The organism is Stappia sp. P2PMeth1, from assembly GCF_900185735.1.
Taxonomy (GTDB): Bacteria; Pseudomonadota; Alphaproteobacteria; order Rhizobiales; family Stappiaceae; genus Stappia.
Window position 1 is genome coordinate 1 of sequence record NZ_FYAW01000017.1, and the last position, 114,340, is coordinate 114,340.

98 protein-coding genes, 5 pseudogenes and 2 riboswitches (1 of these 105 cut by a window edge) are annotated in these 114,340 nt (G+C 65.9%); of the genes and pseudogenes, 63 read left to right on the top strand and 40 right to left on the bottom strand.

The window, feature by feature from the left end; all coding sequences use genetic code 11:
- Window positions 1-202, bottom strand: a pseudogene (locus P2PM1_RS25230) (hypothetical protein); the annotation flags it as partial.
- Between the two features lie 29 nt (window positions 203-231).
- Between P2PM1_RS25230 and P2PM1_RS09000 the strand changes: the two are divergent.
- The 4 genes and pseudogenes from P2PM1_RS09000 to istB form a co-directional block, all read left to right on the top strand.
- Window positions 232-447 (top strand): annotated as a pseudogene (locus P2PM1_RS09000) (transposase domain-containing protein); the annotation flags it as partial.
- 29 nt (window positions 448-476) lie between these two features.
- Window positions 477-1,174: pseudogene (locus tag P2PM1_RS09005) on the top strand (IS3 family transposase); the annotation flags it as partial.
- 102 nt (window positions 1,175-1,276) lie between these two features.
- Window positions 1,277-2,527 (top strand): IS21 family transposase, encoded by a 1,251-nt coding sequence (gene istA, locus P2PM1_RS09010; RefSeq protein WP_186398811.1) that lies wholly within the window; start codon window positions 1,277-1,279, stop codon window positions 2,525-2,527.
- Complete coding sequence (istB, locus tag P2PM1_RS09015) at window positions 2,524-3,399, top strand: IS21-like element helper ATPase IstB (RefSeq protein ID WP_186398812.1); 876 nt, start codon at window positions 2,524-2,526, stop codon at window positions 3,397-3,399. The genes istA and istB overlap by 4 nt, the downstream gene beginning before the upstream one ends.
- A gap of 186 nt (window positions 3,400-3,585) precedes the next feature.
- Here istB and glmS read toward each other — a convergent pair whose 3' ends face one another.
- The gene (gene glmS / locus P2PM1_RS09020) at window positions 3,586-5,412 is read right to left on the bottom strand and encodes a glutamine--fructose-6-phosphate transaminase (isomerizing) (RefSeq protein WP_186398813.1); all 1,827 of its coding nucleotides are present in this window, start codon (window positions 5,410-5,412) and stop codon (window positions 3,586-3,588) included.
- 125 nt (window positions 5,413-5,537) lie between these two features.
- Window positions 5,538-5,846: a helix-turn-helix domain-containing protein gene (locus P2PM1_RS09025; protein WP_371636565.1), complete on the bottom strand. Its 309-nt coding sequence runs from the start codon at window positions 5,844-5,846 to the stop codon at window positions 5,538-5,540.
- 115 nt (window positions 5,847-5,961) lie between these two features.
- Here P2PM1_RS09025 and P2PM1_RS09030 point away from each other — a divergent pair, with 115 nt between their 5' ends.
- Window positions 5,962-6,657: a hypothetical protein gene (locus tag P2PM1_RS09030; RefSeq protein ID WP_186398814.1), complete on the top strand. Its 696-nt coding sequence runs from the start codon at window positions 5,962-5,964 to the stop codon at window positions 6,655-6,657.
- Window positions 6,658-7,286: 629 nt separating this feature from the next.
- Window positions 7,287-8,162: a hypothetical protein gene (locus tag P2PM1_RS25420; RefSeq protein WP_244301453.1), complete on the top strand. Its 876-nt coding sequence runs from the start codon at window positions 7,287-7,289 to the stop codon at window positions 8,160-8,162.
- A 42-nt stretch (window positions 8,163-8,204) separates the two neighbouring features.
- On the opposite strand, the pseudogene P2PM1_RS25790 reads toward P2PM1_RS25420, so the two are convergent.
- Window positions 8,205-8,348 (bottom strand): annotated as a pseudogene (locus P2PM1_RS25790) (pentapeptide repeat-containing protein); the annotation flags it as partial.
- Between P2PM1_RS25790 and P2PM1_RS09040 the strand changes: the two are divergent.
- Window positions 8,299-8,898 (top strand): hypothetical protein, encoded by a 600-nt coding sequence (locus P2PM1_RS09040; protein WP_186399072.1) that lies wholly within the window; start codon window positions 8,299-8,301, stop codon window positions 8,896-8,898. The pseudogene P2PM1_RS25790 and the gene P2PM1_RS09040 overlap by 50 nt on opposite strands.
- Before the next feature lie 482 nt (window positions 8,899-9,380).
- Here the strand turns inward: P2PM1_RS09040 and P2PM1_RS25425 are convergent, their stop codons facing one another.
- The 3 genes from P2PM1_RS25425 to P2PM1_RS09055 are packed head-to-tail and all read right to left on the bottom strand — an operon-like array spanning window position 9,381 to window position 10,359.
- Window positions 9,381-9,731: a type II toxin-antitoxin system HicB family antitoxin gene (locus P2PM1_RS25425; protein ID WP_186398816.1), complete on the bottom strand. Its 351-nt coding sequence runs from the start codon at window positions 9,729-9,731 to the stop codon at window positions 9,381-9,383.
- Complete coding sequence (locus tag P2PM1_RS09050) at window positions 9,728-10,012, bottom strand: type II toxin-antitoxin system HicA family toxin (RefSeq protein WP_244301454.1); 285 nt, start codon at window positions 10,010-10,012, stop codon at window positions 9,728-9,730. Before P2PM1_RS09050 ends, P2PM1_RS25425 begins: the two co-directional genes overlap by 4 nt.
- Window positions 10,013-10,068: 56 nt before the next feature.
- Window positions 10,069-10,359: a hypothetical protein gene (locus P2PM1_RS09055; RefSeq protein WP_186398817.1), complete on the bottom strand. Its 291-nt coding sequence runs from the start codon at window positions 10,357-10,359 to the stop codon at window positions 10,069-10,071.
- A 565-nt stretch (window positions 10,360-10,924) separates the two neighbouring features.
- Here P2PM1_RS09055 and P2PM1_RS09060 point away from each other — a divergent pair.
- Window positions 10,925-11,575 (top strand): thermonuclease family protein, encoded by a 651-nt coding sequence (locus tag P2PM1_RS09060; protein WP_186398818.1) that lies wholly within the window; start codon window positions 10,925-10,927, stop codon window positions 11,573-11,575.
- Window positions 11,576-11,679: 104 nt separating this feature from the next.
- On the opposite strand, the gene P2PM1_RS09065 is transcribed toward P2PM1_RS09060, so the two are convergent.
- Entirely contained in the window at window positions 11,680-12,831 is a 1,152-nt protein-coding gene (locus P2PM1_RS09065; protein ID WP_186398819.1) for a Fic family protein, read from the bottom strand.
- Window positions 12,832-13,071: 240 nt separating this feature from the next.
- On the opposite strand from P2PM1_RS09065, the gene P2PM1_RS09070 reads away from it, so the two are divergent.
- The 7 genes from P2PM1_RS09070 (at window position 13,072) to mazF (ending at window position 24,080) form a co-directional block, all read left to right on the top strand.
- On the top strand, window positions 13,072-13,383 hold the full coding sequence (locus P2PM1_RS09070; RefSeq protein ID WP_186398820.1) for a helix-turn-helix domain-containing protein: 312 nt from the start codon (window positions 13,072-13,074) through the stop codon (window positions 13,381-13,383).
- Entirely contained in the window at window positions 13,380-14,609 is a 1,230-nt protein-coding gene (locus P2PM1_RS09075) for a type II toxin-antitoxin system HipA family toxin (RefSeq protein ID WP_186398821.1), read from the top strand. The genes P2PM1_RS09070 and P2PM1_RS09075 overlap by 4 nt, the downstream gene beginning before the upstream one ends.
- A 202-nt stretch (window positions 14,610-14,811) precedes the next feature.
- Window positions 14,812-19,197 carry a peptidoglycan-binding protein gene (locus P2PM1_RS09080; protein WP_186398822.1) on the top strand — a complete coding sequence of 1,462 codons (4,386 nt, stop codon included), beginning with the start codon at window positions 14,812-14,814 and terminating at the stop codon, window positions 19,195-19,197.
- A gap of 534 nt (window positions 19,198-19,731) precedes the next feature.
- Entirely contained in the window at window positions 19,732-20,289 is a 558-nt protein-coding gene (locus P2PM1_RS09085) for a hypothetical protein (RefSeq protein WP_186398823.1), read from the top strand.
- 1,221 nt (window positions 20,290-21,510) lie between these two features.
- On the top strand, window positions 21,511-23,070 hold the full coding sequence (locus tag P2PM1_RS09090; protein WP_186398824.1) for a Fic family protein: 1,560 nt from the start codon (window positions 21,511-21,513) through the stop codon (window positions 23,068-23,070).
- Window positions 23,071-23,505: 435 nt separating this feature from the next.
- The gene (locus tag P2PM1_RS09095) at window positions 23,506-23,748 is read left to right on the top strand and encodes an AbrB/MazE/SpoVT family DNA-binding domain-containing protein (RefSeq protein WP_208985226.1); all 243 of its coding nucleotides are present in this window, start codon (window positions 23,506-23,508) and stop codon (window positions 23,746-23,748) included.
- Window positions 23,748-24,080, top strand: a complete 333-nt coding sequence (mazF, locus tag P2PM1_RS09100; RefSeq protein WP_186398826.1) for an endoribonuclease MazF — start codon at window positions 23,748-23,750, stop codon at window positions 24,078-24,080. The genes P2PM1_RS09095 and mazF overlap by 1 nt, the downstream gene beginning before the upstream one ends.
- A gap of 260 nt (window positions 24,081-24,340) precedes the next feature.
- Here mazF and P2PM1_RS09105 read toward each other — a convergent pair whose 3' ends face one another.
- From P2PM1_RS09105 to P2PM1_RS09120, 4 genes are all read right to left on the bottom strand, one after another.
- Window positions 24,341-26,254 carry a nitric oxide reductase activation protein NorD gene (locus P2PM1_RS09105; RefSeq protein ID WP_186398827.1) on the bottom strand — a complete coding sequence of 638 codons (1,914 nt, stop codon included), beginning with the start codon at window positions 26,252-26,254 and terminating at the stop codon, window positions 24,341-24,343.
- 4 nt (window positions 26,255-26,258) lie between these two features.
- Window positions 26,259-27,077, bottom strand: a complete 819-nt coding sequence (locus P2PM1_RS09110; RefSeq protein WP_186398828.1) for a CbbQ/NirQ/NorQ/GpvN family protein — start codon at window positions 27,075-27,077, stop codon at window positions 26,259-26,261.
- Between the two features lie 97 nt (window positions 27,078-27,174).
- Window positions 27,175-28,533, bottom strand: coding sequence for a cbb3-type cytochrome c oxidase subunit I (locus P2PM1_RS09115; RefSeq protein ID WP_186389777.1), 1,359 nt, complete (start codon window positions 28,531-28,533; stop codon window positions 27,175-27,177).
- A gap of 13 nt (window positions 28,534-28,546) precedes the next feature.
- Window positions 28,547-29,029, bottom strand: coding sequence for a cytochrome c (locus tag P2PM1_RS09120; RefSeq protein ID WP_186398829.1), 483 nt, complete (start codon window positions 29,027-29,029; stop codon window positions 28,547-28,549).
- Window positions 29,030-29,202: 173 nt separating this feature from the next.
- Between P2PM1_RS09120 and P2PM1_RS09125 the strand changes: the two genes are divergently transcribed.
- From P2PM1_RS09125 to mog, 3 genes are all read left to right on the top strand, one after another.
- The gene (locus P2PM1_RS09125; protein ID WP_208985228.1) at window positions 29,203-29,778 is read left to right on the top strand and encodes a cytochrome c oxidase subunit 3 family protein; all 576 of its coding nucleotides are present in this window, start codon (window positions 29,203-29,205) and stop codon (window positions 29,776-29,778) included.
- A 5-nt stretch (window positions 29,779-29,783) separates the two neighbouring features.
- Window positions 29,784-30,038, top strand: a complete 255-nt coding sequence (locus P2PM1_RS09130) for a cytochrome C oxidase subunit IV family protein (RefSeq protein WP_186398830.1) — start codon at window positions 29,784-29,786, stop codon at window positions 30,036-30,038.
- Window positions 30,039-30,110: 72 nt separating this feature from the next.
- On the top strand, window positions 30,111-30,638 hold the full coding sequence (mog, locus tag P2PM1_RS09135; protein ID WP_208985229.1) for a molybdopterin adenylyltransferase: 528 nt from the start codon (window positions 30,111-30,113) through the stop codon (window positions 30,636-30,638).
- On the opposite strand, the gene P2PM1_RS09140 is transcribed toward mog, so the two are convergent.
- From P2PM1_RS09140 to P2PM1_RS09150, 3 genes are read right to left on the bottom strand one after another with little or no spacing between them, the layout of a single operon-like run.
- Complete coding sequence (locus P2PM1_RS09140; protein WP_186398832.1) at window positions 30,610-31,536, bottom strand: U32 family peptidase; 927 nt, start codon at window positions 31,534-31,536, stop codon at window positions 30,610-30,612. The two genes, mog and P2PM1_RS09140, sit on opposite strands and share 29 nt — an antisense overlap.
- Before the next feature lie 4 nt (window positions 31,537-31,540).
- Window positions 31,541-32,518: a peptidase U32 family protein gene (locus tag P2PM1_RS09145; protein WP_186399060.1), complete on the bottom strand. Its 978-nt coding sequence runs from the start codon at window positions 32,516-32,518 to the stop codon at window positions 31,541-31,543.
- A complete protein-coding gene (locus P2PM1_RS09150) occupies window positions 32,518-33,072 on the bottom strand; it encodes an SCP2 domain-containing protein (RefSeq protein ID WP_208985230.1) in 555 nt (184 codons plus the stop codon). Before P2PM1_RS09150 ends, P2PM1_RS09145 begins: the two co-directional genes overlap by 1 nt.
- 128 nt (window positions 33,073-33,200) lie before the next feature.
- On the opposite strand from P2PM1_RS09150, the gene P2PM1_RS09155 reads away from it, so the two are divergent.
- From P2PM1_RS09155 to P2PM1_RS09175, 5 genes are all read left to right on the top strand, one after another.
- Window positions 33,201-34,694, top strand: coding sequence for a UbiD family decarboxylase (locus P2PM1_RS09155; RefSeq protein WP_186398833.1), 1,494 nt, complete (start codon window positions 33,201-33,203; stop codon window positions 34,692-34,694).
- The gene (locus P2PM1_RS09160) at window positions 34,691-35,266 is read left to right on the top strand and encodes a UbiX family flavin prenyltransferase (protein WP_186398834.1); all 576 of its coding nucleotides are present in this window, start codon (window positions 34,691-34,693) and stop codon (window positions 35,264-35,266) included. The genes P2PM1_RS09155 and P2PM1_RS09160 overlap by 4 nt, the downstream gene beginning before the upstream one ends.
- 130 nt (window positions 35,267-35,396) lie before the next feature.
- Window positions 35,397-36,815: a mannose-1-phosphate guanylyltransferase/mannose-6-phosphate isomerase gene (locus P2PM1_RS09165; RefSeq protein ID WP_186398835.1), complete on the top strand. Its 1,419-nt coding sequence runs from the start codon at window positions 35,397-35,399 to the stop codon at window positions 36,813-36,815.
- Window positions 36,816-36,875: 60 nt separating this feature from the next.
- Window positions 36,876-38,372 carry a phosphomannomutase/phosphoglucomutase gene (locus tag P2PM1_RS09170; RefSeq protein WP_186398836.1) on the top strand — a complete coding sequence of 499 codons (1,497 nt, stop codon included), beginning with the start codon at window positions 36,876-36,878 and terminating at the stop codon, window positions 38,370-38,372.
- 103 nt (window positions 38,373-38,475) lie between these two features.
- Window positions 38,476-39,612 carry an AGE family epimerase/isomerase gene (locus tag P2PM1_RS09175; protein ID WP_208985231.1) on the top strand — a complete coding sequence of 379 codons (1,137 nt, stop codon included), beginning with the start codon at window positions 38,476-38,478 and terminating at the stop codon, window positions 39,610-39,612.
- 370 nt (window positions 39,613-39,982) lie between these two features.
- Here the strand turns inward: P2PM1_RS09175 and P2PM1_RS09180 are convergent, their stop codons facing one another.
- Entirely contained in the window at window positions 39,983-40,339 is a 357-nt protein-coding gene (locus P2PM1_RS09180) for a nucleotidyl transferase AbiEii/AbiGii toxin family protein (RefSeq protein WP_186398838.1), read from the bottom strand.
- Complete coding sequence (locus P2PM1_RS09185) at window positions 40,336-40,920, bottom strand: type IV toxin-antitoxin system AbiEi family antitoxin (protein ID WP_186398839.1); 585 nt, start codon at window positions 40,918-40,920, stop codon at window positions 40,336-40,338. Before P2PM1_RS09185 ends, P2PM1_RS09180 begins: the two co-directional genes overlap by 4 nt.
- On the opposite strand from P2PM1_RS09185, the gene P2PM1_RS09190 reads away from it, so the two are divergent.
- The 6 genes and pseudogenes from P2PM1_RS09190 (at window position 40,913) to ileS (ending at window position 49,277) form a co-directional block, all read left to right on the top strand.
- Window positions 40,913-41,290: an autotransporter outer membrane beta-barrel domain-containing protein gene (locus tag P2PM1_RS09190; protein ID WP_186399061.1), complete on the top strand. Its 378-nt coding sequence runs from the start codon at window positions 40,913-40,915 to the stop codon at window positions 41,288-41,290. The genes P2PM1_RS09185 and P2PM1_RS09190 overlap by 8 nt on opposite strands.
- A gap of 27 nt (window positions 41,291-41,317) precedes the next feature.
- Window positions 41,318-41,680, top strand: coding sequence for an invasion associated locus B family protein (locus P2PM1_RS25795; RefSeq protein WP_186399062.1), 363 nt, complete (start codon window positions 41,318-41,320; stop codon window positions 41,678-41,680).
- A gap of 488 nt (window positions 41,681-42,168) precedes the next feature.
- A riboswitch (TPP riboswitch) is annotated at window positions 42,169-42,289 on the top strand.
- An 87-nt stretch (window positions 42,290-42,376) separates the two neighbouring features.
- Complete coding sequence (thiC, locus tag P2PM1_RS09200; protein WP_186398840.1) at window positions 42,377-44,182, top strand: phosphomethylpyrimidine synthase ThiC; 1,806 nt, start codon at window positions 42,377-42,379, stop codon at window positions 44,180-44,182.
- 3 nt (window positions 44,183-44,185) lie between these two features.
- Window positions 44,186-44,584, top strand: a pseudogene (locus P2PM1_RS25240) (hydroxyethylthiazole kinase); the annotation flags it as partial.
- A gap of 86 nt (window positions 44,585-44,670) precedes the next feature.
- Window positions 44,671-45,996: a nucleotide sugar dehydrogenase gene (locus P2PM1_RS09215; RefSeq protein WP_186398841.1), complete on the top strand. Its 1,326-nt coding sequence runs from the start codon at window positions 44,671-44,673 to the stop codon at window positions 45,994-45,996.
- Between the two features lie 143 nt (window positions 45,997-46,139).
- Entirely contained in the window at window positions 46,140-49,277 is a 3,138-nt protein-coding gene (ileS, locus tag P2PM1_RS09220; protein ID WP_186398842.1) for an isoleucine--tRNA ligase, read from the top strand.
- Window positions 49,278-49,363: 86 nt separating this feature from the next.
- Here ileS and iolG read toward each other — a convergent pair whose 3' ends face one another.
- The gene (iolG, locus tag P2PM1_RS09225; RefSeq protein ID WP_186398843.1) at window positions 49,364-50,362 is read right to left on the bottom strand and encodes an inositol 2-dehydrogenase; all 999 of its coding nucleotides are present in this window, start codon (window positions 50,360-50,362) and stop codon (window positions 49,364-49,366) included.
- A gap of 163 nt (window positions 50,363-50,525) precedes the next feature.
- Between iolG and P2PM1_RS09230 the strand changes: the two genes are divergently transcribed.
- A complete protein-coding gene (locus P2PM1_RS09230) occupies window positions 50,526-51,653 on the top strand; it encodes a Gfo/Idh/MocA family protein (protein ID WP_186398844.1) in 1,128 nt (375 codons plus the stop codon).
- On the opposite strand, the gene P2PM1_RS09235 is transcribed toward P2PM1_RS09230, so the two are convergent.
- Entirely contained in the window at window positions 51,654-53,063 is a 1,410-nt protein-coding gene (locus P2PM1_RS09235) for a PLP-dependent aminotransferase family protein (RefSeq protein ID WP_186398845.1), read from the bottom strand.
- Window positions 53,064-53,184: 121 nt separating this feature from the next.
- On the opposite strand from P2PM1_RS09235, the gene P2PM1_RS09240 reads away from it, so the two are divergent.
- A complete protein-coding gene (locus P2PM1_RS09240; protein ID WP_186398846.1) occupies window positions 53,185-54,045 on the top strand; it encodes a DMT family transporter in 861 nt (286 codons plus the stop codon).
- Between the two features lie 7 nt (window positions 54,046-54,052).
- Here the strand turns inward: P2PM1_RS09240 and P2PM1_RS09245 are convergent, their stop codons facing one another.
- On the bottom strand, window positions 54,053-54,934 hold the full coding sequence (locus tag P2PM1_RS09245) for a LysR family transcriptional regulator (RefSeq protein ID WP_186398847.1): 882 nt from the start codon (window positions 54,932-54,934) through the stop codon (window positions 54,053-54,055).
- A 213-nt stretch (window positions 54,935-55,147) separates the two neighbouring features.
- Between P2PM1_RS09245 and P2PM1_RS09250 the strand changes: the two genes are divergently transcribed.
- On the top strand, window positions 55,148-56,647 hold the full coding sequence (locus tag P2PM1_RS09250) for a CoA-acylating methylmalonate-semialdehyde dehydrogenase (protein ID WP_186398848.1): 1,500 nt from the start codon (window positions 55,148-55,150) through the stop codon (window positions 56,645-56,647).
- Between the two features lie 271 nt (window positions 56,648-56,918).
- Here P2PM1_RS09250 and P2PM1_RS09255 read toward each other — a convergent pair whose 3' ends face one another.
- Window positions 56,919-58,625, bottom strand: coding sequence for a hypothetical protein (locus P2PM1_RS09255; RefSeq protein ID WP_186398849.1), 1,707 nt, complete (start codon window positions 58,623-58,625; stop codon window positions 56,919-56,921).
- Between the two features lie 400 nt (window positions 58,626-59,025).
- Here P2PM1_RS09255 and P2PM1_RS09260 point away from each other — a divergent pair, with 400 nt between their 5' ends.
- Together P2PM1_RS09260 and P2PM1_RS09265 are read left to right on the top strand one after the other, a co-directional pair.
- Window positions 59,026-60,219, top strand: a complete 1,194-nt coding sequence (locus P2PM1_RS09260; protein ID WP_186398850.1) for an acetyl-CoA C-acyltransferase family protein — start codon at window positions 59,026-59,028, stop codon at window positions 60,217-60,219.
- A 97-nt stretch (window positions 60,220-60,316) separates the two neighbouring features.
- Entirely contained in the window at window positions 60,317-61,318 is a 1,002-nt protein-coding gene (locus P2PM1_RS09265) for a ChaN family lipoprotein (protein WP_186398851.1), read from the top strand.
- Window positions 61,319-61,339: 21 nt separating this feature from the next.
- Here P2PM1_RS09265 and P2PM1_RS09270 read toward each other — a convergent pair whose 3' ends face one another.
- Both P2PM1_RS09270 and P2PM1_RS09275 read right to left on the bottom strand, forming a co-directional pair.
- On the bottom strand, window positions 61,340-63,541 hold the full coding sequence (locus tag P2PM1_RS09270; protein WP_186398852.1) for a potassium/proton antiporter: 2,202 nt from the start codon (window positions 63,539-63,541) through the stop codon (window positions 61,340-61,342).
- Between the two features lie 181 nt (window positions 63,542-63,722).
- A complete protein-coding gene (locus P2PM1_RS09275; protein ID WP_186398853.1) occupies window positions 63,723-64,853 on the bottom strand; it encodes a saccharopine dehydrogenase NADP-binding domain-containing protein in 1,131 nt (376 codons plus the stop codon).
- A gap of 267 nt (window positions 64,854-65,120) precedes the next feature.
- Here P2PM1_RS09275 and cueR point away from each other — a divergent pair, with 267 nt between their 5' ends.
- Entirely contained in the window at window positions 65,121-65,534 is a 414-nt protein-coding gene (gene cueR, locus P2PM1_RS09280) for a Cu(I)-responsive transcriptional regulator (protein ID WP_186398854.1), read from the top strand.
- Complete coding sequence (locus P2PM1_RS09285) at window positions 65,531-65,950, top strand: cytochrome c (protein ID WP_186398855.1); 420 nt, start codon at window positions 65,531-65,533, stop codon at window positions 65,948-65,950. Before cueR ends, P2PM1_RS09285 begins: the two co-directional genes overlap by 4 nt.
- Window positions 65,951-65,962: 12 nt before the next feature.
- Here the strand turns inward: P2PM1_RS09285 and P2PM1_RS09290 are convergent, their stop codons facing one another.
- From P2PM1_RS09290 to paaN, 6 genes are all read right to left on the bottom strand, one after another.
- Complete coding sequence (locus P2PM1_RS09290) at window positions 65,963-66,685, bottom strand: ABC transporter ATP-binding protein (RefSeq protein WP_186389749.1); 723 nt, start codon at window positions 66,683-66,685, stop codon at window positions 65,963-65,965.
- Window positions 66,672-67,472, bottom strand: a complete 801-nt coding sequence (locus P2PM1_RS09295; RefSeq protein WP_186398856.1) for an ABC transporter ATP-binding protein — start codon at window positions 67,470-67,472, stop codon at window positions 66,672-66,674. Before P2PM1_RS09295 ends, P2PM1_RS09290 begins: the two co-directional genes overlap by 14 nt.
- Entirely contained in the window at window positions 67,469-68,416 is a 948-nt protein-coding gene (locus P2PM1_RS09300; RefSeq protein ID WP_186398857.1) for a branched-chain amino acid ABC transporter permease, read from the bottom strand. The genes P2PM1_RS09295 and P2PM1_RS09300 overlap by 4 nt, the downstream gene beginning before the upstream one ends.
- A gap of 2 nt (window positions 68,417-68,418) precedes the next feature.
- Window positions 68,419-69,291: a branched-chain amino acid ABC transporter permease gene (locus P2PM1_RS09305; RefSeq protein WP_186389746.1), complete on the bottom strand. Its 873-nt coding sequence runs from the start codon at window positions 69,289-69,291 to the stop codon at window positions 68,419-68,421.
- Between the two features lie 128 nt (window positions 69,292-69,419).
- The gene (locus P2PM1_RS09310) at window positions 69,420-70,520 is read right to left on the bottom strand and encodes an ABC transporter substrate-binding protein (protein ID WP_244293204.1); all 1,101 of its coding nucleotides are present in this window, start codon (window positions 70,518-70,520) and stop codon (window positions 69,420-69,422) included.
- A 152-nt stretch (window positions 70,521-70,672) separates the two neighbouring features.
- A complete protein-coding gene (gene paaN, locus P2PM1_RS09315; protein ID WP_186398858.1) occupies window positions 70,673-72,334 on the bottom strand; it encodes a phenylacetic acid degradation protein PaaN in 1,662 nt (553 codons plus the stop codon).
- Window positions 72,335-72,673: 339 nt separating this feature from the next.
- Between paaN and paaG the strand changes: the two genes are divergently transcribed.
- The 4 genes from paaG to P2PM1_RS09335 all read left to right on the top strand — a co-directional run bounded on the left by paaG (window position 72,674) and on the right by P2PM1_RS09335 (window position 76,089).
- On the top strand, window positions 72,674-73,543 hold the full coding sequence (gene paaG / locus P2PM1_RS09320) for a 2-(1,2-epoxy-1,2-dihydrophenyl)acetyl-CoA isomerase PaaG (protein ID WP_186398859.1): 870 nt from the start codon (window positions 72,674-72,676) through the stop codon (window positions 73,541-73,543).
- Between the two features lie 2 nt (window positions 73,544-73,545).
- Window positions 73,546-74,010, top strand: a complete 465-nt coding sequence (gene paaI / locus P2PM1_RS09325) for a hydroxyphenylacetyl-CoA thioesterase PaaI (protein ID WP_186398860.1) — start codon at window positions 73,546-73,548, stop codon at window positions 74,008-74,010.
- A 90-nt stretch (window positions 74,011-74,100) separates the two neighbouring features.
- The gene (paaK, locus tag P2PM1_RS09330; RefSeq protein WP_186399063.1) at window positions 74,101-75,411 is read left to right on the top strand and encodes a phenylacetate--CoA ligase PaaK; all 1,311 of its coding nucleotides are present in this window, start codon (window positions 74,101-74,103) and stop codon (window positions 75,409-75,411) included.
- Window positions 75,412-75,486: 75 nt separating this feature from the next.
- A complete protein-coding gene (locus P2PM1_RS09335; protein ID WP_186389741.1) occupies window positions 75,487-76,089 on the top strand; it encodes a TetR/AcrR family transcriptional regulator in 603 nt (200 codons plus the stop codon).
- A gap of 34 nt (window positions 76,090-76,123) precedes the next feature.
- On the opposite strand, the gene P2PM1_RS09340 is transcribed toward P2PM1_RS09335, so the two are convergent.
- Complete coding sequence (locus tag P2PM1_RS09340; RefSeq protein ID WP_186398861.1) at window positions 76,124-77,800, bottom strand: LysM peptidoglycan-binding domain-containing protein; 1,677 nt, start codon at window positions 77,798-77,800, stop codon at window positions 76,124-76,126.
- 229 nt (window positions 77,801-78,029) lie between these two features.
- Here P2PM1_RS09340 and P2PM1_RS09345 point away from each other — a divergent pair, with 229 nt between their 5' ends.
- A complete protein-coding gene (locus P2PM1_RS09345) occupies window positions 78,030-78,671 on the top strand; it encodes a TIGR00730 family Rossman fold protein (protein WP_186398862.1) in 642 nt (213 codons plus the stop codon).
- A gap of 113 nt (window positions 78,672-78,784) precedes the next feature.
- Here the strand turns inward: P2PM1_RS09345 and P2PM1_RS25435 are convergent, their stop codons facing one another.
- The 3 genes from P2PM1_RS25435 to P2PM1_RS09360 are packed head-to-tail and all read right to left on the bottom strand — an operon-like array spanning window position 78,785 to window position 84,064.
- Window positions 78,785-82,384, bottom strand: a complete 3,600-nt coding sequence (locus P2PM1_RS25435) for an efflux RND transporter permease subunit (RefSeq protein ID WP_186398863.1) — start codon at window positions 82,382-82,384, stop codon at window positions 78,785-78,787.
- Complete coding sequence (locus tag P2PM1_RS09355; protein WP_186398864.1) at window positions 82,381-83,484, bottom strand: efflux RND transporter periplasmic adaptor subunit; 1,104 nt, start codon at window positions 83,482-83,484, stop codon at window positions 82,381-82,383. Before P2PM1_RS09355 ends, P2PM1_RS25435 begins: the two co-directional genes overlap by 4 nt.
- Window positions 83,485-83,509: 25 nt before the next feature.
- Window positions 83,510-84,064 (bottom strand): PadR family transcriptional regulator, encoded by a 555-nt coding sequence (locus tag P2PM1_RS09360; protein WP_186394762.1) that lies wholly within the window; start codon window positions 84,062-84,064, stop codon window positions 83,510-83,512.
- 464 nt (window positions 84,065-84,528) lie between these two features.
- Between P2PM1_RS09360 and P2PM1_RS09365 the strand changes: the two genes are divergently transcribed.
- The 9 genes from P2PM1_RS09365 (at window position 84,529) to P2PM1_RS09405 (ending at window position 91,492) form a co-directional block, all read left to right on the top strand.
- On the top strand, window positions 84,529-84,921 hold the full coding sequence (locus P2PM1_RS09365; RefSeq protein WP_186394763.1) for a hypothetical protein: 393 nt from the start codon (window positions 84,529-84,531) through the stop codon (window positions 84,919-84,921).
- A gap of 94 nt (window positions 84,922-85,015) precedes the next feature.
- Window positions 85,016-85,927 carry an allantoinase PuuE gene (gene puuE, locus P2PM1_RS09370; protein ID WP_186394764.1) on the top strand — a complete coding sequence of 304 codons (912 nt, stop codon included), beginning with the start codon at window positions 85,016-85,018 and terminating at the stop codon, window positions 85,925-85,927.
- On the top strand, window positions 85,905-86,870 hold the full coding sequence (locus P2PM1_RS09375) for a PaaX family transcriptional regulator C-terminal domain-containing protein (protein ID WP_186398865.1): 966 nt from the start codon (window positions 85,905-85,907) through the stop codon (window positions 86,868-86,870). The genes puuE and P2PM1_RS09375 overlap by 23 nt, the downstream gene beginning before the upstream one ends.
- 163 nt (window positions 86,871-87,033) lie before the next feature.
- Window positions 87,034-88,035, top strand: coding sequence for a 1,2-phenylacetyl-CoA epoxidase subunit PaaA (gene paaA, locus P2PM1_RS09380; protein WP_186394766.1), 1,002 nt, complete (start codon window positions 87,034-87,036; stop codon window positions 88,033-88,035).
- Window positions 88,036-88,142: 107 nt separating this feature from the next.
- On the top strand, window positions 88,143-88,430 hold the full coding sequence (gene paaB, locus P2PM1_RS09385; protein WP_067341684.1) for a 1,2-phenylacetyl-CoA epoxidase subunit PaaB: 288 nt from the start codon (window positions 88,143-88,145) through the stop codon (window positions 88,428-88,430).
- Between the two features lie 14 nt (window positions 88,431-88,444).
- Window positions 88,445-89,212 (top strand): 1,2-phenylacetyl-CoA epoxidase subunit PaaC, encoded by a 768-nt coding sequence (paaC, locus tag P2PM1_RS09390; protein ID WP_186398866.1) that lies wholly within the window; start codon window positions 88,445-88,447, stop codon window positions 89,210-89,212.
- Window positions 89,213-89,217: 5 nt separating this feature from the next.
- Window positions 89,218-89,730 (top strand): 1,2-phenylacetyl-CoA epoxidase subunit PaaD, encoded by a 513-nt coding sequence (paaD, locus tag P2PM1_RS09395; RefSeq protein ID WP_186398867.1) that lies wholly within the window; start codon window positions 89,218-89,220, stop codon window positions 89,728-89,730.
- A 73-nt stretch (window positions 89,731-89,803) separates the two neighbouring features.
- Complete coding sequence (gene paaE / locus P2PM1_RS09400) at window positions 89,804-90,883, top strand: 1,2-phenylacetyl-CoA epoxidase subunit PaaE (RefSeq protein ID WP_186398868.1); 1,080 nt, start codon at window positions 89,804-89,806, stop codon at window positions 90,881-90,883.
- 63 nt (window positions 90,884-90,946) lie between these two features.
- Window positions 90,947-91,492, top strand: coding sequence for an AAA family ATPase (locus tag P2PM1_RS09405; RefSeq protein ID WP_186398869.1), 546 nt, complete (start codon window positions 90,947-90,949; stop codon window positions 91,490-91,492).
- 9 nt (window positions 91,493-91,501) lie between these two features.
- Here the strand turns inward: P2PM1_RS09405 and P2PM1_RS09410 are convergent, their stop codons facing one another.
- Window positions 91,502-92,521 (bottom strand): zinc-dependent alcohol dehydrogenase, encoded by a 1,020-nt coding sequence (locus P2PM1_RS09410; RefSeq protein ID WP_186398870.1) that lies wholly within the window; start codon window positions 92,519-92,521, stop codon window positions 91,502-91,504.
- 196 nt (window positions 92,522-92,717) lie between these two features.
- Here P2PM1_RS09410 and P2PM1_RS09415 point away from each other — a divergent pair, with 196 nt between their 5' ends.
- A complete protein-coding gene (locus P2PM1_RS09415; protein ID WP_186398871.1) occupies window positions 92,718-94,208 on the top strand; it encodes a diguanylate cyclase domain-containing protein in 1,491 nt (496 codons plus the stop codon).
- 168 nt (window positions 94,209-94,376) lie between these two features.
- Window positions 94,377-94,589 (top strand): hypothetical protein, encoded by a 213-nt coding sequence (locus tag P2PM1_RS09420; protein ID WP_186398872.1) that lies wholly within the window; start codon window positions 94,377-94,379, stop codon window positions 94,587-94,589.
- A 49-nt stretch (window positions 94,590-94,638) separates the two neighbouring features.
- On the opposite strand, the gene P2PM1_RS25690 is transcribed toward P2PM1_RS09420, so the two are convergent.
- Together P2PM1_RS25690 and P2PM1_RS09425 are read right to left on the bottom strand one after the other, a co-directional pair.
- Window positions 94,639-94,770 carry a hypothetical protein gene (locus tag P2PM1_RS25690; protein WP_256376456.1) on the bottom strand — a complete coding sequence of 44 codons (132 nt, stop codon included), beginning with the start codon at window positions 94,768-94,770 and terminating at the stop codon, window positions 94,639-94,641.
- A gap of 104 nt (window positions 94,771-94,874) precedes the next feature.
- The gene (locus P2PM1_RS09425; protein WP_186389723.1) at window positions 94,875-95,267 is read right to left on the bottom strand and encodes a VOC family protein; all 393 of its coding nucleotides are present in this window, start codon (window positions 95,265-95,267) and stop codon (window positions 94,875-94,877) included.
- Between the two features lie 201 nt (window positions 95,268-95,468).
- Between P2PM1_RS09425 and P2PM1_RS09430 the strand changes: the two genes are divergently transcribed.
- Window positions 95,469-96,596 carry a Fic family protein gene (locus P2PM1_RS09430; RefSeq protein ID WP_186398873.1) on the top strand — a complete coding sequence of 376 codons (1,128 nt, stop codon included), beginning with the start codon at window positions 95,469-95,471 and terminating at the stop codon, window positions 96,594-96,596.
- Between the two features lie 87 nt (window positions 96,597-96,683).
- A complete protein-coding gene (locus tag P2PM1_RS09435; protein WP_186398874.1) occupies window positions 96,684-97,532 on the top strand; it encodes a fumarylacetoacetate hydrolase family protein in 849 nt (282 codons plus the stop codon).
- A gap of 121 nt (window positions 97,533-97,653) precedes the next feature.
- Here P2PM1_RS09435 and P2PM1_RS09440 read toward each other — a convergent pair whose 3' ends face one another.
- Window positions 97,654-99,087, bottom strand: coding sequence for a DEAD/DEAH box helicase (locus P2PM1_RS09440; RefSeq protein ID WP_186389720.1), 1,434 nt, complete (start codon window positions 99,085-99,087; stop codon window positions 97,654-97,656).
- A 730-nt stretch (window positions 99,088-99,817) separates the two neighbouring features.
- Here P2PM1_RS09440 and iolC point away from each other — a divergent pair.
- The 5 genes from iolC (at window position 99,818) to P2PM1_RS09465 (ending at window position 106,090) form a co-directional block, all read left to right on the top strand.
- A complete protein-coding gene (iolC, locus tag P2PM1_RS09445; protein WP_186398875.1) occupies window positions 99,818-101,755 on the top strand; it encodes a 5-dehydro-2-deoxygluconokinase in 1,938 nt (645 codons plus the stop codon).
- Window positions 101,752-103,587: a 3D-(3,5/4)-trihydroxycyclohexane-1,2-dione acylhydrolase (decyclizing) gene (gene iolD / locus P2PM1_RS09450; RefSeq protein WP_186398876.1), complete on the top strand. Its 1,836-nt coding sequence runs from the start codon at window positions 101,752-101,754 to the stop codon at window positions 103,585-103,587. The genes iolC and iolD overlap by 4 nt, the downstream gene beginning before the upstream one ends.
- Before the next feature lie 36 nt (window positions 103,588-103,623).
- Complete coding sequence (gene iolE / locus P2PM1_RS09455; protein WP_186398877.1) at window positions 103,624-104,523, top strand: myo-inosose-2 dehydratase; 900 nt, start codon at window positions 103,624-103,626, stop codon at window positions 104,521-104,523.
- A 46-nt stretch (window positions 104,524-104,569) separates the two neighbouring features.
- Window positions 104,570-105,376: a 5-deoxy-glucuronate isomerase gene (iolB, locus tag P2PM1_RS09460; protein WP_186398878.1), complete on the top strand. Its 807-nt coding sequence runs from the start codon at window positions 104,570-104,572 to the stop codon at window positions 105,374-105,376.
- A gap of 138 nt (window positions 105,377-105,514) precedes the next feature.
- Entirely contained in the window at window positions 105,515-106,090 is a 576-nt protein-coding gene (locus tag P2PM1_RS09465; protein WP_256376457.1) for a DUF805 domain-containing protein, read from the top strand.
- Between the two features lie 256 nt (window positions 106,091-106,346).
- On the opposite strand, the gene P2PM1_RS09470 is transcribed toward P2PM1_RS09465, so the two are convergent.
- From P2PM1_RS09470 to P2PM1_RS09480, 3 genes are all read right to left on the bottom strand, one after another.
- Window positions 106,347-106,958, bottom strand: coding sequence for a HupE/UreJ family protein (locus tag P2PM1_RS09470; protein ID WP_186398880.1), 612 nt, complete (start codon window positions 106,956-106,958; stop codon window positions 106,347-106,349).
- 185 nt (window positions 106,959-107,143) lie between these two features.
- Window positions 107,144-107,827, bottom strand: a complete 684-nt coding sequence (locus P2PM1_RS09475) for an energy-coupling factor ABC transporter permease (RefSeq protein WP_186398881.1) — start codon at window positions 107,825-107,827, stop codon at window positions 107,144-107,146.
- Window positions 107,828-107,890: 63 nt separating this feature from the next.
- A riboswitch (cobalamin riboswitch) is annotated at window positions 107,891-108,103 on the bottom strand.
- Between the two features lie 404 nt (window positions 108,104-108,507).
- Window positions 108,508-110,148, bottom strand: coding sequence for a BCCT family transporter (locus P2PM1_RS09480; RefSeq protein ID WP_186398882.1), 1,641 nt, complete (start codon window positions 110,146-110,148; stop codon window positions 108,508-108,510).
- Window positions 110,149-110,746: 598 nt separating this feature from the next.
- Here P2PM1_RS09480 and P2PM1_RS09485 point away from each other — a divergent pair.
- The 4 genes from P2PM1_RS09485 to P2PM1_RS09500 all read left to right on the top strand — a co-directional run.
- Entirely contained in the window at window positions 110,747-111,490 is a 744-nt protein-coding gene (locus tag P2PM1_RS09485) for an HAD family phosphatase (RefSeq protein ID WP_208985233.1), read from the top strand.
- 6 nt (window positions 111,491-111,496) lie between these two features.
- Window positions 111,497-112,453 (top strand): sugar-binding transcriptional regulator, encoded by a 957-nt coding sequence (locus P2PM1_RS09490; protein WP_186398884.1) that lies wholly within the window; start codon window positions 111,497-111,499, stop codon window positions 112,451-112,453.
- A 254-nt stretch (window positions 112,454-112,707) separates the two neighbouring features.
- Complete coding sequence (locus P2PM1_RS09495) at window positions 112,708-114,021, top strand: sugar ABC transporter substrate-binding protein (protein WP_186398885.1); 1,314 nt, start codon at window positions 112,708-112,710, stop codon at window positions 114,019-114,021.
- An 86-nt stretch (window positions 114,022-114,107) separates the two neighbouring features.
- Window positions 114,108-114,340, top strand: the 5' portion of a protein-coding gene (locus P2PM1_RS09500; RefSeq protein WP_186398886.1) for a carbohydrate ABC transporter permease. Its footprint extends 640 nt past the window's final position; 233 of the gene's 873 nt are visible here — the first part of the coding sequence; the start codon lies at window positions 114,108-114,110; its stop codon lies off the right edge, out of view.

Genomic DNA, 114,340 nt, shown 5'->3' on the forward strand with positions numbered 1-114,340 from the left:
GATCCGACAGTGCCGCGAGTGACACGCGCGGCGTGCCCAATTCCATGCCTGCGCAAGACGTCGCGTCGAGCATCCAGGCCGGCACCACCGTGAAGACGCCTGGCAGGACCTCGACATGGAGGAATTGGCCAGACCTGCGCCTGTCGACGCGCTCGACCCGCAGGCGCCGGCCGAAAAGCGCGTGCCAGCGGTAATGGACCACGACAAACTGCCCGACATGGGCAGAATGAACGGGCGATGGCATTAAACAGGAAAAACGCCTTGTTCGCCGGGCATGACGAGGGCGGCCGCACCTGGGGCCGCATCGCATCCCTCATCGAGACCGCGAAAATCAACAGTGTCGAGCCCTTCGCCTATCTCAAGGCCACTCTCGAAGCCATCGCCACCGGCCATCCAAAAAGCCGGATCGACGAACTCCTCCCATGGAACTTCACCCCGTCAAGCTGAAACCCGGTGGGCCACAGACAGCGCTTACACTGAAGGTCAGGATCAAGGAGATCGCTGCAACCCGTGTGCGCTACGGCTACCGGCGCGTCCATGTTCTGCTGCGCCGAGAGGGTTGGCCCGTGAACGCCAAGCGTATCTATCGCCTTTACAAGGAGATGGGGCTGCAGTTGCGCAACAAGACCCGAAGCGGCGCGTGAAGGCGAAGCTGCGTGAGGACCGGACGGAGGCGGTGCATTCCAATGAAGTGTGGGCAATGGATTTTGTCCATGACCAGTTGGCGACCGGCCGCAAGATCCGTGTGCTGACCGTCGTCGACACCTTCTCGCGCTTCTCGCCGGCGGTCGATCCGAGGTTCAGCTACAAGGGAGAAGACGTCGTCGCTACACTGGAACGGGTTTGCCGATCGGTCGGCTATCCCAAGACGATCCGGGTCGACCAGGGTTCGGAGTTCATCTCTCGCGATCTTGACCTGTGGGCCTACCAGAGGGATGTCGAGCTCGACTTCTCACGCCCGGGCAAGCCGACCGACAACGCCTACATCGAGTCCTTCAACGGCAAGTTCAGGACGGAATGCCTCAACGCGCACTGGTTCCTGACGCTTGACGACGCCCGCTCGAAAATGGAGGAATGGCGTAAGGACTACAACAATGTCCGCCCGCACAGCGCGATCGGCAACAAGCCGCCGATTGTCGATGGCGGAGTAAAATGCCCCACAACGGACATTTGAAAATTCCCCACTTCTTCTGACTGGCCCTTGTCCGGGGCGAGCCCCGGACAAGGGCCAAATCAAAATATCGGGCATTCTGCTCCTGAAGGGGGCGATGCCGCGATGAAGAAGCTTGGAGATTTGATGATGATCCTGGATTTACATCGCCAAGGTCTGAAGGTGGCGGCAATCGCCCGCCAGGTCGGGATCGACCGCAAGACCGTTCGTAAATACATTGCGCGTGGCCTCGATGTCCCGACGTATGGTCCCCGGCAGCCGCGTGATCGCGTGCTCGATCCCTGGCTCGATTATCTGAAGGCGAGGCTTGAGGCGTATCCCGGTCTGAGCGCCCAGCGTCTTATGCGTGAGGTCGGCGAACGGGGTTACACCGGCGGTTACAGCACGGTGCGCGATACGGTGCGGACGTTGCGGCCCGCGGGTGGCGGCAGCCCGTTCGCCGTGCGCTTCGAGACACCGCCGGGCCACCAGGCACAGGTGGATTTCGCTCAGTTCCGGGTGCGATTTACCAGCGCGCCGGACAGCGTTCAGATCGTGTGGCTGTTCTCGATGGTGCTGGGCTTCTCCCGGCTGATCTGGGGGCGCTTCGCGCAGCGCCAGACGATGCAGACCGTACTCGCTTGCCACAGGGCGGCGTTCGAAGCGATCGGCGGTGTGCCGAGCGAGATACTCTGCGATCGCATGAAAACGGCCGTTCTCGGCGAGGATGAGGATGGCCGTGTCATCTACAATCGAACGCTCGGCGAGTTCGCTCGCCACTATGGCTTCTTGCCCAAAGCATGCCGGGCCTATCGTCCCGAGACCAAGGGGAAGGTCGAGCGGCCGTTCCGTTATATCCGTGAGGACTTCTTCCTCGGCGGCACGTTCCGCGACCTCGACGATCTCAATCTCCAGTTCGGAAACTGGCTGAGCAGCGTCGCCAACCCACGTGTTCATGCGACGACGGGCCGTGTCGTCAACGAGGCGTTTGCGGAGGAAAAGCCGGCTCTGCAGCTCTTACCGCTGATCCCGTTCGGCGCGGTTCTCAAGCTCGAGCGTAGGATCAGCCACGAAGGCATGGTGAGCGTCGGCGGCAATTATTACTCGGTGCCCGACGCGACGCGCCGTCGCGTGGTCGAGGTCCACAGCCTGGCCGACGAGATCCACATCTTCGAACACGATCAACTGATCGCGCGGCATCCACTGCTTGATGGGCGCCGGCAGCGTTCACTGCTGGAAGGTCACAGGCGCCAGTATCGGCCGAAAGAGGAAAACCCGATCCCGCACGGCTTCAGCGGCGAACTGGTGACGCTCCGATCGCTCGACTTCTACGCGGCCGTCGCTCAGCAGATGGCCACGCCGGGAGCAGGAGCATGAACTCGCTGCTTCCCGACCCGACGGCATCGCTGCTCGACCGTATCAAGATCAGCATGGTTGGCCTGCGCATGCCGCGCGCCATCGAGATGGTCGACATTTGTGTCTCGCGTCTCGAACGCGGCGAAATCACCGCGCTCGAGTTGGTCGAACATCTCCTCCTTGAAGAGCTGACGTTCCGCGAAGATCGCCGGATCCGCACTGCGCTACGGATGGGCCGGCTCAACACCGTCAAGACGCTCACCGGGTACGACTTCACGTTCCAACCTTCGCTCGACAAGGCGCGCATCATGGCGCTCGCCGAGCTGAACTTCGTCGCGCGCTGCGAGGTCGTTCATCTTCTGGGGCCGCCAGGCACTGGCAAGAGCCACCTCGCCAGCGCGCTCGGACTCGAAGCGGTCAAAGCCGGAAAGAGCGTGTCGTTCATCACGCTCGCGGACCTGATCGGTGCACTGGCCAAGGCCGAACGAGAAGGCTCGCTTCGCGAGCGGATCCGCTTCTACTGCAGACCCTCCCTGCTGATCGTCGATGAGATCGGCTACCTCCCGGTCATACCCGGCGGTGGCAATCTGTTCTTCCAGCTCGTCAACGCGCGCTATGAAAAAGGGGCGATGATCCTCACCTCCAATCGGGGCTTCGCCGAGTGGGGTGAGATCTTCGGCAGCCCCGTCGTCGCCACGGCGCTGCTCGATCGCCTGCTGCATCACGCCATCGTCGTCCAGATCGACGGTTCCAGCTATCGTCTCCGGCGTCACGCAGACCTGCTGCCCGAGCATGTCCGCTCGACCGCTCGGATCGCGCCACCGGAACCCGCAGAGCCCCGCCGCCGCGGCCGTCCTCCCAAAAACGGAGGCGCTACGATGCCCAGCTCCTGAACCTGAAAACCGCAAAGTGGGGAATATTACTTTGCCCGTTCCGAGGAAAATTACAGTGCCGTTGACACCGATATCGCTCATGAAAGGCTCATCGGCGGCTTCCGCCGCATGAGATATCACCCCCGGAGGTTCCGGTTCGGGGCGATCCAAAGACGGGGAGCACGTCAATCAGCTGGAAGTTGCCGCTTACTCCACCGTCACCGACTTCGCGAGATTGCGCGGCTGGTCCACATCCGTGCCCATGAAAACGGCGGTGTGATAGGCAAGCAGCTGCATCGGCAGCGCGAAGACGATTGGTGCGATGAACTCCGGCACGTCCGGCACCACGACGGTGCGCCAGGTCGGGGCGCCGCAAGCGGCAGCCCCCTTCTCGTCGGTGATCAGCACGACCTTGCCGCCGCGCGCCGCAACCTCCTCCATGTTGGAGACGGTCTTCTCGAACACCTGGTCGAACGGCGCGATGACGATGACCGGAACGTCCTCGTCGATCAGCGCGATCGGGCCGTGCTTCAGCTCTCCGGCCGGATAGCCTTCCGCGTGGATGTAGGAGATTTCCTTGAGCTTGAGCGCGCCTTCCATGGCAAGCGGGAAGCTGGTGCCGCGCCCGAGATAGAGCACGTCACGCGCCCGCGACAGCGGCTGGGCCAGCGCTTCTATCTCCGCCTCGAGCGACAACGCGCGGTTGACCCTGCCCGGCACCTCGGCAAGGGCACGCACCAGCGCGGCGGCCTCATCAGTGGAGACATGGCCGCGCTGCACGCCCGCATGCACCGCAAGCGAGGCAAGGACCGCCAGCTGGCAGGTGAAGGCCTTGGTCGATGCGACGCCGATCTCGCGCCCCGCAATCGTCGGGAACACAAGGTCGGCCTCGCGGGCGATGGTCGACTCCGGCACGTTGACCACCGCCGCGACCTTGATGCCCTGCGACTTGCAGTAGCGAAGGCCCGCCAGCGTGTCCGCCGTTTCGCCGGACTGCGAGATGAACAGCGCCATGTCGCCCTTGAGGATCGGCATTTCGCGGTAACGGAACTCGGAGGCAACATCGATGTCGACGGGCAGCCTTGCGTAGCGCTCGAACCAGTACTTCGCGACGAGGCCGGCGTAATACGCCGTTCCGCAGGCCGAGATGATCAGCCGGTCCAGCGGCGCGAAGTCGATGGATGTGCCGTTGGTGAAGGTCGTCTGCATCTTCGACAGGTCGAGATAGCGCGACAGCGTGTGGCCGATGACCTCCGGCTGCTCGTGGATCTCCTTCGCCATGAAGTGGCGGTAGTTGCCCTTGTCGATGGTCAGCGAGACGGCCTGCGAGGCGATCACCGGCCGCTCGACCGGCGCATTGGACGCATCCATGATCTCGCAGCTGTGGCGGGTGAGCACCACCCAGTCGCCTTCCTCCAGATAGGAGATCCGGTCGGTGAAGGGAGACAACGCGATGGCGTCCGAGCCGAGGAACATCTCGCCCTCGCCATAGCCGACGGCGAGCGGCGAACCGCGCCTTGCACCGATCAACAGATCCTCCTGACCTTCGAAGAGGAAGGCCAGTGCGAAGGCACCCCGGAGCTTGGGCAGGGTCACGGCCACCGCATCACGCGGGCTGGCGCCGCGAGCGAGCTCGCGCGAGACCATATGCGCGACGACTTCCGTATCCGTATCGCTGGAGAGCTTCGCGCCGCCGGCCTGCAGCTCGCCGCGCAGCTCCAGATAGTTCTCGATGATGCCGTTATGGACAACGGCAACGCCCGGCGCGGAGTGCGGATGCGCATTGGCTTCCGTCGCCGCGCCATGGGTCGCCCACCGGGTGTGGCCGATGCCGGCAAGACCGGCAATCGGCGAGCGCTCCAGCTTCTCCTGAAGGTTGCGCAGCTTGCCCGGAGCGCGGCAACGCAGCAGCCGGCCAGCGTCGAGCGTTGCAACGCCGGCCGAATCGTAGCCACGATATTCCAGCCGCTTCAGCGCATCGACCAGCAGGCCCGCGACCGGCTGCTTTCCCAAGATCCCGACAATTCCGCACATATGTGAGTGTCTCCAAAGGCCGCAGTCAGGCGCGTGCCGTTTCGACGTTGCACCTGTCGTATCTGGCCACACCCATAGCGAACGCAGCCTCTTTCCGCACAATCAAAACTGCGAATTTCATTTAATTATAAATTATCACTTTCCGTTCTTCTTGATTCTATGTGGGTCTGTATTTTCGGATGCGCAAGTCGCACCCCAGGTTTATTGCCATTTGTAAATTCTATGCCCTCGGACTCCAATACGGTGCGAACTTTGTCCTTTGTCTCAGCAGATACTCCCGCTACGCTACTTCTCTCGCTCTCACAGCGCTTTATGGTCGGAACGGACACGCCCACGCGGCTGGCTAGCTCGGTTTGTGAGATACCAAGCAGCGCACGTGCTGCTCGCAATTGTGCTGCTGTTATCAAAAAAGTTGACCTTTTTGGCTCAGTCAACCATGATCCAAAAGGATCAAATGGCCAAACTTGTCTCGTTGCTACGCGGTCGCGCTGAGTGTTGGTGTCACCCAGCGCGACCTAACCACAACCTAAGCTGTAGGGAGCTCGGATCATGGCTGATTCTGAGATTAGCACGAGTCTGTCTAGCGTCACCCGCCGAAGGTTGCTAGCCGGTACAGCGGCTTTGGCAATCCCTTGGTCCAACGGGAAGACTGTGCTGGATGTCTCCATATTTCCGCGGCTGGATCCTGTAGTGCCGCTCTGGCGTGCCTGGAAAAAGGCGCAGTCTGCGACGATCTCGGCTTGCCGCCATCAGCAAGGCCTTGAGCACGAACTCCTTGCCCGATTGCGGCATCGGGAACCTGGTACCGACACCCAGGACAGAAATGGACTGCTTGAGACCCGAGCAGTGGGGGATAGCCTTCAAAACAAGGAGAGACCGCAACTCGGGCCTGAAGCCGAAACTGCCCTTCTGAGTGGCTCGGCGGGCATCACGTTGACTGAGGAGAGCGAGTGGGGTGGCTCCGTGGGTGCCCAGTATGCGGAGGCCAAACGCAGGGAGCTGCTGGCAGCGGATCATGAACAGATGGCCCTGGAGCGCCTGTTGGCGACTCCGGCCACAACTGTGCTCGGCGTTGTTGGCAAGCTCGATGCGGTGATCTGTGATGGCCAGCCGTCTGAGGACAGCAATGAGTTTCCCTGGCCTCAGTTGCGTTCGACAGTGTCGGACCTGAGACGGATTGCCCTTTTGCTGCAGCCTGAGGAACTGAGCGCCGTTGCCGATCTCCTGACCGAAGAGCGAGATTGATCCGCTTGACCGCACCAGGTCGTCGAGCGTGCGTAGGCGATTGCACTGACGGCTGGTTTGGCGGTCGCGGAGATAGAGGCCGCATTCCAGGGCATGAAGCGAGAAGAACCGGCTCGTCGAGGATAGCGCTGAGAGACTTGGTGCCGCATCGAGTTTCGTTGAGGGTTACGCACGCCAGGGGCATTACTCGAACAGTGGAGGCTTGCCGTTTGGGAGGGCGTGCCCTTTCCAGTTTGGAAGGGGCACCCGTTGCTGTTGATGTAGTGCCCGCTTTGAGTTTGCGTATGGTGCACACGCGTGGGCGTTGTTCAGTCACGGGCGTGGTCCGGTGCTCGATCATGAGGCCCTATCCGGCCTCTTGTTTTAAAGGTTCAGGCTTTCGCCTTTGCAGTTTCGGCTCAACGGTGGGGTTTTCGGGATAGGGCGCATGGCGGGCGGCAGCATAGCCATCAACGCGCGAAGCTGCCGAACCAGCCACAGCCTAGCCCGAGACCCTGCGAGCCGTTGCCAAAGGATGACTGGAGTGTCTGTAGCCGCTGGCCAAACGGTCCACATGATCCGCAATTTACCCGGAGGCGAGGGGCGAGGCGGCCAAGGGCAAGGTTTGAAGTCCAGGGGAGCTAGAGCTGGTGCAGGGACGATATGCCGAAAACGAGGGAGGGGATAGCGATATGGGTTATTGCCGAAGGGGCGGTTTTGAGCGAATGAACGGCCGGATCAGCGGCTTTGAGCGTATGAAATGCGCGTCTCTGTTGGCTGTAGCTTTAGCATTGGCGGGCCTTGCGCCCGTTGGAGCACAGACGGTACCGCATCCATCCTTCGGCTATGCGTTTCGCTGGGTTGCACCGTTTGACCGTGAGTTGATCATTCGCCAGACGGGGCAGGAGCCGGTGCGCTATCGCGTCGCGAATTGTGGTCTCGGCAGTTCGGAAACGGGTGTCTTTCCCGTCTTTGGCGGGATTGATCGTTCTCCGGTTGTCGCAGTTCTATGTCGCAGCGTGACGGATGGGCGCTCCCTGCATGTCTTCGCCCCGCGCGAGGATAGGACTGGACCGGTGTTTTCGCTTCAGGAGAAGCGTTCTCTAACCGCTGCAGTTTCGCATGTTGGTTTGCTTGTGGCTTGGCGGGAGACCAAAGATGGCGCCGAGGCGAATGACATCCATATCTGGGAACCCAACCGCGGCATGGGGAATGCACAGGGGTTTCGTGATGCGCGAGATGCAGCCCTTGGCAAGACAGTGGTGCGGGAGGGTGCTTTGCCAGAGGGGCTCAAAGCGGGCGATTATGTCATGGTGGAAGATCCAGACCTGCCTTTGCGCCTTGGCCCGTCGCTGGCTGCTCCCTGGTTTGAGCGCGCAGGTGATCGCCTATTGATCCATCTTCAAGATGGAATAGCGGATGAGCTGGAGGAGGGGTACTGGACGGTTGATGACTGGCGGCGTGTATGTCCGCTCGAAGGTGGCTGTGGTTATGTTCCAGCTGGTGCGCTGACTGTGTTGCAGTGAGGCCTGAGACGGTGAGATCTGCGACGGTGAAGCATGGGGCAGGGAGGCATGAGACAATGAGGCCTGGGGCAGGGAGGCATGGGGCAGGGAGGCATGGGACAGGGAGGCATGGGACAGGGAGGTGGCTGCGTAGATCGTGAGAAAGACACTTGTCTTTGCTGCTGTGTTTGGTCTGATCTTCGGCATGCCCCTGACCCTGGCACTGATGCGCGCTGGTTGGGTGCAGACGCTTTGGTCTGTGCCCTGCGTGGTCGGCGGGATGGGTGCCTTGTTGTTTCTGCTGCGGCAGGCGGCGCTTGTACAGAGGCGCATGTGGGCGCGCGATCCGTCGGAGTGTGATCGAACGCGCTTCACGGCTGCGGAAGCGGCGGCAAGGTGGCATGTGCAGGCGGTTGCACGCCGTGACCGGCTTGCGCGGGAAAACCTTGTTCAGATGCTTGCGACGCTTCCGTTCCAGATAGGGCCGCTTCTGGTCTCGATCCTGGCCCTATTCGGGGGCCTAGCTGTCTTGGGTCCTTTCGGGCTCCTCTTTTCTGACACGGCGGGCGGAGTGGCGTGGTGGCATGGGCTGGTCGTGCTTGCATCGGGGCTTGTTGGCGTCGCCTGGCTGCGGTTGCTGGAGAGGAGGTTCACGGTCACCATCTATCTGCCCGTGGTGCTCATTCGCACCGTCTGGGTGCTGTATGCGGTGGCTGCATTCGGTGCGGCGGTGACCGCGGGGCTCCTGTTGAAGTGAGGGGCAGACCGTCGATCGGCGTGCAGTACTGACCCCGGCGTCCATTGTTGCCCGCTTGTCATGCATGGGGGGAGCGCCCGACCGGGTGGAGCTGGTCGGGGTTGCGCAGCCCGGTCGGGCGCATTGGTCAAGCTCCTCCACTTTTAGCTTTGCGAGCAGTTCTTGACGCGCGAGGCTTCGTTGCCGGTCTCGATGATCTCGCAATGGTGGTGAACCGGTCGAGCAGCGCCGTGATTAGCGCGGTGGTGACGAAGACCTCCCTGCCATCGCGCTGTTGTGCTGTCGGCGCTCCGTCACCGTGGCATTTAGGGCATTTGACCTGCCTGCGCCGAGAGTGGAACCATCATGTTCGGCCTGCCGCGCCGTCGAGACACGAAGGTAGAGGGCGGCTCGCAGGGGAATTGTGGAAGCAGGAGCGGTCGTGTTCGGTCTCCTCGTCAAGTGGGGGGGCTTGACCGAAGAGCCCGTCCGTATGGATGCGATCAAGCCCCCCGGTTGTTGCTCTCGGCAGCGTCCCGGATCGCCCTGATAATCCACTCATTCAGGCTCATACCCGCTGCCGCCGCTGCAATGACCGCCGCCGCATGGTCGCCGGGATCGAGACGGACGTTGAACTTGCCGGAAAATTTCCGGCGCGGTTCGATGCTTTTCTCCCGGCACATTTCGAGATAGACGGCCAGCGACCTACGGCCTTCCTCGATCAGATCGTGGACGCTTGTCGCATAGAAGTCGGCACCGCCATTCAGGCCAACAAACTCGCCGCGTAGCATCTGAATATCCGGGTCGAAGGTAACAACCGCCTTCTCTCCGTTGATCTCGATCACATTGATCATGGCTTCACTCCATGTTCTTCCAGCCATTTGCGAATGCTGGCAACCGCGCCTTTGTCCGTGTCCGGCGACGGATGCGGACGATGAAAGACGCGCACCTCGCCGAACAGGAAGACACCTACTCGCAACCCTTCCCGATCGCTGATCTCCGCCCCGAGAGCCACCAACAGCGCCTCAATGTCGGCCCAGCGGATCGAACCGTTGACGGGACGGGCGAAGATCAGTTCCAGCGTGGCTCTGTAACGCTTTTTCATGAAGCGCGCAGTATCAAAAATTAGTACCATTCGCAAATCCGATTCGGGCTCCGGCATAGAGAACTTAGGAATCCGGGCCGAACAACTCATCGAACAGGTCCTCGAACCATTGCTCGAACACCTCGATCTTGGCTTCCCGGTGGCAGCCCGAGTTCGGCAAGCAATTCGTCAAATCCCGGTTCCTCGCGGGTCGGCCGGAAGGCCGGATCGAAACCTATGGCGATAAGATAAGGTTCGTGCCGGTTGAAACTGATCCGCAACCAGCCCAATGCGTCGCCGGCATAGCCGGTCATGGCATGGTGCCGCGCGACGTCGAAGGCCAGCGCCTCGCCGCGCTGATAGTAGGCGGTCTCCACGCCGACCATGACCTCCGCCATCGCCGTGACGCCGAGCGGCTGGTGTTCATCGACCGAAAACGCGGTGTGGCAACCGAGCCGATCATGGAGTCTCAGAAGGCGATAGCGAAAACGTAGTGCACTATCGGTCGCGGCCTGAGACAGAACGGCCCTGTACTCCGACCCAGGAGAGCAATCTCGACGGGCTGGACGCCGCCGTCGAAAAGCGAAGATCGAGCGACGGACACAGAAGGCGCCGACGCCATCTTCTTAACCCCGGCGCTCCTCCCAGGAGCCCGAGCAGGCCTCACACGACGGGAGCGAACCGGACCGGGACCGCCAAATCTCAATGCAACACCCGGCGCACCGCGCCGACACCTCTCCATTGGCCCTTCCCAGCCCAGCACAGGCCCCGGCTGGCAGGGTCAAGGTCCTGTCGCGCAAGCGGGGCCGAACGGTCGCCTTGATGCGGTCACCGAGCCTGTCATGCGCCGACAGCGACCACCCGCCTTGCGCCAACCATTCGTGGAAGGTCGCATTTTGACGACGGCAGACCGTGTTCCTAAACTTGGATCCCAGTTTCACGAGTCGCTTTATAGGATCCGATATGAAGACCGTATTGGCTGCAGTGATTGTTTTGACCGTCTCGCATCCGGCACTTGCCGCCGATATCCGCGTGATCGACGGCGATACGATCGAGCTCAACGGCATCACCTACCGCCTTCACGGGATCGACGCGCCGGAGGTCGGCCAATCCTGCAAGACGGCGCGCGGCACCAACTGGGCTTGCGGCAAGGCCGCGGTCGAGGTGATGGAAGATCTTGTCCTTGGTGCGTCGGTCACCTGCGAGCCCCGCGAGGAAGACGGCTATGGCCGGACCCTCGCGGTCTGCCATGCCGATGGTATGGACATCAATGCCGAGATGGTGCGGCGCGGCTATGCTTGGGCCTTCCGTCGTTATGCGATGGACTATGCCGCCCTGGAAGACCAGACCCGAGCCGCACGGCTTGGCGTGTGGGAAGCGGGGAACCAGACACCCTGGGACTACCGGGCCCAGAAGTGGAGCGTGGCCGAACAGCAGGCGCCGGACGGCTGCCCGATCAAGGGCAATATTTCCAGCAATGGCAAGATCTACCACGCTCCCTGGTCACCCTGGTACAGCCGCACCAAGATCACCGTCTCCAAAGGCGAGCGCTGGTTCTGCAACGAGGCGGAAGCTCTCCAAGCCGGATGGCGTGCTCCCTACTGGGGACGCTGAGATCGCTTACGGATTGCCAGACTGAGAAGCGAACCGACCGGATTGATTGCGCTCACCTGGTCCGATTTTGCTGTCTGGTCTAAATAAGAGTCTTCGCAGCAGGGCTACCGCTCTGTTCCCCGCCTTAGGATTGCAAGGTAGGCGTTATAGGCATAGACACGACGTCGTTGCTTGCCCGTTATTTCCTTCACGATGCCGATCGTTTCCAAATGCCTGAGCGCCGAATTCACGGTTGGTTCGCTCAAGGCAAGCTCGCTCGCGGCCTTGCCAGACGTGGTGAGAGCATGATTTTGCAAAAACTGATGGACGACGGCAGCTGAGCTTGAGGCACGTCCGAGCGTTTGGACCCGCTTGGTATCCTCTTCAAATAGCTCCAGGATTTCGTGGGCGGTCTGAACAGCCTGGTTCGCGGTCTCAATGACGCCCTGGAGAAAGAAAGCAAGCCATTGTTCCCATTCACCATGGGAGCGCACGCGCTGCAACAGATCGTAGTAGTGCGGCCGGTGCGTCTTGAAATAGAGGCTCAGATAGAGAGTGGGTTCTCTCAGCACGTTCTCTGCACACAGGAGGAATGTGATCAGCAAACGTCCTAAACGGCCATTGCCATCCAGGAAGGGGTGGATCGTCTCGAACTGAACGTGCGCAAAAGCTGTCTTGACGATCGTCGGCAACCCCTGAGCTTCATGAAGGAAACGTTCAAAATCACCTAGGCACTGCATCAAGTGCTCGGGCGGAGGCGGGACAAACATCGCGCGCGAAGGCCGCACTCCACCGATCCAGTTCTGGCTTCGCCGGAATTCGCCGGGCTGGGTAGACGCTCCCCGCCCTTTTCGAAGCAAAACGTCATGGATTTCGCGAATGAGCCGCAGGGACAGCGGAAACCCGTCCCGCAAGCGCCGCAAGCCATATTCCATCGCAGCGATGTAGTTCGACACCTCCTGGACGTCGTCAAGGGGAACAAGGGGGATTTCATCGGCTTCGAACAACAGCAAGTCGGACAGTGACGACTGCGTGCCTTCAATCTGGGACGACAAAAGCGCTTCTTTGCGCACATACATGAAGATAAACAATGCGGGCGATGGCAAAATCGACGTGACGCCATCGAGGCGCCCCAGGGCAAGGTTCGCCTGTTCGATAAGGCTGGAGAACGCCACGAGATCGACCGGCGGCTCGGGCGGAAGAGGATGAGGCACATAGGCCCGGACGGTCTCCCCGCCCGTTGTCGACTCAATCCACTTCCCGATGCGCGCCTTCACTCTCTGAACCTTTAATTACCACATTTGTAAATAAAGGTTAGCGCCGCATCCTTTCCTTAGGAAGGGTTTTGTTCTTGTTATGTGCGATTTTCACAGCAGAAGCATAGGCGTCGCCCTCTTCGAAGGCGACCAGTCACAGCCAATCGCGGTCCAGCCCTCACCGATTGCGCAAGAGTTGCCTATTCCATCAAATACTCCTACAATGTCAGAAATTCTCTCAAAGAGCTTCATGCTGACATTATGGTATTACTTCTTACTCCATCCCACGCTCAACGCAAGTTGGCAGATCATGTGCGCGCACGACGGTTGGCCCTGGACCTGACGCAGGAGGGCCTCGCCACCCGCTCCGGTGTGCCGTTGGCAACCTTACGCAAGTTCGAACAGAAGGGCACAGTCTCCCTGGAAGCGTTCCTGAAGCTGCTCATGGTGGTTGGTGGCATGGAGGACGTGGTGAACGCGCTGGAGCCACAGGCATCCCCCTTCTCGTCCATTGACGATGTGCTGAAGGCCGAAAAAGCCCAACCGGCACGCAAACGCGGGCGCCGCTCATGACGCGGCATCGTCCTGCGCTCGAAATACGCGTTGGCCTCGAGCTTGACGGAACCACCCTACCGGTCGGGCGGTTGGCGACACGCGCGCGCAAGATCTATTTCGAGTACGATGCAGCCTTCCTCAAGCACGGCCTGGAGATTTCTCCGCTCCGCCTACCGCTCAAATCCGGCCTGTCCAGTTTCGAGGCAGGCCTGTTCGAGGGCCTGCCAGGAGTGTTCAACGACAGTCTTCCGGACGGCTGGGGCCAGCTTCTGTTCGACCGTTTCGCTCGCTCCCAAGGGATTGCACCAGAGGCCCTGACACCGCTGGACCGGCTGGCCCATGTGGGCCGCATCGGCATGGGCGCCCTGGTCTATGAACCCGACTACAGCCTGGACGACACCGAAGGTGCCTTGAACCTCGACGACCTCGCCCAGCAGGCGCAGGAGGTGCTCGCGGGGGAAGCTGATGATGTCCTGAAAGAACTGCTCGCGCTTAACGGCTCGTCGGCCGGTGCGCGCCCGAAAGCACTGATCGGCCTCGATGCCGACCGCCGAACCATCGCTCACGGCGTCAGCGACCTGCCTGAAGGGTTCGAGCCCTGGCTCGTCAAGTTCGGCACGATGCAGGATGGCAATGATGCCGGCGCCGTGGAGTATGTCTACGCCCTTATGGCGCGGGAAGCCGGTGTCGACATGCCGGACGTCCATCTGTTCCCCGCCAAAACCGGCGCGGGGTATTTCGCGACGCGGCGGTTCGACCGTATCGGCCCCAACCGCCTGCACATGCACACCGCCTGTGGCTTGCTGCATGCGGACTTCCGCACTCCTGCGCTCGACTATGAGGATCTGCTGGCACTGACCGGCGTTCTGACCAGGGACGTACGGGAGGTGGAGAAGATGTACCGCCTCGCCGTGTTCAACGTGCTGGCACATAACCGGGACGACCACAGCAAGAATTTCAGCTTCCTGATGGATGCCTCGGGTGACTGGACCCTCTCACCCGCCTATGATCTGACCTTTTCCAGCGGCCCCCGCGGCGAGCAGAGCACCATGGTCATGGGCGAAGGCCGCAATCCTGGCCTCGCGCACCTCACAAAGCTCGGCAAAGCCGCCAAGCTGAGCCCGGACGTAATCTCTGATGCCATTGAGCGAACCCGCCATGCCCTTGCCCGCTGGCAAGGCCTGGCGCACGAGAATGGTGTCGCCAGATCCACAATCGATCGCGTGCAAAAGGCGGTGCCTTGACGATTGTGGCTACTGTTCCGGTGGACTTCCTCGACCCAACTGAATCCCGTATTCCACGGAGTGTCTGGCTACACATTTGATTCGTGGGCGGGCGGCTCGAAGCAGAGTTCCAAGTCCGTTCCCACACGTTCCCCTGTTGAGTTCCACTCGCGTTTCATTCAATCTTCAGTTGTTAGACGAAACGCATTGAGGGAGAGGGCCAGTGCGTCATCTCATCGCTATTTTTTGCTTCCTGCATGTATGGGCCGGCACTGCTTACGCTCAATCGGGATACGACCTGTTTAATGCATTGATCGACGGCGTACTTCAGCCCGACAGAACCGTAAACAGCCGCTCACCCAGAAGAGGGATTCAAAGGCGCGCCAGTGACCTCACGACTGCCGAAATGCGACGTTTACAGTCGGCTTTGAAAGCGCTTGGGTACTACGCAATCGCGATCGACGGCAAAGATGGCCCTGGAACACGGAATGCCGTTGCGCGGTGGGCGCAGGACCGAGGTTGGGATGCACCAAGTACGTTGCGCTTAGCGCACGTTGAGAGCATGGAAAATGAAATCTCGAACCGCGGATTAGCAATTGCGCAACAGTCGCCCTCAACGGGCGATCCTCTGGTTCGGCGCGTTCAGACAGCGCTCCAACGCCTTGGATACTATCAGGGTGCTATCAATGGTCACTTCGGGCCCGCGATCAATCGGGCAGTTGCCGCCTGGGCTCGCGACCGAGGATGGAGCCCGCCAGAAACGCTACGCGTGGCCCATGCGGACCACATGGAGAATGAAGCAGCAAATAAACCTGCGGCGTATACATCATGGGTGATGAAGAAGACAATAAATGAAGGTTCTTACGCTGAAAACTGCGTCGACAAAACCCGCAATATCTGCGTGAGTGTTGTTTGTGATCCAGGAAACGGTCTGGCTTTAAAGCTATCATCATATTCTGGAAGGCTTGAAAGAGCAAGCAGTGCCACACTAAACGCAGGGGCGTTGTTTACGAAGGTTCTTCCAATATATGAGATTGGAAGTGTTACGGCGATGACACCATTGGAGTGGAGCCAATTTACGGCTGCTGCCCATGAAGCGAGGGGCTTTGAACTAAAGCTGGATCACCAGTCCTATTTGTTCGGCTCCGGACAAACAGTTGTCTCTCTCAGGTGGATGGCCGGTGTTTGCTCACCCCTCATAGCAAAATGGACGTCGGGAGCAGACCCATTCTCAGGAAAGTTCTGGAGAATGGAGAATGAGAGCGCTGTGGAGCTTATATCGACAGCCAACGCAAGAGGTGAGCTGGAAGATGCAGCACCGCCAGCGACGCGCGGATTTGGCCCGATCATCGACAAGCATGTCACCTGGTTGGCAACCGACAATCTGACCGCATATCAGCAGCGAATCCGCACTGCCGCTAAGCGTGTGGGAGGGGAATGCACCGCCGAGCAAAATATCCTCGCTGAGGTCTCACGCAAATTGCGTTTTGCAGTCGACCGGTTTGACACTGCACAGGTGGGACACTCATCCACGGTAAACTGGTCAAGTAACGAGCTCGTCGACCGTATTCCGGCGTGGATTGTTGTATCGACAGACAAGCCCGTTCGCTTTGGGGGGCGTGGCCATGTAGCACTTGGACCGGAGGCCGCAAACCCTTTCGGCATTCAGTTCGGATTAGGGCGGCACCGAGCATTGGTGGCATTGGCGTCGCGCGGCGCGGGCGAAACTGGTGCGATTGACATCGAGCCCCTGCTCGAAGGCGTAACCCGAGTTACTTTTTCTGTGGTTGGCTATTTACGGGCGTGTGAAGAAGAGATCCTTCTACGCGAATTTGAGCGCGATTTAGTGGTCAGACCGGGCCAAGCTGCGATTGTCCTCAACACGGTCGACGGCCGGTCTGGCTATACCCATAGTATCGAAGTTCCAAAGTTCCAGCGCACGATTCTGATCAACGACACACGCTTTCTTGTTCTCGACAGCAGGACAGGAGCCGAGATTATTGAGCGACCAGGAAAAGACCTCAAGATTTCGCCTACACACAGATTCATCGATGTTGGGGAGATCGTTGATATTCTTGACGGGAAGGTGGTGGCCCCCGTTGGCGCCACCTATTGGGCTGCGGGCGACAGTTTCGTAATAAGCGGCTCGGCTCCTTGGGGCAAGGTCAGCATCTACTCGACGTTTGGCAACTACTTGCAAGTTTCAGATCAACTCACCGGGCCAGCCTGCTGTGAACCGAAGGTCGGTGAAACCCGTATCGGCATTGATCTTGAAAATGCTATATTCTCCATCTGGGGAACGCTCGGCTATAGAATAGGGCCGCTGCAAAACGACCGAATTCAACTTGCAGAGCTGGCGTCAGGCGGATACGCATCTGATAAGCTCGGTAACTCCTCACTATACCATTCATATATTGCGACGTTGGGGCCAGTCTCTCCCGTCAGTTTTGAAAAAGCGTTTGATGCCGCAGGCGGCTTTTTCGCTTCTGCGCAAGATCCGTTTGATCCTTATAAACCCGAGCTGTCATTTGATGAAAAATTGCGTAAGCGCATGGCTCATGTCGGCTTGCAAGCTGACACATGGCAGCTTCAATCGGCAGTGGGTGCCAACTCGCGGCCAGTAAATCAAATTGCTGAAGAGCAGTTTAGACGATTAGGCATTGAAACAACACCGATGCTTCTTGGCGAGACTCTTCTCGGTAGTTTGGCGTCTCGTCCCGACATACCCGAAATAGAGCGGTTTTCTGGCGGCGTAAATGACAGGATTGATCGTGCATCAAGCGTTATGAATGATTTTGCCTCCGAGGCCCTCGGTAATGGATGGCAAATAGAATGGTCGCTTCCAGACTCTGGATATACCATCGACGATTGCTATCATTTAGGCTTGGCAATTGAAGATCAAGATGGAAAGGAACTAGCAGGTGTACTTCTAGCGCCTCGAGATGTTAATGTTGTCAACCGCGTCGCCACAAAAAAAGGAGCAGTCTGGATCGCTCAAGCGCAATGCCAAGCCGGGGCAACGTTTGGAACGCTCCGAGATGTCTCCGCATTGTACTTGATGGATCTTGGAAATGAGCGTCCCTCAAAGAGCAACTCGTTTTTAATCAAGGAAACATATTACACTCAAAACACTGGCAAGTGGGATTGGTTTGACGGAGATATGAAAATAAAGGCCAATGACGAATTCGTTTTGACTTATGCTCCAAATGCTGGTGCGATCTCACTCTGGAACAGAGAAAAGCGTGAATTCACATTTATTGGAGAGAATGTCCCCGGCGGGGAGTTGCTAAGCGAAGCGTGGTTGCTTGAAGGCAGTCAGCACATTGTCCAGCTAAATTCAGATGGGAATCTGTTTTTTCATCGAGTTCACGGCGACCAGGCGCCAGTGCTGTATGGACGTATTGTCGATGATGAGATCGCGGTCTGGACCGCAGACTTTCGCTATGACGCTACGGCTGAAGCTCAAGCCCTGATTGACCTGAAATTTCCGGGCCACGATAACCAGTATAGCTTGGATCGATTTGGCGCGGCACGACGCATTGAGGACTTGGCGAGGTTCGCATTAGGTGAGCTTGCCCCACTCCCTGCTGCACCCGATATTCGCGTACCTCCCCGCTTGAGCGGTAGTGCAACTGTTACCCGCGATGGCAATGTTGTGGTTACATTGGATTTTGATCCGGCTCGGGTTGTGCAGGTCCTGATCTTTCAGGATGGAGTCCAGACTGGATCGAAGGCAGTTACAGAAATTTCCGTTTCACGCGAGCTTCATTTCCAACGATTGAAGGACTCCAAGGAAGCTTCAATATTCGCCATTGACAAAGATGGACTCGTCAGCGCCCCCGTCATGGTTCGATTTCCTGGAGCTGCCGCTGTGGCGTCTAGAAAGAGGGCGCTTGTTGTTGGGATCAACACGTACACAGATCCAAGGCTGCGATCCTTGGATTATCCGTTGCAGGATGCAGAACGTGTGTTGCGAGCTCTAAACGGTCCTAATGGCGACAGGCTTGACCAGATCGTTCTGCCCCCCAAGGATAGAAACGCGAGTCCTGCCGCCATTCTCGACGCCGTAGACGAGCTTTTACAAGGGCTCGAAGCCGGCGATCACGCGGTTGTTTATTTTGCCGGCCATGGGTTGAGGGGTGAGACAGGCGAGTTCTATCTCGCAACCTCTCAGACTGATACACATGACTTGCTAGACACTGCTTTACCGTTTTCTCACATCAGAGATAGGTTGGCCCAATCTTCAGCTCGTATTACGATTATACTCGACACGTGTCATTCAGGGGCAGCCGGCGAGGGAATTTTTGCGACTAGCGACGATGCGGTGATTGAACTCGCAAAAGTCCCCTCGAATTTGACAATTTTGGCGGCATCAAAAGGCCGCCAATTGTCTCTGGAGAGCTCAAAGTGGGGAGGAGGCCTTTTCTCTGTAGCGATTGCCAATGTCATCGGGCCCGCTCGTGAAAAATACGATATCGATCAAAGCGGCTCACTTGAAGCTTCTGAGTTCTATCGCGGAGTGAAAGAAGCGGTGGTTGAGGCTAGCAGTGGCGAGCAGACGCCGTGGATGGTTCGAAGCAGAATGGTGGGGGACTATGCACTCTTTTAGTCAAGCATTTGTCTGTTTCATCACAGCAACATTGATGTCCACGACTATCACGACAGCGCAGGACTGTCTTGCCTGTGATACTTATGTGGAGTTGGACGATGCCGATGCTCGGTGTTTTTTGGCTCGCTTTTCAGGATACCAGAACGAGCTCGCCAAATCGTCGGAGGAGCGTGTTTCAATAGATCTAACTGTTTGCGTGGAACGGCAAAGCCAAAACACATCTGACGGTTATTCCGAGAAGACTCGTGGTGTTGAAGATCTCAGAGCCGTTGATCCAGATGACGTTCTTCGAACATACCGGAATAAAAGAGAAAGAAGAGATAGGTATACGCTTGATCGCGAGGGCCTCGTATGTGTGAAAAAGGTTCTGGGGACGCGGGGAGGACCGTACGATCCGAGCGTGATCATAGACCTTATGAAGGACTGTTAGGGGAAGATCTATTTGACGATGATCAGGACAGGCGCGCAGACGTCAGTCAATCGTCCAAGTTCTTAGGGATGCGCCTTGAAGCATGGTCTCTGACTGCTAATCTCGTGACAATCATCAGTCTTCTCTTGGCGCTCGCTGCCGGTCTGCTCGCCTGGTTTGAGTACCGCGACCGACGTGAAGAAGCGCTCGCCACACGTACTCTCGAGTTCATTTCAACATGGGATGAGAGAGGCTACAGGAAGCCGTACTCTTTGCTCAGAGACGAAAGAAAGTCGTTTTTTGACTCTCTTTCTCAGGTGGACCGACGCGCCTCCCATACCGACGCCAGGGCTAGATCTAACATTTACTTTCGATTTTACCACAACTTTTTCAAAGAAAAACGGAATGAAGAGGCTTTTAATCAAGTAAAATTTTTCTTTAATATGCTGAGTCTGTGTCTCGAGGCAAATCTTTGCTCTAAAAATATCACAAAAACCTTCTTTGATGACACTATCAGAACTTTTCTTGATTGCTTTGGGGGCTATCTGGAAGAAGAAGCGCTAGTCACTGGAGCTACTTCATCAGTCATCCAACTTCGTCATTTGCTATCGCTTGAGTCGGGGACTTGCTTTTACGATTCGACGCCGCAAAATTCAGGAAGTAATACCTCACCGGGATCATAGGAGCAACGGATCGAACCCTCAGTTATGCGTTGCGCTGCACCGCCGATGGCGAGAGCTCTTCGGAGTTTTCTATTCCCTCTGAGGCGTCACCACAGCCACGTCAGACAGTTTCTGACTCTCGGCGAAGTCCGCGACTGCATCGAGAGGCTCTGCTAGATGCCGTCTGACCGCCATTGATAACAACCCGCCGATATCGCGCAGGAGAGGTTCGTCAGTGACAGCACGATCATCGGGAGGAGCGCATGGCCACGTATACAGACTGTCGAGTGGCGGCACCGAGCGGACGATCTCATCCGATTGCCACGAGGATCGCGGTCATTCTGATAGTGGTGTCCAGGTATCTGGGGAGCGAAAGCGCGTCTGCCGCAACGGATGCCGAGCCCTGAGGCCACCATTGCCTGCGCCTTCGTGCCATCAGACGACAGCGTAGATGACAATGTCGACTGTTCGAGGCTGCAATCGACACTCGTTGGCGATGGTATATTGGGGAGATTAAAAATGATATCCAAAAATATATCTATCTATAATTACTGATGCACAGATGTTTCGTGATTTAATTCCTGTAGTCTTGGTTGATATGCCTCGTCCGTCAGGCGTTCTTCCGGTTTACGCGCTTCCATAGACCGGCGCCTCAAGGCCCGCGCCGGGCATTTCCTCACCGTCTTGCGGTCAAGCCCGGTCTGTCGCGCGATCGTGCTGACGCCGAGGCCCTGCCGCTTCAATTGCGAGATCATCACGATCTCTCTCAGGTCTACCACCTGCACGCCCTTGCCTTGGCATCAGCAGGGGTATTTCTGCGCCGCCGATGGTCCGGGGGGCATGCCCCCCGGACCATCGGCACCAGCGCCAAACTGGGGAAATTTCATCCAGCGCTTTTGAGGAGATTACGTCCAGTACTCCCATGCGGCGGTTTGGGATCCTGAAGACGGGCGCACAGCTTGGCGATTGCGACATCCGAAACGCCAAGGTCCCTGGCCGCCTCCTGCGTCGGCTTCTCCCAAACCAGCGCGAACAGTTCCTCGCGCGAGAGCTCTTTTGACGGCATTTTGGCTTCTTTCCGGTCAGTGGTCGGCGGATATGCATCGTCTCATTATCGACAGTTGCGCCTCTCATGATGGATTTTCGACATTGGTGATTGATTTTTAATTCCTGAACTGTAAATTCATTTCGACGGATGCGCGCGGCATGATCGCCTTTCGGCGGCCATGAGAGAAAGCCGACATGGAACTCGACATCGGGAAACCTGCTCATTTTCAGAATGAACCCGTTCCAGAAGGTACGCGGCTCGCAGGGTGGGCCGCTCTTGTCCATGCGCTCGATGTGAAGGCACCCGTGAGAAGCCCCGCCTGCATTTCCGAACGGCATGTGCGCGGCAATCGCCGGCAGGAGGGCATCTGGGAGGTCTATGACAAGCGGTATCAACCGGACGACACCCTGGATGGGCATCTCGGCTTTGCCCTGCGCCATGAGCCGATCGATCTTCTGGTGCTGAAGCGCATTCTCGATGCGTTGTCGGAACAGGACCTCATAGATTTTATCCAGCGAACGCCGACTGGTTCGGTGACGCGGCGCGTGTGGTTCTTTTACGAAACCTTGAGCGGCAAGCGCCTCGAAATCGACGACGCTCCCACAGTCACCGCTGTCGATGCACTCGATCCCGAAGCTTATTTCACTGGTCCGGCGTCATTGTCTCTACGCCATCGCGTACGCAACAATCTGTTGGGCACAGGCGCATTCTGTCCGATCATCAGGCGCACCGAAAAGCTGGCAGCATTTCTGGCTCTCGCTCTTTCCCGCAAGGCACGGGAGACCATAGGGCGAACGGGTGCTCAGATTGTTTCCCGGGCCGCAAGCTTTCTCCTCCTCGCCGACAGCCGCGCGAGCTTCGAGATCGAGGGGGAACGCGCGCCGGCCAATCGGCTCGAGCGCTGGGGACGCGCTGTTCTCGAGGCGGGCAGGCGTCCACTCGACAGAGAAGAGATCTACCGCCTGCACCGCATCCTGATCGGTGACAACCGGTTCACCGAGATCGGATACCGCAGCGAAGGCGTGTTCCTGGGCGAGCGGGACCACAACAACGATCCGCTGCCCGAGTTCATCGGAGCCAGCCCTCAGGATGTTCCCGACATCATGACCGGCCTCAATGAATGCAACAACAGGCTGCGGACCTCAGACGTCGATCCGATCCTGCAGGCTGCGGCAATCGCATTCGGGTTCGTTTACGTTCACCCGCTGGCCGACGGAAATGGACGTCTGCACCGCTGTCTCATCCACCATGTGCTTGCCGAGCGCAAATACACCCCGCCCGGCATTGTGTTTCCTGTTTCCGCCGTCATGCTGGATCGCATCGACGACTACGCCACGACCCTGAAGCGGCATTCCGGTCCCCTGATGGAGTTCATCGACTGGCGCGCCCAGCCCAATCACAATGTCCAGGTGACCAATGACACGGCGGACCTCTATCGCTATTTCGACTGCACCGAGGAAGCCGAGTTCCTGTTTAGCTGCGTCCAGCGGACAGTCGAGATCGATCTGCCGCGCGAGATCGACTATCTCAAGTGCCGCGATCAGGCCCTGACGGCCATCATGAACCTGGTCGAAATGCCCGACCGCATGGTGCAGGACCTCATCATGCATATCCGCCAGAACGGCGGGTCACTTAGCAAGCGCCGCCGCACCGGCGAGTTTGAGAAGCTGCGTGATGATGAGGTCAGCCGGATTGAGGCGATTGTCGCTGATGCCTTTGACGGCTTTGACGGCAGATATAGCTCAAAGGTGTAAGCCTCGATCTGCCGCGGCCGGTTTCCGCAAGTTCGGAGTATTCCCTGAAGCTGTTCGCAGCAGAGCCCAACGCGCCCTGATTTTGGCGGTTTGCGGCAAAGCCGGAACCCTCCGGCGCTTCAATACCTTTGAAAGTAGAGAGGCCATCCAATGACAATGGCCCATCCGTTGAAGATGCCGGCAGCGAAAACGATGCCGCCGCTCGGCTCGACGCGGTGGTGTTGTCCATTGCCCGCCTGATCGGCAGGCGCATGGCCCAAGAGGAATTTGGGAAGACCATGCGCACCGCCAACGACAATGCGCACCGGAGGAAAAATGACTGTGACGCCTCGCGCCCATTTTCCCGTGGGAGGCAGTAAGAATTAGTATCTACATTGTTGATACAAGTGTGCAGCATACTATTGTATCGAGTTGATAGATACAGGAGGCATGGCCATGCGCGTGAATATCAAAAAATGGGGTAATAGCGCTTCGGTGAGGATTCCCCACTCGGTGATGACCGCCGCCCACTTGCATGTCGATCAGGTGGTGGAGGTGCGGGAGGAAGATGGCCGGGTGGTCATTGAACCCGTCCAGAGTCCTTCTTATGATCTCGCCAAGCTGTTGGCCGAGATGACGCCCGACACCTTCCATGATGAGGTGGATTTCGGCGTGCCTGTCGGCAAGGAAGTCTGGTGATGGCCGCATGGGTGCCTGACAGCGGAGACATCGTGTGGGTGAATTTCGATCTGCAGGCCGGGCACGAACAGGCTGGCCATCGCTCTGCTCTGGTGCTGTCGCCTGCCCGCTATAACGGGTTGCGGGGCATGATGCTGTGCTGCCCGCTGACAACGAAGATCAAGGGCTATCCCTTCGAAGTTGTCATCAGCCAGAACCCGCCAAGCGCCATTCTTGCCGATCAGATCAAGAATCTGGATTGGCGTGCTCGCAAGGCCAAGCGCAAGGGCGAGGTAGCTGCCGCGGTGCTGGCTGATGTTCGCGCCAAGCTCAAGGCATTGCTTCAAATGTAAGGATTCCGCCATGCTCCGCGTTGCCCTTTACACCCGCGTTTCCTCCGAGAACCTGCGCCCTTGAAGGGATCAGCGAGGTCACCGAAGCCTTGCCTGCGACGGAACAAATAAATCATCGACTACATTGAGCCTGCACCACGTGCTGGGCGAGTTCCAGCCCAATAGTGGTGATCCTTCCTCGCCAGTCTCCGTCCTAGGACTTTGACAGGGAGAACGGGGCCGGAAGGCCGGGATTGGAGGCCTTCCGGCACATCAGGTCATTACGAGACGAGGCGCCGATAGATCGCCGGCAGGGCGCCGGGCAGCCGCTCCGGATCGGCGATGATCGCGTAGGAGCCCTTGCCGAAGAGGTAGGGAAAATAGTCGCGCGCCGCCTCGTCGACGGTGACGCCGAAGACGGTGAGGCCCTCCCGCCGCGCCTCGCGGATCGCCTCGCGCGTGTCCTCGATCCCGTAGCGCCCCTCGTAATAGTCGATGTCGTTCGGCTTGCCGTCGGTCAGCAGCAGCAGCAGGCGGTGGCGCTGCGGTCTCAAGGCGAGCTGCCGGGCGACATGGCGGATCGCCGCGCCCATGCGGGTGTACTGGCCGGGCCGCAAGGCCGCGATCCGGCGCTCGACGGCGGACCTGAGCGGCTCGTCGAAGGTCTTCACCGTGTCGACCCGCACGCTCTGGCGCCGGCGCGAGGTGAAGGTATAGACCGCGTGCTCGTCGCCGCAGGCGGTCAGCCCGTGGGTGAGGGCGAGCAGCGCCGCCTTTTCGACATCGAGGACGCGGTGGCCGCCGATCCAGGCGTCGGTTGACAGCGACACATCCATCAGCACGGCGACGGAGAGGTCCCGCTCCACGGCGCGGCCGCAGGTGAAGACGTTCTCGGAGCCGGCGCTGCCGGCCCGCCGGTCGGCCTCCGCCCGCACAAGGGCGGAAAGGTCGAGTTCGTCGCCATCGGGCTGCCCGTGCAGCACGAGGCGCCGCGGCCGCAGGGCCTCGAACTGGCGGCGGACGGCGCGGATGCGCCGCCGCAAGCCGTCGTCGGGGAGCCAGACCTCGCCGGTCTCGGGCGCGCGCGCGGCGATGACGCGGCAGTGATCCGGCCGGTGGGCCCGCCGCTTCCAGTCCCATTCCGGATAGGTCAGCCCGTCGGCCAGGCTTCCGTCCTCGGCCTCGGAAGGGGCGAGATCGAGATCCATCTTGAGGCGGACGCCGGCCTTCTGCCGATTGCTGCCGATGGTCAGTTCGGTGATGTCGTCGGCCGCCTGCCGGGCGCCGTCCTCGTCGTCGTCGTCGACCCGGCGGTTGACGTTGACCATCTCTGCCAGCGAGAAGATCGTCTCGAAGCGGTGGAAGTAGAGCGGATCGCCGCGGTCGCTCATGTCGGTGTCGCGCCGCTCGGCCTGGCGGCGGCGGGCGTCGACGGCAATTGAAGTACCGGACGGGTCGTCGGTATCGTCGGGGCGGGGCGTGCCGGTCTCCTCGCGGATTTCGCCGAACAGCGGCACGGGCAGATAGGTGCGGTAGCCGCGCGGGGCCTTGACGCCGGCAAGATCCGCGTCCGGGTTCTCGATGAGAGCGAGGAGATCTTCTCCGGCATCGCCGCGCTGTCCGGCGAGCAGGGCGCGGATCGCCTGCTCGACGCGCATCTCGGCCGCAGGGAGAGCACGCTGCGGGCGAACCGCAAGGGCCGCCGCGCGCAACCGGTGGAACAGCGGGCGCAGGCCGGGCCACGCCTGCAGGGTGGCGCGGGTGGTGGCGATGGACTGGCGCAGCCGCAGCAGGTCGTCGACCAGCGGATCGCCGCTTCGTGCCGCCCCCGCTCCGGCATGGGCGAACCAGCAGGCCAGCCACTCGTACAGCGCGACATTGTCCGCCCGCTCGGGAAAGCTGTCGATGACGGCCGGCAGCCGCAGCGTCGCGCTGTCGAGGATCGCAACATCCATCCGCTCGGCGCCGAGCCCGACGCGCCGCAGCAACGACAGCCGGTGCGCGGACACCGCAGGCGCGCTCTCGACAAGGCGCAGCGCGCCGTTGCCGCCCATCGCCCGGAACAGCACACCGAGCCGGCCGCGCAGGCCGGCAAGCGTCACCGCCGCATCCGGATGATGGGGCAGGGTGGTGAGGCCGCCGACCAGCCTGTGCCAGTGCGACCCGACGAATTCCTCCGGCTCGAACAGCGACATGATGTTACCCCAGCGCCAGGTCTGCGACGCGGGCAAGGGCGGCCTGCACGTCTGGATCGTCGCTCAGCGGCTGCAGCAGCGCCGCCTCGATCGCCAGCGCCGGCTTCATCCCGGCATGGATCAGGGTCGCCGCATAGACCAGAAGTCGGGTCGAGGCGCCCTCGTCGAGATCCTGCCCCTTGAGGTCGCGCAGCGCGTTGGCGATGCGCACCAGCGGCACGCAGCGTTCCGCCGCAAGCCCGCTTTCGCTGGCGACGATGGCCGCTTCCGTCTGCGGGTCCGGATAGCCGAATTCCATCGCCACAAAGCGCTGGCGAGTGGAGGGCTTCAGCGACTTCAGCACGTTCTGGTAGCCGGGATTGTAGGAGACGACGAGCATGAACTCGGGCGGCGCGACCAGCGTCTCGCCGGTGCGCTCCAGGGTGAGCGTGCGCCGGTCGTCGGTGACCGGGTGCAGCACGACGGTCACGTCCTTGCGGGCTTCCACCACCTCGTCGAGATAGAGGATCGCGCCCTCGCGCATCGCCCTCGTCAGCGGCCCGTCGGCCCACACCGTCTCGCCGCCCTTCAGCAGATGGCGCCCGGTCAGGTCGGCGGCGGTGAGGTCGTCATGGCAGGCGACGGTGTAGAGCGGGCGGCCGAGGCGCGCCGCCATATGGGCGACGAAGCGGGTCTTGCCGCAGCCGGTCGGCCCCTTCAGCAGCACCGGCAGCCGGTTGCGCCAGGCCTGTTCGAACAGCAGGCACTCGTCGCCGGTGGCCGCATAGAAGGGCAGGTCGGGGGCCGGGCCGCGCGCGGCGGCGGACTGGGTCGCGAGGGTCATCGAAGATCACTCCTTGAAACGCCCGGCGCGGGCGCATCTGCAAAAGGGCGGAGAAGGGAAGGGCCGGGCGCCGAGGGTGCGGCGCCCGGCCTTGTTGTCACTCGGCAGCCTGCAGCGCGGCAGCGCGGTCCTGGCGAGCGACCCTGCGCCGTTCGCGGACGGGGCCGAACACCGCCCACAGGAACATCAGCGCGGCGATGACGACGAGAACGCCGGAGCCGAGGCGCACCCAGTAGAAGGGAGCGATCTCGTCCTGCACCTCCATGTAGGACATGCCCATCACGCGCTGCAGATGGATCTGCACGGCCCCGGCAAAGGTCAGGGCGAAGGTCATCACCGTCATGGCGCCGCTCATCAGCCAGAAGGAGACGATGTTCAGCGTCTGGTGATAGGGCGCCTTGCCGCGCAGATAGGGCATGGCATAGGAGATCAGCGCCAGGTTCAGCATCACATAGGCGCCGTAGAAGGCGAGATGCCCGTGGGCGGCGGTGAGCTGCGTGCCGTGCGTGTAGTAGTTCACGAAAGACAGGGTGTGGAGGAAGCCCCACACACCGGCCCCGAAGAAGGCGCCGACCGTGCAGCCGAGCGACCACAGCACCGCGGCCCGGTTCGGATGGTCCTTGCGGCCGCGGAACACCATCGTGAAGGCGAAGACCACCATCGCGAAGAACGGCGCGACCTCGAGGGCGGAGAAGATCGATCCGACCCACTGCCAGTAGCCGGGCGCGCCGATCCAGTAATAGTGGTGGCCGGTGCCGAGCAGGCCCGAGAACAGGGCAAGGCCGACGATCGAGTAGAGCCACTTCTCGATGACTTCCCGGTCGACGCCGGTCAGCTTGATCAGCAGGAAGGCAAGGACCGCGGCCATCACCAGTTCCCACACGCCCTCCACCCACAGATGGACGATGTACCACCAGTAGACCTTGTCGAGCGACAGGTTGTCCGGCGCATAGAAGGCGAAGAGCCAGAACACGGCGATGCCCCACAGGCCGAGCAGAAGCACGCTGGTGACGGCGGTGCGCCGGCCCTTCAGCACGGTCATCGACACGTTGTAGAGGAAGATCAGCGCCACCACGACGATGGCGATCTTGATCCACAGCGGCTGCTCCAGGAACTCGCGCCCGCCATGGATGCCTTGCGTGTAGCCGATGACGGCGGCCAGCGCGCCGACCATCAGCAGCACGAGCTGCAGATAGGCGAGGAACGGGCTCTCGATCTCGCGCTCCGCCTCTTCCGGGATCAGGTAGTAGGCGCAGCCGAAGAAGCCCATCAGCAGCCAGACGATGAGCGCGTTGGTGTGGATCATGCGGATGATGTTGAACGGCATCAGTTCCGCGAGGGTATTCGGCAGGACGTAGACCGTACCGGCAAGGCCGCCGGCAAGGATCTGCACGCCGAACAGGACCATGGCACAGACGAAGTACCAGTAGGCCACTCTTTGGGAAGCGTATTTCATCGGGGTGTGCTCCTCAGCCCGCGTCGTTGGGCGGCCAGCCCTGCGTGTCGATCCGGCTCGTCCACTCGAGGAAGTCGACGAGGTCGTTCAGCTCTTGTTCGGTCAGGTGAAACTGGGGCATCTGGCGGCGGCCCTCGATGCCGGTCGGCTGCGCCTCCATCCAGGCGATCAGGCTCTCCCTTGCGCCTTCCGCATCGTCGCGGCCGCCGTAGCGGACCCAGACATTGCCGACCTCGGGTGCGAAATAGGCGCCTTCCCCGAGGATCGAGTGACAGTTGATGCAGGAGTGCTTCTCCCAGACATGCTTGCCGCGGATCACCGACGCGGTCATCGAGGCTTCGTCCGTGGAGGTGGTGACGATGTACCAATGACTGTGCGCGGTCAGGGCGACGAAGACGACGAAGAAGAAGATCGAACCACCGTAGAAGATGTTCCTGGCGGCCGACTTGGTGAAACGCTCGACTGGCGGTCGATGCGGCTCGCTTGGTCCGGACATGTATGCTCTCCAGTTTGCTGGCGGATGCCGACAGTGGAGAAGAGCTAGGACCAAGCCCGCCGGCGGACGTTGCTCCAGCGCAAACTCTGCAGAAGCCACCGCGGCGCGAGTTTGCGGCGGCTCAAACTTCGCGTCACGGACGGCTGATAGGGTCGTTCCAACAGGAGGCTCGGATGAGCGAAGACGCGACAGCAGACCTGCAGCCGGACGAGGGATGGGGGCCGCTTGACGGGTTGCCCGGCAATCCGATGATGTGGATCCTGATTCTCGGGGAACTCGCCGTCTTCGGCGCCCTGCTGGTCGGGTTCTCGGTGGCGCGGATGCTGAACCCGGTGGAATTCGCCGCGGGACAGGCCGTGCTGGACGTACGGCTCGGCGGCCTCAACACCTTGGTGCTGATCGCCAGCGGCTGGTGCGCGGCACTGGCTGTGCAGCGGCGCAGGAGCAACGGCTCGGGCCGCCCGCAACTCGTCGCGGCAATGGCGCTCGGGGCGGTGTTTCTCGTGGTGAAGGGGATCGAATACGCAGCCAAGCTCAAGGCCGGCCACGGCCCGGACAGCGGCACCTTCTTCGAGCTCTACTATCTCGTCACCGGCTTCCATGCGCTGCATGTGGTCGCCGGTATCGTGCTGCTGGCCGTGGTCGCCTGGCGCAACAGCCTGGAGAACCTGGAGACCGGCACCGCCTTCTGGCACATGGTCGACCTGGTGTGGATCCTGGTCTTCCCCGTCGTCTACCTGATCGGGTGATCCTGATGGCCCGCCTGCATCTTGCCGCCGTTGCCCTGGCGCTGCTCGCCGTCGTCTCGCTCGAGGTTGCGGGCGGACCGGCGCCCCTACTCGTCTGGGCGATCCTCACCCTGACCATCGCCAAGGCGTGGATCGTGCTGAGCGAGTTTCTCGGCCTGCGCGAGGCGCCGGCCGGTTGGCGCTACGGCCTCATCGCTCTCGTTGCCGCGCTGGGCGGCACCATCGGTGCCGTGTTCACGACGGCCCATCTCATCGGCTGAACGCCCTTTCCCGCACCCGTCCTTGACGGCATTCTCCTCAAGCGAGGTCCCATGACAGGCAGGTCACACCAAATGGCACGCATCGGCATTCTCACCGTCTCGGATCGCGCCAGCGCCGGGGTCTATGAAGACCGCAGCGGGCCGGCGGCGCTCGACTGGCTGCGGCAGCACCTTGTCGGCGACTGGGAGTTCGTCACCCGCATCGTTCCCGATGGCGCCGACAGCGTCGCCGGCGCGATGCGTCACCTATGCGATGTGGAGGGCTGCGACCTGCTGCTGGTCACCGGCGGCACCGGACCGGCGCCGCGCGACGAGACGCCCGAGGCTCTGGCGCAGGTCGCGACGCGCTTTCTGCCCGGCTTCGGCGAGGCGATGCGGCGGGCGAACCTTGCCGAGGTGCCGACGGCGATCCTGTCGCGCCAGGAGGCGGCGGTGCGTGGGGCAAGCCTCATCATCACCCTGCCGGGCAAGCCGGCGAGCATCGCTACGTCGCTGAATGCGGTCTTCGCCGCCGTGCCCTATTGCCTCGATCTGATCGGTGCGGCGCGCATCGACACCGATCCGGCCCGCCTCAAGGCGTTCCGGCCGGCTGCGTCCTGACCGCATCCCGCGCGCCCGACCAGGCGACGCCGGTCGGCCCGTCGAGAAAGCCGTCGCAAAAGGCGCCGCCCGGCGCATGCGGCAGCGCCTTGGCGCAGAACTCCTCCGCATCGATCCGGCCCGACGTCAGATCCGCGAACAGATCGATGACCTCGAAGAAGCCGGTGGTCTGCGGCGACAGGCGCAGGCTGGCGACCCCTGCCTGGCGCAGGGACGGCAGGTGGTGGGCCATGTTGGCGCATTGGCCGGACAGGGTCTGCAAGCCGTTGATCGCCAGGAACTGCTGATCGTCGAGCGTGTCGACGGCCAGCCCGTCCGGGTCCTCGGCGCAGACGAACTGGCACTGGTCCTTGGCCCGGTCGTGATAGCGGGCATGGTAGCAGCGCCCGGAGATGGCGAGCGGCAGGCGCCCCCAGCCCCAGACCTCGACGGGCATGTCGGTGGCGGCGCAGATCCGCTGCACCGAGGCGGCCGACAGTTCCGGCGGCAGACAGACACCGACCGCGCCGCGCCGCTGGAGCACCGCCAGCGTGCCCTCATTGTAGACATTCACCAAGGGGCCGACCGAGAAGCGCGCGCCCTCCGGGAGATAGGCCAGCATGGTGAGGTCGTTGACCTCGACCTCCAGCTCCATCGCGGCGAGTTCGGCCGCCATGCGCCGCTCCCGCTTCAGCGGCGTGATGAGGGCGAGGCTGGTCAACGCCACGTCCTTGCCGCCGGCCACGAGCTGGGCGACCGCGTCCGGCAGCCGCGTCTGGTAGAAGGGCAGCCGCTTCGAGCAGACAAGCTCGCCGAGGACGACGCGGGAGATGCCGGGCGTTTCCGCGAGACGCTCGTAGAACGCGCTCCACAGGCCCGCGTCCCAGAAGCCCTGGATCGGGCCGACGGTCAGTTGCATGCCTTCATCTCCAGATCTTGTTGTAGGCCCCGGCCGTCGCCGCCTGTCCCTCGGTCAGCCGCGCCAGCGCCCCGACGGGAACCTCGCGGCCTTCCGCGAGCGCCTCGACCGCCTGGCGGAAGTTGCGCACCACCTGCGCGACATAGGCGCGCGAGCGCTGGCGGCCCTCGATCTTCAAGGCGGTGACGCCGGCGCGGGACAGGGCGGGCAGAAGCTGCGAGGCGTCCAGGCTCGCCGGATCCTCGAACACATAGCCGGTGCGCGCGCCGACCTTGAAGCAGCCCTTGCACAGGGTGGGATAGGGGGCGGGCGCCTGCGCCGGGGTGCGGTGGATGGTGTAGCCGCCAAGGCGCGCGGCCAGATCCCCGTCCTCCTCCACATAGGACACGTGGCTTGCCGGCGAGCAGACGCCGTTCATGTTCGGCGACTTGCCGGAGATGTAGGAGGACAGCGAGCACCGCCCCTCCGCCATGACGCAGAGCCCGCCGAACACGAAGACCTCCGTCTCCACGTCGATGTCGCGGTTGATGGTGGCGATCTCCTCGACGCTGAGCACCCGCGGCAGCACCACGCGCTTCACGTCGAAGGCGCTGGCATAGAAGTTGATGACATCCGGATTGGCGGCAGCCGCCTGTACCGAGAGATGCCGGCGCAGCGAAGGATGGCGCTCGGCCGCATGGGCGATCAGCCCGAGATCGGCGAGGATCGCCGCATCCGCGCCGAGCGTTGCGGCATCGCTCACCGCCCGGTGCCACAGCTCCATCTCGCCGGCGCGCGGGAAGGTGTTGATGGCGATCAGCACCTTGGCGCCGCGCGCATGGGCATAGGCGATGCCCTCGGCCATTTCGCGGCGCGAGAAATTGAGGCCGGGAAAGTTGCGGGCATTGGTGTCGTCGGCGAAGCCGCAATAGATGGCGTGGGCGCCGGCATCGACCGCCGCGCGCAGCGAGGCCGGTGTCCCGGCCGGGCAGACGAGCTCCATCATCGCACCGCTCCCGACCGCGTCAGCGGCACGCCGGTGGTCCGCTCGACTCCCTCGATCAGCCGCCGGGCGAGCCCGGACAGCGGGCCGGCGAACGTCGCCAGTTCCTGGCCGAGATCGAGTTCCGCGTCGTCGATGGCGTTGCGCAGCGCCAGCACGGCCGAGGTGTCGCCCTCCACCGTGAGATCGCGCGAGAAGAACAGGGCGTCTCCGTCCCAGACCCCGTGAACGAGGCCGATCAGCACCGCAAGCGAGCCGGAGATCCGGGCATCGCCGGCCGGCGGGTCGCGGTGCAGGCTGACCGCGGGCAGATCGCGCGTCAGGTCGAGCAGGAAGGAGACGGGCACATCGCTGGCGGTCAGCACGAACCGCGACCGGCGATAGGACCCGAGGCGCTCGAGAACCCCCGGATTGCGGGCGAGGATCTTGCGGGCGAGCCGCGTCAGCAGCATGTCGCCGGGAGGATAGGGGGCCAGCCGGACGCCGAGCGCAAGCAGCGCAGGCATGCGCGGGATCGCGCGATGTTCCGGCAAAGGGGCGAGGGCTTCGGGCATGTGGCGCTCCCGGCAGGCGTGGCGGACTGCCCGCACCATAGAAGCGCGACCTGGCGCCGTTGTTGATCCGTATCAACTTCGCGGTCGATCGGCTTTGCTATGGCTCACCGGTTGCAACAGGAGCCGCCATGCGCCGTCTGCCAGCCTTTCCGGACCTTCGCAGCTTCCTTCGCTGGTGCGACGCGGCTGGCGAGTTGCACACCCTCGGCTATCCGGTGTCGCTCGTCGAGGAGGTCACCGCGATCCATCGCAAGGTGCTGCTGGCGGGTGGCCCGGTCCTGCGATTCGACCGGCCGGTCTCGGCGGATGGCTCCGTGTCCGACATCCCGCTCGTCGCCAATCTCTTCGGCACCCGGCGCCGCGTTGCCGCCGGCCTTGGCATCGAGCCCGCCGACATTCCGGCTCTTGGCGCGTTTCTCGCGGCTCTGCGGGCGCCGGTGCCCCCGCAGGGCATCAGTGACACGCTGTCGCGCTGGCCGCAGATGGCGGCAGCGCTGCGCGCCCGTGTCAGGGTGGTGGGTCAGGGCGTCTCGCAGGAAGAGCGGATGAGCGAGCCCGACCTTTCGCGCCTGCCGGTGCAGACCTGCTGGCCGGGAGATGCAGGTCCGTTGATGACATGGCCGGTGGTGCTGACCCGCGACGCGGGGTCGCAGGCGAGTGACAGCGGGCGCTACAATGCCGGCATCTACCGGACGCAGGTGCTGGCAAAGGACCGCCTGATCCTGCGCTGGCTGCCGCACCGGGGCGGCGCTGCCCATCATCGGAGCTGGCAGCGCCAGGGCGAGCCGATGCCGGTCGCCATCGCCCTTGGCGCCGATCCGGCAACGCTGCTGGCGGCCGCCCTGCCGCTGCCGGAAACCGTGTCGGAGATTGCCTTTTCCGGCGTCCTGCGCGGGGCCCGGACCTCGCTCGCGCCGGCCGTCTCCGTGCCGATGCTGGTTCCCTCAAGCGCCGAGATCGTGGTGGAGGGCTGGGTGCATCCGGGCGAGACGGCGCCGGAGGGCCCCTTCGGCGATCACACCGGCTATTACAACTCGGTCGAGCCCTTCCCGGTGATGCGGGTGAGCGCGATCACCCATCGCCGCGATCCGCTCTACCTCTCCACCTGGACCGGCCGGCCGCCGGACGAGCCCTCGATCATCGGCGAGGTGTTCAACGATCTCGCGCTTCCCGTCATCCGCCAGCAGATCCCGGAAGTGGTGGACCTGTGGCTGCCGCCCGCCGCCTGTTCCTATCGGATCGCGGTGATCGCGATCGACAAGCGCTATCCCGGTCAGGCGCGCCGGGTGATGCTCGCCCTGTGGGGCCTGCTGCCGCAATTCAGCTACACCAAGATGATCGTGGTGGTCGACGCCGACATCGACCCGCGCAACTGGGACGACATCGCCTGGGCGCTGGCGACCCGCTACGACCCGGCGCGCGACACGATGCAACTCGACCGCACGCCGATGGACTATCTCGACTTCGCCTCGCCGCTGGAAGGGCTTGCCGGCAAGATCGGCCTCGACGCGACGGTGAAGATCGGGTCCGAGACGGCCCGCGCCTTCGGTGAGGTGATGCGCCTGTCGCCGGAGGCGGAGAGCGCGGCCGAGCGCATCCTGAAGGCGGAGGGGCTGGCATGACCCGCGTGGTCCTCGGCGTCTCCGGTGCGTCCGGGGCAATGCTGGCGCTCGCCTGCGCCCGCGATCTCGCCCGGCGGGGCGCGTCGATCGATCTCGTGGTCAGCGCCGGGGGAGAGCGGACGTTTGCGTTGGAGGACGGTCTTGCCGCGCGGGCGGAGCTGTCCGCCCTGGCCGCGCGCGAGCATGCCATTGGCGATGTCGGGGCGCAGATCGCCTCCGGCTCCTGTCCGGTGGCCGGCATGATCGTCGCGCCGTGTTCGATGCGCTCGCTCAGCGCCATTGCCCATGGTCTCGACGACAACCTGCTGACGCGCGCCGCCTCCGTCCAGCTCAAGGAGCGCCGGCCATTGGTGCTGCTGGCGCGGGAGGCGCCGCTGTCGCTCGTGCACCTGCGCAATATGGTGCTGGCGACCGAGGCCGGTGCCATCATCCTGCCACCGGTACCTGCGTTCTATCTGCAGCCCGACTCGCTGGCCGACGCGGTGGCCGAGATCGCCGCGCGGGCCGTCGATCTGCTGCGGCTGGGACCGGCTGAGGCGCGGCGCTGGCAACCGGCCGGCCCGGACATGTGAGCTGCGGGCGGCGTCTCGGCTGTTTCGCAGCCTTGGGGTTTCGGGTTAACCTCCTGTCAGTCCGGGATTTGGCAAAAGAGGGGAACCTCCTCCGCACGGTGCGGCAGACCCTGGCGACGAAAGACCTCGCGTGATCATTCCCTGCATCCTGTCCGGTGGCTCCGGTTCGCGGCTCTGGCCGCTGTCGCGCTCCGCCCGTCCCAAGCAGTTCCTTCCGATCTTCGATGGCGAGAGCCTGTTTCAGAAGACGCTGAAGCGCTTCGCCGGCCCTGCCTTCGCCGCTCCCATCGTCATCGCCAATTCCGAGCACCGCTTCCTTGTCGGCGAGCAGATGGCCGAGGCCCGCGCCCCCGCCGATGAGGCAGCCATCGTGCTGGAGCCGGTCGGCCGCAATACGGCAGCGCCCGCCGCCATCGCCGCGCTGTTGGCGCAGGCGCGCGACCCGGACGCGCTTGTGCTGCTGGCGCCCTCCGACCATCTGCTGCGCGATACGGACGCCTTTGCCGCCGCCGTCGAGCGCGCGCTTCCGGCCGCCCGTGCCGGGCGCATCGTCACCTTCGGGATCAAGCCGTCCGAGCCCAACACCGGCTATGGCTATATCCGGCTGGCGGAGGCGGGCGAGGGGCCATGTGCCGTCGAGGCCTTTGTCGAGAAGCCGGACCTTGCGCGCGCCCGCGCGTTTCTTGATGCCGGAACCTATGTCTGGAACGCCGGCATCTTCCTGTTCTCCGCCCGCGCCATGCTGGAGGAGTTCGCGCGCCACGCGCCCGAGGTCCTTGACCGGGTGCGCGAGGCGCTGGGCGCGGCGACCCGCGACCTCGACTTCCTGCGCCTCGATGCGGGGCTCTTCTCCAAGGTGCCGAACATCTCCATCGACTATGCGATCATGGAGAAGTCGGAGCGGATTTCCTGTGTGCCGATGGAACCGGGCTGGAGCGATCTGGGTTCCTGGTCTGCGGTATGGGAGGCTTTCGAGAAATCCGATGACGGCAACAGCGTTCTGGGCGAGGCGCGTTTCGTGAAGGCACGGGACAATCTCGTCGTCAGCGACGGCGCGCTGGTCTCGGTGATCGGCCTCGACCACGTCATGGTGGTTGCGACCAAGGACGCCGTCCTCGTCGCCGACAAGGCCCATGCCCAGGACGTCAAGTCCGTGGTCGAAGGATTGCAGGCGGAAGGGCGCCGCGAAACGCGCGAGCATCGCCGCCTGTACCGGCCCTGGGGCTGGCGCGAGGAGATCGCCGTCGGTGGCCGCTTCCAGGTGCAGGAAATCGAGATCAAGCCGGGCGAGAGCATGTCCCGGCAAAGCCATGTCAACCGGGCCGAGCACTGGGTGGTGGTCTCCGGCACGCTTGCCGTCGAGATCGACGGCGAGACACGGTTGATGACCGAGAACCAGTCGGCTTACGTTCCGGTCGGCGCCCGCCATCGCCTCGCCAATCCGGGCCGGGTGCCGGCGCGTGTCATAGAAATCCAGTCGGGCGCCTATATAGGCGACGACGACATTATCCGTTACGACGAGGCGGGAGCGCCTCTCTCGCCGGAGTAGGTCCGGGTTCGCCCTCCAGTCCCGCCTATGCCGACCCGCATCAGATCCTGAGGAAGACACATGCTGCCAGTGCCCGTCGCCGAACTGAAGCCGAACACCTATGCCTACGAATCCCGGCCCATGGTGAAGGCCACCGGTTTCCGCGAATACGATGCCCGCTGGCTGTTCGAGAAGGAAATCAACCTCATGGGGATGCAGGCCCTCGGCATGGGCATTGCGACCCTCATGCACGAGCGCGGCGTGCGCCCCGACATCGTCGTCGGCCATGATTTCCGCGGCTATTCCGCCTCGATCAAGATGGCGCTGGTCACCGGCCTGATGGCCGGCGGCGTGCGCGTCCACGACATCGGCCTTGCCCTGTCGCCGATGGCCTATTTTGCGCAGTTCGCCCTCGACGTGCCGGCGGTCGCCATGGTCACCGCCTCGCACAACGACAATGGCTGGACCGGCGTCAAGATGGGCATCGAGCGCCCGCTGACCTTCGGCCCGGACGAGATGGGGCGACTGAAGGAGATCGTCCTGACGGCGAGCTTCCGCGAAGGCTCCGGCAGCTACCGCTTCGTCGAGAACTTCCCCGAGCAGTATATCGCGGACCTGACCAACCGGCCGCGCCTCTCCCGTCCAATCAAGGTCGTCGCCGCCTGCGGCAACGGCACGGCCGGCGCCTTCGCGCCGCGTGTCCTTGAGGCGCTGGGCGCCGACGTCATCCCGCTCGACTGCGAACTCGACCACACCTTCCCGCGCTACAACCCCAACCCGGAAGACATGAAGATGCTTCATGCGCTCCGCGACAAGGTGCTGGAGAGCGGCGCCGAGGTGGGGCTCGGCTTCGACGGCGACGGCGACCGCTGCGGCGTCGTCGACAACGAGGGCGAGGAGATCTTTGCCGACAAGGTCGGCGTGATGCTCGCCCGCGACCTGTCGGCGCTGCATCCCGGCTGCCGCTTCGTCGTCGACGTCAAGTCGACCGGCCTCTTCGCCACCGATCCGGTGCTGCAGCAGAACGGCGCGGTGACCGATTACTGGAAGACCGGCCATTCGTATATCAAGCGCCGGGTCAACCAGTTGGACGCGCTGGTCGGCTTCGAGAAGTCCGGCCATTATTTCTTCAACGCGCCGATCGGCCGTGGCTACGACGACGGTCTCGTCTCGGCCATCGCCATCCTCGACATGCTGGACCGCAACTCGGACCGGTCGATGGCGGATCTGCGCCGGGCGCTGCCGCGCACCTGGGGCTCGCCGACCATGTCGCCGCACTGCGCCGACGAGATCAAATACGAGGTCGTCGAGCGGGTGGTGGCGCGCTTCACGGCGATGAAGGAGCGCGGCGAGACGATTGCCGGCCACGGCATTTCCGATCTCGTCACCGTCAACGGCATCCGCGTCGTCGCCGAGGACGGTACCTGGGGCCTTGTGCGCGCCTCGTCCAACAAGCCGGAACTCGTCGTCGTGGTGGAAAGCCCGGTTTCCGAGGAGCGGCTGCACGCCATGTTCAAGGCGGTCGATGCGGTCCTGCGGGAGAATCCGGAAGTCGGTGACTACAACCAGACGCTCTGACGCTGCTGCGTTTATCAGGGAGGGTACAGTGGTGCTTGGGACAGGGTCCGAGGGGACCGCCTCCGAACTGAGGGCAGCTCGCGAAAGGCTGAAGAATTGGCTTGTGCGCGATGCTCTGCCGCTTTGGGCCGAGGCAGGATATGACGCCAAAACCGGCTCCTTTGCAGAAAGCCTAGCGCTCGGCACGGCACTGCCGTCTTCGGCGCTTGTGCGTCCACGTGTGCCGCCCCGGCAGATCTATTCCTTCCTTGAGGGAGCGCGGCTCGGCTGGCCGGGCGATGCGGCGCTCATCGCGGCCCGCGGGCTTGGCGCGTTCCACGGCTGCTTTCTCCACGACGATGGCAGCTTGCGCCGGCGGGCTGAGGATGGCTCGCGTCCCTTCGACCTCTACGACCAGGCCTTTGCCTTGTTGGCCTATGCCAGCATCGCCGGCAGCGTCGCTGGCCTGCGCGAGATCGCCGTCGAGGAGGCTAGGCGCCTCCGCGATCTTTTGATGGAGACGTTTGGTCATCCAGGTGGCGGCTTCGAGGAGGACGTTCCCCGTCGACTGCCGCTGCGTGCCAATCCCAACATGCACCTCTTTGAGGCAGCTCTGGCCTGGACGGAACTGTCGAGTGATCCTCGATGGCAAGAGATGGCCTGCTCCATCGGTGATCTCGCGTTGCAGCGGTTCATTGATCCGGATCGCGGCGTGCTTCGCGAATATTTTGACGAGAACTGGAGACCTGCAGACGGGGAAGCCGGACGTAGCGTTGATCCAGGACATCTGTTCGAGTGGTGTTGGCTTCTGACCAGGTGGGGCCGCCGCGCCGGCCGGAAGGATGCGCTCGCGGCTGCCGCGCGGCTGTATGCCGCCGGGACCAGGCACGGCATCTGCCCGGATCGCGGCGTGGTCATGCTAGAGATCGGTGATGATCTGCATCCGAGGCAAATGGTGGCGCGCCTGTGGTCGCAGACAGAATGGCTGAAGGCGTCGCTGGCGATGATGGAAACGGCCCGCAACAACGGCGATGCGGCGGAGGAAAGCCTGGCGATAAGCTCTGCCTTGGCGGCTGCATCGGTAATCGAGCGCTATCTCGACGTCACCCCGCGCGGCCTTTGGCGTGATCGGCTTGCAGCCGATGGTAGCTTCATTGACGAAGCGGCGCCCGCAAGCTCTCTCTACCACATTGTCTGTGCCATCGTTGAGCTCGATCGTGTTTGTCGACAACAAGATGGCCACGCTCACTTGGTTTCATAATATCAAACTGCAACACCCTCGTCTCAGAGCCTTCCGGTCTGCCGCGTAAGGTGGATGAGGAGGTTGGTAACGCAGTTTCGCCTGGAAAAAACAGCGCTGTTCTTTCGACTTGGTTGTTTTCCTGAGGAGTCCGGGCAATGGGCGCGATCCGATCTTCGACGTGGCACTCTCCATTGCAGCAGCCGATGACAGCAGTAGCAGATGTTATGGAGTGGAAGCGTAGGACCGCCATCGTCGATCTCCACACCTACCGGAAATACGCTGCAGGTGCCGATTGTTTTCGCGGCTTCTGGCAGATTAGGTGTACCTGCGGCTGGTCTTGATTCGATGATGAGTCTGAATCTTCCGGAACTCGCCCGTAGCCCAGTTGTTACGCCGCAACAGATGGCGCCGCTATGCTGAAATTCAGCTTCGGGGCGACGGGACTTTGCCTGAAAGTTGGTTTGCCGAACCAGGGCTCCAGAACTTCCCGGACGGTATCAAGCGCCGGCTTGATCGGGCCTTCGGAGGTTAGGACAAGATCTATATCTTCCGAACATCTCAGCGGCTGCGAGAATTGCAGCTTGTTGAGCGCCGTGCCCCCTCTGAACCGTAATTCGTTGGCAGGAAACGGATGAGAAAACAGGTCGATGATCGCGCGGCTGATGATCAGATCCTGTTCGACCTGCCTTTGCTCTGTCCAGGGCGCGTGCTTTGCCCAAGCCGTGATGTGCATCTTCGGGATCATTCGTCCACCTCCACAGGGCGGCGAACGATCATGCGCCAGCGCCGGTTCTTCTCGGTAACAGGGTGGACCAGATCGGGATCGGTGCTGCGCGGGGGCGGATCGAGTTCCGTCCAGGTAATGCCAGTCGTGTTTTCCAGCATCCGCAGCAGTTGGCGGGCGGCGCCATCAGAGCCAAGATAATCCAGCAGGAAACCCAGTCGCTGGACACCGTTCCGACCGTAGGCCGTGGCGAGAAAGCCCAGCGTTGGCGGATTGAGTTTGGCGCCGAGATCGGTGAGGAGGGTTGCGATGTGGTCAATGCCGCCCGCAGCATGGGGGTAGCGCAACAAGTCAAGCGCCGTCAGTTCGGGCCCGGGCATCTTGATGTAGCCTGCATCCGTCTTGTGCTCCACTATGCCTTCGGTAACCGCCTCCATGTCTTTGCGGAAATAGAAAGCGACGGTCGAGCGCCCTGCGGACAGTCGAGGAAGCTGCTTGTCGCTGAGCGCCTGATGTTCCATGACGGCTTGGTGCGTTGCACCGTGGATTTCCGCCGCCTTGAGAAGGCCCACATAATAGAAGCGGCTCTCGCCGCTGTTCACGCTCGATGCGGGCTGGTCCGGGCATGGCGGCTTCACTGAGACGGGAGCCGGCGCGCTCAATCTCACCGGAGCCTCGGAGAACTGGACGCGTCTCGACACCGGCCTCGGCTTTGCCGTCCAGCATGTTGTCCTGACCGAGAGCGGACGGTTGACGTTCGATGGCCGTGCGGTGTGGGAGCACGCCTTCGCCGGCAGCCCGACCGGGTTCACGGTGAACGGCCCCGACGCCGGCCGCGACCGCTTCCGCCTCGGCGCGGGCGTCAGCTTCGAGGCGACCGAGGACCTGACCATCCGCGCCAGCTACGGCGGGCTGTTCTCCGACAGCCAGCAGAACCACACCGCGAACCTCGGGCTCAACGTGAAATTCTGAGGGCGGAATGGGGAACGCGCGAAGAGTATTCGGTACCATCCCCGGCCTCGCTCTAGCCCTCTTCATGGGCAGCGCCGGCGTGGCTGCCGCGCAGGGGTTTTCCGGCGGCGCCACACCTCGCTCAACGAGACGCATGGCGACTGGACGGTCGCCTGCGCCACGCGTGACGGCGTCGCGCGCTGCGCCATCACACAGACACAAGTGAGTGGCGAGAACCGCCAGCGCGTGCTTTCAGTTCAGATTGCCGCCGTCGAGAACGGCGCGGCGGCGGAAGGCGTTCTCGTCCTTCCATTCGGGCTTCGGCTCGACGCCGGGGTGCGACTCGCCATAGACGAGAAGCGGCGCTGCCCGAGCGCCGCTTCTCGACCTGCCTGCCGGCCGATTGTGTAGTGCCGCCGGCGTTCGACGCCGCAACGGTGACGGCGCTCAGGGTGGGCACGTCGCTGCGTATCACAGCGACAGCGCCCAGGAGGTGGCCTTCTCGATCTCATTGTCGGGGTTCACTTCGGCGCTCGATCGGGTCACCGAGCTCGGGTCCTGATAGGCGGCGCCAAATCTGTATTGTACGGCAGCTTCCCGGTGTGCTCATTCCAGAGGCCGCCCGCCCGATCCTGCTCCCCGAGCGGTAGTGACCCGTGACGTTTCTCTTTCGACCATCCTGTCGCGCCTGCAAGACGTTTGCTTTTTTTGGCAAAGTCAAAGTCTGTCCGAACGGCCGACTTGGGGGACCGTTGCAGTCGATTTGCGGCGGTCACCTGAATGGCCGCTTTCCCAACTCCACGGTCCAGAAGCGGTCAGGCAGGAATCCACCCCAAAACTCAATTGGAGGAAGATTGCCTGCAAAAGATTGACATCACAGGCGACAGCTAGCATTTTCAGCGCTTCACCAGGGGTGTCCCGACAAGGGGCTGAGATACTGCTGAGCCGCACAAGCAGCGCAGGGACCCTATGAACCTGATCCAGTTCACACTGGCGTAGGGACGGTGCGGATGCCTTTCGGTCGCGCGATCAATCTATCCCAAGGGCTCCTTTCTCCTTCCCGTCAGAGCTGGGTCTCCATTGCTTGGGAAGCGAGGAGCCTCGACCATGACATCCATTTCAACCCCAACCGTCACCACCGGACCATTGCCGGCCTCCGCCAAGATCTTCAGGCCCGGCATGCTGCATCCTGAAATCCGCGTGCCGATGCGCGAGATCACCTTGCATCCAAGCGCCGGCGAGCCACCCGTGACGGTCTATGATTCATCGGGCGCCTATACCGATCCGGCTGCCAGAATCGCCATCGAGAGTGGCTTGCCACGGTTGCGCAAAGACTGGATCGTCGCACGCGGCGACGTCGTCTCCTATGATGGGCGGACTGTCGGACCGGCGGATAACGGCTTTGTCTCAGCCGATCGGCTGACGCCAGAGTTTCCAGCCAGCCACAGCCCGCTCCGCGCGAAAAACGGCAGAGCCGTCACCCAACTCGCCTATGCTCGCGCCGGGATCGTAACGCCGGAGATGGAGTTCGTCGCCATTCGTGAGAACCTTGGCCGCGAGCAGGCACGCGCTGCGCTGGACCGCGATGGCGAGAGCTTCGGCGCTGCCATTCCCGATTTCGTGACGCCGGAGTTCGTGCGCGACGAGATCGCAAAAGGCCGCGCAATTATTCCGGCCAACATCAATCATCCGGAAGTTGAGCCGATGGCCATCGGCCGCAACTTCCTGGTCAAGATCAACGCCAATATCGGCAACTCCGCCGTCACTTCGTCGATGGCTGAGGAAGTTGAGAAGATGGTCTGGGCGATCCGTTGGGGTGCCGATACGGTGATGGACCTGTCGACCGGCCGCAACATCCACAACATTCGCGAATGGATTATCCGCAATTCGCCGGTGCCCATCGGCACTGTGCCGATCTATCAGGCTCTGGAAAAGGTAGGAGGCGTAGCCGAAGACCTGTCTTGGGAAGTCTACCGCGACACGCTGATCGAGCAGGCTGAACAGGGCGTCGACTATTTCACAATCCACGCCGGTGTCAGGTTGCACTACGTCCCGCTCACCGTCGATCGCGTCACCGGCATCGTCAGTAGAGGCGGCTCGATCATGGCCAAGTGGTGCCTGCACCACCACAAGGAGAGCTTCCTTTACGAGCACTTCGAGGAAATCTGCGATATCTGCCGCGCCTATGACGTGTCCTTCTCGCTGGGCGACGGTCTACGCCCCGGCTCCATCGCCGACGCTAACGATGCCGCGCAGTTCGCCGAGCTAGCGACGCTGGGCGAGCTGACGCAGGTCGCCTGGAAACACGACTGCCAGGTGATGATCGAGGGACCCGGCCATGTGCCGATGCACAAGATCAAGGAGAACATGGATCGGCAGTTGGAAGTGTGCGGTGAGGCGCCCTTCTACACCCTCGGACCGCTGACCACCGACATCGCGCCCGGTTACGACCACATCACCTCCGGCATAGGCGCGGCGATGATTGGCTGGTTCGGCACGGCCATGCTCTGCTACGTCACGCCGAAGGAGCATCTCGGCCTGCCTGACCGCGACGACGTCAAGACCGGTGTTATCACCTATAAGATCGCCGCGCATGCCGCCGACCTCGCCAAGGGTCACCCGGCAGCGAAGGTAAGGGACGACGCGCTCAGCCGGGCGCGCTTCGAGTTCCGCTGGGAGGACCAGTTCAACCTCTCGCTCGATCCTGAGACCGCGCGGAGCTTCCACGACCAGACGCTGCCGAAGGAAGCGCACAAGGTGGCGCATTTCTGTTCCATGTGCGGCCCGAAATTCTGCTCCATGCGCATCAGCCACGACATCCGCGCCGAGGCGCAGAAGGAGGGCATGGCGGCAATGGCGGAGAAATACCGCAAGGGTGGCGACCTCTACATGCCCGTCAAAGAGGAGCTTTGAGCGATGACCGCACCGTCCATCCTGTTCAACAGCATGCGAGACACCGCACCGCGCGTCCAGTGCATCACCAACTATGTGGCGATGAACGTCGGCGCTGACGTGCTGCTTGCCGCCGGCGCTTCAGCGGCCATGGTCCATGCGAGAAAAGAAGCCGGTTAGTTCGCCGCGATCGCTGGCGCGGTAACCATCAATATCGGCACGCTGTCGTCGCCCTGGATCGCCGGCGTGAAGACGGCCGCGAAGGGAGCCACCGGTGCTGGCAGGCCGTGGGTCGTCGATCCCGTTGCCCATTTCGCCACGGCGCCACGCCGGAAGGCCATTGCAGAACTGCTCGCCCTGCGCCCGATCATCATTTGCGGCAATGTTTCGGAAATCATCGCGCTCGTCGCCGGGGCTTGCCGCGCCTTAAAGCCTGTGCCACACGAAACGGCATGCGGACCCTCCTCCGCATGCCGTTTCTCTTTCATCGAACCGACCGAGATCCGATCATGGCCGCGGACACCGCCCCTTCCGACGCCCTTGCCAGCCTGTGCGCCCGCCTTGCCGACCGCTCCGCCGTCATCGGCGTCATCGGCCTCGGCTATGTCGGCCTGCCGCTCGCCTTGCGCTTTTCGCAGATCGGCCACCCCATCGTCGGCTTCGACGTCGATCCGGTGAAGGTCGCAAGGCTCAACGCGGATCGCGGCTTTCCCCGCTATGTCGGCAATCGGCGCGAGGAGGTGCGGTTCGCCGGCCCCTTCGAGGCGACGACGGACTTCGCGCGCGCGGCCGATTGCGACGCGCTGATCATCTGCGTGCCGACGCCGCTCGGCCGCTTCCACGATCCGGATATCGGCTATATCCTCGATGCCGCCCGCGCCATCCGCCCGCACCTGCGGCCCGGCCAGGTCGTCGCGCTGGAATCGACCACCTATCCCGGCACCACCGAGGACGACATGCTGCCGGCGATGGCGCGCGAGGATCTGGTGGTCGGCCAAGACATCTTCGTCGTCTACTCGCCCGAACGCGAGGACCCCGGCAATGCCCGCTACGGCATCCGCGAAATCCCCAAGGTGGTGAGCGGCGTCACCCCCGCCTGCCTTGCCGCGGCCGAGGCGCTCTATGGCTCGGCCGTCGACCAGCTCGTGCCGGTCTCCTCGACCCGCGTTGCCGAGATGACCAAGCTGCTGGAGAACATCCACCGGGCGGTCAATATCGGCCTCGTCAACGAGATGAAGACGCTGGCCGACCGCATGGGCATCGACATCTTCGAGGTCATCCGCGCCGCCGCCACCAAGCCCTTCGGCTTCACCGCCTTCTATCCCGGCCCCGGCGTCGGCGGCCACTGCATTCCGGTCGATCCGTTCTACCTGACCTGGAAGGCGCGCGAATACGGCCTGCACACCCGCTTCATCGAGCTTGCCGGCGAGATCAACCGCTACATGCCGGACTTCATCGTCGAGAAGCTGATGGACGCGCTGAACGGCCACCGCAAGGCGCTCAACGGCGCCAGGGTGCTGGTGCTCGGCGCCGCCTTCAAGAAGAACATCGACGACATCCGCGAGTCGCCGAGCCTGATGGTGATGGAGCGGATCGTCGCGCGGGGAGGGGAACTCTCCTATGCCGACCCCTTCGTGCCGCAGCTTTCGCTGGAAAGCGGCCATGCCTTCGCATCCGTCGAGGTGGATGCCGAAACCATCGCGCGCCAGGATGCCGTCGTCATCGCCACCGATCACGATGCCTTCGACTACGCGATGATCCTCGACAGGGCGAAGCTGGTGGTCGACACGCGCGGCCGCTACCCGGCGAGCGAGCCGAAAGTGACGCGCGCCTGAGGCCATGCCAGACGCCGGCATGCCCGCCATGCCGGCCGTGACGATTGTATTTTCCCCGCCGGTCGGCTAACCCACGCAACGACATGTTGCGGGCGGCTCTGCGGTTCCTCGCCCGGCGACCAAATCAGAACGGGACATCTGTGATGTACGAAGCCATCGATCCGAATCCCAATTTTCCCAAGCTCGAGGAAGACATCCTCAAGTTCTGGCAGGAAAACCGGATTTTCGAGATTTCGGTGGAGAACCGCCGCAACCAGGACGGGGCGGGCGAATACATCTTTTACGACGGCCCTCCCTTCGCCAACGGCTTGCCGCATTACGGGCATCTGGCCACCGGCTTCGTCAAGGATCTGATCCCGCGTTACCGCACCATGCGCGGCGACTGCGTCGAGCGGCGCTTCGGCTGGGACTGCCACGGCCTGCCGGCGGAGCTGACCTCGGAGAAGGAACTCGGCATCTCGGGCCGCAACGAGATCCTCGACTACGGCATCGGCAAGTTCAACGAGCACTGCTCGGTCTCGGTCATGCGCTTCACCAACGAGTGGCGCTACTATGTCGAGCGCCAGGGCCGCTGGGTCGATTTCGAGAACGATTACAAGACCATGAACCTCTCCTTCATGGAGAGCGTGATCTGGGGCTTCAAGCAACTCTGGGACAAGGGGCTGGTCTATCGCGGCTACCGCGTCGTGCCCTATTCCTGGGCCGTGCAGACGCCGCTGTCGAACTTCGAGACGCGCCTCGACAACTCCTATCGCGAGCGCCAGGACCCGGCGCTGACCGTCGGCTTCCTGCTCAAGAGCGAGCGCTTCGCCGCCGTGCCGACGCGCCTGCTCGCCTGGACGACGACGCCCTGGACCCTGCCGTCGAACCTGGCGCTGGCCGTCTCGCCGGATCTCGACTACGCGATCCTGGAAAAGGACGGCGTGCGGGTGATCCTCGCCGAGGCGGCGCTGGAGCGCTACGAGCGCGAGTTCGGCGAGTGGCAGACGGTCGGTACGCTCAAGGGCGCGGAGCTCGCCGGCACCGCCTACGAGCCGCTCTTCCCCTATTTCAAGGGCACGGAGAACGCCTTCGCGGTGCTTGCCGCCGGCTTCGTCGAGGCCGGCGACGGCACGGGCTGCGTGCATATCGCGCCGGGCTTCGGCGAGGACGACTTCGAGCTCGCCCGCGAGCGCGGCATCCCCCTGGTGGTGCCGGTCGACGAGGCCGGCAACTTCACCGCCGAGGTCGCCGACTATGCCGGCCAGAACGTCATCGAGGCGAATAAGGACATCATCCGCGACCTCAAGGCGCGCGGCGATACCGTCTATCGCCACGAGACCTATCTGCACGACTATCCCCATTGCTGGCGCACCGACACGCCGCTGATCTACAAGGCGATCGACGCCTGGTATGTCGCGGTGTCGCAGTTCAAGGACCGGATGGTCGAGCTCAACCAGCAGATCGACTGGATCCCCGCGCATGTGCGCGACGGCCAGTTCGGCAAGTGGCTGGAGAATGCCCGCGACTGGAACATCTCGCGCAACCGCTTCTGGGGCTGCCCGATCCCGGTCTGGGTGAGCGACGACCCGAACCATCCGCGCATGGATGTCTACGGTTCGCTGGAGGAGCTGGAGCGCGATTTCGGCGTCAAGGTGGACAACCTGCACCGGCCGATGATCGACGAGCTGGTGCGGCCGAACCCGGACGACCCGACCGGCAAGGCGATGATGCGCCGCGTGCCGGAAGTGCTGGACGTGTGGTTCGATTCCGGCTCGATGCCCTTCGCCCAGCAGCACTATCCATTTGAGAACAAGGAGCATTTCGAGCGGAACTTCCCGGCCGACTTCATCGTCGAATATGTCGCCCAGACCCGCGGCTGGTTCTACACGCTTATGGTTCTGTCGACGGCGATCTTCGACCGTGCGCCGTTCCGCAACGCGGTGTGCCACGGCGTGGTGCTGGACGAGAACAAGCAGAAGCTGTCCAAGCGGCTGCAGAACTATCCCGACCCGGTCGGCGTCTTCAACACCTACGGCGCCGACGCGCTGCGCTGGTACATGCTGTCCTCGCCGCTGCTGGTCGGCGGCGACCTGGCGGTGGCCAAGGACGGGCGCGGCATCGCCCAGGCGCTGCGTCAGGCGATCATCCCGATCTGGAGCGCCTATTACTTCTTCACGCTCTATGCCAATGCCGACCAGTACCAGGCACAGGTCCGTTTCGACCAGAAGGGCCTCCTGGACCGCTATATCCTCGCCAAGACCCGCGAGCTGATCGAGCAGATCGAGGGCTCGCTCGACGCCTACGATATCCCCGCCGCCTATTCGCATGTGCCGGGCTATATCGACGCGCTCAACAACTGGTACATCCGCCGCTCGCGGTCGCGCTTCTGGGGTGAGGATCTCAACGACGACAAGCGCGACGCGCTCGACACGCTCTACACGGTGCTGACGCACCTGATGCGCGTGCTGGCGCCGATGATGCCCTTCGTCACCGAGCGCATCTACAAGGGCCTGACGGGCGAATTGTCCGTGCACCTGGCCGACTGGCCGGAGGCGGGCAGGATGCCGAGCGATCCGGACCTCGTGCGCCGGATGGACCTTATCCGCGACGTCTGCAACTCGGTGATGTCGCTGCGCGAGGCCAAGCGCCTGCGCGCCCGCCTGCCGCTGAAGACGCTGACCGTCGCCCATGCGGACATCGAGGACCTGCGCTCCTATTCGCAGCTCATCGCCGACGAGGTCAACGTCAAGGAGCTGGTGCTGGAGGCCGACCCGCTGTCGGTCGGCGAGCACAGCCTGGTGGTCAAGCCGCAGATCGGCAAGCGCCTGGGCCAGAAGATGAAGGAGGTGATGACCGCCTCCAAGACCGGCAACTGGACGCTGCGGCCCGACGGCATCGTCGAGCTGGCCGGCGTCGAACTGCCGCCGGAAGACTACACCATGCGCGTCATGGCGCCGGAAGGCTCCGACACCGGCCTCTTCGATGCCAGCCGCGGCGTGGTGGTGATGGACACGCGGATCTATCCGGAGCTGGAGCGCGAGGGTTATGCCCGCGACGTGGTGCGCCTTATCCAGCAGACCCGCAAGGACGGCGGGCTGCAGGTGACCGACCGCATCCGGCTCAACCTGGTGCTGCCGGAGGCGCTGGTCCAGGCGGTGGAGGAGCACCGCGCCCGCATCGCCCAGGACACGCTGGCGCTGGAGCTGACCATCGGCGGCGCGCTGGACGGCGCCTTCCGCGCCGCCCATGAGGTCGGCGGCAGCGAGATCGCCATCGAGATCGTCAAGGCGGAGGCCTGACCGCCGGCACGTCGGGATTGCAAATGAAGAAGGGCGGAGCGACTGGCAGGTCGCTCCGCCCCTTTCGTTTTGCGATAAAGCAGTGCTTACAGCCGAACCGGCTGGCCGCTCTGTGCCGAGAGCGTCGCCGCATCGGCGAGCCGCTGTGCCATCAGCCCGTCATACCCGCTGGGCGAGGGGGCGGTGGTGCCGCGCGCGCAGTCGATGAAGGCGGCAAGCTGCAGCCGGTAGGCCTGCGCGTAGCGCTCCAGGAAGAAGTTCTGCACCGGGTCGGCGGTGAAGCCCGACGCGGTCGCCAGTTCCACCGTCGTCTCGTGCTGGTTGCCGGCGCGCAGCAGGCCGAGCGAGCCGTGCACCTCCACCCGCTGGTCGTAGCCATAGGTGGCGCGGCGCGAGTTGGAGATCTGGCAGATCCTGCCGCGCGCGGTCTTCAGCAGTACGGCGGCGGTGTCGACATCGCCCGCCTTGCCGATCTCAGGGTCGACAAGGGCGGAGCCGACCGCGTGAACCTCGACCGGCTCGTCGGCGAGCAGGAAGCGCGCCATGTCGAAATCGTGGATCATCATGTCGCGGAACAGGCCGCCGGAGCGCTCGATATAGGAGACCGGCGGCGGGGAGGGGTCGCGCGACAGGATCGTCACCAGCTCGACCTCGCCGATGCGCCCTTCCGCGATGCGGGCGCGCAGGGAGGCGAAATTCGGGTCGAAGCGGCGGTTGAAGCCGATGAACAGCGGCACGCCGGCCGCCTCCACCACCGCAAGCACGCCTTCGATGCGCTGCGCCGACATGTCGATCGGCTTTTCGCAGAAGATCGCCTTGCCGGCCTTTGCTGCGCGCTCGATGAAATCCGAGTGCGTGTCGGTCGGCGAGGCGATCAGCACCGCGTTCGAGCCCGTGCCCTCCAGCGCCTCGTCCAGCGAGATCACCGGCGCGCCGAGGCGCGTTGCAAGGGTCGCGGCGGCGACCTCCATCGCATCGCAGATGCCGGCGAGCCGGACGTCGTTGGTCTGCGCCGCGCGCGCGGCCAGGTTGGCGGCGTGGATCTGGCCGATCCGCCCCGCGCCGATGACTGCTACAGACAGCAAGGCTCCCCTCCTTTCAGGGAATGTTTATTCCATATTGACGCGATCATAGAATTTGCGTTTCATTGATGCAAGATCGCGCAGGCCGGTGGCGGGTGAGATCCGGGCGTTACGCACCGGTTTTTGCCGTCCCGCAGGTGCGACGCTGTCGCAGGGAGGCGATGCGATGACCAGTCCGGACGGTTCGCTTGGCGTCGGTCTCATCGGCACCGGCTATATGGGCAAGTGCCACGCGCTGGCCTGGAATGCGGTGCGCGCGGTCTTCGGCGATGTGGCGCGTCCGAGGCTCGAAATGCTGGCGGAGGTCAGCGAGGATCTCGCCCGCCAGCGCGCCTCGGCCTTCGGCTTTGCCCGCGCAACGTCCGACTGGCGGGCGCTGGTGAGCGATCCCGCCGTCGATGTGGTGTCGATCACGACGCCGAATGCCTTCCATCCGGAAATGGCGATCGCCGCGCTGCAGGCCGGCAAGCATGTGTGGTGCGAAAAGCCGATGGCGCCGGCGCTTGCCGATGCGCAAGGGATGCTGGCGGCGGCGCGCGGCAGCGGGCGCATCGCGGTGCTCGGCTACAATTACATCCAGAACCCGGCCTTTCGCGAGATCGCCCGGATGATCGGCGACGGCGCCATCGGCGAGCCCATCCAGTTGCGCGCCGAGATGGACGAGGACTTCATGGCCGATCCGGAGCAGGCTTTCTTCTGGAAGAGCGAGGCGAGTTCCGGCTACGGCGCGCTCGACGATTTCGCCGTGCATCCGCTGTCGCTGGCCTACCGGCTGTTCGGCAAGGCCGAGCGGGTGTTCTGCGACATGGCGAAACCCTATGCCACCCGGCCGCTGGCCGAGGGCGGCCGCCGCGCGGTGGAAACCCACGACATGGCCAACGTCCTGCTGCGCTTTTCCGGTGGGTTGCAGGCGAGCCTCCTGGTCAACCGCTCGGCCTGGGGGCGCAAGGGGCGGATCGCGCTGCAGGTCTTCGGCTCGAAGGGCTCGATCCTCTACGACCAGGAGCGGATGAACGAGATCGAGCTCTATCGCGCGACCGGCGATCCCGCCCGCCAGGGCTTCACCCGCATTCTCACCGGCCCCGCGCATTCGCCCTATGGCAGCTTCGTGCCGGCGCCGGGCCACGGCCTCGGCTTCAACGATCTCAAGGTGATCGAATGCCGCGAGCTGATCCGCCTGATCCGGGGCGAGCCGGCGAGCCTCGTCACCTTCGAGGAAGGCATCGAGATCGAGCGCACGGTCCATGCCGCGGCCCGGTCCTTCGCAAGCGGTGGCTGGGAGGAGGTCGGCTGATCAGTTGGCCTGCGCGCGGATCTCGCGGGCCTCGGACAGCGCTTCGGCGAGCACCGCATCGACCTGCGGCCCGCCCATCTGGCTGACGTTGAAGCGCATGAAGGCAGGTAGCGTCTGCGCGGCGCTGAAGGCATTGCCCGGCGCGAGCACGATGCCCCGCTTCAGCGCGGCGCGGGCGACGTCCGCCGCATCCAGCTCCTCCGGTAGCCGGCACCACAGGTAGAAGCCGCCGCGCGGCTCCAGCCAGGGAGCGATGCCGAGCGCGCCGAGCCGCAGGGCCGCCTGCCGCCGCGCCTTGGCAAGGCGGCCGCGCAGTGCCGCGACATGCTTGCGATAACCGCCGTCGGCAAGGACGACGCGCAGCAGCTCGGCCGCCATCGGGCTCGGCCCGCCGAAATTCGTCGCCACCTGCAGATCGATCAGAGCCGAGATCCAGTCGGGCCGGGCAGCGATATAGCCGCAGCGCGCCGAGGCCGACAGGGTCTTGGAAAAGCTGCCGATGCGGATCACCCGCTCCAGCCCGTCGAGCGCGGCAAGGCGGGGGGAGGGCTCCGGCTCGAAGGCGGCGAAGATGTCGTCCTCGATGATGGTGAGGTCGTGCTGGGCGGCAAGCACCAAGAGCCGGTGCGCCACGGGCGCGGAGATGGTCGCGCCGGTCGGGTTGTGCAGGGCCGAGTTGGTGAGGTAAAGCCGAGGCCGCGCGCTCGCCAGAGCCTCCGCGAACCGCTCCGTATCCGGTCCCTGCGGCGTATAGGGAACACTGATGATCCGCACCTGATGCGCCCGCAGCAGGGCCTGGAAGTTGAAATAGCAGGGATCGTCGACCAGCACCGTGTCGCCGGGACGCAGCAGCAGCCGGCAGATCAGGTCCATGGCTTGGGTCCCCGAGCCGGCCAGCAGGATGCGGTCGGGCGGCACCTCCAGCCCCTGTTCGGCAAGATCGCGGGCGATCAGCCGGCGCAGCTCGCCCTGACCTTGCGCGCTGCCATAGTCGGCGAGCGTTGCCGCCTCCACCCGCGACAAGCTGCGCAGGGCGCGGCGCAGGGCATCGGTCGGCATCCACTCGGCCGGCATCCAGCCGCAGCCGGGCTTGGGCGCGGCGGGATCGGCATCCAGCGCCTGCCGCGAGATCCAGAACGGATCGATGGCCCGGTCGAGCTTTGCTCCCGCCGTGGCGACCTGCAAGGGCGGCGGCGTGCCCAGCACGAAGAAGCCGGAGCCGCGCCGGGCTGTGATCAGCCCGTCGGCCGCCAGCCGGTCATAGGCCTCCACCACGGTCGACGGCGAGACCCGCAGCGAGGCGGCAAGGCCGCGGATCGATGGAAGGCGCTCGCCCGGCGCCAGCGCCCGCGTCTCGATCCGCCGGCGGATCGTTGCCATCACGGTTTGCGTGCGGGTGCCGCGGCTCATCCTGTCGCCCATCTGTATGGTTTGTTGAACTGGTACAGTTTCGAGTGATTGTACTGGTCTGTACCTGTCTCCGCCAGCGCTGCCGCGCCACACCTTGCGGGTGATGGACAGGAGCAACGGCATGCACTCACCTCTCGCCGCCTGGGGCAATGGTCTCCTCGGCGTGCTGATCTTCAGCGGCTCGCTGCCGGCGACCCGTGTTGCGGTCGGCGGCTTCAGCCCGCTGTTCCTCACTTCGGCGCGCGCCGTGCTGGCGGCGCTGCTGGCGGCTGCGATCCTGCTGGTGCTGCGCCAGAAGCGCCCGGCGGCGGGCGACGTGCTGCCGCTGGTGCTGGTGGCGCTCGGCGTCGTCGTCGGCTTCCCGCTGCTCACCGCGATGGCGCTGGAGCATGTCACGGCCGCCCATTCCATCGTCTTCATCGGGTTGCTGCCGCTGGCGACGGCGATCTTCGGCGTGTTGCGCGGCGGCGAGCGCCCGCGCCCGCTGTTCTGGGCCTTTTCCGGCGCCGGCGCGCTGGCCGTCGCCCTTTTCGCGTTGCAAGGCAATGGCGAGGTCTCGCTGGTCGGCGATCTCTTGATGCTCGCCGCGATCCTCGTCTGCGGCTTCGGTTATGCGGAAGGGGCAAGGCTGGCGCGCCATCTCGGCGGCTGGCAGGTGATCTGCTGGGCGCTGGTCTTCTCGCTGCCGCCAATGGCCGCGCTGGGGCTCGCCGTCCAGCCGCAGACGCTGGCCGGCATCGCCATGCCCGCCTGGGCCGGCCTTGCCTATGTCTCGGTGTTCTCGATGCTGGTCGGCTTCTTCTTCTGGTATCGCGGGCTGGCGCTCGGCGGCATCGCCGGTGTCGGCCAGTTGCAACTGTTGCAGCCGTTCTTCGGCCTGCTGCTGGCCGGCCTGCTGCTCGGCGAGCCGGTCGCCCCGTCGATGATCGCCGTCACCGTCTTCGTCGTGGCCTGTGTCGTCGGCGCCCGTCGCCACGCCTGAGGCGGGCTCAGGAGAAGATGCCGCGCTCGCTCGCCACCGCTTCGGAGATGAAATCGGCGACCACCCGCACCCGGCCGAGGTCCCGCACGCTTTCATGCAGCACCAGCCAGTAGCTGCGGGCGATGGTGCGCTCGGGCAGCACCCGCACCAGGTCGGGATCGGTGCGGGCGATGAAGGCATGCAGGATGCCGATGCCGGCACCAGAGCGCACCGCCTCGGTCTGGCCGAGCGCGGAGGCGATCTCGAAACGCGGCTGGAAGGCGCGGTCGATCTCCTCGGCATAGGCGAGGGCGCCGGAATAGACGAGATCCTCCACATAGCCGACCAGCGCGTGCGCCTTGAGCTCCGCGGTGGTCTGCGGCGTGCCGGCGCGGGCGAGATAATCGCGCGAGGCATAGAGGCCGAGCGTGTAGTCGACCAGCTTGCGGGCGACCAGCCGGCCATGGTCCGGCCGCTCGACGGTGATGGCGATGTCCGCCTCGCGCCGCGACAGGGAGACCGCGCGGGGAACGGGAACGAGCTGCAGCGTCAGGGCCGGATGGCGCTCGGTCAGGGTGCCGAGGCGCGGGGCGAGGAAGGCGACGCCGAAGCCGTCCGGCGCGCCGATCCGCACCGTGCCGGACACCGCGACATCCGCATCGCCGATCTCGGCGCGGGCCTCCAGCATCTCCGCCTCGATCCGCTCGGCGGTGGCGAGGAACCGCTCGCCGGCCGTCGTCAGCGCCGAACCGGTGGTGCGCCGGTCGACCAGCTTGACGCCGAGATCCTCCTCCAGCGCGCCGAGGCGGCGGGCGACGGTCGCATGATTGACGCCGAGCGCCCTTGCCGCGGCGAGCAACTGGCCGCTGCGCGCCACGGCGAGGAAAATGCGTGTATCGTCCCAGTTCATGCGCGCTCTCCGGCAGGCTGCGGGGCTAGTTTTTGGGGCAAGCTCCGGATCAGCGCTAGCATGACTATAAATTTCGCACAACGGATGCGGCTTTCCGCCTATTGCGCGCAACAAAAAACGAAGGCATGACAGGGGCAGCCTCGAACGTGGCATCTGGCCGCGAGAAGGTGCGCGCTCCACCGTGCGGGCTGCGCCAAAAGGGAGAAACGACCCATGAAGACAATCGGACATTTCATCGGCGGCAAGCATGTCGAGGGCACCTCGGGCCGCTTCGCCGACGTCTACAATCCGGCCACCGGCGAGGTTCAGGCCAAGGTGGCGCTCGCCTCGCAGGCCGAGCTGCGCGCCGCGGTCGAGAACGCTGCCGCCGCCCAGCCGGCCTGGGCCGCCCAGAACCCGCAGAAGCGCGCCCGCGTGCTGATGAAGTTCGTCGACCTGCTGCACCGCGACATGGACAAGCTCGCCGAGGCGCTGTCGCGCGAGCACGGCAAGACCATTCCGGACGCCAAGGGCGACGTCATCCGCGGCCTCGAGGTCGCCGAGTTCTGCATCGGCGCGCCGCATCTGCTGAAGGGCGAGTTCACCGAAGGTGCCGGCCCCGGCATCGACATGTATTCGATGCGCCAGCCGCTCGGCGTCGTCGCCGGCATCACGCCGTTCAACTTCCCGGCGATGATCCCGATGTGGAAGTTCTGCCCGGCGATCGCCGCCGGCAATGCCTTCATCCTGAAGCCGTCGGAGCGCGATCCGTCCGTGCCGATCATGCTGGCCGAACTGATGATCGAGGCGGGCCTGCCGGCCGGCATCCTCAACGTCGTCAACGGCGACAAGGAAGCGGTCGACGGTGTGCTCGACGATCCGGACATCATGGCGGTCGGCTTCGTCGGCTCCACCTCCATCGCGGCCTATGTCTATTCGCGTGCCACCGCCAACGGCAAGCGCGCGCAGTGCTTCGGCGGCGCCAAGAACCACATGATCATCATGCCGGATGCCGACATGGACCAGGCGGCCGATGCGCTGATCGGCGCCGGCTATGGTGCCGCCGGCGAGCGCTGCATGGCGATCTCGGTCGCCGTCCCGGTCGGCGAGGAAGCCGCCAACGCGCTGATGCAGCGCCTGATCCCGCGCGTCGAGGCGCTGAAGATCGGGCCTTACACGGCCGGCAACGACGTCGACTTCGGCCCGCTCGTCACCGCCCAGGCGCTGGCCCGCGTCAAGGGTCTGGTCGACCAGGGCGTGAAGGAAGGCGCGACGCTCGCCGTCGACGGCCGCAACTTCACCATGCAGGGCTACGAGAACGGCTTCTTCATGGGCGGCTGCCTGTTCGACAACGTCACCAGGGACATGGCGATCTACAAGGAAGAGATCTTCGGCCCGGTGCTCTCCGTCGTGCGCGCCAAGGACTATGACGAGGCGCTCGAACTGCCGATGAGCCACGAATACGGCAACGGCACCGCGATCTTCACCCGCGACGGCGACACGGCCCGCGACTTCGCCAGCCGCATCAACATCGGCATGGTCGGCATCAACGTGCCGATCCCGGTGCCGCTCGCCTATCACACGTTCGGCGGCTGGAAGAAGTCCGGCTTCGGCGATCTCAACCAGCACGGCCCGGATGCGTTCCGCTTCTACACGCGGACCAAGACGGTGACCTCGCGCTGGCCGTCGGGCCTGAAGGACGGCGCCGAGTTCGTCATCCCGACGATGAAGTGAGCCCCGGTCGGGCGCAGCCCGAGCCATCGCCCCAGTGGGGCGATGGCAGGGGCGAACGCGGTCGAGTGTAAGCGGGCGCCAGCCCGCGTCGAGACCGCCAACCCCGGTCGGGCCCTTCGGGGCCGGATCGATCGTGCCGGTGGCACGATCGCGAGGGTAAGCGGGCGTCAGCCCGCGCGCGGACCGCAACCGGCCCGGCAATGCTCTTCAAGAATGAAAAACCCGCTCCGGCCTGACCGGGGCGGGTTTTTCGTGCGTCCGAAGGGGCGGCTCAGCCGGCCCTGCACTCCGTCACCAGCAGCATCTGCAGCGGGGAGGTGATGTCGAAGTCGAGCCCGTAATAGACCTCGCCCTCGAAATCGTGGCGCACGAGGCCTTGTGCCGGACGCATCGTCGTCTCGCTCAAGAACAGGGTGTCGTCGTCCGGCTTGAGGTTGAGCACGAGACTCGAGGCCGTGTTCGCATCGACCTCATAGATCACGCGCGTTTCCGTGTTGCGCTTCTTGCCCGCTGAGATGGCGACGAAACGGGTGGGCGTGTCGCAGGGATTCGAGACCAGCACCTGATGCGATGGCCGGGGCGGCTGCGCCTGTGCCGGAAACAGGCGCACCGAGCCGGGCAGCAGCGTGCCGTTCCGCGCCGAGGCGATCACCGCCTCGTCGCCGCGCGACAGGGCGAGCGCCACGATGCTCTCCGTCTTGTAGCGTCCCTCGCGCGAATAGAAGCCGGCGAAATAGGACGTGCCGTCCGCATGGCGGGCCATGAAGGGACCGTCCACCAGCGGCCGTGCATCCGGACAGTTCGGGTCGACGGTCAGCGGCATGCCGTTCCGGGAGACTTCCGGCGTCGCCCGCTCGTGCAGCCAGTAGCGGCAGGCGACCGTCTCCGCATTGCCGGGCAGCGGCTGTGTCGCCGAATAGGAGCGCAGGTCCAGAAGCGGCGGCGCGCTCGCCGAGGTCATCGACCAGTGTCCCGACCGGCCGAGCGCCTTGGGCGCGGCTTCGGCCAACTCCACCAGCGCGAGCGAGACCGGCGAGCCGCCCTCCACCTCGCCGTGCCAGACATGCACGGCCGTCACGCCGGTCTGCCAGAAATGGAAGTAGGATCGGCTGTCGATGCTGCCTTCCGCGTAGGGACGCGCCGAACGGAAGGTGATCGTGCTGTCCCCTTCGGTGACGTCGCTGGTGGAGCGGACATCGAGGCACAGCCGCGTGGTGATCGCGTGGCGGTCGGAAACGAGGATCGCGGGGCATTGGACGAAGCTGCCATGCCGCTGGACCGCCAGCAGGCCCTGTCCCGGGATCCGTCCGGTGGCGGCCCGCCCCGTCGCCCGGCCGTCGAGACTTCTGGCCAGCATCACGTCCCGCGACAGCGGACCTGTCTGCACCGGCGGGGCATCGGCTGCCCGGGGCGGGGTTTCCGCCGGTTGCGGCACCGCGGACGATGCGGGGGGCGATGCGGGAGACGCCGATAACGTCGGCGGTGCGGCGATCCGCGGCGGCTCCTCGGCACCGGGCAGAACGGCGAAGACGGCGACGGCAACGACGAGGGCGGCGGCTGCGATCATGGCGATCCTTCCGGCATTGGTGGAGGTTGACACTGAGGGCGGGGCTTGTGGGCCGGTGGCGGAGGGCGCGTCTTCGGCGAGGGGCTTTGCCGGCGGCACCGCGGCTTCGGCCTCTGCGGGGCTGTCGCCGGCTGGCGCTGCGGACGGGGCGTCGTCCGCCGGCAGGGTTTCGGCAATGGAGACGAGCGGCCGCGGGCTGGCGAGCACATCGCCCGGCCCGGCGGCGATCAGCACCACGCGGCCGGGCACCGGCGAGCGCATGGCCAGCGTCTTGCCGTCCGAGGTGCGCAGCGTCATCAGCACGGTATCGGGCGCCACCTGCGCGCCCGGGGCGACCCGCACCTCGCCGACCGTGATCGGGAACAGCGCCGGATCGCGCGGGCTGAACACCTGCTTCAGACTGTCCGTCATGCTGCCCTGTTCCCGTCCATGCTTCAGCCTCGGTCCTGTCGCGATCCCGGTGCCTTTCCCCCGTCGTCCCCGCAGTCGCCCTGCCGCAACCGGCGGGGCGATCAAGCTCGCCATTGCGATGAAGGTGCTCTAGTGAGATTTCCGGGTGCGAGGACCTGCCGAGGATGTTGCCGAGACTGTAGCGAAGTTCATGCCCCCTTCAAGATCAGATCGCTGATTTAAATAGCGGTTTTCAGTCCGCCCGGGGATGGGGCGTGCAGCTCGGCCTGGGGGCAGGTCGAATATGCTCCGTCGGTCGGGCTCGTGCTCCTGTAAAAAATGACGATATTGGACGTTTCCCTTTACGCAAGCTGGACATCGCGGCTAGGCTGCGCCGGTCGGGGGCTCGGGAGTCGGTTGAATGTCGAAGCGTGAAGTTGTGTTTCTGTCGGGCGTGCGCACGGCGATCGGGTCGTTCGGCGGAGCGTTGAAATCCGTGCCGCCGACGGAGCTCGGCGCCAAGGTCGCGGCGGAAGCGCTGCGCCGCTCCGGCATTGCGCCGCAGGAGATCGGCCATGTCGTCTTCGGCCATGTCATCAACACCGAGCCGCGCGACATGTATCTGGCGCGCGTTGCCGCCGTCGATGCCGGCATCCCGGTCGAGACCCCGGCGCTGACGCTGAACCGGCTCTGCGGCTCGGGCGCCCAGGCCATCGTCTCGGCGGCGCAGTCGATCCTGCTCGGCGATGCCGACTATGCGCTGGCGGGCGGTGCCGAATCCATGAGCCGTGCCCCGTATTCCAGCCCCGGCGCCCGCTTCGGCGTCAAGATGGGCGAGGCCGTGATGTACGACATGATGCTCGGCGCGCTCAACGATCCCTTCGGCGGCGGCCATATGGGCATCACGGCGGAGAACGTCGCCGCCCGCCACAATATCAGCCGCGAGGCGCAGGACTCGCTCGCCGTGGAGAGCCAGCACCGGGCGGCGCTTGCCATCCGCGACGGGCGCTTCAAGGAGCAGATCCTGCCGCTCGAGATCCAGGCCGGCCGCAACACGGTGACCTTCGACACCGACGAGCATGTCCGCGCCGACACCTCGCACGCGACGCTCAGCGGCCTGCGCCCGGTGTTCCGCAAGGACGGCTCGGTGACGGCCGGCAATTCCTCGGGCATCAATGACGGCGCGGCGGCCGTGGTGCTCGCCGACCGGGCGCTGGCCGAGGCGCGCGGGCTGAAGCCGATGGCGCGGCTGGTCGGCTATGCCCATGCCGGCGTCGCGCCGGAGGTGATGGGCATCGGGCCGATCCCGGCCGTGCAGAAGCTGTTCGAGAAGACCGGCCTGACGGCGGCCGACTTCGACGTGATCGAATCCAACGAGGCTTTCGCGGCCCAGGCCTGCGCGGTGATGCGCGAGCTCGGCTTCCCCTCCGACCGGGTCAATCCGAATGGCGGGGCGATCGCGCTCGGCCATCCGGTCGGTGCCACCGGGTGCCTCATCACCGTCAAGGCGCTTTACGAGTTGGAGCGCACCGGCGGCCGCTACGGCCTCGTCACCATGTGCATCGGCGGCGGCCAGGGCATCGCGCTCGCCGTCGAGAACCTCAATCCCCTGTGATACGCACCCTCTCGTGCCGGCGGCCGAGCCCTTTCCATTCCCGGCCGCCGTCCCATGTGACCGGGTGACCCCCTGTCGACGATCGAGGCTGGCGGACATGCGCCTTGCTTTCCTGCGGTTTGCTGCCGCCCTGCTGCTGCTCCCGTCCGCCGCCGTGGCGCAGGTGGGGGAGCCTCCCGCCTTCAGCCTCACTGACGGCGCGGACCACCCGCTTGCCGGGCGCATCTGGTCGGTCGCCAGGGCCGCCTTCGTCGAGCCGGCCGAGGTGGAAACGGCGGTGGCCGGTGCCCGCTTCGTGCTGCTGGGCGAAATCCACGACAATCCCGATCATCACGCCTTGCAGGCGCATCTGCTGGCCGCGGCGAGCGAGGCAGGGCGCAGGCCCGCCGTGGTGCTGGAGATGCTGGCCCGCGACCGCCAGGGCGATGTCGATGCCTATCTCGGCGGCGGGCAGGCGACGGCGGAGGGCTTCGGCGCGGCGCTCGGCTGGGAGCAGTCGGGCTGGCCGGATTATGCGATCTACCGGCCGGTGATCGAGGTGGCGGTGGAGCGGGATCTGCCGATCATTGCCGGCGACACGCCGCGTGAGGAACGCCGCAAGGTCGCCGCCGAAGGGGCGGAGGTGCTGGGCGCGGAGCGGATCGCCGCGCTGCGCCTTGCCGAGCCCCTGGGCGAGGCGGCCGATGCGGTGCTGCTCGACACCCTGTTCGACGGGCATTGCGCGCTGATGCCGCGCGAGGCGCTGACCCCGCTCGTCGCCGTGCAGCGGCTGCGCGATGCGACGCTGGCCGACGCGATGATTTCGGGAGGGATCTCGGGAGGGATCTCGGGGGCTGGGGAGGTGGCGGTGCTGATCGCCGGCTCCGGCCATGTGCGCAAGGACCTCGGCGTCCCGCGCTATCTGGAGTGGCGGGAGCCGGATGCAGCGAGCGTTGCGGTCGGCTTCGTCGAGGTGGTGGAGGACAGGACGGAGCCCGCCCTTTATGCCGGCGGCTCGGCGGAGGCTCCGCCGCCTTACGACTATCTCTGGTTCACGCCGCGCCAGCAGCGCGGCGACCCTTGCGAGAGCCTGCGGGTGCGCTTCGGCAAGAGCGAATAGGCATGCCCTCGCGGGCCGCCGTCAGCCGGTGGAGCCGTGGCTTGCCGCTGCAATGCAGGGCGTCTCCTCGTCCCCCTCGCGGGCGTCTCGAGCTGCGTCGGCGCGCCACTCCTGTGCCTGCTCGTCCTCCGCGTCGTCGTCGCTCTCGCCCGTCGTGGCCTTGCCCGTCGTCGCCTTGCCCTTGACAGGCGGGGCCTTGGCCTGTGCCTGGCCCGCCGGCCCGGGTGCACTTGAGCCCGCCTCTCGGGGCGCCTCTTCGGGCATCCGGGAGGGCTCCATGGGGGGCTCTTTGAAGGGCTCCGCGTCGGGCGAGGCGATCGCCGCCGCTGCGGCGGCGGCCGCCGCATCCCCCGACGTGTCCTCCGTCCTGTCATAGGCTTGTCGGCGCCGCGCCATCACCTTGGCACGGGCACGGCGGCGTTTGACCCGGTTGGCAAGCCGGCGGCCGACCCTCGAAAAGTCCTCGCGGGAGAAGAAGAAGGGCAGGGTGGGCTCGACCGGGTCGATATGTTCGACGGCAAGGCCGACGGCGGTGATGACGTGGTCGCTGTCGATGGCGCGCACGACGAGGTCGATATCGCCATAGGCGACGCGGTCGGCCGGCTCGACATCGTCACCAAGCTCGCGCTTCATGAAGGCGCGCAGGGTCATCTCCGCGTCCGCCTTGTGCACATGGAAGCCGTAGAGCGCGCCCAGTTCCGCCAGTTGCGTGTCGGGATCGAGGTCGAAGTCGCCGAACAGCGCCGGATCGTTCTCCTCCTGCGTCACGGCGGCGAACAGCGTGTCGAGCACCGGCACCTGGCGCGGACTGGCGAGGATATAGAGCCGGTCGCCGGGCTGCGGCTTGCCGGCCTTCTGCAGGCGGATGCTGCGCCCCTCGCGCAGGATCAGCACCGGCCTTGCCCAGCGGGGGATGCGCTCGCCCCGCGCCACCGGGCTGGCGGGATGCACGGTATAGCCGACCAGTTCGTGATCCTGCCCGCCGGGCAATTCCAGCTCGATCCGGTCGACCGGCCCCATGCGCGGCGGCACGGTCAGCTTCAGCCAGCGCGCCATCGGGCGGATCGTCCAGCCCTGCAGCACCAAGGAGGTCAGCACGATCAGGAAGGTGACGTTGAAGATCTCCTGCGCGTTCGGCAGGCCGGCGATCAGCGGCAGGATGGCGAGCAGGATCGACACCGCGCCGCGCAGGCCCACCCAGGAGACGAAGGCGATCTCGCCGCGGGAAAAGCCGAAGGGCATCAGGCACAGCCAGACCGCGAAGGGCCGGGCAAGGAAGATCAGCACGGCGGCAAGGCCGAAGCCCTCCAGCGCCACCTCGCCGAACTGCGAGGGCGAGGCCAAAAGGCCGAGCGTGACGAACATGCCGATCTGGCTGAGCCAGGTGGTGCCGCCCTGGAACTTCTTCAGCGAGGGCTGCTGACGCATGCGGACATTGCCGCACAGGATGCCGGCGACATAGACCGCCAGGAAGCCGCTGCCGCCGGCCAGCGTGGTCACCGCCATCAGGACCAGCGCCAGTGCCAGCACCAGGATCGGGTAGAGCGCGGCCTCCAGCTTGAGGCGGTTGACGATCTGCACGATGGCATAACCGCCGGCCAGGCCCAGCAGCAGGCCGAGGCCCATCTGGCGGACGAACTCCAGGATCAGTTCGGCACCGGCCGCCGCATCCGCTTCCATCGAGCCGGCGGTGATCATGCCGATCAGCGTCACCGTGAGGAAGATCGCCATCGGGTCGTTCGAGCCGGATTCGACTTCCAGCGTCGCGGAGATCATCTCGCGCAGGTTCACCCCGCCGACCCGCAGCAGGAAGAACACCGCCGCCGCGTCGGTCGAGCCGACGATGGCGCCGAGCAGCAGGCCGTCGGTCCAGGCCCATCCGAACAGGTAATGCGCCGCCGCGCCGACGACGCCGGCCGTCAGGGCGACGCCGATCGTCGCCAGCGCCACCGCGGGAGCCGCCGCCAGGCGGAAGGTCGCCAGCCGGGTGCGGAACCCGCTGTCGAACAGGATGAAGGTGAGGGCGATGGAGCCGATGAAATAGGCGGCCCGTGTGTCGGAGAAGGCGATGCCGCCCGGCCCGTCCTCGCCGGCGGCAAGGCCCACCAGCAGGAAGACCAGCAGCAACGGCGCGCCGATCCGAAAGCTCACCAAGGACGTGAACACCGAAAGGGCGACGAGCCCGGCGGCGATCAGGATCAGCAGGGTGAGCGTTTCGAACATGGACTTGGCATTCTCCGGGCGCGGCGTTGGCTCCGCGCCATGGCTTGATCGCGATGACCTCTTGACTACCGGCAAATCGCGCCGGAACCGGGGCGGTTTTCAGATATTCTATTGATATGAGTTAAAAAAATGGCGGTGCCAGGCACCGCCAGAAACAGTTTTTCAAGAAAAGCGCGGCAGCTCACGCGGCGGCGAGGCGTTCCCGCGTCGCGATCGGGCGCAAGGCACCGCCGTCCTGGCCATAGGCGCGGCCGAAGCGGTTGGCGAGGAAAGCGGCGAGCGGGATCGCCTCCTGCTTGACGAAGCCGCGTCCCGGCAGCGTGCCGTCGCGCAGCATGTCCAGCGTCGCGCAGATGCCCGAGGCGGTGGTGATCTGGATGGCGCTCCAGGTCTCGCCGGCCACTTCCTGCGCAGTGACCCGGTAGACCGCCGACATCTGCTCGCGCTGGTCGCCGCGCCGGCCGGAAGCAGTGATGAACACCAGCACCACGTCCTGGCGGGTGATCGGCACGGCGGTTTCCAGCACGTCGCGCATCAGGTCGCGCCGGTCCTTCAGGCCGAGATCGGTGAGCAGCAGCCGCATGATGTCGCGGTGGCCGGGATAGCGCACGGTCAGATAGCGCAGGTTGCGCACGCGACCTTCCAGCGTCTCGGCCAGCGAGCCGAGGCCGCCCGACGTGTTGAACGCCTCGTAGTCGACGCCGTCGAGAGAGAAGGTCTCGTAGCCCTCCAGCGGCTGCAGCAGCGCCCGTTCGCCGTCGAGCACCGCCTCGCAAGGGTTGCAGTACTCGTTGATCAAGCCGTCGGTCGACCAGGTGAGATTGTATTTCAGCGCATTGGTCGGGTAGCGGGGCAGGGCGCCGACCCGCAAGGTGAGGTTCTCCAGCGCGTCGAAGCGGCCGGCAAGGTCATGCGCGGCGATGGAGACGAAGCCCGGCGCCAGGCCGCATTGCGGCGCGAAGGCCGTGTGCGCGCCCTCGGCCAGCGCCTTGACTGTCTTGGTCGAGGCGACATCCTCGGTCAGGTCGAGATAATGCGCGCCGGCGCGCTTTGCCGCGCGGGCGATGGTCTGGGTCAGAAAGAACGGGGCGGCCGACAGCACCGCGCGGTGGCCGGCAAGCGCCTCTACCAGCGCGTCCTCGTCGGCGACGTCGACCTCGACGGTGGCGACATCCGGCCGCCGGGCGGCGGCGAGCGCGGCGGCATCCCGGTCGGCAATGGTCACACGATAGTCGCCCGTTGCGGCGAGCAGGGCGGCGATGGTGCGGCCAATCTTTCCCGCACCGACGATGAGCACCGGCCAGACAGTCATGAAGGCAATCTCCTCTGGGTGTTGTTGCTCCAGGATAGGAGAGCCTTTGTCCGGATGTCAGAACGCATCGCGTCGGATCAGCCGGACTTTCCGGCGATATGCCGGCTCTTCCGTCTAAGTGTCGGGAAGCTGCCCTTTCGGCCGCGCCCTTGCGGACGTGAGGATTCGCCCGCGCTTGACCTTCCACCTGCTGGAAGGTGCATGATGATGTCCAAACGTTGACTGGCGGGCCGGCTGCGCGCTCGCCCGCTCGACCGGAGGCGCGTCATGAACATCGGAGAGGCCGCGGCCCTTGCCAGCCTGCCGCCCAAGACGATCCGCTATTACGAGGAGATCGACCTGATCCACCCGGCGCGGGCCGGCAACGGCTATCGCGACTATACGGAGACGGACATCCACCGCCTGCAGTTCCTGCAGCGCGCGCGCAGCCTCGGCTTCACCATCGAGGAGTGCCGCATGTTGCTGTCGCTCTACGAGGACGAGCACCGCGCCAGCGCCGATGTCCGCGCCGTCGCGATGGAGAAGATCGGCGAGGTGGAACGCAAGATCGTGGAACTGCGCTCGATGAAGGCGACGCTCACCCGCCTGGTGGAGTCCTGCCATGGCGATGCGCGGCCGGACTGCCCGATCCTGGAGGATCTGGCCAGGGGTAGCGGACCCTCGTGCGGCGGGCATCAATGATCCGGCGTAAGGGCCTTCTCCTCGGCGGTGCCGCCGTGCTGGTCGTCGTGCTGGCGGTGGTTCTGTGGCCGCAGGACGTGCCGGATCCGGCGCCGGCGTCCGCCATGGTGGAGGTGAAGGTGCCGGAGCTGTCGGATCTCGCGGCCGAGGGGAGAACCGCGTTCGACGCCCTTTGCGCCAGTTGCCACGGCGAAAACGCAGCCGGACGGCAGGGGATCGCCCCGCCGCTTGTCCACGTCGTCTACGAGCCGGGGCATCACGCCGACGGGGCCTTCGTGCTGGCGGCAACGCGCGGCGTCCGCCAGCACCACTGGACCTTCGGCGACATGCCGCCCGTGCCTGAGGCGAGCCCGCAGGACGTCGCCGCGATCATCGCCTATGTGCGGACGTTGCAGCGGGCCAACGGCATCTTCTGAAAGGCTTTAGGGTTAGACGCCGAGATAGGCCTCGCGCACCCGCTCGTCGGCCAGCAGCGCGGAGCCCTTGCCTTCGATGGCGATCTCGCCGGTCTCGATGACATAGCCGCGCGTGGCGATGGAGAGCGCCGCGAAGGCGTTCTGCTCCACCAGGAACACGGTGACGCCGTCCTCGCGGTTCAGCCGCTGGATGATCTCGAACACCTGGTCGACCAGCACCGGAGCCAGGCCCATCGACGGCTCGTCGAGCAGCAGCAGCGTCGGCCGGCTCATCAGGGCGCGGCCGATCGCCAGCATCTGCTGCTGGCCGCCGGACAGGCCGCCGGCCGGGTTCCGCCGCCGCTCCTTCAGCACCGGGAAGAGGCTGTAGATCCGCTCCAGGTCCGAGGCGATCTCCGCATCCTTGCGCAGATAGGCGCCGAGCCGCAGATTGTCCTCGATGGCGAGCGGCGCGAAGATCTGCCGGCCTTCCGGCACCTGGGCTATGCCGGCCGCGACCCGCGCATGCGGGCTGGCGCGGGAGATGTCGCGCCCCTGGAAGGAGAGGCTGCCGCCGGTCATCGGCTGCACGCCGGACAGGGTGCGGAGCAAGGTGGTCTTGCCGGCGCCGTTGCCGCCGACCAGCGCGACGATCTCGCCGGCGGCGACGCTCAGGGAAACGCCGTGCAGCGCCTCGATCCGCCCATAGGCGGAGCGCAGCGCCTCGACGCGCAGAAGCGGCTCAGTCGAGTGCAAGGTTGGCCTCCCGCGTGCCGTGGGTTCCAAGATAGGCCTCGATCACCTTCGGATTGGAGCGGATCTCGGCCGCCGATCCCTCCGCCAGCATCCGGCCCTGGTCGAGGACGAGGATCCGGTCGGAGATGCGCATGACCAGCTTCATGTCGTGCTCGACCAGCACCACGGCGACGCCGTCGTCGGCGATCTTGCGGATCAGCTTCTCGATCTCCTCGGTCTCGACCGGATTGCAGCCGGCCGCCGGCTCGTCGAGCAGCAGCACCTTCGGTTCGGCAGCGAGCGCCCGGGCGATCTCCAGGCGCTTCAAGGCGCCATAGGGCAGGTTCGCGGCTGCGATGTCCGCCAGCGCGGCAAGGCCGACGCGCTCCAGCAGGGCATCGGCGACCGCCGCGCTCTCCCGGTTCTGGCGGCCGGTCGAGGGCAGGGCGAACAGGTGGGCGAGCAGCCCGCGCTGTTCGCGCAGATGCCGGCCGACCATCACATTCTCCCGCGCCGTCATGCGGAAGAACACCTGCAGGTTCTGGAAGGTACGCGACAACCCGCGCTCCGCCAGCCGGTTCGGCTCCAGCGCGGTGACCGGCTCGCCGGCCAGCCGCACGCTGCCGGACTTCGGCCGATAGATGCCGGAGACCAGGTTGAACAGCGTGGTCTTGCCGGCGCCGTTCGGGCCGATGATCGAGAACACCTCGCCGGGGCGCGCCGAGAAGCTGACATTGTCGACGGCGCGCACGCCGCCGAAGGCGATGCCGATCTCGTTGACCTCGAGGAGGGGCGTCGTCGCCGTCACTTCTTCCACCTCCCCTTGAAGAGCGCCGCAAGGCTCGGCACGATGCCGGCGCGCAGCACGATCATGATCACCATCATGATCAGGCCGAGGATCATGTGTTCGTAGTCGTGGAAGCCGGTCAGCACCTGCGGCAGCACGACGAGGATCGCCGCGCCCGCGAGCGAGCCGAGGACCGAGCCCATGCCGCCGAGCACGACCATGGTCACCAGCTCGATGGAATGCAGGAAATTGGCCTTGTCCGGCGTCACGAAGCCGTTGAGCAGGGCCAGCGTCGAGCCGGCGACCGAGGCATAGACCGCCGAGATGACGAAGACGGTGAGCTTGGCGCGGGCGACGTCGATGCCGGCAACGCGCGCGGCGACCTCGGAATCGTGCAGGGCCCTCAGCGCCCGGCCGGTCGGGCTGGCGACGAGGTTGCAGGCGATCCAGGCGCCGATGACCAGAAGGCCGCCGGTGATCCAGTACCAGGTGTCGGCGCTGCGCACCCGCCAGCCGAACAGCGTCAGCCGCTCCACCGGCATGCCGTCCGGTCCGCCGGTCAGCCAGGCCTCGTTGGAAATCGTCATGGCGATGAGGATGCCGAAGCCGAGCGTCGCAACGGCGAGATAGTGGCCCTTGAGCCGCAGGATCGGCCGGCCGACCAGGAAGGCGAGGGCGGCGGTGGCAAAAGCGCCGACAAGGGCCGCGACGAGCGGATGCAGGCCGAATTGCGCCGGCAGCACGGCCACTGCATAGGCGCCGATGCCGAAGAAGCCGGCATGACCGAGGCTCACCTGGCCGGCATAGCCCATCAGCAGGTTGAGGCCGATGACGGCGAGCGCCGAGATCCAGACCAGCGCGGCGACGCGGTAATAGAAGTTGGAGGGCATGGCGAAGGACAGCGCGACGACCAGCAGCGCGATCACGAGCGGCACGGCGAGCCGGTGGGAAAGGAGCCTGCCCATGGTCACACGCGCTCCACGCTGGCCTTGCCGAACAGCCCGCCCGGCAGGGCGAAGAGCACGATCAGGATGACGATGAAGGCGATGGCGTCCTTGTAGGTGGAGGAGATATAGCCGGCGCCGAGCGCTTCCAGCAGGCCGACGGCGAGCCCGCCGACCACCGCGCCGAGCGGGTTGCCCATGCCGCCGAGCATCGCCGCGGCGAAGCCCTTGAGCGCCAGTAGCATGCCGACATCGTAGCTGGTCAGCGTGATCGGGGTGACGAGGATGCCGGCGACGGCGCCGATCGCCGCCGACATGACGAAGGACAGGCCCATCACGAAGGAGGTGTTGATGCCGACGAGGCGGGCGGCCAGCCGGTTCGCCGCCGTCGCCAGCACCGCCTTGCCGATCAGCGTGCGGTTGAAGAAGGCCCACAGCACGGCGACGATCACCGCCGCCCCGCCGAGCACCCAGAAGCTCTGGGGCAAGATTGCGGCGCCGCCGAAGCGGATCGGCGTGTTGCCGGAAAAGGCGGGAAGCGAGTGGAACTGCTTGTCGAACACCACCTGCGCGAGGCCGCGCAGGAAGATCGAGGCGCCGATGGTGATGATGATCAAGGTCACCGGCGAGGCGCCGCGCGCCGGCTCGATCGCCAGCCGGTGCAGCAGCAGGCCGACGACCATCGCGACGAGCACGGCACCGAGCGCGGCCAGCGGCAGCGGCACGCCAGCGGCGGTGGCGAAGACCGTGGTCATGCCGCCGATCATGACGAATTCGCCTTGCGCGAAATTCACCACGTCGGAGGCGTTGTAGATGATGGTGAAACCGAGCGCGACCAGCGCGTAGACCGCGCCGACCGTCAGGCCGGAAACACAGAATTGCAGCAACTCGGGCATGGGTCCGCCGTCAGCTTGCCCGCGCCGTCGCGGCGGCCGGGCCGGGGGCCTACAATGTCGGGTGCAGTGGGCAGCCGCCGCGCGCGCCGGTGAGTGCCGGCGCGCGCGGCGGGAGAGTCGCTTGCGCGTTACTCGACCAGCGTCCAGTCGCCGCCGCGGATCTCCAGCATCCGGAAGGCGGTCAGGTCGAGGCCCATATGGTCGTCCGGCGACATGTTGACGACGCCGGCGGTGCCCATGAAGCCCGAGGTCTTCTCGATCTCGTCGCGGATCGCCTTGGGGTCCTCGGACCCGGCGCGCTGCATCGCCTCGACCAGGATCATCAGCCCGTCATAGGCATGGCCGCCGAAGGTCGACACCGGCTGGCCGGTCTTTTCCTCGTAGGTCGTCTTGTATTCGACGACGACGGCCTTCTGCGGGTCGTCATCCGGCAGCTTTTCGGCAACCAGAAGCGCCGAAGCCGGCAGGCGCACGCCCTCGGCGGCATCGCCGGCAAGGTCGATGAAGGACTTCGAGGCAACGCCGTGGCTCTGGTAGAGCGGCACGTCGATGCCGAGCTGCTTGTAGTTGCGCGTGACGATCGCCGGCCCCTGGCCGAAGCCGGGATTGACGACCGCCTGCAGGCCGGCGGCGTTCTTGATGTTGGTGAGCTGCGGCGTCATGTCGGAATCGCTCGGACCATAGGTCTCGTCCGCGACGATCTCGATGCCGTAATTGCCCACCACCTCAAGACACTGCTCGCGCATCGACTTGTCGAAGCCGCCGGTGCCGGAGATCATGCCGATCCTGGCAATCCCCTGGGTCTGCATGTCGGCGAAGATCTTCTCGCAGGCCATGCGGTCGGTATGCGGGGTCTTGAAGGTGAACTCCTTCACCGGATCGATGATCACGACCGCGCCGGCCAGCGAGATGAAGGGGATGCCCGCTTCCTCGAAGACCGGGATCATCGCCATCGTCGTGCCGGTGGTCGAGCCGCCGACAACCGCGACGACCTGATCGTCCTCGACCAGACGGGTGGCGAAGGTGCGCGCCTTGTTGGCATCGGCACTGTCGTCATAGACGATCAGCTCGAGCTGCTTGCCGTTGACCCCGCCTTCGGCGTTGAGCTTCTCCACATACATCTGCAGCGTCCTCGCCTCGGGGTCGCCGAGGAAGGATGCGGGGCCGGTGACCGACAGCGGCGCGCCGATCTTGATCGTGTCGGCCGCCGCAGGGGCGGCCCAGACCATGGCGACACCGGCCAGCAGGGCCGCGCCACGGATGCATTTTCCGAAAACTGCCATTTTTGTTTCCTCCCACAGGTCCAGTGCAGTCTGTTTCCGGTCTCCCGTTCGGAAAGCAGGGGCCGGGGGCGAGTGCGTCGCTCCCGGCCCGTCCGTTCCTACGCCGCGACCGGGCGGCGCATGGCTGCCACGCGGAAGCGGTTGGCGACGAAGGCGCTGTCGCACAGACAGGCATTGCCGGCCGGGTTCGCTCCGGTGACGTGATAGTCGGAGAAGGCGGCGGACTGGTTGACGAAGATGCCGCCGGTCAGGTTGACCGACAGCGCCACGCCGGCCTCGGCGAAGGCATCGGCCGCCTTGTCGATCAGGCTCTCGTCGCTCGCGTAGAGCGCCGCGGTGATCGCGCCGCGCGTCCTGGCGGAGCCCGCCGCACGGGCGATCGCGTCCTCCGCGCTGTCGGTGGCGATCACGAAGCTGATCGGCCCGAACCGCTCCTCCAGATAGGCCGCCTCGTCCTTCGCATCGACCGCCAGCACCAGCGGGGTCGCCGAGCGGGCGCCGTCCATGCCCTCGACCGGGGTGCTGTCGCGCAGCACCTTGCCGAGCTTGCGGGCCTCGGCGATGCGCTGCAGCGTCGTCTCGCTCTGGACCGCGCCGAGCACGCCGGCCGCGCGCTGGGGGTCGCCCAGCAGCTTGTCGACGGCGGTGGCGATGGCGCCGGCGACCTCGTCGAAGCTCTTGTGACCCTCGTCCGTGTCGATGCCGCCGCGCGGCACGAAGATGTTCTGCGGCGCGGTGCACATCTGCCCGGAATAGAGCGAGAGCGAGAAGGCGATGTTGCCGGCCATGCCGCGCATCGACGGCGTGCCGGCGATGACGATGGAGTTGACGCCGGCTTCCTCGGTATAGACCAGCTTGCCCCTGGCGTTTTCGCGCAACCAGGCGCCGAAGGCCGGCGAGCCGGTGAAGTCGATGATCGCGACGTCCGGATGGGTGACCAGCTCCTTGGTCAGCGGCTTGTCGGCGGTGTCGGCGGCGAGCTGCAGCACGTTCGCATCGAAGCCGGCCTCGGCAAGCACCTCGCGGCCGATCTTGACCGTCAGCGCCAGCGGCAGGATCGCGCCCGGATGCGGCTTGACGATCACCGGGTTGCCGGTCGCAAGGCTGGCGAAGAGGCCCGGATAGCTGTTCCAGGTCGGGAAGGTGGCGCAGCCGATGACCAGCGCCGGACCGCGCGGCACGATGCGGAACTGCTTGTCCAGCACCAGCGGGTCCTTCGGGCCTTGCGGCTTTTCCCAGCGCACCGCGCCGGGAATGCGGCTCATCTCGTCATAGGCATAGGCAACGGCCTCGAGCCCCCGGTCCTGCGCATGCGGGCCGCCGGCCTGGAACGCCATCATGAAGGCCTGGCCGGAGGTGTGCATCACCGCATTGGCGAAGAGGAAGCTCTGCCGGTTGATGCGTTGCAGGATCTCCAGGCAGACGCCGGCGCGCGCTTCCGCGCTCGCCTTGCCCCAGCCGTCCATCGCGGCCTTCGCCGCGGCAACGGCCATATCCGGCGTGGTCTCGGGATAGGAGATGGCAAGGTCGAGGCCGAAGGGGCTGACCTCGTGGCCGACACGCCCGCCCGTCGTCGGCTGGTCCAGCTCGAACGGCGTGCCGAGCAGGGCCTTGAAGGCGGCCTCGCCGTCGTCCTTCGCGCTCTCGCCATAGATCTTGCCGGAGGGAACCTCCGGATAGGCGGACCAGTAGCCACGGCTATGGATCGTCGCCACCGCCGTGTCGAGGGTCGCCTTGTGCGTGTCGAAGAATGCGGCCATGACCGTCTCCCTGCGTGACGCGCTGGCCGGGCGCACGCCGACAGGGGCCCGTCTTGCGGGCTCCGCTGGCGTTGTCCTCCCGGCGGGCGCGCCGCCTGTGTCTTGCCCGCCTCTCCGGTCGCGTCCAGACTTCGGCCTGATCGCGATGCCACGGGGGCGGGTCGGTTCGTTGGTCCGGACGTGATTGACAGCGCCCGATTGACGATCATAATAATTGACCGACCGGTTGGTCAGTCAAGTGAAAAATCACGAGGGCGACCGGTACGCGTCACGACGGGGGAGGGCACCTTGAGGGTGGAACCACGTCGCGGCGGCGGCACCGGCGCAACGGGAGGGCGCATGCAAACCGAGACTTCTGCGGCTCACGGCGGGGCGGAGCCCGCGCCCGTTCTGGTCGAGCGCGAGGGCGGCGTCCTCGTCGTCACCCTGAACCGGCCGGACAAGCTGAATTCCTTCAACGAGGCGATGCATGCCGCGCTGCGCGAGGCGATGGACATTGCCGAGGGCGATGCCGACATCCGCTGCGTGCTGCTGACCGGCGCCGGGCGCGGCTTCTGCGCGGGCCAGGACCTCAGCGACCGCGTCACCGCGCCGGGCGATGCCCCGCCGGACCTCACCCGCACCATCGAGGCGAATTACAACCCCTTGCTGCGCCGGCTGAAGGCGCTGCCGAAGCCGGTCGTCTGCGCCGTCAACGGCGTTGCCGCAGGCGCCGGCGCCAATATCGCGCTGGCCTGCGACATCGTTCTGGCCGGCGAGAGCGCCAAGTTCATCCAGGCCTTCTCGAAGATCGGCCTCGTGCCCGATTCCGGCGGCACCTGGACGCTGCCGCGCCTCGTCGGCCTTGCCCGCGCCAAGGCGCTGGCGCTGCTCGCCACCCCGGTTTCCGCCCGCCAGGCGGAGGACTGGGGCATGATCTGGAAGGCCCTGCCGGATGGCGAGTTGATGGGCGAGGCGCGCCGGCTTGCCGGAGAACTCGCCGCCGCGCCGACCTTCGGCCTCGGCCTCGTCAAGCAGGCGCTGGAAGCCTCCTTCGGCAACGACCTCGATACCCAGCTCGACCTGGAGCGCGACCTGCAGGGGCTGGCCGGACGCTCGCCGGACTACGCGGAAGGCGTCGCCGCCTTCATGGCCAAGCGCGCGCCGTCCTTTACCGGCCGTCCGCCCAAGGGCGCGGGCACGGGCACGGGCACGGGCGGGGAGGCGTGACCATGACCGACACGCAAGCCGCACGACCGGCGAGCAGCATGAGCCCGGAGGAACTGGCCCGCGCCTGCGCCGAGGCCATGTGGGCAGGCGACAAGGCGAGCCAGGGTCTCGGCATGGAGATTGTCGAGGTCGGCCCGGGCCGCGCGGTCATTGCCATGACCGTCACCGAGGCGATGGTCAACGGCCATGGCATCTGCCACGGCGGCTATATCTTCACGCTGGCGGATTCGGCCTTCGCCTTTGCCTGCAACAGCCACAACCAGAACACCGTGGCGAGCCATTGCGCGGTCAGCTTCCTGCGGCCCGGACGGCTCGGCGAGCGGCTCGTCGCGGCGGCCGTCGAGCGCTGGCGCGAGGGGCGTTCGGGCATCACCGATGTCACCGTGACCAATGCGGCGGGCGAGGTGCTGGCCGAGTTTCGCGGCAATTCCCGCACCATCAAGGGCACCCATCTGCCGACCGGGTGACCCGCGGGGGCGACGGCTTTCAACAAGAGCATTGGCCGCGCGCGGCGGAGCCCCGCGACGGCACAGGACAATCCGGGGAGGATGACACGCATGTTCGATCTGGCGCCGAAGCCGGGCGATCTCGACCCTATCGAAACCGCGTCGCGCGACGAGATCGCGGCGCTGCAGCTCGACCGGCTCAGGTGGTCGCTGCGTCACGCCTATGAGAACGTTGCCCATTACCGCAAGAGCTTCGAGGAGGCCGGCGTCCATCCGGACGACCTGAAGACGCTGGCGGACCTCGGCAGGTTCCCCTTCACCCACAAGCAGACCCTGCGCGACAACTATCCCTTCGGCATGTATGCCGTGCCGCGCGAGCAGGTGGCGCGTGTCCATGCCTCCTCCGGCACGACGGGCAAGCCCACCGTCGTCGGCTACACCCGCAACGACATCAAGACCTGGGCGACGGTGATGGCCCGCTCGCTGCGCGCCGCCGGCGCCCGGCCGGGCATGATCTGCCATGTCGCCTATGGCTACGGCCTGTTCACCGGCGGTCTCGGCGCCCATTACGGCGCCGAGGAACTGGGCATGACCGTCGTGCCGATCTCCGGCGGCATGACCGAGCGCCAGGTGTCCTTGATCGAGGACTTCCGCCCCGACGTCATCATGGTGACGCCGTCCTACATGCTGGCGATCCTCGACGAGTACCGCGCGCGCGGCATCGACCCGCGCGAGACCTCGCTGAAGGTCGGCGTCTTCGGTGCCGAGCCCTGGACCAATGCCATGCGCCAGGAGATCGAGACGGCGTTCGACATGCATGCGGTCGACATTTACGGCCTGTCGGAGGTGATGGGGCCGGGCGTTGCCAACGAATGCGTCGAGACCAAGGACGGCCTGCATATCTGGGAAGACCATTTCTATCCCGAGATCATCGACCCGGTGACCGGCGAGGTGCTCCCCGACGGCGAGATGGGCGAGCTCGTCTTCACCTCGCTGACCAAGGAGGCGATGCCGGTCATCCGCTACCGGACCCGCGACCTGACGCGCCTGCTGCCGGGCACGGCCCGCTCGATGCGGCGGATGGAGAAGGTGACGGGGCGCTCGGACGACATGATGATCCTGCGCGGCGTCAACGTCTTCCCGACCCAGATCGAGGAACAGCTACTGCGGGTCGAGGGGCTTGCCCCGCATTATCAGGTGGAATTGACACGCTCGGGCCGGATGGACGAAATGACCGTCCATGTCGAGGCGCTTCCCACCCATGCCGACGATGCGCAGCGCGCCGCCTCCGCGGCCGAGCTGCGGACGCATATCAAGAACGTCATCGGGATCAGCACCCGTATCGCCGTCTCCGATCCGGGCGTGCTGGAACGGTCCATGGGCAAGGCGAAGCGGGTGATCGACAACCGGCCGAAGGCCTGATAGGCCGGCGGCCGCAACAACAGGATCAGCGGTCGCGGACCCCACCGCAACCGGACCACCGGGGGACTGGACGACATGGCACGCCCGCGCGCCGAGGACTATGACGACAAGCGCAAGGCGATCCTGAAGACCTCGGCGGAGCTCTTTGCCGAACACGGGTTCGACCGCGCTTCGATGAACCAGATCGCGCTCGGCTGCGGCGTTTCCAAGGCGCTGCTCTATCACTACTACGCCAACAAGGACGCGCTGCTCTTCGACATCATCCGCGATCATCTCGACGAGCTGATCGCCGCCGTGGAGGAGGGCGGTTCGCCGGAGATGACCGGAGAGGAACTGCTGCTCGGCTATGTCTCGGCGCTGCTCGACGCCTATCGCGACGCCAATGCTGAGCACAAGATCCAGATCAACGAGATGAAGCGGCTGCCGGCCGAGCAGCAGGAGGAGCTGAAGGCGCGCGAGCGCCGCCTGGTGCAGCTCTTCGCCGGCGCCCTGGCGCAGGCGGTGCCGCAGCTCTCCGAACCCGGCTCGGCGCTGCTGAAACCGGTGACCATGAGCCTCTTCGGCATGGTCAACTGGCATTATCTCTGGTTCCGCGAGGGCGGTGCCGTCAGCCGCTCCGACTATGCCCGCATCGCCACCCGCCTGATCCTCGACGGCGCCCGCAGCCTCGCCGGTTGACGGGCCGGCGCGGCGTCACGCTGTCCGGTCGGCCTCAGCCGCCGGTCGCGCGCTCGGCCGGCCAGTTGCGATCGCCTTCCGGCAGCATGAAGACCTGGCCCGGATAGATCAGGTCCGGGTTGCGGATCTGGTCCTTGTTGGCCTGGTAGATCGTCGTGTAGCGGATGCCGGCGCCGTAGCGGCGCTGCGAGATGGTCCACAGATTGTCGCCGGTGCGGATGATGACGCTGGGGATCTGCCGGGTGCCGGCATCGCCGCTGGCGCCCGAGCCGGCGCCGGCCTCGCCCGACAGCGCCACCGGGCGCAGGATGACGGCCTCGTCGGCGGCCTTTTCGAAGGTCACCTCGGCACGGGCGGCCACCGCGCCGTCGCCGGACGTCACCTGGTCGGCGCGCACGGCCACCTCGCCCGGGTTGACCTCGCCTTGCGTTTCCAGCAGCCAGCGGCCCTGCGCGTCCGTCCTCGCCTCGCCGACCAACTGGTTGTCGAGATAGACGCGCACGGTGCTGTTGGGCTGGCCCGAACCGGCGACGAAGACCTTCGAACCTTCCGCTTCGACGGCCTCGACCGTGACGGTCGGCGCGGCATCGCTGCCGGTCGGCGCGGTCCCGGCCGGTGCCTCGGCCGTGGCGCCGGCGGCAGGCGCATCGGCGCCAGCCGGAGCCGTGGCAAGTTCGGCCGTTGCCGGGGGCTCGGCGGTGGCAGGGGCTTCGGCGGTCTGCTCCGTGCCGGCTGCTTCCGTTCCGGCCGCTTCCGTCGTCGTCGCTCCGGTGTCGGAGGAGGGGGCGGCGTCCGCGAGCTGCGGCTGTGCCGGAGCATCGGTCCGGGGCTGCTCCTGCGCCGGGGCGTCCTGCCCCGCCGACGGCTGTTCGCGCTCCCCGCCGGTTGCGGCTTGCGGCGCGGCGGCATCACTGCCGGTGTCGGCCGGTGCCCCGCTTGCGCTGGCGGCGGCGACCTCCTGCGCGGTGGACGGAGCCTCGCCCGCCTGGTCCGACGTCGCCTGGTCCAAAGTCGCCTGGTCCAAAGTCGCCTGTTCGGTCTGCGCCTGTTGGGGCGCCGCCTGTTCGGTCTGCGCCTGTTCGGTCTGCGCCTGACCCGCAGCAGCGCCGGCGTCGGCGATCTGCTGCGGCTTCTGAAGGATCTGCGACGGCGCGCCGGGCTCGTTGAGCATGACCAGCACTTCGTCGGTCGACCGGTCCTGCGGTACCGAAACGGCCATCGACTGGCTCGATTCGCTCAGCACCTTGCCGTCGGCGTCGCGGGTCTCCAGCGTCACCGCATGGGCGCCGGGGGGCAGCGGCTCGTCGAGCACGATGGCGAATTCGCCGGCGGCATTGGCGATGCCCCTGCCGACCACCTGGCCGTTCGCCAGCAGCGCGACGATCGCCCCGGCCTCGGAGCGGCCGGCAACGACGGCCGAGCCGTCCGGTTCGACCCGCATCAGGTCGAACGAGGGAAGTGCGGCGATCCGCTCATCCGCCGTCTTGCCGCCGATATCGGTGGTGTCCTGGGGCGTTGCGGCCGCCTGCGGCTCTTCCGCCTTGGCAGGTGCTTCGGTTGCCGCGGTCTGTGTCGCCGCCTCACCGGTCGCCGGCGCCTCCGCCGTCTGTCTGGCAGGGCCGTCGTCCTTCTGCGACAGGTGGTAGCCGACCGCGCCGGCACCGACAAGGCCGAGCAGGACAAGCAACTGGATGATGAGTTTCTGCGACATGAAGACCCCGCGCTCCCCGCGATTCGCACCCTGCGGTTCCCGGTACGATATAATATGTGCCGCAGGCCCCGGAATTCCACCGCATGACTATACGCTAAAGCGCCAGCCGGCAAGCAAGCCGGCCCTCTGATCTGCACCGTTTCGAAGCGTTTTCGCGTCGGTCCCCTCCGGGCACGCGCCGGACGCTGCATGCTTGACCCGGAGGGGCAGGGACGGCACATCTAAAGGCATGAAACAGGATCATACGACACCTTGCGGCGAGACCGAGGTCCGCCGCCTGTCCTCCGTTTGCGTCTATTGCGGCACCGGCGAGGGGACCGAACCCCATTATATGGCGGCGGCGCGGGAGCTTGGCCGCACGCTTGCCGCCGAAAGGCTGAACCTCGTCTATGGCGGCGGCTCGCTCGGGCTGATGGGGGCGGTCGCCCGCTCCGCGCTGGAGGCGGGCGGCCATGTCACCGGCGTCATTCCCGGCTTCCTGGAGGAGCGCGAGGTGATGATGCAGGCGGTCAGCGAGCTGATCGTCACGCGCGACATGCACGAGCGCAAGCGCATCATGTTCGAGCGCGCCGACGGGTTCGTGGCGCTGCCCGGCGGCATCGGCACGCTGGAAGAGGTGGTGGAGATGCTGACCTGGGGGCAGCTCGGCCAGCATTGCAAGCCGGTGGTGCTGGCGGATATCGGCGGCTTCTGGCGCCCCCTCATCGACATGCTGGCGCATATGCGGGCGGAGGGGTTCATCCGGGCCGGCTTCGAGGTCGACTACCGGGTGGCGAACAGCGTCGCCGAGATCCTCCCCGCCCTGCGCCGGCCGTCCGATCTGCGCAAGGACGACACCGAGGCCGGTGTCGCCGATCTCGAGAGGCTCTGACCGGAAGGGCCGGAGCCCGCGCCTGCAAGGGACTGGCTTTGCCCGATAAATAGAGCTTTGCCCGATAAAAAGAGCCCGCGGGATGGGTCCCGCGGGCTCTTTTTCTGCCGGCTTTACTCGGCCGCTTGCGGCAGGCCGTCGGGCGGTGCCCTGCGCTCGTCCTTGCGCGGGCCGATCGCGGTCACCGTGGCCGAGCCCGGCGCACCGAAGACGGCGGAGGCCGGTGCCACGGGCGCTGCCGGCTGCTGCTGCGGCCCGTCCCGCTCCTCTTCTTCGAGGGCATCGGAGGCCGTTGCGGCGTCCGCCTTTCCGCCCCGCCAGGAGGCGAACATCCGCATCCACACCGTCGGCATCGCCAGCATGGTCGGGATGACGATCAGCGTCAGGATGGTGGCGAAGCCGAGACCGAAGATCACCGCCGTCGAAAGCTGGACCCACCACACCGCCGTGATCGAGCCAAGCGCGACCACCCGGTTGAAGAAGTCGAGGTTGAGCTGCGTCATCATCGGCACCAGGCCGGCGATGGTGGTGATGGTGGTCAGAAGCACCGGCCGGATACGCTGCGCCGAGGTCTTCAGCACGGCTTCCACCGGTTCGATCCCGTCCTCGCGGAAGCGGTTGTAGGTGTCGATCAGCACGATGGCGTTGTTCACCACGATGCCGGCCAGCGCCACCACGCCCGTTCCCGTCATGATGATCGAGAACTTCTGTCCCATCAGCGCCATGCCGAGCAACACGCCGAAGATCGACATGATCACCGTCGAGAGCGTCAGGAACGTCTGGTAGAAGCTGTTGAACTGCGTCACCAGGATGATGAACATCAGGAACAGCGAACCGACCATCGCCTTCATCAGGAACTCGCCGGACTCCTTCTGGTCCTCGTCGGCACCGCGGAACCGGAAGAAGACATTGTCCGGCCATTGCTGGGTGTCGAGCCAGGCCTGCAACTCCGCCACCTTGTCGTTGGCGGTCAGCGGCCGCGTGACGCCGTCCGAGGTGGTGATCGTGTCGGTCATCACCACATTGGCCTTCACGTCCATCGCATAGAGCCCGTCGCGGCGGGTGATCGTCGTCACCTTCTGCTGCGGTGCCCGGTCGATGAAGTTCGACAGCGGCACCTGGCCGAGCGGCGTCTGCAGGCGCAGGGAATCGAACCGGTCGAGCGTGCGCTCCGTCTCCGGCAGGCGGACGCGGATGTCCACCTCGTCTTCCGAATCGTCCGGCCGATACTTGCCGATCAACACGCCGTTGGTGACGAGCTGCACCATCGAGCCGACCGAGCCGATGCCGGCCTGGAACCGGCCGGCCTGCTCGCGGTCGATGGAGATCTGCCATTCGATGCCCGGCAGCGGCCGGCTGTCCTCGCGGTCCTGCAGGCTTTCCATCGTGTCGACATGGGTGCGCACCTTGGCCACCGCCGCCGTCAGGTCGTTGTAGCTGGTGGAGGTGATCTGCAGGCGGACGTCCTTGCCCGTCGGCGGGCCGCCCTCGATCTCGCGGGTTTCCACGAAGATGCCCGGCAGGCTCGCCGTGCGCTCGCGGATTTCGGCGGAGATCTGCTTCCAGTTCCGCCGGCAGCAATAGTCGGAGAACTCCAGGTTGATCTGGGCGATCACGTCGGCGGGCTTGTCCTGCACGCCCATCATGCCGCCGCCGCTACTGCTGCCGGTGGTCACCGACATCACCGCGTTCTTGATGCCCTTGACGTCGATCACCTCGCGCTCGACGGCGAGCGCCAGGTTCAGAGCCTCGCGGGCGGAGAAGTTGCCGCGCGCCGAGACCAGCACGATGGCCGAGTTCGGCTCCTCCTCGACGAAGAACTCGACGCCCTGCGAGTTGGCCATGAAGTAGGTCAGGATGCCGCCGGACAGCAGCACCAGACCGACCAGCGTCACCACGTTGCCGATCGGCCGACCGGCGCAGAAGCCCAGCATCCGGACATAGAGGCCGGTGAAGCCACGGATCTTGCGCGGGTCGAACTTCTCGCCCGCCGACAGCAGCCGGGCCATGTGCTGCTCTTCCGCCGCGTTCCGCCGGGCCCGGCGGCGCGACAGCCGGATCAGCGGCGCCAGGCCGCGATAGGCGGCAAGTCCCGCGGCAAGGCCCGCGCCGGCGGCGACCGGCAGAACCAGCATCGAGGGCAGGGGCAGCAGGCCTGCCGTCGCCGGATGGGCGAGCAGCACGGCCACCACCGCCCCGACCAGCAAGGCCATCACCCATTCGGCATTGCGGCCGACCCAGGAGATGGCGCCGGACATCGCCGCGCCGGTGGCGGGAAGGAAGACCAGCGCGGTCAGCAGCGAGGCGCTGAGCACGATGATCACCATGATCGGCAGGTAGCTCATGAACTCGCCGGCAACGCCGGGCCACAGCAGCATCGGCAGGAAGGCGGCCAGAGTCGTCGCCGTCGAAGACACGATCGGCCAGAACATCAGCTTCGAGGCGCGGATATAGGCCTCCTGCGCCTCCATGCCCTCGGCGACCTTGCGGTCGGCATACTCGACCATGACGATGGCGCCGTCGACCAGCATGCCGACGGTCAGCACCAGGCCGAACATCACCATCGTGTTCACCGTCATGCCCACTGACTGCAGGATCAGGAAACCGACCATGAAGGAGGCGGGAATGGCGATGCCGACGAGCAGCGCCGACTTGATGCCGAGCGCCCAGATGATGACCACCATCACCAGGAAGATGGCGGTCAGGATCGAGGCCTCCAGCGAGCCGAGGATTTCGTAGATGTCCTCCGACTTGTCGAGGATGAAGTCGATCCGGATCGTCTCCGGCCAGTCCTTCGTGACCGAGGCCACGACCGCGCGCACCGCCGCGTTGTTCTCGATGATGTTGGTGCCCTTGCGCTTGACCACGTCGATGGAGATCGCCGGATGGCCGTTGACGCGGGTGAAGCTGGTCGGATCCTTGAAGGTGCGGCGGATCTCGGCGATGTCGCCGAGCGTCACGACGCCTTCGCCGCTCTGCTTGATCGGCAGGGTGTAGACGTCGGCCGCGGTCTCGACGAGGCCCGGCACCTTGACGTTGAAGCGGCCCTGGCCGTTGTCCAGGAAGCCGGCGGGCACCAGTTGGTTGTTGTTCGCCAGCGAGGTCAGCAGTTCCTGCTGGGTGACCTGGTAGGATTCCAGCTTCATGCTGTCGATGATGACTTCCAGCAGTTCCTCCCGATGGCCGGAAAGGTCCGCCTTCAGCACGGTCGGAATCGCCTCGATGTCGTTCTTCAGCCGCCGCGCGTGCCGGTACAGCGTGCGCTCCGGCACGTCGCCCGACAGGGTGACGAAAATCGTCGGCATCAAGGCGAAGTTGGTTTCGGTGATGGTCGGCTCGTCGGCTTCCGACGGCAGCTCCGCCTTGGCCTGATCGACCTTGTCCCGCACGTCGGCGAGCGCCTTGGTCTTGTCGAAGTCGATGTTGAACTCCAGCAGGACGCCGACATGGCCTTCGCCGGAGATCGTGGTGATCTCCTTCAGCCCGTCGAGGCCGCGCAGGGAGGTTTCCATCGGCCTGGCGATCAGACGCTCCGCGTCGCCGGGCGAAATGCCCTGCTGGGTGATCGACACGTAGAACACCGGGATGTCGATGTCCGGATCGGCCTCTTTCGGCACGCCGATATAGGCCATGATGCCGGCCGCGACCATCACCACCATCAGGGTGAGGACGGTCTTCGGCCGTCGCAGGACAGTCTCGAGCATCGAGATCATTGCGTGGCCTCCGCCGTGCTGGTCACCGGTTCGACCACCTGGCCGTCGGTTACGTAGTCCTGACCGGTCACGATCAGCCGCACCTGCTCGGGCAGGCCGCCGACCCACAGGCCGTCGATGTCGCCGCCGAGCACGATCACCGGGTGGAAGACCACGCGGTTGGCCTCGTCGACGGCGCGGATGCCGAGCGTGCCGGCGTCATTCAGCGTCAGCACGCCGGAGCTGAGCTGGTGGGCGCGTTCCTCGCGCAGCGGCACTCTGGCTGTCGCGGTGATGCCGTCGCGGATCGCGCCATCCTTGTTGTCGATGACGATCTCGACACGGAAGGTGCGGGTGGACGAGTCGGCGGCCGGCGCGATGTAGCGGATCCTGCCGGTGGCTGTGCCGCCCGCGACGAGTTCCACCTCTGCCTCCTGGCCGATCTCGAGCTTGCCCACGTCGCGCTCCGACACCTGGCCGATCGCCAGGATCGGGTCGGCGTCGATGATCGTGGCGCAGATGCCGCCGATGGCGAGGACCGTGCCGACACTGACCATCGGGCTCTCGACAATGCCGGAAATCGGCGCCTTGATGATCGTGCGGGCCAGCTCGAGCTCCTGCTCCTCCAGCTTGGCGCTGGCGGCGTCCATCGCCGCGCGCAGCGCGGCAACCCGGGTCTGGGCGGTGAAGCCCTTCTCCTTGAGCTGGGTCGCGGCGGTATGGTCGAGCTCCGCCTGGGCAAGCAGCGCCTTGGCTTCCAGCACCTTGGCCTCGCGCGCGCCCTTGTCGAGCACGCAAAGCACGTCGTCCTTGGCGATCGGCTGCCCTTCCTGGACCCGCCGTTCGGACACCCGGCCGCTGGTCTCGGCGCGAACCTCGACCTTGGCATCGGCTTCCGTGCGGCCGCGGATCACCAGGACCGAACGGCGCGGTTCGGCGACGATGTCGCGCACGGCGACGCGGAACGGCTTTGCCGCCGCTTCCTCCGCACGCTGCGAGGGAGGCGGCGTTGCATTCGGCGAATCGGCGAGGCCGCCCGCGACAAAGGTGCCCGTCCACATCCAGCCCGCGACGCCGGCGACGATGCCGACCGCGAGAACGTAGGAGAAGCGGATCTTCATTCGGTGATCTCCGGGGAGTTTTCGGTCACTCGGCCGCCTGCGGGAGGGCAGGGAGGCCGCGTGCGATGTCTTCAAGTCGGTGTCGGTTCGCTTCCAGGAAGCGGATGTCCTCGGTCATGCAACTGCGCCCGTATTCCAGGATGAAGCGGGCTGCCGGACGGTGGTCGCAGGGCTCGCCGGCAATGGCTTCGAGCTTGGCCAGATCCCCACGCATATGCTCCAGTCGCGCGTCGATGGCCTTGCGGATGACGTCCGGCCCCACCATTTCGGCGCACATGGCGACCAGCAGGAACGGCGAGCGGTAGATGTCCGGCGCCGGCAGTTGGCTGAGGTCGCGGATGAACTCGGCGCGGCCGGCCTCGGTGATCGAATAGACCTTGCGCGAGGGCTTGCCGCTCTGGGCCTCCTCGCGCACCGTGACGAGCCCTTCGGCCTCCAGCCGCGCCAGCGCGGGATAGATCGAGCCGAAACTGGCGTCGACGAAGTAGCTGTACTTGCCTTCGGTCGAGAGCTTGCGGATCTCATAGCCGGTGGCGTCTCCGAAATTCAGGATTGCAAGGCACAGTGTTCTGACGCTCATACTCAGGTCCCTTCCACCCTCGCCGGGAATGGCGGCCCGTCGCCCTGCCGAAAAGCGGGCGATCTTGTTGTCCGGCCGTCGCGGGTCGCGGTCCTTGCGGTGCGATCCGTCCTTCCGTTCTCATGGCCTGTCCGTCCCGACCGTGCTTGCGTTTTTCGCCCGATGGGGGCGCCTGCTGGCTGCGGACAGTGCCGGTTCGGTATATTCTTGATTATGGATATATCGGATCGATATACTTCCGCCTTATATAGGCTTCGGACCCTGCGGCACAAGCGGCCAGTGAGGGATTTTTCGTAGCCTGCAGCTTTTTCCGATGACCTTGAAAGGCGGGGCGCAGCCCTGCCTGCGGCAGTCGACCGCGTGGACATTCCGGTCGTCTGCGCCATCTTCGGGGAACGGTGGCCTGCAAAGGGGCCGGAGCGATGGCCCGACAGCCTTTACGCCGCGAACGAGAGTGCGGATCCATGACCGACATGCAAGACATGCAACCTTCCCGGCGGCCCGGCGGCGTCTCCCGCCTGCTGGCGCAGCCCTTCTTCCGGCTCCTGGCCATCAACTGGCTGATCGGTGCTTTCGCCGCCGCCATCGTGCTCGGCGGGCTGTTGTGGCTCGACACCGGCGGGCTGCGCAGCCTGATCCTGGCCTCCGACCAGCCCTGGCTGCCGATCCTGGTGCTGCTGGCGGGCCTGATGATCACCCTGTGCTCGGCCGCCATGGGCGCGGCGATCATGGCGCTGCCCTCCGAGCCGGGCGACGACAGCGGCCGCCGCATGCGCCTCGACGTCAAGGGTGCGCTCGAGCCGGCCCTCGCTCCGGTGCCCGTGCCCGTATCCGTACCGGCCCGGCCCCGCTCCTGACGCGAAAGCCTTGCATCGGCGCGCGCTTTTGGGTTTCCTCCGGCCTTGAGCAGCCCGCTTCGGGCCTGGTCCCCTCGTGCAACGGACGGTCCCAATGAGCGACACCTATCCGCGCGATCTCGTCGGCTACGGACGCGAGACGCCCAATCCGCAGTGGCCGAACGACGCCAACGTCGCCGTCCAGTTCGTCATCAACTACGAGGAGGGCGGCGAGAACTGCCTCCTCCATGGCGACAGCCATTCCGAAGCCTTCCTGTCGGAGATCGTCGGCGCCGCGCCCTGGCATCGCCAGCGCCACATGAACATGGAATCGATCTACGAATACGGCTCGCGCGCCGGCTTCTGGCGCCTGTGGCGGATGTTCACCGAGCGCTCCATGCCCGTCACCGTCTATGGCGTCGCCACCGCCCTGCAGCGCAACCCGGACGCGGTCGCCGCCATGAACGAGGCCGGCTGGGAAATCGCCTCGCACGGGCTGAAATGGATCGACTACAAGGATTTCTCGCGCGAGGACGAGAAGCGCCACATGGCCGAGGCGATCCGCATCCATGAGGAGGTCACCGGCTCGCGTCCGCTCGGCTGGTACACCGGCCGCTCGTCGGAGTTCACCCGCGACCTCGTGATGGAGGAGGGCGGCTTCCTCTATGATTCCGACAGCTATGCCGACGATCTGCCCTATTGGGTGGAAGGGCCGTCCGGCCCGCATCTCGTCATTCCCTACACGCTCGATGCCAACGACATGCGTTTCGCGACGGCGCAGGGGTTCAACTCGGGCGACCAGTTCTTCACCTATCTGAAGGACACGTTCGACACGCTCTATGCGGAAGGCGAGGCCGGTGCGCCGAAGATGATGAATATCGGCCTGCACTGCCGCCTGGTCGGCCGTCCGGGGCGCGCTGCCGCGCTCGCCCGCTTCCTCGACTATGTCGCCTCGCACGAGAAGGTCTGGGTCACCCGGCGCATCGACATCGCCTGGCACTGGCATGCCCACCACGCCGCCGGCTGAGGCCGGCAAGGCTCCGGCGGAGGTCGAGGCGCTCGCCGGCGCGCTGCTGGACCGGCTGCACGAGACCCAGCCGCTGCGCGTCTGGTCGCTGATCGTCACGATCTTCGGCGATCTCGTCGCCCCGCGCGGCGGCGAGGTCTGGGCCGGCACGCTGTCGGACCTGCTCGGGCTGATGCGCATCGATGCGGCGGCGGTGCGCGCCGCGCTCTCGCGGCTTGCCCGCGACGGCTGGGTCGAGCGCGAGCGCCGGGGCCGGCTCAGCTTCTACGCCCTGTCGGCGGCCGGGCGCGCGACCTTCACCCCGGCCTCGCAGCGCATCTACCGGCTTGCGCCGGAAGGAGGCGAGGCGCGCGCGGCGGAGCTGCGGCTCGTCGTGCTGCCCGAAACGGAGGGCCGCAACGGCCTGCGCGAGGCGGCCCGCAAGGCCGGCTACGGCTTGCTGGCGCCCGGCATCCTGCTCGGCACCCCGGCCAGCCCGCCGCTCGACGGGCCCGAGTTTCCGCAAGGGGCGGCGGAGGGTGCGGTGACGCTGGCGGCCTCCGTGCTGGCGGGGTCCGACGCCGATCTCGTCGCCCGCGCCTTCGATCTTGCCCCGCTGGCCGGCCGCTACCAGTCCTTCTGCCGGCGCTATGCGCCGCTGGCCGAGGCGCTGGAGAGCGGGCAGGGCGGTGCAGGGCACGCGCGCCTGTCGCCGGAGACGGCGATGGTCTGCCGCATCCTGCTCGTCCACGACTATCGCCGGCTGATCCTGCGTGATCCGATGCTGCCGCCCGCGCTGCTGCCCGCCGACTGGCCGGGTCTTGCCGCAAACCGGTTGGCGGCCCGGCTCTACGGCGCGTTGCGCAAGCCGGCCGAGGCCTGGATCGCCGCCCATGCGCGCGGCCCGGACGGCCCCCTGCCGCCGCCGGAGGCCTCGGAACTTCGCCGCTTCTCTGCCGGCTGAGGCGGGGAGTTCCGCAAAATCAGCCACTTGCGAGAACGGATTTGGCATATGTTAATGTGTGACGAAAAATACTTGAAATATAAAAATATCGTCACGTATAATGCGAGCAGATAAGGCGCGCGGCTGGCGCGTCCCGCATGGCAACCGAGGAGGGGTTGATCGCATGTACACCCAGGCTCTGAACGCCCGTGATGCGTCCGACGAGCGCAGCGAGGACGCCGCGCTGCTCGCCGCCTTCCAGGCCCGCGTCGATGCGGAAGAGAAGATCGAGCCCAACGACTGGATGCCGGAGGCCTATCGCAAGACCCTGGTGCGCCAGATCTCCCAGCATGCCCATTCCGAGATCGTCGGCATGCTGCCCGAGGGCAACTGGATCACCCGCGCCCCGACCCTGAAGCGCAAGGCGGCGCTGCTCGCCAAGGTGCAGGACGAGGGCGGCCACGGCCTCTACCTCTATTCCGCCGCCGAGACGCTGGGCGTGTCCCGTGAGGAACTGACCGAGCAGCTTCTCTCCGGCAAGGCGAAATACTCCTCCATCTTCAACTATCCGACCCTGACCTGGGCCGATATCGGCGCCATCGGCTGGCTGGTCGACGGCGCGGCGATCATGAACCAGATCCCGCTCTGCCGCTGCTCCTTCGGCCCCTATTCGCGCGCCATGATCCGCGTGTGCAAGGAAGAGAGCTTCCACCAGCGCCAGGGCTACGAGCTGCTGCTGGAGATGTGCCGCTCGTCGGAAGAGCAGAAGGAGATGGTGCAGGACGCGCTGAACCGCTGGTGGTGGCCGTCGCTGATGATGTTCGGCCCCTCCGACACAGACTCCAAGCACTCCGCCCAGTCGATGGCCTGGAAGATCAAGCGCTTCACCAATGACGAGCTGCGCCAGAAGTTCGTCGACGCGACCGTGCCGCAGGCGCATTATCTCGGCCTGACGCTTCCCGATCCGGACCTGAAGTTCAACGAGGACACCGGCCACTGGGAATATGGCGAGATCGACTGGGAGGAGTTCGCCCGCGTCGTCGCCGGCAACGGCCCGTGCAACCGCGAGCGTTTGGCTGCCCGCCGCAAGGCCTTCGACGAGGGCGCTTGGGTGCGCGAGGCGGCCCTTGCCTATGCCGAAAAGCGCCGCAACCGCCGCGAGGCGGCCCGCATCGCCGCCGAGTGAGCGACACCCCGGCACGGGGCACGCGCCGGGCGACAGGCACAACGACGTTCCGCAGGACCATGAGGCTTCGCGCCGGCCATCCGCCCGCGAGCCCGAGGGAGAGAACCATGACCGAGAAGAACACGCCGCTCTGGGAAGTCTTCATCCGTTCGCGCACCGGCATGGCGCATCGCCATTGCGGGTCGGTGCATGCGGCCGACGAGGAGATGGCGCTGCAGGCCGCGCGCGACGTCTATACCCGCCGCGGCGAGGGCGTCTCCATCTGGGTGGTGCCGTCCTCGGCGATCGTCGCCTCCGATCCGACCGAGAAGGATGTGATGTTCGAGCCGACCGCCTCGAAGATCTACCGGCATCCGACCTTCTACGAGATCCCCGAAGAAGTCGGCAACATGTGAGCGGGAACGGCACCATGACCACGACCGACCGGACCGCCGATCTCTTCGCCTATACCCTGCGTCTTGCCGACGATGCGGCCATTCTCGGCCAGCGCCTCGGCGAGTGGTGCGGCCACGCGCCGACGCTGGAGGAGGATATCGGCCTTGCCAATATCGCGCTCGATCATATCGGCCAGGCGCGCGCGCTCTACACTTACGCCGGCGAGGTGGAAGGCGAGGGCCGCGACGAGGACCAGCTCTGCTTCCTGCGTCCCGAGCGCCAGTTCAACAATTGCCTGCTGGTCGAGCAGCCGAACGGCGATTTCGCGCAGACCATCCTGCGCCAGTTCTTCTTTTCCGCCTTCATGCTGCCGCTATGGCGCGAGCTGAAGGCCTCGAAAGATGCAACGCTCGCCGCCATCGCCGCCAAGGCGGAGAAGGAAGCGGCCTATCACCTGCGCCATTCGGCCGAGTGGACCATCCGCCTCGGCGACGGCACCACCGAAAGCCATGAGCGCGCCCAGGCGGCCGTCGATCATCTGTGGCCCTATACGGGCGAGCTGTTCGAGGTCGACGGTGTGGTCGAGCGGCTGGCCGCCGCCGGCATCGCGGTCGACCCGGCTACCTTGCGCGACGAGTGGCACGCCACCTTGCGCGAGGTGCTGGACGAGGCGACGCTGCGCCTGCCGCCCGACGGCTGGTTCCAGACCGGCGGCCGCTCCGGCCGTCATTCGGAGAGCTTCGGCCATCTCCTGTCCGAAATGCAGTACATGCAGCGGGCCTGGCCGGGCCTGCGGTGGTGACGGCGATGGGCTCGCGCCTGCACGATATCGCGGGGGAGAGCGCCCGCCGGCGCGCCTTCGAGGTCGCCGCGCGGGTGCCGGACCCGGAAGTCCCGGTGCTGACCATCGGCGATCTCGGCGTGCTGCGCGACGTGCGCATTACCTCCGACGGCACGGTCGAGGTCGACATCACGCCGACCTATACCGGCTGCCCGGCGATGGCCGTCTTCACCATGGACATCGAGACCGCGCTGTTGGCGGAAGGCTTCGGCAAGGTGCGGGTCAACACCGTGCTGTCGCCGGCCTGGACCACCGACTGGCTGAGCGAGGACGCGCGCGAGAAGCTGCGCGCCTACGGCATCGCTCCGCCGGCCGGCAAGGCCTCGCGCCGCGCCCTGTTCGGCGACGACGAGGTCGCCTGTCCGCGCTGCGGCTCGCACGACACCGAGAAAGTGTCGGAGTTCGGCTCCACCGCCTGCAAGGCGCTGTGGCGCTGCCGCTCCTGCGCCGAGCCGTTCGACTATTTCAAGTGCCACTGATTCAAGTGCCACTGAGCTGGCGTCTTGTCCGGCAGGCCACGGATGCCGCCGGAAGCTTTTGAGGGAGAACCGCATGTCGCCGAGATTTCATGCGCTGAAGGTCCGCGAAGTGAGGCGCGAGACGCCTGAGGCCGTGTCGATTTCCTTCGACGTGCCGGAGAGCCTGCGTGAGGCCTATCGCTTCGCCGCCGGCCAGTATCTCACCCTGCGCGCGGTGATCGGCGGCGAGGAAGTGCGCCGGTCCTATTCGATCTGCGCCGGCGAGGATGACGGCGAGCTGCGCGTCGCGGTGAAGAAGATCGACGGCGGCGTCTTTTCCGCCTTCGCCAACGAAAACGTGGCGGCCGGCGACGAGATCGACGTGATGACCCCCTCGGGCCGCTTCGTCCTGCCGGCGCATCAGGGTGGCCCGCGCCAGCTCGTCGCGGTCGCCGCCGGCTCCGGCATCACGCCGGTGCTGGCGATGATCCGCACCGTGCTGACGCGCGAGCCGGAGAGCGAGTTCTTCCTGTTCTACGGCAACCGCAGCGCCCAGACGATTATCTTCAAGGAAGAGATCGAGGACCTGAAGGACCTCTTCCCGACCCGCTTCGGCGTGTTCCATGTGCTGTCGCGCGAGACCCAGGACGTGGAGATCCTCTCCGGCCGGCTGGACGCGGAAAAGCTGGAGCACCTGTTCACCCATGTGCTGCCGGTGGCGGAGGCGGATGGCGTCTTCCTCTGCGGTCCGGGCGAGATGATCGAGACGGCGAGCGAAGTGCTGTCGCGCCTCGGCGTGGCGGGCGAGCGCATCCACCGCGAGTTCTTCACGCCGGCCGACGGCTCGGCCCCGCATGCGGCAAAGCCCGCCAACAGGACCGCCGAGACCGCCCATGCGGCGCGCGCGGAGCTGATCATCGACGGCGCCCGCGTCACGGTTCCGGTTGCCGCCGGCGAGACCATCATCGATGCGGCGATGCGTGCGGGCGTCGAGGTTCCCTATTCCTGCAAGGGCGGCATGTGCTGCACCTGCCGCGCCAAGGTCGAGGCCGGCGAGGTCGACATGGCGGTGAACTATTCGCTCGAGCCCTGGGAGATCGAGGCCGGCTTCGTCCTCACCTGCCAGTCGCGCCCGGTCTCCGACACGGTGGTGCTCGACTACGACGCGATGTAGGCTCCAGGGAGCGGGGCAGGGCGCGCGATGCGCCGTCCCCGTTTCCCCCAAGAGAGCCTTCCCATGCATCAGCGTTTCGTGCTCGTCACCGGCTGTTCCGGCGGCGGCAAGTCCACATTGATCGAAGAGCTTGCCCGCCGCGGCCACCGCACGGTGGAAGAACCCGGCCGGCGTATTGTCCGCGAGGAACTGGCGGGAGAGGGCAGCGCACTGCCCTGGATCGACCTTGCGGCCTTTGCCCGGCGGGCGATCCGCATGGCCGTCGCCGACTGGCGCCGCGCGCATGGCCGGCCAGGTGATGAGGGCTGGATCTTCTTCGACCGCGGCGTGATCGACGCCGCCTCGGCCTTCCAGGTCGCGACCGGGCGCAGGGTGCTTGCACCGCTCGCCCGCCGCTACCGCTATCGCCCGCTGGTGTTTCTGGCGCCGCCCTGGCCGGAGATCCACGCGGGCGATGCCGAGCGCCGGCACGGGTTTGCCGCCGCGACCGAAGAATACGAGCGGCTGGCGAACGAATTGCCCGCGCTCGGCTACGAGACCCGGCTGCTGCCGAAAGCCCCGGTCGCCGAGCGCGCTTCGTTCATGCTCGCCGCGCTGGAGCGCGGCTGAGCGGCTTTCTCAGATCTCCATCACCACGCGGCCGTCGATCTTGCCGGCGCGCATCGTGTCGAAGATCGCGTTGACGTTCTCCAGCCGATCCGTGGAGTAATGCGCGGCGACCTTGCCTTCGGCGGCGAAGGCCAGCGATTCGGCGAGATCGTTGCGGGTGCCGACGATGGAGCCGCGGATCGTCTTGCGCGTCAGCACGGTGTCGAAGATCGGCAGCGGGAAGTCGCCGGGCGGCAGGCCGACGAGGCTCATCGTGCCGCCGCGCCCGAGCATGGCGAAGCCCTGGCTGAACGACTTCGGCGACACCGCCGTCACCAGCACGCCTTCCGCGCCGCCGCCTTTCTGCACTTCGGCGACCGCATCCTCGGTCAGCGCGTTGAACGCCATGTCGGCGCCGAGGGCGCGGGCCAGCGCCAGCTTCTCCTCGGAAATGTCGACGGCGATGACATGCATTCCCATCGCCTTGGCATATTGCACGGCCATGTGGCCGAGCCCGCCGATACCGACGATGACGACGGTCTGGCCGGGCTTCGCCTCGGTCTCCTTCAGCCCCTTGTAGACCGTGACGCCGGCGCACAGCACCGGGGCGGCCGGCGCGAAGGCGAGCCCGTCCGGCAGGTGGCCGACATAGTTGGGATCGGCCAGCACATAGTCGGCGAAACCGCCATTGACGCTGTAGCCGGTGTTCTGCTGGTCGCAGCACAGGGTTTCCCAGCCGCCGACGCAATGTCGGCAATGGCCGCAGGCGGTGTGCAGCCACGGCACGCCGACCCGGTCGCCTTCCTTGACGCTGGTGACGCCGGCCCCGACGGCGGCGACCGTGCCGACGCCCTCATGGCCCGGGATGAAGGGCGGCTGCGGCTTGACCGGCCAGTCGCCCTCGGCCGCGTGCAGGTCGGTGTGGCAGACGCCGCTGGCGGCGATCTTCACCACGATCTTACCGGGCGCCACTTCCGGTTTGGTCACCTCGCAAATGTCGAGCGGCGCGCCGAAGGCGCGCACCACAGCGGCTTTCATCGTCTTTCCCATTGGACTCCCCGTTGCCGTATTCCTTCCCAGCCGGGCGACATTGTGGAACAGCAAGGCAGGACCCGCGTTGCGCGAGATCAAGCTCCAACGTCGACGCAGTTGCGATGCCGTTAACGAGGCGGGAACCACGTCGGTTAGCCGAAGATTCAAGTCTTCCTGCCAGTGTCGCCGCATGCAGAATACGGGAAATCCATCAATGGCGCACTGGCTGGACACGGGGAAACGCAACCTCAAGGTTGCGGTCTATCTCCTTTGCGTGGCCGTCGTCATCGCCTTCGCGCTGTCCAACACCCATACGCTCGGCAGCGCCGGACGCATTGCCGACGATGTCCGCGCCGGGGACGAACGCCATCTGGTGCGCAACGAGATCGACCGCCAGGTCGAGATCTTGGTGTTCGATCAGGCGCGCATTTCCCACTGGGATGAGGCGGTGCGCGCGCTGATCGCGCATATCGACTGGGACTTCGTCCGCGACGAGATCATCGAGTGGCACTGGGAGGATTTCGGCATCCAGACCACGGTCATCGTCGGGCCGGACGGCAATCCTCGCCTGCTGATCTTCGAGGAGGACGTCCGCGCCGAGGCGGAGGCGGTGAAGTATGTGGAACTGGCCGCCGACCTGGTCGCGCTCGCGCGGGACGCCTACAAGACGCACCGGCAGCCGGCCGGCGGCGGCTTCAGGGTGGCTTACAATCCGGTGCGGTCCCACCAGCCGCTCTTCGTGTCGGATATCCGTCCCGTCGACGGCCAGCTCACCATGATCGTCGCCCAGGCCATCGTGCCCGACGACGACGCGCTGCTGCCTGACGGCCACGCCAACATTCTGCTGACCTTCAAGCCGCTGTCCGCTCCGATCCTTTCGGAGATCGGCCGCAAGCTCGGCCTGCAGGATTTCGCCATTCTCCCGGCAGCCGACGTGCCGGCCGATGCCGACTGGATCCGGGTCGGGCGCAGCAGGGGCGCCGATGCAATCGCCGTGACCTGGATGCGGACCTATCCCTCATCGGTGATCTGGCGCCAGGCGCTGCCGCTTCTCGCCGGGGGGCTGCTGCTGGTCGCCATCGCCCTCGGCTTCGTCGCCCTGCGGTTCGGCAGCAGCCTGTTGCGCCTGCAGCAGAGCGAGGAGCGCAACCGCTTTCTCGCCCATCACGATGCCCTGACCGGCCTGCCCAACCGGGCGCAGTTCGAACGCGAGATCGAACAGGTGCTGCAGCACAGCGAGCAGCAACGCTGCGCGGTCCTGTGCATCGACCTCGACCGTTTCAAGGAGGTCAACGACACCTGGGGCCATCCGGTCGGAGATCTGGTGATCCGGACCGTCGCCAGTCGCATCCTGGCGGCGGTCGGGGATCGCGGCATGGCCGCGCGGGTCGGCGGCGACGAGTTCATCGTGCTGTTGCGCGAGGGGCTCGACCGTGGATCGGTGCTGGCGCTGTGCGAGCGCATCGTTGCCGGCATCTGTTCGGAAATCGTCTTCGAGGGCGGCAGCGCCACTGTGGGCGCCAGCATCGGCGTTGCCTGGTGGCCGGACGACGCGCTGACCTCCAGAACGGTCATCCGCAGTGCCGACGAGGCGCTGTACCGGTCGAAGCGGGAAGGGCGCGGCCGGACATGGTTTGCCACCGGTCCGGCGGAGCCAGCCTCGCCGGAGCCCTCCGGCATCGGCCCGCCGCGCCCGGCCGCATAGCCGGCGCGGCGCAGGCGCCCGGGCGAACCCCTTGTCGGATTGCCTCTTTTGCTGCACGGTCCCGCATTGGGGATGTGGACGTGGCCCGGCGGAGGGGCCGGCCTTCCTTGCGCGGGTCCGGTGGGCCTGTCAGTCACCGGTCAAGGACGAGCGGACATGGGAGCGGACATGGGGCGGCGTATTCTGCGGATCATCGGCATCGGCATCATCGTTGCCGCCATCGGGATCTGGTGGCTTCTCGATCGCTTCGGCTGCGAGATGAACACCAGCGGCTGCAGCAGGGTTCTTCCGCGCTTCACCCTGGAGACGATCGAGTATCTGTTTCTGCCGGTCGCCCTGGGCGTGTTTCTGATCTATCTCGGCCGCCGCCAGCGCGGCTGACGCGCCGACCCTTCTCGCCTGCCGTTCGCGTCGGGCTGGAAATGTCGCCCTACGGCGCCGGCTCGATCAGGTGGCATTCGGCCAGTCCGGTCGGGGTCTCGGTACAGACATGGGTGTCTGCAGGCGGCGGCGAGGCGCAGGCGGCGAGCAGCAGCGACACTGCGAAGACAAGAACAGGCATCTCACATCTCCGCCCGCTTCGCCGTCCTCTCTGCCCCTCTCCTTGGCCGCCTCGCTGCGGCAGCGTTGCCCGGTGGGCTGCTTCGCAATCTTTGGCCGAGTGCTTCATAGCGGCAGGGACAGTTGCCAGGAGAGGCCAAACCGGTCCGTCAGCCAGCCGAAACGGTCGCTGAAGCCATAATTGTCCGGCGGCATCAAGACCGTGCCGCCGTCAGCAAGCTGGGCGAAGGCCCCGTCCAGTGCGTCGACGCTATCCATCTCGACGAACAGCGACATGGACGGCGTGAAGTCGAAGTCGTGCGGGATCGGGCTGTCGATCACGATGAGGCGCTGGCCGGCAAACGATACCTTTGCCATGCGCACCGTTCCGGCCGCAGCGGTGTTCTCGTCGTTGAGTTCCAGCATTTCGATGGTGAAATCCGGAAACACCGCCTCATAGGTTCGGAGTGCCGCGCGAGCATGGCCTTGAAACATCAGGTGGGTGAGTGCTCTGGTCATCTGCGGGGCCCTGTCGCTGTCGGGGGTCTTTGGGTTTCGCCCGGCTACAATGCAGGTCGCAGCGATCACTCGCAAGGGTGGTGCGGGGATCCGCACGCCCTGCTCTTGCGGTGATTAGGAGGTCCTATCTCCGCAAGATTTGCGCCGAATAATTGCGGTTGCGGCGAATGTGCGGTATATTCGCCGCAAAGGATGCGGTAAATGGCGACCTATATCCATCAGCTCGGCGACTGGCCAACGTTTCGCTTCGACCATGCTTCGGTCTCCGGCCCGCTGGCGGCGGTCCGTCACCGGCAGGGCCGGCTCACCGGGCGCATGGACGCGCTCGGCTTCGCACTGCGCGCCGAGGCGGTTCTGGAGACCCTGACGGCCGATGTCGTCAAGTCGAGCGAGATCGAGGGCGAGATCCTGGAGCGCAGTCAGGTCCGCTCCTCCATCGCCCGCCGGCTCGGCATGGATATCGGCGGCCTGCCGCCGGTCGACCGCACTGTCGAGGGCGTCGTCGAGATGACGCTGGACGCGGTCGGCGCGTTCGAGGCGCCGCTGACCAGCGAGCGCCTGTTCGCCTGGCATGCGGCATTGTTCCCGACGGGCCGCAGCGGCCTGCTGCGCATCGCCGTCGGCCGCTGGCGCGACGAGGCGGCCGGCCCGATGCAGGTCGTCTCGGGCCCCTTCGGCCGCGAGAAGGTCCATTTCGAGGCGCCGCCCGCTGCCCGTGTCGCGGCGGAGATGGAGGCTTTTCTCGACTGGTTCGACAGCCCGGACCGGCTCGATCCCGTCCTGCGGGCGGCGCTCGCGCATCTGTGGTTCGTCACCATCCACCCGTTCGAGGACGGCAACGGCCGCATCGCGCGCGCCATCGGCGACATGGCGCTTGCCCGCTCCGAAGGCAGCGGCCAGCGCTTCTACAGCCTCTCCTCGCAGATCCGCCAGGACCGCAAGGGCTATTACGAGATCCTCGAGCGCACCCAGAAGGGCGACCTCGACATCACGCCCTGGCTGCTGTGGTTTCTCGCCTGTCTCGACCGCGCGCTCGATGAGTCCGCCGGCATTCTCGAGGACGTGCTGCGCAAGGCGGCGTTCTGGCAGGCGCTGGCCGGCGAACCTCTCAGTGAACGCCAGCGCAAGGTGCTGAACCGGCTGCTCGACGGCTTCGACGGCAAGCTCACCTCGTCGAAATGGGCGAGGCTGACGAAGACCTCGCCCGATACGGCGCTGCGCGACATCACCGACCTCGTCGCCCGCGGCATCCTCACCCGCGATCCCGGCGGCGGCCGCTCGACCAGCTATTCGCTGGTCCCGCCGGATGCCTTGCCGGAGCGCCGCTGAGATCGGACCCGTGCGGCGATTGCCGTTTTGCCTCAACCGCCTATGATCGCGCGACGCCGTTTGCACGCTCACCTGAGGAGACCTTTGATGAAACTCGTCCGCTATGGACCCGCCGGTGCTGAACGCCCCGGCCTTGTCGATGCGCAAGGCCGCATCCGCGACCTGTCCGCCCATGTCGAGGATATCGCCGGCGCGACCCTTTCCGACGAGGGGCTGGCCCGCATTGCCGCGCTCGATCCGGCCACGCTGCCGCTGGTGGAGGAGGGGGCGCGCATCGGTCCCTGCGTCGGCGGGGTCGGCAAGTTCGTCTGCATCGGCCTCAACTATTCCGACCATGCGGCCGAATCCGGCCTCGACGTGCCACCCGAGCCCATCGTTTTCATGAAGGCGACCTCGGCGATCTGCGGCCCCGACGACGGGATCGAACTGCCGCGCGGTTCGGTCGCCACCGACTGGGAGGTGGAGCTTGCCGTCGTCATCGGCCGCCATGCGAAATACGTGTCGGAGGCCGAGGCGCTCTCCCATGTCGCGGGTTACTGCGTCGCCAACGACGTCTCCGAGCGCGACTTCCAGATCAAGCGCGCCGGCCAGTGGACCAAGGGCAAGTCGGCCGACACGTTCGGCCCGCTGGGGCCCTGGCTCGTCACCCGCGACGAGGTGGCCGACCCGCAGGCGCTGTCCTTGTGGCTCGATCTCAACGGCACGCGCATGCAGACCGGCTCCACCGCCACCATGATCTTCGGCGTGGCGAAAGTGATCTCCTACCTGTCGCAGATGATGAGCCTGCATCCGGGCGACGTCATCTCCACCGGCACGCCGCCGGGCGTCGGCATGGGCATCAAGCCGTCGCCGGTCTATCTGAAAGCCGGCGACCGGCTGGCGCTCGGCATCGATGGCCTCGGCACCCAGACTCAGCTCGTGCGCGCCGCCGACTGAAGCGGGAAGGGGCGGCCCCTGGACCAAAGCCGCCGAAACGCAAAACGCCGAAACGCAAAACGCCGGCGCGGGAGGCTCCCGCGCCGGCGTTCGTTTTCAAGCGTGGTTCGGCGTTGCCGCGTTACGCGGGCTGGAACGAGCGGACACGGCCGCGCTCGCCGCTGTGGTCGCGCGGCTTGGCGCCCTGCGGGCGGGCGTTGCGCTGCTGCTGGCCGCCACGGAAGCCGTCGCTGCGTCCCTCATGCTGGCCATGGCCGGCCGGCTTGTCCTTGCGGGCACCGCCATTGCCGTTGCCATTGCCGCGGAAGCCACGGGCCTCGCCGCGACCGTCCTCACGGCCGCCGCCTTCGCCGCGCGGGCGGAAGGGCTGGCGCTGCTGCTGCTGCTGACCACGGCCGCCGCCGCCGCGCGACTGCTTGCGCGGTGCCGGGCCGTCGTCCTCGCGCTCCACCAGCACCTTGCCGATCAGCTTCTCGATGTCGCGCAGGAACGGACGCTCCTCGCGGTCGCAGAACGAGACGGCGATGCCGCTCTTGCCGGCGCGCGCGGTGCGGCCGATCCGGTGCACATAGGCCTCCGGCACGTTCGGCAGCTCGTAGTTGACGACATGCGAGACGCCGTCGACATCGATGCCGCGCGCGGCGATGTCGGTCGCCACCAGCACCGGCGTGCGGCCGGAGCGGAAGTTGTCGAGCGCCTTCTGGCGCTGGCTCTGGCTCTTGTTGCCATGGATCGCCGCGGCCTGGATGCCGGCCTGCTCCAACTGCTTGGTGACCTTGTCGGCGCCATGCTTGGTGCGGGTGAAGACGATGGCGCGGTCCATCTCGTCGTCGCGCAGCACGTCGACCAGCGCCTGGCGCTTGGCGTCGCGCTCGATCAGGAGAACCTTCTGCTCGATGCGTTCGATCGGCTTGGAGGCCGGAGCCACCGCGATCTCCTGCGGGTTGTTCAGGAAGTCCTCGGCCAGCGCGCGGATCGGCTTCGGCATGGTCGCCGACAGCAGCACCGTCTGGCGGTCGCGCGGCAGGCTCGCCAGGATCTGGCGGATCGCCGGCAGGAAGCCGAGGTCGAGCATGTGGTCGGCCTCGTCCAGCACCACGGTCGTGGTCTTGTCGAGACGGATGGCGCCGCCCTGCATATGGTCGATCAGGCGGCCCGGCGTTGCGACGAGAATGTCGACGCCGCGCGCCATGTTGCGCACCTGCGGGAAGGGACGGACGCCGCCGACGACGACGGTGGCCGAATGGCGCACCTTCTGCCCATAGGCGCGGATGCTGTCGGCGATCTGGGCGGCGAGCTCGCGCGTCGGCGCGAGAATCAGCGCGCCGCAGGTCTTCGGCTCGGGCCGGCTGGCCTGCTCGACGATGCGGTGGAGCAGCGGCAGCACGAAGGATGCGGTCTTGCCGGTGCCGGTCTGGGCGAGGCCCAGCACGTCGGCGCCCGACAGAATTGCGGGAATGCCCTGCGCCTGGATCGGCGTCGGGGAGGTATAGCCCTCGGCCACAAGGGCCTTGAGGATCGGCTCGGCGAGGCCGAGGTCGTTGAACGTGGTCAAGCGGACTCCTTGCTCGCGCCGGCACGCCATCATGGGCGCGCGGTCGCGGTCCGTGTCAGTCGGGAAGGGAGCTTGCGCAGATGAGCTGCCTTGAGGGGCGCCGGCATCGGAAACGGGCCTTGTCGCCCGCCGCTCGGATAGCAGCGCTTGGTGTCGGCAACGATCGGGAGGAAGGTTGCGTCGGGGCGCCGGTCACGAAAGGCTCGTGTCTCCACGCGGACGCCGTTGCCACGCATAGACCACGTTTGATGTTGCGTTGCAACGAAAATCGCCGTCGGGACCATGCGCGGAACCGATCGATACGATTTGGAACAAAAATTCCATATGAAGACGCTGCACGCCTGTGCAAGCGGGCGAGTGCCCTCCGTCGCCTGGGTCTTTGCCAGCGGAAAACCGGTGCACCGGCCAGATCCTCCCGTTCGTCGACGCCGCCGCCCGAGGCGATCCGCCAGTGCAGCCACGCCGCCGGCGGGGGCGCGTCAGCGTGATCGGCAGATCTCCTTAGCGTGTTGGGAACAAACTGGAAAACCTCAAGGGCCGGTGTCCGCCCGCGCCGTCCTTGCCTGCGGCGTCCGCGCTTTGCCACCTATCCGCCGCGTGGCTTTCGCTCGACAAAGCGGTTGCGAAGGGCGAAAATGGAATTTATGTTCCGTTTTGACTCTGCCGGCGTCGGACGACGGGACCTGTGCGGAGACGATCGGCCGGATCGGTCAGGCGGGGAGAGGTTGCCATGAGTTCGCAGCAGGGCCGGGACGCGCGGCCGCTCGATGTCATCACCATCGGCCGCGCCTCGGTCGACCTCTACGGCGCCCAGGTCGGCGGCCGGCTGGAGGACATGCGCGGATTCGCCAAGTATATCGGCGGCTCGCCCACCAACATGGCCGCCGGCACCGCCCGGCTGGGCCTGCGCTCCGCGCTTATCACCCGCGTCGGCGACGAGCACATGGGCCGCTTCATCCGTGAGGAACTGGTGCGCGAGGGCGTCGACGTGCGCGGCGTCAAGACCGATCCCGAGCGGCTGACCGCGCTCGTGCTCCTGGGCATTCGCGACCGCGAGCAGTTTCCGCTGATCTTCTACCGCGAGAACTGCGCCGACATGGCGCTGGAGGAAGGCGACATCGACCCGGCCTTCATCGCCGAGGCCGGCTGCGTCACCGTCACCGGCACCCATCTGTCGAACCCGCGCACCGAGGCGGCGGTGCTGAAGGCGCTGCGCCTTGCCCGCGAAAACGGCGCCCGCACCGCGCTCGACATCGACTATCGGCCCAATCTCTGGGGTCTTGCCGGGCACGGTGCCGGCGAAAGCCGCTTCATCGAATCGCGCGCCGTCACCGCCAAGCTGCAGTCGCATCTTCCTCTCTTCGACCTGATCGTCGGCACGGAGGAGGAGTTTCACATCGCCGGCGGCAGCACCGACACGCTGGCAGCCCTCCGTGCCGTGCGGGCGATCTCGGCCGCAACGCTGGTGTGCAAGCGCGGGCCGATGGGCGCCGTCGCCTTCGAGGGCGATATTGCCGATGATCTCGACAAGGGCGTCTCCGGCCCCGGCTTTCCCATCGAGGTGTTCAACGTGCTGGGCGCGGGCGACGGCTTCATGTCCGGCCTGTTGCGCGGCTGGCTGCGCGACGAGGGCTGGGAGCGGGCGCTCACCTATGCCAATGCCTGCGGCGCGCTCGCCGTCTCGCGCCACGGCTGCACGCCGTCCTATCCGAGCTGGGAGGAGCTGTGTTTCTTCCTGCAGCGCGGCGTGCGCGTGCCGGCGCTGCGCAAGGATGCGGAGCTGGAGCAGATCCACTGGTCGACCACCCGCAAGGGCGACTGGCCGCAAATGCGCGTCTTCGCCTTCGACCACCGCAAGCAGCTCGAGGATCTCGCCGCCGAGCTCGGCGCCGATCCGGCCCGGATTCCCGCCTTCAAGACGCTCTGCCTTGCCGCCGCCCGCCGGGTGCAGGCCGGCCGGCCCGGCTACGGCATCCTGAGCGACGGCCGGCTCGGCGAGGCGGCGCTGTTCGCCGCCGCCGGCACTGGCCTGTGGATCGGCCGTCCGGTGGAACTGCCCGGCTCGCGGCCGCTGGAGCTGGAGATCGGCCCGGATTACGGTACCGGCCTTGCCGAATGGCCGGCCGACCATGTGGTCAAGGTCCTGTGCTTCTGCCATCCGGATGACGACGAGGCGATGCGCGCGGGTCAGGAAGCGACGGTGCTGCGGCTGGCGCGGGCGGCCCGCGCCAATGGACTTGAATTCCTGCTGGAGGTGATCCCGTCGAAGGTCGGGCCGGTCGGCGACGACACCACCGCCGCCCTCATTCGCCGCTTCTACGAGATCGGCGTCTATCCCGACTGGTGGAAGCTGGAGCCGTCCGTTTCCGCCGCCGCCTGGGCCGCCACCTGCGCGGCGATTTCCGAGAACGATCCGCATGTTCGCGGCATCGTCGTGCTGGGTCTCGACGCGCCGCTGGAGGAGCTGGAGGCGAGCTTCGCCGAGGCCGCGCGCTTCCCGCTGGTCAAGGGCTTCGCCGTCGGGCGCACCATTTTCTTCGAGGCGGCGCGGGGTTGGCTGAGCGGTACGCTTGACGACGAGGGCGCGATCGCGCTGATGGCATCGAAATACCAGATCCTTTGCGCGGCCTGGGACCGGGCGAGGGCGGCAGACGGGAGAGCGGCATGACCACCACCATCCGGCTGACGGCGGCGCAGGCCACCGTGCGCTATCTCTGCCGGCAGATGAACGAGGACGGGGTGCCCTTCATCGCCGGCGTCTGGGCGATCTTCGGCCACGGCAATGTCGCCGGCCTCGGCGAGGCGCTCTACGGCGTGCGCGACGAGCTGCCGACCTGGCGCGGCCACAACGAGCAGGGCATGGCCCATGCCGCCATCGCCTATGCCAAACAGCTCGGCCGCCGCCGGACGATGGCTGTGACCTCCTCCATCGGCCCCGGCGCCACCAACATGCTGACCGCCGCGGCGATGGCCCATGTCAACCGCCTGCCGGTGCTGTTCCTGCCCGGCGACGTCTTCGCGGGGCGTGCGCCCGACCCGGTGCTGCAGCAATTGGAGGACTTCGGCGACGGCACCTTGAGCGTCAACGACTGCTTCCGCCCCGTCTCGCGCTATTTCGACCGCATCGCCCGGCCCGAGCAGCTCTTGACCGCGCTGCCGCGCGCCTTCCGCACGATGACCGATCCGGCCGAGTGCGGCCCGGTCACCCTGGCCTTCTGCCAGGACGTGCAGACCGAGGCGTTCGACTGGCCGGAAAGCTTCTTTGCGCCGAAGGTCTGGCGCATGCGCCGGCCGCAGCCGGACCCGGCGGAGCTTGACGAGGTGGCGCGCCTGCTCGCCTCGGCCGAGCGTCCGGTCATCGTCGCCGGCGGCGGCGTCCATTATTCCTTTGCACATCAGGCACTTGCCCGATTCGCTGAAGACCATGGCATCCCGGTCGTCGAGACCCAGGCCGGCAAGTCGGCGCTCGCCTGGGACCATCCGCTCAATCTCGGCTCGGTCGGCGTCACCGGCTCCTCGGCGGCGAATGCGGTCGCTCGCGAGGCCGATGTGGTGATCGGCGTCGGCACCCGCTTCCAGGACTTCACGACCGGGTCCTGGTCGCTGTTCGCCCGGCCGGGCCGCAAGCTCGTCAGCCTCAATGTCACGCCCTACGATGCGGCCAAGCACGGCGCCGTGCCGCTGTGCGCCGATGCGCGCGACGGGCTGGAGGCCCTGAGCCGGGCGCTTGGCGACAAGCGTTTCGCGGCCCCGCCGGCCGACCTCAAGCGTGATTGGATTGCCGCCGTGGATGCCGCGACAGCCCCGCCGCCCGACGGCAACGCGCTGCCGAGCGATGCCCAGGTGATCGGCGCCGTCCAGCGCAATGTCGCTGAAAACGCTGTGGTTTTCTGCGCGTCCGGCGGCCTGCCGGGCGAGCTGCACAAGCTCTGGAAGGCCTCCTGGCCGATGGGCTATCACATGGAATACGGCTTCTCCTGCATGGGTTACGAGATCGCCGGCGGGCTCGGCGCCAAGATGGCGCAGCCCGAGCGCGAGGTCGTCGTCATGGTCGGCGACGGCTCCTATATGATGATGAATTCCGAGCTCGCGACCTCGGTGATGCTGGGCCGCAAGCTCATTGTCGTGCTGCTCGACAATCGCGGCTTCGGCTGCATCAACCGCCTGCAACGGGCGACCGGCGGCGAGAGCTTCAACAACCTGCTCGACACCGCCCGCCATGTGGTGCCGAGCGACATCGACTTCGCCGCCCACGCCGCATCGATGGGCGCCATCGCCGAGAAGGTCGACGACATTGCCGGGCTGGAGGCAGCCTTGGTGCGGGCGCGGGCGTCGGAGCGCAGCCATGTCATCGTCATCGACACCGATCCGCTGGCGACGACCGAGGCCGGCGGCCACTGGTGGGACGTTGCGGTGCCGGAGGTCTCGCCTAGGGATGCGGTCCGCTCCGCCCGTGCGTCTTATGAAAATGCCCTGAAGAAACAAAACCTTGTCGACTAGTCTTCACCCCGCTTCGACCCTTTGAAGGCGCAACAGATGATCCTCTACGGCACCAATCCGATTGCCTGGTCCAACGACGACGACCAGAGCCTCGGCGCCCATATTTCGCTTGAAACCTGCCTGTCGCAGGCCGCCGAGATCGGCTTCGACGGCATCGAGAATGGCCACAAGTTTCCGACCGACCCGGCGGAATTGGCGAAAACGCTGGCGCCGCACGGGCTGAAATTCGTCTCGGCTTGGTACTCGCTGCAACTGCTGACCCGCTCGGCCGAGGCCGAGATCGAGGCGATCGGCGCGCATCTGGCGCGGCTGAAGGCGATGGGCTCGCCGGTGCTGATCGCCTGCGAGACCTCCAACGCTATCCACGGCAACGATACTGTCGCGGTCAACGACCGGCCCCGTCTCGACCGGGAGCGATTCGCTGCCTTTTGCGCCGATCTGGAGCAGGTCGCGGCCCATTGCGCGGCGCAAGGCGTGCCCCTCGTCTACCATCACCACATGGGCACCATCGTTGAAAGCGAAGAGGAAATCGACGCGCTGATGGAGCTGACCGGCCCGGCGACGCGGCTGCTGCTCGACACCGGCCACGCCTATTTCGGCGGCGGCGATCCGGCGCGGCTCGCTGAAAAGCATATGGGCCGCGTTTCACATATCCACGCCAAGAACGTGCGCCCGGATGTAATGGCAGAGGTTCGCGAGGAGGGGCTGAGCTTCCTCGAAGGCGTGCGGCGGGGCGTCTTCACCGTGCCGGGCGACCCCGAAGGCGGGGTCGATTTCGCGCCGGTGCTGAAGACCGCGGCGAAGCACGAGTATTCGGGCTGGCTGGTCATCGAGGCGGAGCAGGACCCGGAGGTTCGTGACCCGGTGACCTACCAGTCGATGGGGCTGAAGGCGCTCAAAGCAATGGCCCGCGAGACCGGCCTCGACCGGGGATAAGGCGGGCCGCAGGGCCGCGACACACACGAGACGGGAGAGGGACGCCATGGCTGATCTGCTGGTGAAACCAACGGCTAAGCACGGCAAGGTGCACGACATCACGCCGCAGAGCGCCGGCTGGTCCTATGTCGGGTTCACGCTCTACCGGCTGGCGCCGGGCGAGAGCGCGAGCGAGGCGACGGGCGAGCGCGAGGCGATCCTGGTGCTGGTCGAGGGGCGGGCCGAACTCAGCGCCGGCGGGGTCGCCTTCGGCGAGCGGGGCGAGCGGATGAGCGTCTTCGAGCGCAAGCCGCCGCACTGCCTCTATGTGCCGAACGGCTCGACCTGGGAGGCGAGGGCGACGACCGCGCTGACGCTGGCCGTCTGCACCGCGCCGGGCAGCGGCGGGCACGCGGCCGGGATGATCGAGAACATCGGTTTCGAGACGCGCGGCAAGGGCACCAATACCCGCTACATCCACCCCATCGCGATGGAGGACAAGGACGTCACCGACAGCCTGCTGGTGACGGAGGTTTTCACGCCGCAGGGCCATTGGTCGTCCTACCCGCCGCATCGGCATGACGAGGACAACTACCCCGACATGACCTATCTGGAAGAGACCTATTACCACCGTCTCGACCCGGCGACGGGCTTCGGCATCCAGCGCGTCTTCACCGAGGACGGCAGCCTCGACGAGACGATGGCGGTGTCGGACGGCGACGTCGTGCTGGTCCCGAAAGGGCATCACCCCTGCGGGGCGCCCTATGGCTACCAGATGTATTATCTGAACGTGATGGCCGGCCCCTTGCGCAAATGGCGCTTCAAGAACCACCCAGACCACGACTGGATCGCGCAGCGCGACGCCAAGGCGTAACAGCGAGGCCGAACCGCAAAAAGGCAGCGGTTGCAGTCCCCGGTTAACCGAGATCGCAGATTGCGCAGAACTGTCATTTTGTCCTCACCTGCGCAATGCTAGCTTGCGGCCATTGACGCTCTGGTTGCAGGTGATTGCATGTTAGAGAATTTCTACAGCCCGAAGGGGCGCATGGGACGGATCGACTGGCTGATCTGCTCGATCCTCACCTTCCTCATCGCCTTTGGCAGTCTCGTTTTCTTGGTCACGTACAAGAAACTGTACGGGCCGATGCCACTGGGGGTGTCCCTCCTGATGATCGTCATCGGGCTGGCCATGATCTGGGCGAACTTCTGCCTGTCATCGCGCCGACTGCATGATATCGACCGCAGCGCCTGGTGGTATATGCTGCTCTTTGTCCCCCTGATCGGCGGGGCGGTCCTGTTTGTGCTCTGCCTGTTTTTCCCCGGAACGCAGGGCGCCAATCGCTTCGGCCCGTCGCGCTCGGGCGGCGAGGCCCACGCAGGCTCCGGGGCAGTATCCGGGCTGACGGCGGACGAGATCGACGAGTTGATCCGCCGGCACGCTGCAGGCCAGAGCAGCAGCGGCAGCCGGACTGCGATGTCGGCGAGCGGCCTGCCGCCGCAGGGCCAGCCTGTCGTGGTGGAAAAGCGCCGCGTGCCGCCGGGCGGCGGCACTGCCCGCACGACCTTCGGCCGTCGAGGGCTTGTCTGACCGGCGCAATGGATTGAATTTCCTGAGAAAAAACGCCCGGACGAGGTCCCGCTCGTCCGAGCTATTTTGTGGTGCCGTTTTTTGAGAAATTTCGAGACGGATTTTGCAAAATTCCGTCTCAAACGGCCCGGATTTCGAGACGGGCCTCTCAATATCGAGAAAACCCGTGGTCACGCCGGCTCACGCGGCGATTTTCGCGCCTCGCCGGGGCAGGTGGGGCAGGCGGGGCGAGGTTGTCCCCGCCGCCCGGACCGGTTTATCCACCGAGGACGAGCGCGGCACCGGCGAGGGCCGTCAGGCCGCCGAGCACCCGCGTGACGGCGTTGCCGCGCGAGGAGGCGAGCTTGCCGAGGCCATAGCCGAGCGCGATGCCGGCGGCATGCAGCAGGGCGGTGGCGAGGGCGAAGCCGGCGCCATAGGCGAACTCAGTTGCCGCGCCGATCTCGCCGCCATGGGCATGGCCGTGGAACAGGGCGAAGGCGGCAACGACGGCGGCCGAGCCGGCAACCGGCAGCCGCACGGCGAGCGCCACCAGCAGGCCGAGCGCGACGACCGAGGCAAGGATCGCCGGTTCGACGAAGGGAAGGGCGATGCCGGCCAGCGCCAGGACGAAGCCGAGCAGCATGGTGCCGACGAAGGCGGCCGGCACGATATAGACGGCGCGGCCGCCGATCTGCCAGGCCCACAGGCCGACGGCGACCATCGCCAGGATGTGGTCGGCGCCGAACAGCGGATGGCTGAAGCCGGCGGCGAAGGAGCCGTGCTCGCCCGGATGGAGATGGGCAAGGGCGGGCGTCGCGGTGAGCGCCAGGGCGGCGGCGGTCGCAGCGAAGGCAGCGGCGCGCCGGGCAAAAGTGAACCTCGTCATGCAGTCGATCCTTTTCTCAAGTCGATCCGGCGCCCCGGAATGGGTCGCGCCATTGCTTCAGGTCCTGTCAGTCGTTCAGTCAGGCAGGCTTTTCAGGCAGGTTTTCAGTCAGGCAGATTGGCAGTTTGGCAGATAGGCAGTTTGTCAGGTCGCCGGCCGCACGCGGCGGCCGGCGACGCGCGCCGTCAGGCGGCGGCGTGGTAGAGGCGCTGCTGGAAGACGAGGCCGGTGCGGGCCTTGTCGAGCAGCTTGGCGCCGGCGAGCACGGCAAGGTCGACCAGCGGTTCGACGATGATCACCGTCAGATAGGCGAGGCCGAAGCTGCCGACATCGGCAAGGTTCTCGGCGCTGAAGCCGCCGCCATAGAACGCCCAGAACGCCACCCAGGCGACGATGCCGCCCTGGTAGCTGGTGGAAAGGGCCAGCGCCTGCTTGTAGCTGACGTCCTTGTAGGCGGTCTTCGCCGGGATGATGCGGCGCGCCAGGAGGCTCATGGCGAACAGCGGCACGATCAGCGTCGTCAGGTTCATGCCGTATTGCGGCAGGTCGTCGGGCGCGAAGAACAGGCCCTGGGTGAGCAGGCCGAGCGCCAGGCCGATGCCGGCGGGACCGGCGCCGAGCATCAGGTAGAGCGTCGAGCCGAGAATGATATGGACCTCGGAGACGCCGACCGGCTTGGTCGGCAGCACTTCGAAGAAGCAGAAGACCAGCGCGGTGGCGATCACCGAGCGGACGAGGAGGGCGGCAAGGCCGCCGTCGCGGCGGATCGTGTCGAGCGACATCTTGCCGATCAGGCCGACGGAGGCGGCGGCGGTCGCCACGCTGAGAAGGATCTTGGCGCCGTCGACGACGCCGGGTTCGATATGCATGCAAGCCTCCTTGGCGCACCCACCGTGCGCGAAGCCAGGGACAGGATGGCGCGAGGGGCCCCCCGACGCGCCGTGATCGATGGCAGGTCTCCTGGCTCGCGGTTCCTCGCGCCTGTCCGCCTTCCCGGCTCAAGGCCAGTGGCATTCGGACAGCGCTCGCCGCTCACAGTTGCGGGGGCAGCCACGGTCTTGGCCCCTGTTGGGTACGCCGCACCGTGTTCCCTTTTCACCCGCGTCCGGCTTTGCCACGCGGGAACCATCGGTTGCGATGCTAGAGGGCGGGGCGTTGGCGTGACAAGATCAATTTTCGTCCGATCCTGTTCCGCGTGCGCCATCCCCGGACGCGGCGAAGCCGGAGATCCGGGAACCATTGGTGCCTTTGGCGCTATCGAGGCGGGAACACATCGCCACCCCCACGGCTGTCATACCTGCGAAGGCAGGTATCCAGTATCCGCCGGGCTGGTGGGTTTGCGAAAGCGGATGCCCCTCGACGAGGGGCGCTCGCGGCAGCGCCGAGGCTTGAGCCGAACCGTTCGTGGTTACTGGATCCCGGTCTTCGGCTGCGCCGAAACCGGGACGACAGCCCAGGGGTGGGCGCGCGTCGGTGTGAAGCAGGATGCCTCTCCTTGCGTCTTCCCGGACGGCGCGGCAGCGCCGAGCCGGGACCGGGGAGCCAAGCGTCACCGCTCCTCGGTCTGCAAACCCTTGAAGATCGCCACGCACATCAAGAGCAGGACGAGCGTGAAGGGCAGGCCGGTGGAGATGACCATGGCCTGCAAGGCGCCGAGCCCGCCGCCGATCAGCAGCACGATGGCCACCAGCCCCTCAAAGGTGCACCAGAACACCCGCTGCGGCACCGGCGCGTCGACCTTGCCGCCGGCGGTGATCGTGTCGATCACCAGCGAGCCCGAATCGGACGAGGTGACGAAGAACACGATGACCAGCACGATGCCGATGGTGGAGGTGATGGAGGCGAGCGGCAGGCCCTCGAGCATGGCGAAGAGCGACAGTTCCGGGCTGTAGCTGTCGATCACATTGGCCTTGACCGCGCTGGTCGCCGGGTCGGAGAGGACCTGGTCGATGGCAACGCCGCCGAACACCGCCATCCACAGCACGCAGACCAGCGAGGGGATCAGCAGCACGCAGGTGATGAACTCGCGCACCGTGCGGCCGCGGCTGACCCGGGCGATGAACATGCCGACAAAGGGCGACCAGGAGATCCACCAGGCCCAGTAGAAGGCCGTCCAGCCCTGGCGGTAGTCGTCGTCGGTGCGGCCGATCGGGTTCGACAGGCCGCCGAGATCGGCGCCATAGGCGAGGAGGCCGGTGACGAAGTCGCTGAGGATCGCGAGCGTCGGGCCGGCGAGCAGCACGAACAGCAGCAGCGCGGCGGCGATCACCATGTTGATCTCCGACAGGACCTTGACGCCGCCATCGAGGCCGCGCAGCACCGAAACCAGCGCGATGCCGGTAATGGCGGCGATCAGGATCACCTGCACGGTGAGTGTGTTGGGGATGCCGTAGACGTGTTCGAGGCCGGCATTGGCCTGCTGGGCGCCGAGGCCGAGCGAGGTGGCAAGGCCGAACAGCGTCGCGAACACGGCCAGCGTGTCGATGACATGGCCGGTCCAGCCCCACACGCGCTCGCCGAAGATCGGATAGAAGGCCGAGCGGATCGACAGCGGCAGGCCCTTGTTGTAGCTGAACAGCGCCAGCGCCAGCGCCACAACGGCGTAGATCGCCCAGGGGTGCAGGCCCCAGTGATAGATGGTCGCCGCAAGCCCCATCTGCTTGGCCGCCTCGACGTTCTCCGGGATGATCGAGCCGTCGGCCGCAAACGGCGAGGGGACGCCGAGCGGCGACGAGATGGCCATGTGATAGACCGGCTCGAGCACGCCGAAGAACATCAGGCCGATGCCCATGCCGGCGGCGAACAGCATCGCGAACCAGCCGGCATAGCTGTAGTCGGGGCTGGCTTCCTTGCCGCCGAGCCGGACGCTGCCCCAGGGGCTGACGATCAGGAACAGGCAGAACAGCACGAAGACATTGGCCGCGCTCAGGAAGAACCAGTCGAAGGTGCTGGTCAGCGCCGGCCGCAGCCAGCCGAAGAACGAGGCCGCCTGCTCGGGCGCGGCAAGCGCATAGACGACGAAAGCGACGACGGACAGGCCGGAAATCACGAAGACCGGATTGTGGATGTCGAAGCCGAAGGGCCCAAGCTGGCCTTCCAGATTGTCCTGGCCGATCTCGAAATCGGTGTCGATGATGTCGGATGCGCCTTCCGGTTCGGGGATGCCGGTGGCGCCTGTCTGGTCGGTCATGGTGTGTTCCTGTCGTTGCGGCACGGCCGATCCGCGACGGAAGCCGCTTGCCGGACATGCCTGACGTCTTGCGGGCCTTGCGGCCCGTTCGGATTGTATTTGCGAGCGACCACACCAAGGGGTGTCCGGTGCGACCTGATCCGGCTTGCCGGCGACATCGCCCGCAAGTCTGGGCCCACAGGTCTGGGCCCACAGGTCTGGCTCGCACCCGCAAGAGGCCCTTGCGTCCGGCAAGGAACCACGGATCCGGCCGTGGCCGGCATGCGGGGTTGCAAAGCAGCCGCCCGGACGATCCGGGCGAACGGCGGGAGCTGGAAGTGCCCGATCTGCGCGGGCCCTGATCTTGCTCCAAAAGCGGGACCGGGCCTGCTCGCGCATCCCCGGTCGGCAAGGGCAATGTGGCATATTTGCGGCGATGCCGCAAATTATCATGAATTTCAATGTGTTGTGATGGATTTGGAGATTCGCCGCGGCTGCCGCAGGCGCGCCGGACGCCGACCCGCGATGGCACCGGCTCTTGACTTGGCCGCCGCGGCATCGTCAGGAAGAACGGACAGGAGGCCGCAACAAGCGGCTATGACACGGGATGCCGCGCCGCGTGCAGACGATCGACACGACTTCTTCGCGATTGGACGACCCGCTGGCCGGGCGCGACATCGCCCTCGTCATCTTCGACTGCGACGGCGTGCTGGTCGACAGCGAGCCGATCAGCGAGAGGGTGCTGCTGGCCGCGCTCAAGGAGGCCGGCGTTACGGTCGACCACGCCTATTTCAAGGCGCATTTCCTCGGCCGCAGCTTTCCGCGCGTTGCCCAGAGCATCCGCGACGACTTCCGTGTCGCCCTGCCGGAGAGCTTCGAGAGCGACTATCGGGAGCGGCTGCTTGTCGCCTTCGAGGCGGAGCTGAAGCCGGTCGCCGGCGTGTTCGAGGTGCTGGACCGGCTGGCGGTCGGTGCCTGCGTCGCCACCAGCAGCAGCCCGCCGCGGGCGCGCCGCTCGCTGCACCTGACCGGGCTCGACCGCTATTTCGGCGAGGCCGTGTTCACCGCCTCGCAGGTGGCGCGCGGCAAGCCGGCGCCGGATCTCTTCCTGCATGCGGCGGCGCAGTGTGGCGTTGCCCCCGAGCGCTGCCTCGTCATCGAGGACAGCCTGCCGGGGCTGGAGGCGGCGCGGGCGGCACAGATGGCGGTGTGGCATTTCATCGGCGGCAGCCATCTGGACGCGGGCGATGCCGCGCCCGGCGAGCCGCCGCTGCCGGTTTTCGACCGGTGGAGCGCGTTTTTCGAGATGGCGCCGGCGCTCGGGCGGGCAACGGCGCCGCAGCCGGCCGGGCAGGGGAGCTGAGGCGCGATGGCGGGCAAGGGCGATGCGGATGTCAGCCGCCTCGACGAGGCGGCGCGGGCCGGCTGGCTCTACTATGTCGCCGGCAACACCCAGGACGAGATCGCCCGCAAGCTCGGCGTCTCGCGCCAGTCGGCGCAGCGGCTCGTGTCGCTGGCGGTGAGCGAGCGGCTGATCAAGGTGCGGCTCGACCACCCGATCGCCCGCTGCATGGAACTGGCCGCCAATCTCGCCGACCGATTTGCCTTGCGCATCTGCGAGGTGGTGCCGAGCGATCCGGCGACGCCCGCCTCCATCGTCGGCATCGCCCAGGCGGCGGCCGCCGAGATGGAGCGGCACCTGAAGTCGAGCGCGCCGAAGATCATCGCCTTCGGCACCGGCCGGGCGCTGCGCGCCTCGGTCGACCAGTTGCCGACCATGGACTGCCCGCAGCACAAGGTGGTCTCGCTGCTCGGCAACATGATGTCGGACGGCTCGGCCTCGGCCTATAACGTCATCATCCGCATGGCCGACCGGGTCAACGCCCGCCACTATCCGATGCCGCTGCCGGTGTTCGCACGGTCGAGGGCCGAGCGGGCGCTGCTGCACAACCAGGAGCCGGTGCACAACATCCTGGAACTGGTCAAGGACGCGGACGTGACCTTTGTCGGCGTCGGCAACATGGGCGAGAGCGCGCCGCTCTTCGTCGACGGCTTCATCAGCCGCGACGAGATGGCGGCGCTGACGGCGGCCGGGGCCGTCGGCGAGATCACCAGTTGGGTCTATGACCGGGGCGGCGCGCTGATCGAGGGCCTGACCAACGATCTCGTCGCCAGCGCCCCGCTCGGCAAGGCGCGCGACAAGCCGGTGATCGGCATCGCCGCCGGCGAGGCCAAGGTCGAGGCGATCCTCGGCGCGCTGCGCGGCGAATTGCTGAACGGGCTGATCACCAACGAACTGACCGCCGAGCGCCTGCTGGCGCGCTGAGCGCGGCGCAAGATCCGTCGCTCCCTGACAGATCCGGGGCGCGCGCGGCCGCGGTTGCAGCGCGCGAAGCGCTTCGCGCGCATCCTGTGCCCCCGCGGAAGCGGATTTCAACCTCCTGTGAAATAAAGACTTTTTGCGGCGCAGCAACGAAAGTTGGCGCGGGAAGCGCCGCGCCTGCTTGACGGCTCCTGCCCATTTTGTGAGTATTTGCCCGCAATCATAGCAAATGCCCATGAGGCATCTGGGAGGAGTTCATGACCACATTCATCCGCGCCCTGCTGGGCGCGACGGCCATTTCGCTCGCCGTCTCGCCGGCGCTGGCCGAGAAGCTGACCATCGCCACGGTCAACAATGGCGACATGATCCGGATGCAGCGGCTGACGGACGATTTCGCCGCCAAGCATCCGGGCATCGAGCTGGAATGGGTGGTGCTGGAGGAGAACGTGCTGCGCCAGCGCGTCACCACCGACATCGCCACCAAGGGCGGCCAGTACGACGTGATGACCATCGGCACCTATGAGGCGCCGATCTGGGCGAAGCAGGGCTGGCTGGTGGCGCTCGACGATCTCGGCGCCGACTACGATGTCGACGACCTGCTGCCGGCGATCCGCGGCGGCCTGACCGTCGACGGCAAGCTCTATGCCGCGCCGTTCTACGGCGAGAGCTCGATGGTGATGTATCGCCAGGACCTGATGGAGAAGGCCGGGCTGACCATGCCGGACGCCCCGACCTGGGACTTCATCAAGGAAGCCGCCGCGGCGATGACCGACAAGGGCAACGAGGTCTACGGCATCTGCCTGCGCGGCAAGGCCGGCTGGGGCGAGAACATGGCCTTCCTCAGCGCCATGGCCAATTCCTACGGCGCGCGCTGGTTCGACATGGACTGGAAGCCGCAATTCGACAGCGAGGCCTGGAAGGCGACGCTCGCCGATTATCTCTACCTGATGAACAATTACGGGCCTCCGGGCGCCTCCAGCAACGGCTTCAACGAGAACCTGGCGCTGTTCCAGACCGGCAAGTGCGGCATGTGGATCGACGCCACGGTGGCCGCGTCCTTCGTGACCAATCCGAACGACAGCCAGGTCGCCGAGCAGGTCGGCTTCGCGCTCGCCCCCGACAACGGGCTCGGCAAGCGCGGCAACTGGCTGTGGGCCTGGAACCTCGCGATTCCCGCCGGCTCCCAGAAGACCGAGGCGGCCAAGACCTTCATCGGCTGGGCGACGTCCAAGGACTATCTGGAACTGGTCGCCTCCAAGGAAGGCTGGGCCAATGTGCCGCCGGGCACCCGCACCTCGCTCTACGAGAACGCGAACTACCTGGAGGCCGCGCCCTTCGCCAAGATGACGCTGGACAGCATCAACGCCGCCGACCCGCAGCAGCCGACCGTCGACGAGGTGCCGTATGTCGGCGTGCAGTTCGTCGCGATCCCCGAGTTCCAGGGCATCGGCACGGCGGTCGGCCAGCAGTTCGCCGCCGCCCTTGCCGGATCGGTCTCGGCCGAGCAGGCGCTGCAGAACGCGCAGCAGGCGACCGAGCGCACCATGCGCCGCGCCGGCTACATCAAGTAAGCCTGCGCCAAGGACGAGGACCGGCGCGCGCATGCGGGCCGGTCCGCCCTTCCCAAGACCCGACCACCTGACCCGGGGCTGAACCGATGGCTACCGCCCATTCGCGTGCCGCCGCGCGCGTGATGATCTCGCCGGCCGTGATCCTGCTGCTCGGCTGGATGATCGTCCCGCTGTCGATGACGGTCTACTTCTCCTTCCTCAGCTACAATCTCCTGATGCCGGGGATGGAGGAGTTCATCGGCTTCGGCAATTACGAGTTCTTCCTGTCCGATCCCGCCTTCACCGAGGCGCTGGTCAACACGCTGCTGCTGGTCGGCGG

Bases quoted from the DNA above. Each gene is read 5' to 3' on its own strand.
- istA (WP_186398811.1), top strand. From the start codon at position 1,277: ATGAAGAAGCTTGGAGATTTGATGATGATCCTGGATTTACATCGCCAA.
- istB (WP_186398812.1), top strand. From the start codon at position 2,524: ATGAACTCGCTGCTTCCCGACCCGACGGCATCGCTGCTCGACCGTATC.
- glmS (WP_186398813.1), bottom strand. From the start codon at position 5,412: ATGTGCGGAATTGTCGGGATCTTGGGAAAGCAGCCGGTCGCGGGCCTG.
- P2PM1_RS09030 (WP_186398814.1), top strand. From the start codon at position 5,962: ATGGCTGATTCTGAGATTAGCACGAGTCTGTCTAGCGTCACCCGCCGA.
- P2PM1_RS25425 (WP_186398816.1), bottom strand. From the start codon at position 9,731: ATGATCAATGTGATCGAGATCAACGGAGAGAAGGCGGTTGTTACCTTC.
- P2PM1_RS09050 (WP_244301454.1), bottom strand. From the start codon at position 10,012: ATGGTACTAATTTTTGATACTGCGCGCTTCATGAAAAAGCGTTACAGA.
- P2PM1_RS09055 (WP_186398817.1), bottom strand. From the start codon at position 10,359: ATGGCGGAGGTCATGGTCGGCGTGGAGACCGCCTACTATCAGCGCGGC.
- P2PM1_RS09060 (WP_186398818.1), top strand. From the start codon at position 10,925: ATGAAGACCGTATTGGCTGCAGTGATTGTTTTGACCGTCTCGCATCCG.
- P2PM1_RS09070 (WP_186398820.1), top strand. From the start codon at position 13,072: ATGGTATTACTTCTTACTCCATCCCACGCTCAACGCAAGTTGGCAGAT.
- P2PM1_RS09075 (WP_186398821.1), top strand. From the start codon at position 13,380: ATGACGCGGCATCGTCCTGCGCTCGAAATACGCGTTGGCCTCGAGCTT.
- P2PM1_RS09090 (WP_186398824.1), top strand. From the start codon at position 21,511: ATGGAACTCGACATCGGGAAACCTGCTCATTTTCAGAATGAACCCGTT.
- P2PM1_RS09095 (WP_208985226.1), top strand. From the start codon at position 23,506: ATGCGCGTGAATATCAAAAAATGGGGTAATAGCGCTTCGGTGAGGATT.
- mazF (WP_186398826.1), top strand. From the start codon at position 23,748: ATGGCCGCATGGGTGCCTGACAGCGGAGACATCGTGTGGGTGAATTTC.
- P2PM1_RS09105 (WP_186398827.1), bottom strand. From the start codon at position 26,254: ATGTCGCTGTTCGAGCCGGAGGAATTCGTCGGGTCGCACTGGCACAGG.
- P2PM1_RS09110 (WP_186398828.1), bottom strand. From the start codon at position 27,077: ATGACCCTCGCGACCCAGTCCGCCGCCGCGCGCGGCCCGGCCCCCGAC.
- P2PM1_RS09115 (WP_186389777.1), bottom strand. From the start codon at position 28,533: ATGAAATACGCTTCCCAAAGAGTGGCCTACTGGTACTTCGTCTGTGCC.
- P2PM1_RS09120 (WP_186398829.1), bottom strand. From the start codon at position 29,029: ATGTCCGGACCAAGCGAGCCGCATCGACCGCCAGTCGAGCGTTTCACC.
- P2PM1_RS09125 (WP_208985228.1), top strand. From the start codon at position 29,203: ATGAGCGAAGACGCGACAGCAGACCTGCAGCCGGACGAGGGATGGGGG.
- P2PM1_RS09130 (WP_186398830.1), top strand. From the start codon at position 29,784: ATGGCCCGCCTGCATCTTGCCGCCGTTGCCCTGGCGCTGCTCGCCGTC.
- mog (WP_208985229.1), top strand. From the start codon at position 30,111: ATGGCACGCATCGGCATTCTCACCGTCTCGGATCGCGCCAGCGCCGGG.
- P2PM1_RS09140 (WP_186398832.1), bottom strand. From the start codon at position 31,536: ATGCAACTGACCGTCGGCCCGATCCAGGGCTTCTGGGACGCGGGCCTG.
- P2PM1_RS09145 (WP_186399060.1), bottom strand. From the start codon at position 32,518: ATGGAGCTCGTCTGCCCGGCCGGGACACCGGCCTCGCTGCGCGCGGCG.
- P2PM1_RS09150 (WP_208985230.1), bottom strand. From the start codon at position 33,072: ATGCCCGAAGCCCTCGCCCCTTTGCCGGAACATCGCGCGATCCCGCGC.
- P2PM1_RS09155 (WP_186398833.1), top strand. From the start codon at position 33,201: ATGCGCCGTCTGCCAGCCTTTCCGGACCTTCGCAGCTTCCTTCGCTGG.
- P2PM1_RS09160 (WP_186398834.1), top strand. From the start codon at position 34,691: ATGACCCGCGTGGTCCTCGGCGTCTCCGGTGCGTCCGGGGCAATGCTG.
- P2PM1_RS09170 (WP_186398836.1), top strand. From the start codon at position 36,876: ATGCTGCCAGTGCCCGTCGCCGAACTGAAGCCGAACACCTATGCCTAC.
- P2PM1_RS09180 (WP_186398838.1), bottom strand. From the start codon at position 40,339: ATGATCCCGAAGATGCACATCACGGCTTGGGCAAAGCACGCGCCCTGG.
- thiC (WP_186398840.1), top strand. From the start codon at position 42,377: ATGACATCCATTTCAACCCCAACCGTCACCACCGGACCATTGCCGGCC.
- P2PM1_RS09215 (WP_186398841.1), top strand. From the start codon at position 44,671: ATGGCCGCGGACACCGCCCCTTCCGACGCCCTTGCCAGCCTGTGCGCC.
- ileS (WP_186398842.1), top strand. From the start codon at position 46,140: ATGTACGAAGCCATCGATCCGAATCCCAATTTTCCCAAGCTCGAGGAA.
- P2PM1_RS09230 (WP_186398844.1), top strand. From the start codon at position 50,526: ATGACCAGTCCGGACGGTTCGCTTGGCGTCGGTCTCATCGGCACCGGC.
- P2PM1_RS09235 (WP_186398845.1), bottom strand. From the start codon at position 53,063: ATGAGCCGCGGCACCCGCACGCAAACCGTGATGGCAACGATCCGCCGG.
- P2PM1_RS09240 (WP_186398846.1), top strand. From the start codon at position 53,185: ATGCACTCACCTCTCGCCGCCTGGGGCAATGGTCTCCTCGGCGTGCTG.
- P2PM1_RS09245 (WP_186398847.1), bottom strand. From the start codon at position 54,934: ATGAACTGGGACGATACACGCATTTTCCTCGCCGTGGCGCGCAGCGGC.
- P2PM1_RS09250 (WP_186398848.1), top strand. From the start codon at position 55,148: ATGAAGACAATCGGACATTTCATCGGCGGCAAGCATGTCGAGGGCACC.
- P2PM1_RS09255 (WP_186398849.1), bottom strand. From the start codon at position 58,625: ATGACGGACAGTCTGAAGCAGGTGTTCAGCCCGCGCGATCCGGCGCTG.
- P2PM1_RS09260 (WP_186398850.1), top strand. From the start codon at position 59,026: ATGTCGAAGCGTGAAGTTGTGTTTCTGTCGGGCGTGCGCACGGCGATC.
- P2PM1_RS09265 (WP_186398851.1), top strand. From the start codon at position 60,317: ATGCGCCTTGCTTTCCTGCGGTTTGCTGCCGCCCTGCTGCTGCTCCCG.
- P2PM1_RS09270 (WP_186398852.1), bottom strand. From the start codon at position 63,541: ATGTTCGAAACGCTCACCCTGCTGATCCTGATCGCCGCCGGGCTCGTC.
- P2PM1_RS09275 (WP_186398853.1), bottom strand. From the start codon at position 64,853: ATGACTGTCTGGCCGGTGCTCATCGTCGGTGCGGGAAAGATTGGCCGC.
- cueR (WP_186398854.1), top strand. From the start codon at position 65,121: ATGAACATCGGAGAGGCCGCGGCCCTTGCCAGCCTGCCGCCCAAGACG.
- P2PM1_RS09285 (WP_186398855.1), top strand. From the start codon at position 65,531: ATGATCCGGCGTAAGGGCCTTCTCCTCGGCGGTGCCGCCGTGCTGGTC.
- P2PM1_RS09300 (WP_186398857.1), bottom strand. From the start codon at position 68,416: ATGGGCAGGCTCCTTTCCCACCGGCTCGCCGTGCCGCTCGTGATCGCG.
- P2PM1_RS09305 (WP_186389746.1), bottom strand. From the start codon at position 69,291: ATGCCCGAGTTGCTGCAATTCTGTGTTTCCGGCCTGACGGTCGGCGCG.
- P2PM1_RS09310 (WP_244293204.1), bottom strand. From the start codon at position 70,520: ATGGTCTGGGCCGCCCCTGCGGCGGCCGACACGATCAAGATCGGCGCG.
- paaN (WP_186398858.1), bottom strand. From the start codon at position 72,334: ATGGCCGCATTCTTCGACACGCACAAGGCGACCCTCGACACGGCGGTG.
- paaG (WP_186398859.1), top strand. From the start codon at position 72,674: ATGCAAACCGAGACTTCTGCGGCTCACGGCGGGGCGGAGCCCGCGCCC.
- paaI (WP_186398860.1), top strand. From the start codon at position 73,546: ATGACCGACACGCAAGCCGCACGACCGGCGAGCAGCATGAGCCCGGAG.
- paaK (WP_186399063.1), top strand. From the start codon at position 74,101: ATGTTCGATCTGGCGCCGAAGCCGGGCGATCTCGACCCTATCGAAACC.
- P2PM1_RS09335 (WP_186389741.1), top strand. From the start codon at position 75,487: ATGGCACGCCCGCGCGCCGAGGACTATGACGACAAGCGCAAGGCGATC.
- P2PM1_RS09340 (WP_186398861.1), bottom strand. From the start codon at position 77,800: ATGTCGCAGAAACTCATCATCCAGTTGCTTGTCCTGCTCGGCCTTGTC.
- P2PM1_RS09345 (WP_186398862.1), top strand. From the start codon at position 78,030: ATGAAACAGGATCATACGACACCTTGCGGCGAGACCGAGGTCCGCCGC.
- P2PM1_RS25435 (WP_186398863.1), bottom strand. From the start codon at position 82,384: ATGATCTCGATGCTCGAGACTGTCCTGCGACGGCCGAAGACCGTCCTC.
- P2PM1_RS09355 (WP_186398864.1), bottom strand. From the start codon at position 83,484: ATGAAGATCCGCTTCTCCTACGTTCTCGCGGTCGGCATCGTCGCCGGC.
- P2PM1_RS09360 (WP_186394762.1), bottom strand. From the start codon at position 84,064: ATGAGCGTCAGAACACTGTGCCTTGCAATCCTGAATTTCGGAGACGCC.
- P2PM1_RS09365 (WP_186394763.1), top strand. From the start codon at position 84,529: ATGACCGACATGCAAGACATGCAACCTTCCCGGCGGCCCGGCGGCGTC.
- puuE (WP_186394764.1), top strand. From the start codon at position 85,016: ATGAGCGACACCTATCCGCGCGATCTCGTCGGCTACGGACGCGAGACG.
- P2PM1_RS09375 (WP_186398865.1), top strand. From the start codon at position 85,905: ATGCCCACCACGCCGCCGGCTGAGGCCGGCAAGGCTCCGGCGGAGGTC.
- paaA (WP_186394766.1), top strand. From the start codon at position 87,034: ATGTACACCCAGGCTCTGAACGCCCGTGATGCGTCCGACGAGCGCAGC.
- paaB (WP_067341684.1), top strand. From the start codon at position 88,143: ATGACCGAGAAGAACACGCCGCTCTGGGAAGTCTTCATCCGTTCGCGC.
- paaC (WP_186398866.1), top strand. From the start codon at position 88,445: ATGACCACGACCGACCGGACCGCCGATCTCTTCGCCTATACCCTGCGT.
- paaD (WP_186398867.1), top strand. From the start codon at position 89,218: ATGGGCTCGCGCCTGCACGATATCGCGGGGGAGAGCGCCCGCCGGCGC.
- paaE (WP_186398868.1), top strand. From the start codon at position 89,804: ATGTCGCCGAGATTTCATGCGCTGAAGGTCCGCGAAGTGAGGCGCGAG.
- P2PM1_RS09405 (WP_186398869.1), top strand. From the start codon at position 90,947: ATGCATCAGCGTTTCGTGCTCGTCACCGGCTGTTCCGGCGGCGGCAAG.
- P2PM1_RS09410 (WP_186398870.1), bottom strand. From the start codon at position 92,521: ATGGGAAAGACGATGAAAGCCGCTGTGGTGCGCGCCTTCGGCGCGCCG.
- P2PM1_RS09415 (WP_186398871.1), top strand. From the start codon at position 92,718: ATGGCGCACTGGCTGGACACGGGGAAACGCAACCTCAAGGTTGCGGTC.
- P2PM1_RS09420 (WP_186398872.1), top strand. From the start codon at position 94,377: ATGGGGCGGCGTATTCTGCGGATCATCGGCATCGGCATCATCGTTGCC.
- P2PM1_RS25690 (WP_256376456.1), bottom strand. From the start codon at position 94,770: ATGCCTGTTCTTGTCTTCGCAGTGTCGCTGCTGCTCGCCGCCTGCGCC.
- P2PM1_RS09425 (WP_186389723.1), bottom strand. From the start codon at position 95,267: ATGACCAGAGCACTCACCCACCTGATGTTTCAAGGCCATGCTCGCGCG.
- P2PM1_RS09430 (WP_186398873.1), top strand. From the start codon at position 95,469: ATGGCGACCTATATCCATCAGCTCGGCGACTGGCCAACGTTTCGCTTC.
- P2PM1_RS09435 (WP_186398874.1), top strand. From the start codon at position 96,684: ATGAAACTCGTCCGCTATGGACCCGCCGGTGCTGAACGCCCCGGCCTT.
- iolC (WP_186398875.1), top strand. From the start codon at position 99,818: ATGAGTTCGCAGCAGGGCCGGGACGCGCGGCCGCTCGATGTCATCACC.
- iolD (WP_186398876.1), top strand. From the start codon at position 101,752: ATGACCACCACCATCCGGCTGACGGCGGCGCAGGCCACCGTGCGCTAT.
- iolE (WP_186398877.1), top strand. From the start codon at position 103,624: ATGATCCTCTACGGCACCAATCCGATTGCCTGGTCCAACGACGACGAC.
- iolB (WP_186398878.1), top strand. From the start codon at position 104,570: ATGGCTGATCTGCTGGTGAAACCAACGGCTAAGCACGGCAAGGTGCAC.
- P2PM1_RS09465 (WP_256376457.1), top strand. From the start codon at position 105,515: ATGTTAGAGAATTTCTACAGCCCGAAGGGGCGCATGGGACGGATCGAC.
- P2PM1_RS09470 (WP_186398880.1), bottom strand. From the start codon at position 106,958: ATGACGAGGTTCACTTTTGCCCGGCGCGCCGCTGCCTTCGCTGCGACC.
- P2PM1_RS09475 (WP_186398881.1), bottom strand. From the start codon at position 107,827: ATGCATATCGAACCCGGCGTCGTCGACGGCGCCAAGATCCTTCTCAGC.
- P2PM1_RS09480 (WP_186398882.1), bottom strand. From the start codon at position 110,148: ATGACCGACCAGACAGGCGCCACCGGCATCCCCGAACCGGAAGGCGCA.
- P2PM1_RS09490 (WP_186398884.1), top strand. From the start codon at position 111,497: ATGGCGGGCAAGGGCGATGCGGATGTCAGCCGCCTCGACGAGGCGGCG.
- P2PM1_RS09495 (WP_186398885.1), top strand. From the start codon at position 112,708: ATGACCACATTCATCCGCGCCCTGCTGGGCGCGACGGCCATTTCGCTC.